The organism is Roseibium sediminicola, from assembly GCF_023156505.1.
GTDB lineage: Bacteria > Pseudomonadota > Alphaproteobacteria > Rhizobiales > Stappiaceae > Roseibium > Roseibium sediminicola.
Genome location: NZ_JALNMJ010000014.1, coordinates 55980 through 163267, shown reverse-complemented (window position 1 = coordinate 163267; position 107288 = coordinate 55980). Strand labels below are relative to the sequence as shown.

The following is a 107288-nucleotide window of genomic DNA, read 5'->3' as shown; positions in this document are numbered from 1 at the left end:
CCGGCTCAAAACGCCTTGGCCCTGGCTGGCCAAGCTGTGCCTTCACAAGCCGCACAAGCTGGCAGCCGTGGCGCTGGCCAACAAACTAGCCCGCATCGCCTGGAAACTGATGGTCAGCGGCGAGACTTACCGCCCGCTGTCACCAAAGTCTAAACCGGAACACGCCTGAGGGCAGACAAAGGACCCGCGTCAACGCCTGACCGGAGCGACGCGAGACAGGAACTTGCAAGGGAAGATGGAAGAGGTGTGTTCGGTCGAGCCGAAGTGGACGGGAAACTCCGTGGGACCCAGTGGCGGCGCAAGCGCCGACATCGCAATACTGTTTGGAACCCGTCCGTCGCGGAACCCATCTTGGCCAGCGGTCATAAGACCCGCAAAAAAAGGCCGTACATATGACCGCGTCCGAAACATCACAAAATCTAACCTTGCAACCACGGGGCCGTCCACATATGGGTCCCGGCTCTTCGCTTCGCTGCGGCCGGGATGACAATCTGGGGAATGGCTCTTAGTGCGCGGCCGCCAGCTTGTCTGCCTGCTCTTTGCGAAGCTCCTTGCGGATCACCAGCTTCAAGCCGGACCAGACTGTGTCGACGGCGCAGACCTTGATGTCGACAAGGCCCATCGGCAGGCAGATTTCGCGCACGATGTCCTCGGTGACGGTTGTCGGCACCTTGCTGGCTTTTTTCGGCCAGGACACCCAGATCATGCCATCCGGAGCCAGCAAGTCACGCAAGCCGGACAGTTGAACGGCAAGGTCGTCGCGTTCCGTGACAAAGACGTGCGCGCAGTCGAGACCGGGCGCGGCCGATGGCATGAGTGTTGCCGTGGGCGCCTGCGCGTCGAGCAACTCGGCGATCGCTTCCGGCATGTTGTGCCGCCAGCAGGTCATGCCGGGTTTCAGGCCCAGTTTTGCCGACAGGGGACGGCCGGAATAGCCAGCTTGTGCCATCAAAAATACCTATTCCGGGATCTCCAGCCCGGCATTTTGCAATTGCCTGAGCGCGTTCCAGTCTTTCGGTCTGGCTTTCAACTGAAACCAATTGCCGTTTCGTTCAACTAGCCATTTTCGGCGCAGCTGGAAAAACCGGTTTTCAGTTGTGTTCGATTGATATTCATAACCGCTTTCGCAACCACTGCAATTGCAGATAGCGAAAGTCTCGGCTCCGGTCTCGTCAAAGGCTTCGGTACCGGCCAAGCCGCAGACCGGGCAGAGTTCAAGCGACCTTCCCACCAGACGGACCGACAAAATCAGCTGTCGGTCCAGTCCGGCTTGCGCTTCTGCAGAAAGGCGGAAATGCCTTCTTCCGCGTCGCGGGCCATCATGTTTTCCACCATGGTCGCGGCGGCGAAGTCATAGGCTTCCGACAGCGGCATTTCCAGCTGGCGGTAAAAGGCTTCCTTGCCGATCTTCAGCGTCTTGGAGGATTTGGAGGCGATCACCTCGGCGTATTTCTGGACGACCTGTTCCAGATAATCGCCCGGCACGATCCGGTTGATCAGGCCGAATTCCTTGGCGGTAGAGGCGTCAATGCTTTCGCCGGTCAGCAGCATTTCCATCGCCTGCTTCCGGGCGACGTTTCTGGACAGGGCCACCATCGGCGTGGAACAGAACAGGCCGATATTGACGCCCGGCGTGCAGAAGGTCGCCGTGTCGGTGGCGATCGCCAGGTCGCAGGAGGCGACCAGCTGGCAGCCGGCGGCGGTGGCAACTCCCGTCACCACGGCGATCACCGGCTTGGGCAGGCGCACGACCTGCTGCATCAGATCGGAACATTGCCGCATGATCCGCTCATAAGTGGCCTTGCCGCCATCGGCTTCGCCCCGCGCCGCGGTCAGCTCCTTCAGGTCGTGGCCGGCACAAAATACCTTGCCTTCGGCACCGAGAAGCACCACCCGCACCGCCGGGTCGTCGGCGGCCTTTTGCAGTTCCGCGGACAAGGCCGTCATCATCTCCGTCGACAGCGCGTTCATGCGTTCCGGACGTTGCATCACGATCCGGTAGACGCCTTGGTGCAGAAGCGTCGCCAGCATCGGTTTTTCGATCTGGTCGTTGGCCGCGGTGTCTGACATGAAGAACTCCCTAGCGTCTCACATTTTAAGGTCTTTATAGCGGAACCGGGCAGGGGCGCGAAAGGGGGAGCGCACCGGGAGTGCCAATCGATCACAGATCGTTTATCGGGCCAAATTCTCTCGCTGCTGGCGGATCTCCGCATTTGAGCTATCCTTGACCCATGTGGAGGCCACCGAGGTTCCGGTTTCTTGTCGGCGCAGTCTCTCTGCTACTGGCGCCCGTCTTGCCCGCCGCAGCGCAGGAACAGGTGGACGTTGCCCTTGTGCTTGCCGTTGATGTCTCCCGGTCCATGTCTCCCGAAGAACTCCAGATCCAGCGTCAGGGCTATGCCGCAGCCATCGCAAGCCCCGAGGTCGCCCGGGCGATCGAACTCGGTCTTCACGGGCGGATCGGGCTGATGATGTTCGAATGGGCCAATGAAAGCCACGCCCGTGAAATCGTGCCCTGGTCCATCATAGAGACCGGAGAAGACGCCCGGGAGTTCGCCGACAAGGTCTTGAGCGACCAAACATTCGGCCAGCGGCGCACATCCATCTCAGGCGCCATTCGCCATGCCTCGGCGCTGCTCGCCGACGTGCCCTACGATGCCGACCGGATGGTCATCGACATCTCCGGGGACGGACCCAACAACCAGGGGGCTCCCGTGACGCTTGCCCGCGACGCGGCTGTCGAGAGCGGTTTCATCATCAACGGCCTGCCGCTGATGACCAAGGGCGGCATCGGCTTCCAGTTCAATATTCCGGACCTTGACGAATATTACCGGCGCTGCGTGATCGGCGGGCCGACCAGTTTCGTGATCCCGGTGGTCGAATGGGCGCAGTTTCCGGACGCGGTCCGGCGCAAGTTGATCCTGGAGATCGGCGGCCGGATGCCGCCCGAGCCTGCAAGGGTGATCAAGGCGCAGATCACCTTCGACAAACCCTATGACTGCCTGGTCGGCGAGAAGATCTGGCGGCGGCTCAGGGAACAGTATTTCTGGGACCCTTGACCGTCTGAGCCCGCAGGCCGCGTCAGCCGCGCCGCCGTCTGCGCCGGCGCTCGCCTCCCGCGCCTTCACCCTCGTCAACGGTCTTTTTGGCAGGCAGCTCGACCGCGGCGCGCAGGTGCGGGAACGGGTCGACCTTGTTGGGCAGGGCCATGGCGTTGACGAAATGCTCCTGGAACTTCGGTTCCAGCGCCGTTTCGATCTTCTCGATGTCACGCACGGTCTGCTCGATCTCGCGGCGGTGTCCGCGGTTGAGCAGCGCCATGCGGGCGCCTGTGCCGGCGGCGTTGCCGACACCGGAGACGCCGTCCAGCGGACAGTCCGGGATCAGGCCAAGCACCATTGCGTATTGGGGATCGATATAGCTGCCGAAAGCGCCGGCAAGGCGGATCCGGTCGAGCTTGTAGGTGCCGAGCTTGTCCTGCAAGAGTTTAACCCCGGCGTAGAGCGCGCCCTTGGCCAGCTGGATGGCGCGGATATCCGTCTGCAGGATCGAGATTTCGACGTCTTCGTCCGCGATCCGATAGGAGAAGGTGCGGCCCCTGGCCTGGACGCGGCTGGTGCGCGCGGCCATCGACCCGTCGATGACGCCATCCTCGGTGATCAGGCCGGCGAGATACATTTCGGCAACGGCCTCAATGATGCCGGAGCCGCAGATGCCGGTGACACCGACACTGTCGACCTTTTCGGCAAAGCCTTCTTCATTCGACCACTCGTCGACACCGATCACCTTGAAACGCGGCTCGAGCGTTTCCTTGTCGATGCGGATGCGCTCGATGGCACCGGGTGCCGCGCGCTGACCTGAGGAAATCTCCGCGCCCTCGAAGGCAGGGCCGGTGGGCGAGGAAGCGGCCAGAAGCCGGTCCTTGTTGCCGAGCACGATTTCAGCATTGGTGCCGACGTCGACCAGGAGCGTGATCTCGTCGAGCTTGTAGGGGCCTTCGGCCAGTGTTGCCGCCGCCGCATCTGCGCCGACATGGCCGGCTATGCAGGGCAGCATGTAGACCCGGGCGCCGGGATTGAGTTCCAGGTCGAGATCGCGGGCGTTCAGCACCATGGCGTCGGAGGCTGCGAGGGCGAAAGGCGCGCCGCCCAGTTCCACCGGGTCGATGCCGAGGAACAGGTGATGCATCACCGGGTTGCCGACAAAGGTGGCGTCGAGCACGTCGGAGCGCTCCGCGCCGACATCGCCGACCAGCTTGTCGACAAGCGCGTTGATCGCCTCGCGCACGGCCCTGGTCAGGTCCGGCAGTTTCGACGGGTTCATCTGCACATAGGAGACCCGCGACATCAGGTCTTCGCCGAAACGGATCTGCGGATTGGAGGTGCCGGCAGAGGATACGGTGCGGCCGTTCTGAAGATTGCAGAGATGCGCGGCAATCGTCGTGGAGCCGATATCGACGGCAAGACCATAGACAGCCTGTTTTTCGCCCGGCCACAACGCCACCAGCGTGGGCAGGACGGACCGGTCCTGGTGGATCGCGGCCGTGACCTGCCAGTTGCCCTTGCGCAGGATGGCCTGAACCTTGGGCAACAGGATCGGATCGAAGGTCAGATCGGCGAGCCTGGTCTTTTCGATCAGGGCTTCGCGCAGTCGGTCGATGTCGCCGCGCGGAGTTTCCATGTCCGGTTCGGGAAGGGAGATGGTCACCAGAGAGACGGCGCTGTCGGCGTCGATCTGGCGCGCCTCGGCGCGCTTGCGCACCACCTGGCGGTTGGTCTGTGCGTCGGTCGGCACGTCGACCACGAGATCGCCGAGGATCTTGGCCTGGCAGGACAGGCGCCGGTCGGCGGGCAGGTTGCGCAGGCTGGCATAGCGGTTTTCCGCCTCGGTCGCGCCTTCAAGGTTCTCAGCCGCGGAGGTCAGGTTTTCCTTGGCGAAAGTGCCTTCGGACACGGAAATCTGGCAGCGCCCGCAAATGCCGCGCCCGCCGCAGACCGATTCCACATAGACCCCGAGGGAACGGGCGGCATCGAGCAGCGGCGTTCCCACCGGAAAATGCCCCCGGCGTCCGCTCGGCTGGAAAACGACTTTGGCGTGTTTGACTGGCTCGGTCATGTGGACTGCGGCTCTTGAACCTAACGAGATTTTCCATTTCGGAGTTTCGGCAAGATCACCCCCACCCCTGATCCCTCCCCACCAGGGGGAGGGGGACTATGCACTGCTTGTGGGTCCACTGTCGAACATGGACCAAACTCTGTTCCCGCGATTGAAAGTGAGCCTCTCAACGCAGAAAACCCCTCCCCCTTTTCGGGGAGGGGATTGGGGTGGGGGTCCCATCCTGGATATGGTGGAAGGCCACCCCGTTTGCGGAGGGGAGAGAACCGCAAACTGCTAAGTTATGGTCCTCAGACTGCGCGACGTGCGGCACGGCCGCCGCGGCGGCGGCCACCCGCGGACGCTCCACCCTCGGCCGGTGCCGCGACTGCGCCCGCTGCTGCCGGCTGGTGGTCGCGGTAGGTCATGATCCACTCCTGACAGTTCGGATCGGCACCGTTCAGGACGTTGGCGGCGCGCACGGCTTCCATTTCCTGCGGCCGGCACGGGTTCATGATCGCAGAGGTCATGCCGGCGCCGATCACCATCGGAATGAAGCCGGCATTGATGCCGTGGCGGTGCGGCAGACCGAAGGAGATGTTGGACAGGCCGCAGGTCGTGTTGACCTTCAGTTCCTCGCGCAGGCGGCGCAGAAGGCGGAATACCTGCTGGCCGGCCGTGCCCATGGCGCCGATCGGCATCACCAGCGGGTCGACGACGATGTCATGAGCCGGAATGCCGTAATCGGCGGCGCGCTCGACGATCTTCTTGGCGACCGCGAAGCGCACATCCGGATCCTCGGAAATGCCGGTCTCGTCGTTGGAAATGGCCACCACCGGCACATTGTATTTCTTGATGAGCGGCAGGATGGCTTCCAGCTTTTCCTCTTCACCGGTCACCGAATTGACCAGCGGACGGCCCTTGGCGACTTCCAGACCAGCCTGGATGGCAGCGGTCACGGATGAATCGATGGACAAGGGAACGTCGACAAGCTCTTGAACAATCTCGAGAGTTTTCACCAGCAGCGGCGGCTCGGTTTCGTTCGGGTTGACGGCGGTCACACCGGCATTGACGTCCAGCATGGTGGCGCCTGCCGCGACCTGGGCGAGGGCGTCGGCCTTGACGGTCTCGAAGTTGCCCTCGGCCATTTCGGCCGCCAGCTTCTTGCGGCCGGTCGGGTTGATCCGCTCGCCGATGACGCAGAACGGCTGGTCGAAGCCGATGATGATTTCCTTGGTGGCGGAGGCGACGACGGTGCGGGTCATTTATGCGCTCTCGTTGGCTGTCAGGGTTGAAGTGGAGGTTTGAAAGGACCAGCTCCCACGGCCATGCAGCCAGTTGGCGGTCTTTTCGATGCCACCGAAGGGATAGACGTGGATCTGGGCAAGCTGGGTGCCGGGCTGGCTGACAACGCGGTTTTCCAGCGGCTCGACCATGGTGTCGGGATCGTAGCCCGCCAGCATGGAAACAACGGCGCCGCCGCGCTTTTTCAGGAAGTTAAGTGAGTTCTCGACGCCGGCAAAGGCGGCGAATTTCAAAAGAGTGGTCATCTTGGCCGGGCCGGCAACGCCGACATGGACCGGGAACTGGTTGCCCCACTCACGCAACTCGTCCAGCCACAGGCTGACCCGGTGCGGGTCGAAGCCGAACTGGGTGACGATCCGGAATTCGGCATCGCTTTCGGCCGCCAGTTCATGCTTGCGCATCAGGAAGGACTTGATGACGTCCGGCTTGATGTCGGGCGCGCCTTCCGGGTGGCCGGCGACGGCGATCTTCTTGATGCCGAGCTTGTCGAAGAGGCCCGTTTCCAGAAGCGCGACGGAAGAGGTGAGCGGACCGGACTTGTCGGCTTCGCCGGCAATGGTCAGGACCTCGGTGACACCGGCTTCCTGGGTCAGGCGGGTGATGCGGCGCTCGAACGCGGCCATGGACGGATAACGGCGGGCCGCCATGTGGGGCACGGCGGTCAGCTTGTTGTCGCGCAGAAGACGGGCCGCCTCGACGATCATGTCTTCGGAACAGTTGCCCAGATCGGTGACATAGACCTGTGCACCTGCCGGAATGTGCTGAAGCAGTTCGGTCTTTTCGACCACCTGTTTCGGCGACATTTCGGTGGAGGCGGGAAGCCGCCCATTATCGAGCAGGCGCTGTTCAGTCATGTTCCGTTCCTCCACTAGCGAGCAGGGTCTTCAACCGCTCTTTTGGATACGCCGCCACCAGGTCGGCGAGGGCCGTATCCGCTTCCGTTTCCAAGTCGTCGGAGACATCCACCGGGTCTGTGCGGCGCCACTCCGCCATATAGGCGTCGCTATCCTTTGCCCCGATCCGCATGGCGCAGGCATCGATCGCTTCCATGAACATCGCCGGCAGTTCCCGCCGGGCCGATTTGCGGCCCTTTTTCACCAGGATCTGCGCCGGAATGTCCCGCCAGTAAACGATGATCTTCTGCGCCATGGCGTCTCCTCTTCTTGAAACTCATGTTTGCCGGAAGCGTGAATTTCGGTTTCGCCTGATAGCGGCATCATCACGTGAAAAACCGACGTCGCCGGTGACGAATTCTCTGCGCCTAATCCGTTGCGTCTTTGTCCAGAAACGGTGTCAGCAGGCCATAGCCGGTGCGTTTCATCTCAAAGGCCAGTCCGAGCCGTTCGGCGGCCCGGCGCGCGGCGTCTTCAAGCGCCGGGTCGTCGGTCTGGGCTATATAGAGAACCCGGGTGTAATGGCCGAAATACATGTCTCTCAGATGCGGGTGCCAGTCGAGGCCGAGCGGCTCGATCACCATGGTCTGGAAATGGCGCGCGAGAAAGTCCGTCAGATAGAAGGTACCGAGCTGGTCTTCTTCCATCCGGTCGAATTCGTCCAGGCCGGAGAAGAAGGCATAACAATGCGCACCCTCGATGCGGCGCGCGCCGGTTTCCTCCAGCGCTCTGTCAAGCAGGCCGCCGGTGCCGCAATCGCCATAGGCGACCAGGATGTCGGAATAGACATCGTTGTTCATCAGGATGGTGCGGCGGACTTCGTCCGGGATCTTGTCGGGCGTGTTGTGCAGCTGGGCGGGCAGGCAGGTCAGATCGACATGGTCGAGCTTGTTGGCCTTTCGGATCGCGATGATCTCGCGCGCCAGCGCGCCGCAGGCAATGACGAGGACGCGGCCGATCTTGTCGTTCGCGTCCCCTTGCGTTTCGATCGGAAAAAGAGGCTCGCCCGCCCGCATGTCGGCAGCCTCCTTGAACATTAGAGCACGCCCCTTGAATTTTGGACCATTTGACCGGAGCGATTTCGCTTGCTGACAAGGCGGCTTGTGCGCAGTGGTGTAGGTCCATCACTAGCGCAAGACAACGCTGTCAGCGAGTTAAAGAGCCCGGCCCTTCGGGTGACGGAAAGCAGCTCATCGGCAGCGTTGTGCTGCTCGCCCGATGTACCACATCGAGCTTCGCGACGCGCCTTGCCGAATGAACTGCTTTCCGTCATCAAATGATCCAAAATTCAAGGGGCGTGCTCTAGCCTAGCCCCGATTTGCCAGCTGGTTGTGGCGGCGCGCGATCAGATCCTTCGCCATTTCCACAGCCACGGCGGCATCGCGGCAATAGCCGTCGGCGCCGACGGCTTCACCGAATTCCTCGTTCAGCGGCGCACCGCCGACAAGCACGATGTAGTCGTCGCGGATGCCTTTGGCCTTCATCTCGTCGATGACCACTTTCATGTAAGGCATGGTGGTGGTCAGAAGGGCGGACATGCCGAGAATGTCCGGCTGGTGCTCTTCGATGGCCGCGAGGTAGTTCTCGACCGGATTGTTGATGCCGATGTCGATCACTTCGAAGCCGGCGCCTTCCATCATCATGGAGACGAGGTTCTTGCCGATATCGTGAATGTCGCCCTTGACGGTGCCGATCACCATCTTGCCGACCTTCGGTGCGCCGGTTTCGGCGAGCAGCGGCCGCAGGATGCTCATGCCGGCCTTCATGGCGTTGGCCGACAGCAGCACTTCCGGCACGAACAGGATGCCATCGCGGAAGTCGATGCCGACGATGCGCATGCCTTCGACCAGCGCCTTGGTCAGGATGTCGTAAGGGACCCAGCCGCGTTCCAGCAGGATGTTGACGGCGTCGGTGATTTCTTCCTGCAGACCGTCATAAAGGTCATCATGCATTTGCTCGACGAGTTCGTCGTCGGACAGTGAGGCGAGATCGATATCTTCTTCGTCAGACATGGGCAGCTCCAACCAGGCGCATCAAGGCCATCAACTTAGTGGAAAACCTTATGCCTCAAGCCGGATTCGCCGATATCTCCAATGCGACACGCCAAGTCGTTTACGCGACAGGGGAGCGAACCCGACCAGCTTTGCAAAAGTCTGACCCGAGTCGGGAAAGATTTGTAGCTGTCTAAACTTACGGGGGCGGCTGCCGGCCTTTGCCGACTGCGTAAGAAAAAGGGCGGATCTTGCGATCCGCCCGAGTTTGCTGTTCCGGTCCGGACGAGATCAGAACAGCCCTTCGATTTGACCCTTGTCGTCGAGCTTGATGTGGTTGGCCGACGGCACGCGCGGCAGGCCGGGCATGGTCATGATTTCCCCGCAGATCACCACGATGAAACCGGCGCCTGCCGACAGGCGCACTTCGCGCACCGGCAGGCTGTGGCCGGTCGGCGCACCGCGGCGCTGCGGATCGGTCGTGAAGGAATACTGGGTCTTGGCCATGCAGACCGGCAGGTTGCCGAAGCCGTCTTCTTCCCAGCGCTTGAGCTGGTCGCGCACGGATTTGTCGGCCAGAACCTCGTCGGCGCGGTAGATACGCTTGGCGACGGTTTCGATCTTCTCGAACAGCGACAGGTTGTCGTCATAGAGCGGAGCGAACTGGGCAGCGCCGCTTTCGGCGAGTTCTGCCACGCGGGTCGCCAGTTCCTCGGTGCCCGCGGAGCCGTTGGCCCAGTGGGTCGCCAGGATGGCGTCGACGCCGTATTCGGCGCAGTAGGCCTTGATGGCCTGGATTTCAGCCTCGGTATCGGCGGTAAAGTGGTTGATGGCAACAACGGCCGGAACGCCGAACTGCTTCACGTTTTCGATATGGCGGCCGAGGTTGGCGCAGCCCTTCTTCACAGCTTCGACGTTCTCCGAGCCGAGATCTTCCTTGGCGACGCCGCCATTCATCTTCAGCGCCTTGACGGTGGCGACGATGACGACCGCATCGGGATGGAGACCCGCCTTGCGGCACTTGATGTCGAAGAACTTCTCGGCGCCGAGATCCGCGCCGAAGCCGGCTTCGGTGACGACGTAGTCGGCGAGCTTCAGCGCCGTCTGGGTGGCGACGACGGAATTACAGCCGTGGGCGATGTTGGCGAACGGGCCGCCATGGATGAAGGCCGGATTGTTTTCCAGCGTCTGCACCAGGTTCGGCTGCATGGCTTCCTTCAGAAGCACGGTCATGGCGCCGTCGGCTTCCAGCTCGCGCGCGGTGATCGCGGTGCGGTCGCGGCGATAGGCAACGATGATGTCGCCGAGGCGGCGCTGCAGGTCGTCGAGGTCGGTGGAAAGGCACAGGATCGCCATGATCTCGGAGGCCACGGTAATGTCGAAACCGCCTTCGCGCGGGAAGCCGTTGGCAACACCGCCGAGCGAGCAGACGATTTCGCGCAGGGCGCGGTCGTTCATGTCGAGCACGCGGCGCCAGACGACACGGCGCTGATCAATGCCGAGCTCGTTGCCCCAGTAGATGTGGTTCTCGATCAGGGCCGAAAGCAGGTTGTGCGCGGAGGTGATGGCGTGGAAGTCACCTGTGAAATGCAGGTTGATGTCTTCCATCGGCACGACCTGGGCATAACCGCCGCCGGCGGCGCCGCCCTTCATGCCGAAGCATGGGCCGAGGGACGGCTCGCGCAGGCAGATCATGGCGTTCTTGCCGATCTTGTTGAGACCGTCGCCGAGACCGACCGTGGTGGTGGTCTTGCCTTCGCCGGCAGGCGTCGGGTTGATCGCGGTCACCAGGATCAGCTTGCCGCTGTCGCGGCCGTTGAGGCTCGCGATATAGTCCCCGGAGATCTTGGCCTTGGTGCGGCCGTAGGGCAGGAGGGACTCGTCGGGAATGTTGAGCCGCGCGCCGATCTCCTGGATCGGCTTCATGCTGGCTGCACGGGCAATTTCGATATCGCTGGCCATGGGTTTTCTCCGGGGCGTTTCCAGTTTTCAGCTGCCGGAACACGCGTCAAATCGGTGCTCCGGCGATTGACCGAACGCTATGGGAGAGGGCGGTATCTCAGGTGTTCCGAATGCGACAGGATGCGCCCCGGAAGCGACCGGGCGGTCAGTCGGCGCGATTTCTTAGGATCGTGACCAGAAAAACCAGCATGGTCAGGATGGCCAGAACCGAGCTGGCCTTGGCGAGAATTTCATCGACGCCATTGATGGCAAGGGCGATCCCGGGCGCCATGGTAACGACCGTCACGACGCTCATTCCGTAGTGGATCTTGGCCAGGCCCGCAGCGGCGGCCTTGGGCGTCAGGGCGTAGTAGGTGCCGAACACCGACATCATCACGAAGCCGAGCAGGTTCAGGTGGCCGTGAGCCGGCGCGAGCGTGTGGTCGCCCGACGCGGACATGTGAATGCCCCAGGCCATGCCGGTCAGGGCAAAGATGGCGGCTGTGGCAAAGAAAAGGCGTGGCAAGGCAGTCATGTGATCCCCCAGAAGTCGGGCCGGTTCTGATGTCTTTATCGGCTTGACTGAAGTCTAGCCGGAATGGATGGGGCCTGAAAGCCGATAGGTTCGCGAGCTCTCGTGAAATATGCCTTGCCGAGAATTGCAGTTTTCAGAAAAGCTATCCAAGATAGTGCTTCCTTCCGGAGGGTAAAGTCATGGCCAAGACAATCGATATTCTTTGCATTCATGGACTGGGAAATCACACGGACGGGACTTGGGAGGGGCGCTGGGAAACAGCGGTCAGGGAGGCTTTTCCGATACCGGCGGACAGCGAACTGAAATTCAGTTTCCTGAACTACGATCGCATCTTTCAGGAGACGGACCTGTCATTCCTGGAAACGATGCGCGCCCTGGCCAAGCTTGGCTGGAGCGGTATCTCGTCTCCGTTCAGGTCAAAGCGCGGGCTGTTTTCCGGCGTCACCGACCGGATCCGCTGGACCGCGGGTTATGTGGTTGCCTGGTGCGCCGATGAGGAGTTCAAGGCGCGCACCCGCAAGCTGATGCTGACAGAGATCGCCAAGCGCAAGCCGGACATCATTCTGGCGCACAGCCTTGGAAGCCTCTTGAGCTATGATGCGTTTGCCCATGACGACGCGAAAGCGCCCGCTGTCAGCAAGGTTCTGAAAAAGGCGGTCTATGTCACCTTCGGGTCCCAGCTCAACAACCCGTTCGTGTTGCGCAATCTCACCAATGGCCGCATCGGGGTGCTGGAGGTGGACTTCTGGCACCATCTCTACAACAGGCACGATGACGTGTTCACACGGCCGATTGTCAATATCGGCGCCGACAATTTCCGCCAAACGCTGACGCCTTTCGATATCGAGGGCATCGCCGATCACGATGCCACGGAGTATCTGGGACACCCGCAGACGGTGGCCGATGTCTGGATGCCCTATGCTTCGCTCATGGGAGAAAGCCGGCGGACGATCAAGGCGGTGCGCGGCATAACAGGGAGGCGCGAAAAAGAGCAGAAGGCGCTTCTGGTCGGTATCAACGACTACCCCAACGCGTCGGACCGGCTTGACGGCTGCGTCAATGACGTCTTCACGATGAGCGAATTGCTGCAACGGGGCGGCATGCCGGCGTCCTCGATCCGCACCTGCCTGGACGGCCGGGCGACCGCGCAGGGCATTCTGGAGCGGCTGGGCTGGCTGCTGGACGATCCTCGGGAAGGCGACGAACTGGTGTTCTATTATAGCGGCCACGGCGCCCGTTATCCGGAATATGGCGCAAACGGCGAACCGGATCATTTTGTCGAGACGCTTGTGCCCTGGGACTTCGACTGGAGCGAAGCGACGTCGATCGCCGACAAGCAGATCTATGAACTCTACAGCCAGTTGCCTTACGAATGCCGCCTGGTGATGATCTTCGACTGCTGCAATTCCGGCGGCATTCACAAGAATGGCGGCGCCCGCATCCGCGGGATTTCACCGCCGGACGATGTCCGGCACCGGGAGCTGAAATGGGATACCAAAACCAACACCTGGGTGCAGCGCGACTTCGAGCGCATCAATGCCGAGTTTACGTCCGACAAGGAGGTCTTCAACAAGTTCTTCAGCGCCAACGGCGCGACCGAACGTTTGGGCCGCTCCTCCATGCTGCGCGGTTTGAGTGAAAAGCAGTACGAGGCCTTGAAGAAAAAGGAACCTGACAAGACGCGGGGCGCTTATCTGCCGGTCATCATCGAGGCCTGCCGGGCCGACCAGTATTCCTATGAATACCGCCATGGCGTGACCAGCCACGGGGCGTTCACGTTCAATCTGGCAAAGATCCTTCGCGACCGGAAACGGATTTCCTTTGAAGACCTTGTCAGTCAGACCAAGGCGGAGCTTGCCGATCTCAAATTCGATCAGGAGCCGTGCATTCTGGGGCCGCGCGAGATTGTGAAGAGCAACGTGCCCTGGATGGGGTGAGGCCGCCGTCGAAGGAGCGTCAACCCCAAAAAGAGAATTGCAAAATCCGGCGGAACGGATTTTAGTTCCGTCATGACAGAACCAGATATACTCGCCCGTCTTCCCGAGCGCCTGAAAAAAGCGCGCCGGGCGCAAGGCCTTTCGCTGGAGGCGGTGGAAAAGCTTTCCGGCGTCTCCCGTTCCATGGTGAGCCAGATCGAGCGCGGTGAATCCAATCCGACCGTCGCGACGCTGCTCAACCTCACACGGGCGCTGAATGTCGATTTCGCCGGTCTTTTGGGTGAGGAATCGCCCGAGGACCGGGTCGAAATCCTGCATGAACATCAGACCCCGGCCCTGGATCGGGCGGGCGACGGCTGCAAGATCCGCATTCTGTCGCCGCCCCAGGACACCGGCCGCTTCGAGGTCTATGAGCTGATCTTCACGGAAGGCGGCCGGCTGGACAGCAAGCCCCACGAACGCGGCACAAGGGAACAGCTGATTGCCGAGGAGGGCCGCCTGGAAGTCACCTCCGGCGTTGCCACAGGCGTCATCGGCAAGGGCGACACGGCCCGCTATGCCGCCGACGTCCCCCATTGCATCACCGCCCTGAATGGCCCGGCGCGCGCGATCCTGATGGTGGTGAAGTTCTGAGGGGGGGCTTCGCGCAATAGCGGCTGAAGAACAAGGCGCGGCAAAAATCAGTGTCAGCCCACCGGCAATGACGTCTCGGGCAGTCGGACAGGATTTTCGACACTCCGGAGGCCCTGCTTTATGCCCGGTTCCGGATGGCCAGTGTCACGGTGTCGCGATAGACTGAACTCCGCCGGACAAGACCCATTCCGCAGGACGGAACCGCGAGCGCGGACCAGTGTTCTATTTCCGTCATATCGGAAATTGCATCTTTTATCGCGAACAGGAATCCGGCATAATGGATAAAATTTCCAGTTTGTCGGAGGAATCCCGTTGTCCAGTGCCTTTCTGTCCCATATTTCCGCGACGCTCGAAGAGATCGAGGCTGAGGGCCTTTACAAGCGCGAGCGGCTGATCACCTCGCCCCAGGGCGGCACCATTACGGTGGGCGGCCGCGAAGTCATCAATCTTTGCGCCAACAATTACCTGGGGCTCGCCGATCATCCGGCCCTGGAGGAAGCAGCTCGCAAGGCGCTGGAACCGAAGGGCTACGGCATGGCTTCGGTGCGTTTTATCTGCGGCACCCAGGACATCCACCGTGAGCTGGAACAGCGTCTGGCAAAATTCCTCGGCAAGGACGACAGCATCCTGTTCGCGGCCTGTTTTGACGCCAATGGCGGCCTGTTCGAGCCGCTGCTCGGGCCTGAGGACGCGATCGTATCGGACGCGCTCAACCATGCCTCGATCATTGACGGCATCCGCCTGTGCAAGGCAAAGCGCTATCGCTATGCCAATTCCGATATGGCGGATCTGGAAGAAAAGCTGGAGGAAGCCCGCGAGGCCGGCGCCCGCCACATCATGATCGCCACCGACGGCGTCTTTTCCATGGACGGTTATCTGGCCAACCTGCCGGACGTCACGGCTTTGGCCAGGAAATACGACGCTGTCGTGATGGTCGATGACTGCCACGCCACCGGCTTCATGGGGCCGAAGGGCGAGGGCACACCTGCCCATTTCGGCGTCGATGTCGATATCCTGACCGGCACCCTCGGCAAGGCGCTGGGCGGCGGCATCGGCGGCTACATTGCTGGTCCCCAGCCAGTAATCGATCTTCTGCGCCAGCGTGCACGGCCCTATCTCTTTTCCAATTCGCTGCCGCCGGCAGTGGTCATGAGCGGGATCGAAGCCATCCGCCTGGTCGAGGAAGGCGACGACTTGCGCAGAAACCTCTTCGACAACGCCCGCTACTGGCGCGACGGCCTGGAAAGACTCGGTTTCACACTTTTACCCGGCGAGCACCCGATCATTCCGGTCATGCTGGGTGAAGCGAAACTGGCCCAGGCCATGGCGGCGAAGCTGTTCGAGGAAGGCGTCTATGTCTCCGGCTTCTTCTTCCCGGTGGTGCCGCGCGGCCAGGCCCGCATCCGCACCCAGATGAACGCGGCGCTGACCCGGTCCGACCTGGACCGCGCACTGGAAGCCTTCGAGAAAGCCGGTAAGGCGACGGGAGTCCTGTCATGAGCAGCAATCAGATGAAGGCGCTCTGCAAATCGGAGCCGAGGGAAGGCCTCTGGATGACCCGCGCGCCGGTGCCGGAAATCGGCCCTGACGATGTGTTGATCCGGATCAACAAGACCGGCATTTGCGGCACCGACATTCACATCTGGAACTGGGACGAGTGGGCGTCAAAGACCGTGCCGGTGCCTTTGATCACCGGTCATGAATTTGCCGGCGAGATCGTCGAACTAGGGCGAAACGTCACCGATCTGGAGATCGGCCAGCGCTGTTCCGGTGAGGGCCACCTGATCGGCAGGCATTCGCGCCAGTCCCGCGCCGGCAAGTTCCATCTCGATCCGGAAACCCGCGGTATCGGTGTCAACGAACAGGGCGCCTTCGCCGAATATCTGCGTCTGCCGGCCTTCAACGTCGTGCCGTTGCCCGATGAGATCGACGACGAGATCGGCGCCATTCTCGACCCGCTCGGCAATGCGGTTCACACCGCGCTCAGTTTCGATCTGGTCGGTGAGGATGTCCTGATCACCGGCGCCGGTCCGATCGGCATCATGGCCGCCGCCGTCGCCCGCCATGTCGGCGCGCGCAATGTCGTCATCACCGACATCAACCAGGCCCGGCTGGATCTGGCCACCAGGGTGGCCGATGTCGTGCCGGTGAATGTTGCACAAGAAGACCTGAAGGGCATTGAAAAGCGGCTCGGCATGAAGGAGGGCTTCGATGTCGGTCTGGAAATGTCCGGCAACCAGATCGCGCTCGACCAGATGGTGGAGAACCTCGTCATGGGCGGAAGGATTGCGCTGCTCGGCATTCCGCCCGGCAAGTCGCCGGTCGACTGGTCGCGCATCGTCTTCAAGGCAATCACCATCAAGGGCGTCTATGGCCGTGAGATCTTCGAGACCTGGTACAAGATGATCGCCATGCTGCAGAACGGCCTCGACGTGCGCAATGTCATCACCCACCGCTTCGGCGTCGACGATTTCGAAGCGGGCTTCGCCGCCATGAAATCCGGTGAAGCCGGCAAGGTGGTGCTGAGCTGGCGGTGAGCCTTTGGATTGCGCACAAGTCGCGATCTTGCCGCTGACTTTGTCACATAACCAAACCTCTTCCTGAGGAAGGCCGGAGGCCTGCCTCGAAGGATCGGGTTCGTGCTCAAAAACAGGCGGTCAATCCATCGGGACGAACCATTCGATCCTCCTCTGATGGAAGGCTGATAGTGCTTGGGGCCGAATTTGCCCTTATGCAAAACCCGACTTCTGCGGCAGGCCCATCTTTTTCAGGATCATCACCACCGGGCACAGGCCGGTGAAAGACGCCTGGATCAGGTGGGCGCCGAGAAGGCCGGTCAGCCACAACCAGTTCAAGTTGACGTAAACCGCCAGCAGCACCGAGGCGAGGATCAGCGCGCCGACAACAAGAAGAATGGCCCGTTCCACAGTCATAGCTCTCTCCATATATTTCGTTGTTGCGAAACAAGGAAATTATACGTCCACCTTGTGACGAGCGCCAGGGCTTTTGCTTTCACGGTCGCTCGACGGCATGCGGCATTTCGGCAGGTTAGAAATCTTGCTTGGCAACCAGGATACCATGACCTGACTGCCATCAGCTTACCCAGACCCCGAAAAAGCAATCGCAGGCCTCAGACCAGTCGCCACATCTCCGGTTACCTTTTCAAAACCAATTCGGAGCATTGTGATTTTTCCCGGATGTGAGGCAGGCAATGCGTCCCTCGGACAAAAAGAACGCTGTGACCTATCCCAAGCTCAGCGGCCCGCATATCTGCGTTGGCGCTGGCCAGCAGGCGCTTGAGCTTGCGCGGCGCAGCCTGCAATCCGCGGCGGATCTCAAAGGCGGCAAGCTGACCAAGGCGGATATCGCCGCCGTGTTCGATTTCATTTCAGAATCTCCCGGTCTTTTCGACATCTACAGGGCGAATTACGAAGCCTGCGGCCGTATTCACAAACGGCAGCCGTTTGTGGGCGCCAACAAGGATTTCTTCGCCATGTCGGTGTTGCGCTTTCTGTGCTTCGACATGCTGCGCAAGGTGTTCGAGCATCAGATCAAGAGAAGCGACGCGTCCTGGGAGATCGAATTCCTGCACGCCTTTGCTGCCTATATCGCGCGCACGGCGGATGCCAAGTTCATCGACAGCCTGTCGGAGTCTTACCGCAAGCTGGCCAAGGCCCATGGCAATGAGATCACAGCGGTGACGATTGCCAATGATCCGGCGATCCAGGACATCGTCCGGCGCGCAGCCAGGCATTTTCCGAAAGAACATATCGACTACGTGAATTTCTCCAATGCGGTCAACAAGGCGCTTTCGGACAAATACGAGAACTACGGTCCGTCGCCGATCAAGGTGTCCGAGCCGCTGGTCGAACAGTTCTTTGACGCCTTGCGCGACAAAACCAGGGCAAACTATTTCCGCAAGATGGTGCTTGGGAAACAGCGCGGCCCGGTCGCAGGTCTCTGATCCCGAGCCTTCTCCTGAACAGGTTCAGCTGGTGTGATTTTTCGATAACCATAATCCTAATAATACTCAAAATGAGTATTTGTCGAATTGAAAATGCTCAAAACGAGCATTACTGTCTGGTGGAGCCGAGGAGTTCGGCTCAAACCTCATATCAATTCGAGGGAGGCTCGAATGTCCACCTATCACTACGGCGTTTTTGTCGGCCGGTTCCAGCCGCTGCATATCGGTCATGAGGCCGTCATCCGAGCGGCGCTCAAGCAAGTCGACACGCTGATCGTGCTGATCGGTTCGTCCGCCCAGGCACGCACTCCGCGCAATCCCTTCACCCACGAAGAACGCGCCGAGATGTTTGCCAAGGTGTTCAAGCACGAACTTGCAACGGACCGCCTGATCCTGAAACCGGTGCCGGATCATCCCTATTCGGACACGGCCTGGTGCACGGAGGTTCAGCGCGCTGTCAATGAGACGGTGCTGGCCCATTACAACAGGGGCGGGGTCGTTCTGCACGGCCTCGACGATATCCGCATCGCGCTGGCCGGCTACGGCAAGGACCGAACCAGCTACTACCTGAAACTGTTCCCGGAATGGGGCAACGTCCAGCTGACCAGCCAATATGGCACCTTTTCCTCGAGCGATATCCGCCGGCAATTGTTCCAGCGCATTCCGGCGATCTCCAGGTCGGTCCTGTCCGACGAGGTTGCCGGCTGGCTCGAAGATTTCTCCTTGAGCGAGACATTCCGGGACCTTCTGGAGGAGGCCGAATATCTGGACGCCTATCCGAAGGACTGGGGCCGTGGTCCGTTCGTGACGGTCGATGCCGTCGTGATCCAGTCCGGCCACATCCTTCTGGTCGAGCGTGGCCAGGCCCCGGGCAAGGGTTTGCTGGCGCTGCCGGGCGGGTTTCTCGATCCAAGCGAAAGCATCCGCGATGCGGCGATCCGGGAACTGAAGGAAGAAACCGCGATCAGCGATCACAAGGGTGAAATCCCGCCGGCAATGCTGGCGTCGTTCATCGATGGCACAAAGACGCGGGTGTTCGACCATCCCGACCGGTCGCTTCGCGGCCGCATCATCACCCATGCCTTCCTGTTCCGCCTGCCGGAGCGCCGGGAGCTGTTTTCCGTGACCGGCGGCGACGACGCCCGGGCGGCCAACTGGTACCGGCTCGGCGATCTGAAGCCGGAGCAATTCTTCGAGGATCACTGGTCCATCATTGATCTGATGGCCGATCTCTAACCTGTCCGCAGGGGAGACCTGTGGGCTATCTGTCACGTGAGGAGTTCACAATGACAAATCCGCTTTTGGCGACGGACAGCTACAAGCAGTCCCATTTCTGTCAATACCCGCCTGAGGCAAGGCGGATCTCCGCCTATGTCGAGGCGCGTCCCAACGGCTTTTCCGAGGACGTTTTGTTCTTCGGGCTTCAGGCCTATTTGAAAAAGGTCTTGCTGACACCGATCACGGCCGCGCAGATCGCGCAGGCTGGCGCGGTCTGCGCGGCCCATGGCGTCCCGTTCAACAGGGACGGCTGGCAACAGATCCTGGAGGATCACGGCGGTCTGTTCCCGCTCGAGATCAAGGCGTTGCCGGAAGGCACGCTGGCGCCGAGCGGCGTGCCACTGGTCCAGGTGGAAAACACCGACGAACGCATGCCATGGCTGACCACCTGGGTGGAAACGGCCCTGCTGCGCTCGCTCTGGTATCCGTCAACGGTCGCGACCCTGTCCTTAAAATGCAAGGAGATCATCTATCGCGGCCTTCTGGCCACTTCGGACGATCCGGACGCACAGGTTCCGTTCAAACTGCATGATTTCGGCGCCCGGGGCGTCTCCTCGGCCGAGAGCGCGGCGCTTGGAGGCATGGCGCATCTGGTCAATTTTGCTGGCACCGACACCATGGAGGCCGTCGAGGCAGCCAGCACCTGGTATGGCGCGGAGATGGCCGGTTTTTCCATACCTGCGGCCGAGCACTCGACGATGACCAGCTGGGGCGCGGATCGGGAAGAGCAGGCTTATGCCAACATGCTGGAGCAATTTGCGGCGCCGGGCAAGCTGGTGGCTGTGGTCTCCGACAGCTATGACATCGACAATGCGGTCAATAGGATCTGGTGCGGCAGCCTGAAGGAAAGGGTGTTGAACTCCGGTGCGACCGTGGTTATCCGCCCGGACAGCGGCGATCCGGTGGCCACGCCGCTGAGAGTGCTGGAGACCCTCTGGTCCTCATATGGCGGCACGGAAAACCGCAAGGGCGCCCGTGTGCTCAACCCCGCCATTCGGGTCATCCAGGGCGACGGCATGACGCTGAAAAGCATCAGGGAACTGGTTGGCGAACTGGTGCGCCAGAAATGGTCCGTCGACAACATTGCCTTTGGCATGGGCGGCGGGCTGCTGCAGCAGCTCAACCGGGACACCATGCGCTTTGCCATGAAGGCCAACGCGATGAAAACCGCGGACGACCACTGGGTGGATGTCTCGAAGAACCCTGTTTCTGATCCGGGCAAAGCCTCGAAGGCCGGCCGACAGGCGGTTGTCGAAAGGGACGGCCGTTTGCAAGCGGCACGGTTGGACAACATCGATCCGGCCACCGACCAGCTGAAGCCGGTTTACCGCGACGGCCGGCTGCTCACCGACTGGAGCTTTGATGAGGTGAGGGCGCGATCCAACGGGCACCTTGCCCAGAAGGTCGCCGCTTAAGAGCGGGCAGGATGGAGAGGACGGCCTGCTCAGGCCGTCCGCAGCCAGTCCTTTTCAAAGGTGATTTCGGAACAGCCGCCGAACCGGGCCCATCGTTCCAGTTCGGTCTGTAGTTTGCCAAGCCGCCCCTTGGAAGGCCGGATACCTGGTTCCGGCCAATAGGCGCGCACATGCAACCGGTCCTCGCCGCGCAGGGCCTTCATGTCTACCCGGCCGATCAGACGATCGCCCTCCATCACCGGAAAGACGTAATAGCCATATTGGCGCTTGGCTTCCGGCACGAAAATCTCGATCCGGTAGAAGAAGCCAAACAGTCGCTTGGCGCGCTTGCGGTCGCGTAGCGCCGGATCGAAGGGCGACAGGATCCTCACCCGCGACGGTGGCTGCGGCAGGGTTTCCAGCGTTTCGAGCGTCTCGGGATAGGCAAGAACCTTCCTCGGTGACCCGTCGGCATTTTCCACCACCAGTTCGATGATGTCGCCTCTAGCGAGTGCCTCCTGGCACCAGCTCTTGGCTTCTCCGGGCGTGATCAGATCCCAGAAAGCGGCGATCTCACCCGACGTGGCAAAGCCGAGCCTGTCCAGTGCGGAGCGGGCCGCCCAGTCGATGGTTTCGTCTGGGTCATAGGCGTGCCCAAGATGCTGTGCCGGAATAACCCGATCAGTCAGATCGTAGATTTTCTGGAAATTTTCCCGGCCGCTTACCGACACTTCGCCGGTGCGCCACAGGTATTCAAGAGCGGCCTTGGACGGATGCCAGTTCCACCAGCCGCCATTGCTGCGCTGCTCGTCCTCGCCGACTGTTGCCGACGTCACCGGACCATGGTCGCTGATCTGCTTTAGGATGTCGTCGATTTTCCCTTCAAAGCCGTTCTTGTGCCAGTTGCGCCACCTGGCCGCCAGGGACGCCTTGTCCCGCTCGAAGCGCAGCTGCCAGTGCCGGAAAAACTCGGTCGGTATGACCGAGGCGTCGTGGGTCCAGTGCTCGAACAGATGACGGTCCCGCTCCATCAGCAGTTTGAGGTTCTTTTCTTTATAGGCCGGCCGCCGGGCCGCCAGGATCATGTGATGGGCCCTGGCGACCGTGTTGATACTGTCGAGCTGGACAAAACCGATCTCGTCGACCACGGCCCGCAGGTCGTTGCCCTTGCCGCTTCCCTTGGGAGCGGCGGCAAGACCGTGCTTGTTCAGAAAGAGGCGCCGAGCAAGATTGTTTGGCAGCCTGGGCAAAGAGGACGTTGTCATTCCAGGACGGTAGCATCATCGCGTCATGGCGCAAACGCAACGCGTACTCCTGTCATTTTTGGCAGGGGATTCCGGTGGATTTTTCACAAAACCGGTTGGTAGGCACGCAGCACACGTCAAACTTGTCCGTTTCAGATTGACCGGGTCGGGAAAAGCAGGTTCACTGTTTCGAAATTCGTGAACAATGCTGTTGGATCGCGATTAGATGAGTATTTACAGCGAATTACGATTGATATCGAACGTGATTTTCGTGGCGTTGATCTGCCTGTTTCAGACGGCTCAAGCGCATGCCGGTTCCGATGCCTGCTCAGAGGTGAAGCTGAACGGGTCGGGGGTCTGGTATCCTGTTTCTATGCGCCAAGAAGCAAGCGGGACCTTGAATGGTGTGTTTCCCGATCTCGGTCGGGAGATTCTGACCTCACTGCATGTGAATGTGGCGGAAGGTCCCGATCTCCCCTGGAACAGGGTCCTGGTGCTATTGGAAAAAGGTCAGATCGACGTCCTTGCAGGGGCCTACAAAACCGATGAGCGCCTCAAAAAATACGGTGTCAGCCGTCCGGTCATGCAAGAAGAGGTCGGCATCTTTATCCGCAAGAGCCTCGAAAGCCGGCCGCAGTCGCTCAAGGATCTGATCGGCCTGCGCGGGGTCGCACCCTTTGGGGCTTCCTTCGGGGAGGAATTTGAGAACTTCGCCACTGAAAGCCTGTCGATCGATCGTCAGCCTTTCGACGACTTCAAGACCTATATGCGCCTGCTGATGGAAGACAAGGCCGACTATCTCGTCATCGCACGTCAGGACGGTGTCATGATGATTGATGAAACGGGCGCGGTCGACCTGGTCGAGGTCTTGCCCTGGCCTGCGGCGGTCAACACGCTGCATTTTCTGTTCTCAAGGGCAACACCCTGCATCGCCTTGCTGGAACCGTTCAACGAGGCCCTTACAAAACGCATTGATGCGGGCGCGTTGAAAGGCCTGCTCGACAGCTATCAAATGTCGGAAGGTGACGGCTAGAGCATGTCGCGTTTGTTTGAGCTCATTTGATGGCGCGAAACGGTTCACTCGGCAAGGCGCGTCGCGCAGCGCGATGCGGTGCATCGGGCAAGCGGCGCAACGCTGACGATGGCCGTTTCGCAACACCCGGAAAAGTGCGAAACTCCTGGCTTTGACCTTCGACTGGGCCGGACAATTTTGGCCACCTGCGTCGTTGGCTTGCACTTGTGGTAGGCGACACCACGGCGTGCAAACCGCCTCGCCGGAGACCAAAATTGTCTCGGTCAAATGAACTCAAATAAACGCGACATGCTCTAGGGCCTGTCGCGCGCGCAGGGGAGCGGTCGAGCGTGTCTGAACTGGTTGCCGCCGACCTGGGTTTGGTCCTCGTTTCGGTTGTCGTCTTTTTGTGCGCTGGCTTCATCAAGGGTTTGGTGGGCTTCGGGCTGCCGACCATCGGGCTCGGCCTGATGACGGTCTTTGTCGGCGTTGAAAAGGCGATGGTCCTGATTCTCTGGCCCGCCTTTCTCACCAATTTCTGGCAAGGCCTCCTGGGCGGACATTTGAAAGTGCTCGTACCGCGTCTGTGGCCCTTCCTGGTCAGCGCCGTTTTGATGCTCGGCGCGGGAACCTTAATTCTGACACGCCTGCCTGAAGGCGCAGCGGATCTGCTGCTGGGGGCACTGATGATTGCCTATGCGCTGCCGATGCTGGCTGGAGCGGTTCTGACACTCGCCGAAAGCCGGATCGTTCCCGTCGGCATCGTTGTGGGCCTGGTGAATGGCGTCCTGGCGGGACTGACCGGGTCTTACACCGTGCCAGGTGTGATGTATCTGCAGGCCATGGGGCTGCCACGCGACCAGCTAATCCAGGCCATGGGCCTGTTGTTTCTGCTGTCGACGCTCGCCCTCGGCGCATCGCTCGGCGGATTTGGCCTTGTCGGCGGACGGGAAGCGCTGGCCTCGCTTGCCCTGGTGGTGCCGGCGCTCTCCGGTGTCTGGGCCGGACAGCACCTGCGCCGGCGCGTGTCGGAGGCGGTGTTTCGAAAGCTGGTCCTCGCGGCGATCCTGATGCTCGGCCTGTATTTGGTGCCCCTTGGGCTTTGGCGCCTGGGGGCTTGAGCAGCTAACTGTGAAGCGCTCTCGGCAGGTCCCCAAAGAAAAACGCCGCGGAAACCGCGGCGTTTGTGTGATTGGTCTGAGCGCGCCCGGCTTACTTGGCCACGAGCCGCATCGGCGTGGCGGTGCCGACACCCGAATTCGTCTTGGTGTTGGCCCACTGATAGGACTGACGCTCTTCCGTCGGCGTGCACAGGAAACGCTCGCGATAGCATTTGGTGAAATGCGAGGTCGAGGCAAAGCCGCAGGCAAGGGCCACATCCAGCACCGGCCGGCTCGTCCGGCGCAAGAGGTCACGGGCCGTTTCCAGCCGCAGACGCAGGTAATACTGGCCCGGCGTGCAGTTGAAGTGACGGCGAAACAGGCGTTCCAGCTGGCGCGGTGACAGGTTCACCGTCATGGCCAGCTGCTGACAGCTGAGCGGGTCCTCGATATGCAGGTCCATGATCCGGATCGCGTCGAGGATCTTGGCATTGGATATTCCGGTGCGGGCCTCGATGTCGTGACGCTGCGCGGATTCGCCGGAGCGCATGTTCTGGTAAAGCGCCACTTCCGCGACTTCATGAGCCAGGTAAGCCCCGTGCTGAATGGCGATCAGCCGCAGCATCATGTCGAGCGAGGCCATGCCGCCGGCACAAGTGATGCAGTTGCGGTCGATCGCAAAGATGTCCGAAGTCACTTCCACATCCGGAAACTCCTCGCGCAGTGAGCGCAGGTTTTCCCAGTGAATGGTGCAGCGACGGCCATCCAGAAGATTGTAGCGCGCCAGCAGATAGGCGCCCGTGCAGATGGCGCCGAAGGTACGGCCCATGGCGTTCAGGCGGCGCAGCTTGCTGCCAAGGTCCGGATCAAGAGGCAGGCGTTCGACGTCAATACCGGAACACAGAAGTGTAACATCAGCGTCATGAAGTTCGCGAATAGACTTCTTTACTGCAACTTCACATCCATTGCTTGCCACGACCGAATTCCCGTCAAGGGAATAAGTCGTCCATTCGTAGTATTCGCGACCAAGAAGGCGATTTGCTATGCGCAGCGGTTCGATCACGCTCGCGAAAGCGTTCATGGAGAAGCGGTCCATGAGCACGAATGCTATGGTCTGGCCTGTTTCTTCGTGTGCGCGTCCGGACATTTACTTTGCCTCATTGGAAGGTATTATTGAAGCATATCTTTGCTTTGCAGTAAGTTTTGCATTTTCTATTTATGAGTCAAATAAAAAAGTCTCGACGGGCAATCTTTCTTGGGAGTGTCACATTGAAAGTGAACCGCCCGTAAACCCTGATAACCAAATACGAAACATCTCGTTGGCTGACGCGGTCTTTCTGACGGCCAGACCCATGATGCGTTCACCGAGCGAAGGATGTTTTACTGGGATGGCCGCAATCGCTTCATCTTGGGCAACATGACCGGCTGGCAGCAGGGCGCCGCCAAATCCCAGTCTGACCAGCTCCAGGACCTGCTGGTCATGAACCGCTTCGGCGGCGGCCGTCAGGCTGACATCCTCGAGTGTCAACTCTGCGCGCATGGCGTCGTAATGCGGGCAATACCGGCGCTCGATAAGGGGCAGGGAACGCAGGTCGCCGAGTGTCAATGTGCGCGTTCCGGCCAGCGGATGAGATTTTTTCAGCGCCAGCACATAGGGTTCGCGGACCAGTTCGTGAAACCGGTGGCCCCTGGGCGCGCAGGACTGGTCGACCAGAGCCAGCTCGGCCGCTGCAGGTGTCAGCTCGAAACGCAGCTCCAGGCCCGGGCAGGTGCGCCGCAAGGCTTCAAACGCGCCGCGAAACGGTTTCAGGACAATGTCCGGAGAGGTGTAGAGGCTGAGATGCCGCGGACTATTTTGGGAAAAACTGTTCTCGGCTTTCTGAACCGCGCCCAGGATCGACTGGGCATGCTGATAAAGCTGATGGCCTTGCGCGGTCGGCTGCAGCCCTTTGCGGGACCGTAGAAAAAGCGTGCTTGAGATGGTCTCCTCGAGTTTTTGCAGTGCCTGGGACAGCGATGGCTGCGAAATACCATGCGCAGCGGCGGCAGCACTGATCGTGCCGAGCTCGAAAGCACTGACAAAATAGCGGAGTGGGGTCACTTCAATCATAGGAATTTCCTATTTAAAATATAGATAGTACAGGAATATACTTGGTAATTTGTGTTTGGCACAACTCCGCTATCAACGCCGCCACACTCGGCGGGGGCGCAACAAGGAGAGCCGCCATGAATATCAGCCTGACCCCGGACCGGAGCGAGACCTTTCCGCTGCCACGCACGGAACCCATCGCGATCCATCAGATTCTGAACCTGTTCGAGAAGGGCAGTCCCGAACTGCTCGCCCTGATGGCCGAGGACTTGGATTTCCGGATCGACCACTACCGGGACGAAACCGATGTCTCCTGGCAGGTTGCCACCGGTTTGCCGGAGATGATGGCGGTCCTGCAGAGATTGTCCCAGGAGGTCTTCACGAAGGGCACCCGGATTGTCGAACTGGAGTCGGCAGCGCTCAGCGACGGTTGGTTCCTGACCCGGTTTCATCAGGTCTTCTTTTATGAGGTGCGTCAATGTGAGTGCGAGAGCGTCACTTTCATCCTGAGTCACGAGGCGGACGGCAAGCTCGATTTCTTCCGCGAAACCGTCACCAATGTTGTCGACACTGGCGCGCGGTAGTGCAGGTCAGAAGACGTATCTGGAGCCGGCCGCCCATCGATTGGTGGCCGGTTTTGGTGAATGGTTCCCCGGGACGACCCAGAACCTGACCAAAATTAGAATGATTTTTTTGCCCAATCGCGTTTTAGTGGTTCCGAGTTGCTTCAAGTCAACGCATGAGTGGTGCTACATGGGGCACATCGAATAATATGTGCGACGACCTACGGACCCCGACCGAAATGAATGTACTTGCCAAACCTGCCGATCTCGAGGCTGCGGCTCCAGCCGGCGCTTTCGTGGAAGAAGTGAAATCCGTCCAGCATTACACGGACCGGCTGTTCCGCTTCCGCATGACGCGCCCCGCGAGCTTCCGGTTCCGCTCCGGTGAATTTGTCATGATCGGTCTGATGATCGACGGCAAGCCTCTGTACCGCGCCTATTCGATCGCCAGCCCTGCCTGGGACGAAGAGCTCGAGTTCTTTTCCATCAAGGTGCCGGACGGTCCGTTGACCTCCCACCTGCAGAAGATCCAGCCGGGCGACGCCGTCCTGATGAAGAAGAAGCCGACCGGAACGCTCGTCAACGACGCGCTGGTCCCGGGCAAGCGGGTCTACATGTTCTCCACCGGCACCGGCATCGCGCCCTTTGCCAGCCTGATTCGCGATCCGGACACCTATGAGAAGTTCGATCAGGTCATCCTGACCCATACGTGCCGTGAGGTTGCCGAGCTGAAATACGGCGAGGACCTGGTGCAGGAAACCATCAACGATCCGCTGATCGGCGAATTCGCCAAGGACAAGCTGGTCCACTACACCTCGGTCACCCGTGAGGACTTTCCGCGCCAGGGCCGGATCACCGACCTGATCAAGTCCGGCAAGCTGTTTGAGGACCTCGGTGTGCCGCCGCTCAACCCGGCGGTCGACCGGGGCATGATCTGCGGCTCCATGGACATGCTGCGCGACACCAAGGCACTGCTCGAAGAAGCGGGCCTCAACGAAGGGGCCAACAACAAACCGGCCGAATTCGTCGTCGAGCGGGCCTTCGTTGGCTGATCGAGCCGTTTCCAGGTAAAGAATCAGACAGGGCCGGGTCGTTCCGGCCCTTTTTCTTTGGCTGCCGCGACATGTACAAGACGGGCACATGGGGGCGTCGTGCCCGATTTTAATGCTGGACAGGTGCTTATCTGTGGACCGTGATCTCGATGAAGGGGGGATCAATATCAACTGCTTAGCGCTTGCAATAGTCTTGGCAACATGACTGCATGGACCCCTTCGATGGTCCTCAGACCCTGGGTTGCTCAAGATGAAGATTATTGCCGAGCTTGGCATCAACCACCGCGGATCGTCCGACGTTGCAGAACAGCTGATTGATATCGCCGCGGAGGCCGGCGCCTGGGCGGCAAAGTTCCAGTACCGCGCCAAGGAAGGATTCTATCAGGCGACGACCGAGATCGGCGACGAAATCCTCAGTCGCGAAATCGACGATTGTTACATTGCGCCGGAAACCGTCCTGCAGCTTGCCGGACGCATCCGCGACAAAGGCATGGCCGCCGGCATCAGCTTTTTCAAATTCGAGGACGCGGCCGATTTTGGTGACCGCATCCAGGACTTCGATTTCTTCAAGGTGCCGTCTGCGGAACTATTGAACGAGGAGCTGATCTTCGCCATGGCCGGCCTCGGGAAACCTCTGATCCTGAGCACGGGCGGGCACGGCGAAGACGACATTTTCCGGGCGCTCGAAGCAACCAGCTCCATTCCGGACATCACCTACCTGCACTGCATCTCCAATTATCCGGTGCTGCTCGGCAATCAGCAGATGCGCTTCATCCAGACGCTGCGGGAGAAGACCGATGCACCGGTCGGTTACTCCACGCACGACCAGGACTGGGAAGTCTGCCTGATCGCGGCGGCAAATGGCGCGACGGTGTTCGAGCGGCATCTGACCATGGACAAACACGGCCGCGGCATTGATGACAGTTCGAGCTCCGATCCGGAAGAATTCCGCCGCATGTGCAAACTGCTCAATGCCTATGAAACCGTTCAGGGAGCGGGCCGGCGAGAGATCAACCAGGGCGAACGCATCAACATGCAGAACCTCGGTTCGTCGCTCTATGCCAGCCGGGACATTGCTCCCGGGGAGGCGCTGACTGCGGCCAACACCGTGGTCAAGGCGCCGCGCAAGGGCCTGACCTGGGCGGATGTGAAGCGACGCGGCGAGGCCAAGGTCAAACGGGCCGTTCCGGCCGGGACCGCCATTGCCGAACTGCACTTCACGGAGGCCAAGGCGCCGCTTGAACAGGCGCTGGTGGATTTCTGCGACGACAAGCAATTGTCCATCCCCTTGCGGCTGCATGATGCCAAGGTGCTGCAGACACGGTTCCCGATCCGCAATAACGAGCTGCATCTGTCATATGAGGAAGTTGGTGCCTTTGGCAGCGGCATGGCGGAAAACCTCGCCCGGCTGGATCTGACACGGCACTATTCCATCCACATCCCAGACTACATCGACAGCAAGACACTCATCGATCCGCTGGCGGGGGACGAGCGCACCCGCGACGGCAGCCGGCAGATCATCACCACCTGCGTCGACCTGGCTCTCGAGCTGGAACGGACTACGGGGGCAGCGGTGCCGATTGTCGGCAGTTTTTCGCGTCTGCTACCGGAGGGAAAAAAGCTCACATACCAGCGCCTGCAGGAGTGCCTGGGCGAGATCGGTCGCAAGAGAGGCGCGCCGATCTATCCGCAATGGTTGCCGCGCATCGCCTGGTATTTCGGCGGTGCCGATGTGCTCGACATGTTCTGCGGCGAGGATGACATCGACATTGTCGTGGAGATCGGTATGGAACTCTGCCTGGACCTGTCGCACCTGATCCTGTCGGCCAATTATTCAAAGGCGGACTGGCGGAGCTGGTGCGAGCGGCTGATGCCGCTGGCACGGCACATCCATATCGCGGATGCCGTCGGGATTGACGGGGAAGGCATCGAGTTCGGCCAGGGCGATCTCGGCGATCCGGCGGCCTATCTCGACGGTCCGCAGCGCAAGGTGCTGGAAGTGTGGCAAGGACATTTGTCCGAAGGCGACGGCTTCGACAATGCCATCCGGCAGTTAGGCTCGTTGAACAATTAGGGTATGGTCGGGGTGCGAGTCGCACTTGACTGTCCGAACGGGAGAACAACATGGCAAAGGTGCTGATCACCGGGATCACCGGGCAGGATGGGGCGTTTCTGGCCCGGGCGTTGCTGGCGCGCGGTGACGAGGTCTGGGGGGCCATGCGCCGGGGATCCACCTCCAAGACTGGACGGCTGAAGGAGCTGGGCATTCGCGAGCAGGTTAAGTTCTGCACGCTCGAAGTGACCGAATTCGCCAATGTCCAGAACGTGCTCAACGAAATCCGGCCAGATTTCATCTTCAATTTGGCTGCCCAGAGTTTCGTCGCCGACAGTTTCCAGTTTCCCCATTACACGTCCGATGTGAACTACATGGGTGTTCTGAACATTCTGGAGGCCATGCGCCTCTTGAAGCTGGATGCCAGGCTCTACCAGGCCTCGACATCGGAAATGTATGGTGATGTCCTGGAGAAGCCGCAGTCGGAAAAGACGCCTTTCAACCCGCTCAGCCCCTATGCTGTGTCGAAACTGGCCGCGCATTCGCTCGTGGTGAATTACCGGCAGGCCTACAACATGTTCGCCACCTCCGGGATCCTGTTCAATCACGAATCCGAGCTGCGTGGCTATGAGTTCGTTACCCGCAAGATCACCAGCTGGCTGGCACGCACCAAATTGCAGAATGCCGAAGCCATGCCGCTCGGCAACCTGAGCAGCGTGCGCGACTGGGGCTATGCTCCGGAATACACAGACATGATGATCAAGATGCTCGACCACGACAAGCCGGACGATTTTGTAATCTCCACTAACACCGAATACACCGTCCGCGATTTCCTGTTCATGGCCGCGCAGGAGGTCGGCTTCGATCCGCATTCGGAAGGTGAGGGCCTTGAGGAAAAGGTCTATGACCGCAAGACAGGCCGGCTGATCGCCTTTGTCGACCCGCGCTATTTCCGCGCCTCCGATGTTGTCTATCTGCGCGGCGACAACACCAAGGCCCAGGAAATTCTTGGCTGGAAACCCGAGGTGCTGGCGCCCGAGATCGCCCGTCGCATGGCCATTTACGATCTTAAGAAGGCCGCTGTCGACATGCCTGGTCTTTAGGCCTGGGAGCGGTCTCATGAGCGGAAAAACGGTCGCGGTCATTCCGGCCCGGGGAGGCTCAAAGGGCATTCCGGGCAAGAACATCAAGCCGTTTCTCGGCCTGCCTTTGGTGGCGCATTCCATTCGTGCGGCAATGGCCGCCGAAACCGTGGACGAGGTTATCGTCTCCAGCGATGATGGCGCCATCCTGGAGACGGCTGTCGCATATGGCGCGATCGGGTTGAACCGGCCCTTGAACATCTCCGGAGACGAAGCATCCTCTGAATCTGCCCTGCTGCATGCGGTCGAGGCGCATACGGGCTGCGGCGCGGCGGAGACCCTGGTGATGCTGCAATGCACGTCGCCGCTGACAACGGCCGCAGAGATCGACCTGGTGGTTTCCGAGCGCGACAGGCTCAATGCCGATACCGCCTTTTCCGTAGTCGAGGTGCATGCGTTCCTGTGGCGGGTCGCGCCGGACGGAACCGGGATCGGCGTCAATCACGATGCCTCAAAGCCGCGCCAGCGTCGTCAGGACCGGCCCGAGGAATTCCGGGAAACCGGCGCTATCTATGCCTTCGGCAAAGCCGGGTTTTGCGAAGCGGGCCAGCGTTTCTTTGGCAGGAGCGTTCCCGTCGTTTTGCCGCAGGCGACCGAAATCGATTTGGATACGCCCCGAGACTGGATCGCGCTGGAAGCCTTTGCAAGGGCGTCGGGCCGGGCGTCCTGAGCCGAACCGCTTTTGAGACGCGTCCAAGGAAGCGAGCAGACATGACGAGCATATTTGAAACCTTGTCCGGGATCGGTGTGGCGGCGGAAGACAGCCGCGAAGTCTACGCGACGGCTACGAGAGACCGGGACGACGTCACGGTCTACCGGGACAGCCGCTCCGGCGTAATTTATATCGACGGCTTCTACGGCGGTGACGCTGTCTACGAGGACGGCAACTACCGGGACATCAATCTGGCAAAAACGGGATCGCGCGATTTTGAGATTACCCGGGACGCCGAGCGCCGTGCCGCTGCCTATATGCCTTTTGTCTGCGGTCGGGACATCGTCGATTTCGGTTGTGGCGACGGTGCCTTTTTAAGGACTGTCCGAGAGCGCACGGCCTCCTTTTGCGGTGTCGAACTGCAGCGCGATTATGTCAAGGCGCTGAACGGTGAAGGCATAGTCTGCCACACCTCACTGGACGCCCTCGACGATAGCAGCCTGGATACCGCCGTGAGCTTTCATGTGCTGGAGCATTTGCCGGAACCGCTGCCGATCCTGAGGGACATGCTCCGGGTCCTCAAACCCGGGGGAACCGCGGTTCTGGAAGTTCCACATGCCAATGATTTCCTGTTGAGCAAGCTTGATTGCACAGCGTTCAGGAAATTCACGCTCTGGAGCCAGCACCTCGTTCTGCATACCCGCGACAGCCTGAGCAGATTGCTTTCGGCCGCAGGATTTGAAGGGATCGTGATCGAGGGGGTTCAGCGATATCCATTGTCCAACCATCTGGCCTGGCTGTCTTCGAAAAAGCCCGGCGGGCACAAGTCGGCGCTGGCGGCCATCGATACCGCTGTTTTGACAGAGGCGTATGAAGCTGCGCTCAACAGGATCGATGCGACAGATACGCTTGTTGCGATTGCCCGGAAACCTGTTTGAAGAAGTCTGCCTAAACGCTGGAAAACGCTAAAGTTCCAGCCGCTTGTTCCGGCGATCAGGCGACCAGTCCTCTAGTTGACGGTCCATTTCCTTAATGATTTCGGGAACGAATTCTGCACAGGGGCGGTCCGTGTAGGGATGCATGTAGGTCACGGAGCGATACCAGGGCGGGTTGTCCTGACCAAGATTGAGGACCGCCTCCTGCTGTCCGAAACGGATGGTGGGAACGTCTATCAGGCCGGCCATATCCGCAACACTGGTATTGGCTGAGACGACAAAGTCGCAACAGGCAGTCAGCGCGGCAGCGCCAAGCAGGTCGTCGAACAGATCGACATCCTCGAAGTAATTGAACTTTTCCGGGAATTTCTCCCGGAAGAAGGCGATTTCCTTGTCCACGGCCTTGTATTGCAGATTGACGAAGATCGCGTCCTTTGAGGCCAGGACCGGTGCAATTCCGGGCGCGGACAGATAATAGCGGGCGCGGTTGGGCGCGAGGTTTTTCGAGCGCCAGGAAAAGCCGATCACCGGCTTGTCTTCATACCCTTCAAGGCGCTCCAGGTAGGACCTTGCACGTTCTTTTTCGAAGGAGAAAACCGGGAAGGGGCCTTGTTTGAAGGAGTCGAGGTCCGGCCGGAAGAAGTCGACCAGGTCCGTGATGTTGGCATGCAGGTCGTAGTCCGACAGCGTCGCATGCAGGTCCTTGTCCATATGCGACTTTCGGCAAAGAGTTTGCGGAAACGAATACTGGAAGAATTTCGCGCCCTTTTCCGACAGCTCGACAATTACCCTGCCGGCGCGGTCAATCAACTCCGGCAACATGGTCCCTGCGCGCAGGGCATCGCCCAGGCCCTGATCGGTCCACACCAGCACAGTCTTGTCGGAGATGTCCTCCCCTTGCCACGCCGGTACGTCAAATTTCCGGTCGTGAACCTTGGCGGCTTTGTCCTCGAAACGGGCTTTGTGGAGCGCCCAGCCGTTTTTCAGGTCGCCATTCGACAGATAGGCCAGCGACAGGTTCCAATCGACCGTCTTGTTGTCCACCGGCGCATGTTTCTTGGCCAGTTTCAGGGTTTCCAGAGACTCCTTGGCCTGCCGGTTCATAAGATAGGAGACCCCGAGCGTGATCGCCTTGTGGTAATTGGTCGGGTCCGACTTGTACGATCGCTCGGCATATTCAACGCTCTTGCGGGCTTCGTTCATGCTGAACAGCAGACGGGCCGCTTCATGCTCGACATCACTGTTTCCGGGAAAGCGTTCCAGTGCCTCGGTAAGTTCGTATTGCGATGGTTCGTATTGCTTCAGCTTCAGGCGGGCCCGTGCCCGCTGAATGTGATTGTTGACGTTGTTCGGCTCTAGCATGATGGCCTTGGTGAAGAAGTTCACCGCATGCTCCGCCTGTCCGGCATCCATCAGCAGCATGCCGAAATTCTGGTAGGCATCCACATAGTCGGGAAAATCGACTATCAGCCCCTGGAACAGGTACTCCGCTTCCTGGTATTCACCCTTCTTGGTGAGGGCGATCCCCTTGATGTTTCTTGCTTCCCGTTCCTGCGGGCTCAAGGAAAGCGCCTTGTTGCTGAGCGCCAGCAGCGTATCCGGTTCTGCCCCGAGATCCATCATGGCGCGGGCAAGGTTGGTGTAGAATGTGGCCTCGCCGGGATTGGCGGCAATAGCCCGCTGTATGAATTCGATCGCCCTCTTGGGAAAGCCCAGTTGCCGGTAGCTGACACCTAGCAGGTTCAGTGCGTCGGGATGGTTTGGAACCTTCTTGAGCACCTGCTGGTAGCACCGCTGCGCCTTCTCGATCTCGCCGGCCTTTTGATGGTTCACGCCCTTGAGGAGTTTCTCGAGAACCTTTTTCTGAGGAGCGGTCTGGATGGCCATAACGTCTCTGCTTCTAGGGGAATCACCGGGCGAGAATATCAGGATAGTGCCGGTTTGGCAGGCGCTCGGACCTGAAAACGGCAATCGTCTGGGGATTGGTGCTCTTCATGCCAAACGTCTTCATGGCGATCACAACCGCCTCCGCAGGGCCCTGGCCCGGCGCAGACTCGCCCGCAGGCTCCTGGCTGCGATCTGAAAGGAGCTGATCCTTCGCGGTTGAATATGCGCCTAAAGCCGTCGTTTGCCCGCGCCAGCCGCGGGCCCGGCGTCCTATTGCAGCGACGCCGAAGCCGAAGCGGTCTTGAGTTTCCAGTCCTCGATCAGCGTGCCCTCGGTCTTGAGGCGGCTCGCGAGATAGTAGAGCCGCCGTGTTGCCGGCCCTTCGGGCGCCAGTTCGAAGCGCTGTTTCAGGTAATAGGGCGGGATCGCCTGTGAATAGAGCGTCGCGCTTACCGTGACCTCGGCCGGGTCGGTCCCCTCTGGCAGCGTGATCCGGTATTCCAGCCGGTCGGAGCCCGCAACAAAATCCGGATCCTTCGCGGCGCGGCCTTCCGGGACGGTCGCCTTCATGAAGGCGACCGTGACCTCGCTGTCACCGAACTTTGCCTTGAAGGCGTCGCTGCCCGGGGTGAGGGTGCCGCGCGGGGTCAGGCGGTTGTCCTTCGGATGATAGTCGCGATGTACAAAGCTTGTGGTGAACTTCTTCTCCGCGTTCTGGGTCAGCTCCTCATAGATCTGAACCTGGCTCTGGTCGGTGATGACATTGTAATGTGGCTGATAAAGCGCAGTTGTCGCGCCCGCCGGCACCACATCCAGGAACTCGGTCTTGAGCGGGGTGCCGGTCGCATCCACAATCACGCCCGCGCCATTGGTGCAACCGGAACACCACAGCACCTTGCCGTCGGCGCCGGTGGCGCGCACTTCCAGGAAGGCGCGGCGGAAACCGACGCCGGAAGGCAGCCGGTGGCCGGTCTTGTTGCTCACCTGAACCGCGGCGACGAGACTGTCATACCCGGTGCTCAGGTCCAGCGTGATATCCGCCGTTTCCTCTGCCGCCTGCAGGGCCATCGTATCGATGGCCAGCTGCGCACCGTTGGTCGCATAGGTCATCGGGTCCGTCAGGCTCATGCCCATCTCTGCGCTGAACTGGCGCAGCATCTCGACCATGAAGACATTAAGACCGACATAATTGTGCCGCTTGTAACCTTCGCGGAATGGCACATCGAGATCCTCCGACGGCAGGCGGTTGGCCACATCCGGCAGGGTGTCGTCCTGAATGGACGCGATCTGGGTGGTGATTGCCGGCACGTTCAAGCTGCCGTCGACGCTCTTGAAGTCCGACTTCATGTGGCAGCTCTGGCAGGTTCTCTTCGTAGCCTCTTCGCTGAAGACGCTGTTTTGCCATTCCAGATAGGTTGCCTGTTCGACCGAGTGCTGGAACTTCGACAGCGGTTCGGAATAGGTCACGCCGAACTCGGATTTCAGAAAGGCGGCGGCGTTGCGTCCGGCCTGGTTGAAGACCTCCTGATCCGCTGCGGTATAGCCTTCCAGGGGCACATTCGGGTCGGCATCCACGTTCGGCAGGTTGATCGTGTGGCAAGTGCCGCAGACCTCGCTGTCCTTGATGTAGCCGTCATGCACCGGGGTGATGCCCATGGCATTTTGCATCGGCACCGGGCGCACGTCCTCATAGGGGCCGATCAGCTTGTCGGCCTCGTTCAGGCGGAAAACGCCGGTTGTCCCGTTCATCAGGAACGTGTCGAGCGTGTTGTAGTCCGGCTGGCCCTCGGCGCGCTGTGGTGGCGCGATATGGTGGCAGACCGCGCAGGAAATGCCTTCGCGCGCCAGGTTGCCATAGCTGTGATAGGGGAAGGTGCCGTCGGCCTTCTGTTTTTCCTCTTCCTCTTTGGTGAGAGGGGCGTGCAGCAGGGTATAGGCGACCTTGAAGTTGTTGGCATCAAGGCCCGCATTCGGGTCGGCATGCGCATCGATCTGCAGCTGCCGCTGCCCCATTGCGCCGTGGCAGGAGAGGCAGGTCGTGCCGAGATTGCTGGTAAGATCGCCCGCGCCGGCTTTCTCAAGCAGCGCGAATTCGCTCTCGAGCTGGGCAAAGAAGATCGGATCGCGTCCGGCCAGGCCCATGGGCGACCAGCGCCACTCGCCATATTCGGAGATGTTGAAGCCGTCGCCGTAATTCGGGCCCGTCTGCAGGAACATGGTGTTGCCATAGGGCGGGCCGCCAAGGCCACCGTGGCAGCCAAGGCAATTGTCCGATGTCAGGAAATGCTGGGGCTTGCCTGGACGGGAGGGGACATGGTCGAGCCACAGGCTCGGCAGGGTCTGAACCTCGCCCGCCGGCACCGCGATGCCGCCGGTCGGTGGAAAGGTCTTGGCAAATTCCGGATTGATGTCCCGCGAGGAGGGCGCCGTCGCGGCGTTGGACCGGTCGAACGCATCGTCATTATGGAAGAGGTCCTCGATCAGCGTCGCCTCGCTGGCGCCCGCAGCCGGACGCTGCACGGCCGGCAGGTTGAAGGGACCGGGCGGGAAGTCTTTCATGTCGCGCCAGCTTTCATCGACACGAAAGATGAGCGGGTCGCCGTCATACCCCTCGATATTGTCGAGGGAGGAGAAGGTCAGCTGGTTCTCGGCGGAGGCGTGGCAACGCATGCAGGTGCCGATGCCGGCCTGACCGGACGCGGGGGAATAGGGCGGATTGAACGAATCCACTTCCGCCGACGGTTCCACCGAAGCAAAGAACCAACCTCCATGGGAGACGGAACTGTCTTTCACCATGACGGTCCAGTTGAGCCCGCCGGTCTTGTAGAGGAAGGCCAGCATCTCGCTTTCGACCTTCGCGGGATCGTCCGGGTGCAGCACTTCCAGCAAGCGCCGGTATTCCACGTAACGGGCCGCGGGAGCGCCGACCATTTCCTTGACGATCATGGCACCGTCGGGAACCGTGCCTTTGCGACCGCCCTCGAGCCAGTCGATCATCCCCGGCGAATAGTAGATCCGTACGGCCGGGTGGGTGCCGTAATTGGTGGACAGCAGAAAAGGTCCGGTGTCGCGCCAGCGCTTGTCGTGTTTCCAGCCGTCCTTGGCAAAGGTGCGCGCGGCGACAAACGGATAGAGCTTGGCCTCATAGTCCAGAAGCGGCAATTCGGAGGGAAGCGGCAGGCCGGAGGCTCCGGACTGGGCACAGGCGGCGCTCACGGAGCAGAGCATCAGGAACGCGGCGGCACAGGAACGGAACATCGGCGGGACCTCCGGAAATTTGGGGTCCGGGAAGTCTGCATGCTTGGGTTGTGTCTGGCAAGGCGCGCAATGCCACCAATTGGGAGCTACTCGACAGACGGTTAACCTCAGGCCGGGGAGAAACACCGTGTCGCCGGCGGGGCCGGTAGCCGGGCGGCCACAGACCCCTGTCGATTGTGCGGATGCGCCAGATCCTGTTGAGACGCGAACAGGGTCCACCGTCCCGGATCGGGAATTACTGATTCAGAAAATCGAGGAAATGGTGGGCGATACTGGGATTGAACCAGTGACCCCTCCCGTGTGAAGGGAGTGCTCTCCCGCTGAGCTAATCGCCCTCGCAATCGCGTGGTGAGCGGCTGTCTACGGGATAGGGTGCGTCTTGGCAAGTCCTTTTTGTCAGCAGTCATCTGCGCTTTCCACAAAAGGCCGTATTTTGGGCGGACGATCCCGCAACCTGTTTTCCTTGGAGTGATTTGAATGCTTTTCCGTTCGTCTTCTGCCCTTTTTCTCTGCCTGATGACCACCACGTCGGCCCTGAGTGCCGACAACGGTCCGATCACCTCGATCACCCTGTCCTCGGGCGGACTCGCCGAGATCGTGCGCAAGGCCGACATCGACAGCACCGGCCTGATCAACATGACCGTGCCGCTCGATCAGGTGAACGATGTCCTGAAGAGCATTGTCGTGTTCGATCAGGCCGGCGTGGTCGAGGGCATCACCCTGCCGGGACCCAATCCTCTTGCCGAAACCTTCAAGAACCTGCCGTTTTCGGTCGACGACCTGCAGTCGCCGGCTAGGCTACTGTCGGCGCTGCAGGGCACCAGGGTGAGGCTGGACAGGGCCGGATCGTCGGTGGAAGGACTGGTGCTTGGTGTTTCCGCGCGCGATCAGGGTGACAAGGGCCAGGCCTTCGTAGTCTCCGTCCTGAGCGAGGACCGGATCACCGGGGTCGAGCTCAGCGCCGACACGGAAATTACGTTCCTCGACGAGGATATCAGGCAGAAGGTGGCGAGAGCCCTGGCTGCGGTTGGCACCGGCAAGGCGGATGGCGCCCGCACCGTGGCGCTGAAGGTGGGCGGGGAGGGCGCGCGCGAAGTCGCTGTCTCCTATGTGGTGCCTGCACCAATCTGGAAGACCGCCTACCGTGTGGTGACCATGGCCGACGACAAGGCGCGCCTGCAGGCCTGGGCCGTTCTGGAAAACGCCAGCGGCGAGGATTGGGAGAATGTCGAGGTGACGCTCTCCTCCGGCGCGCCGGTGACGCTGAAGCAGCGCCTGCACGACCTTTACTGGAAACAGCGCCGGGAAGTGCCCATTGACGTCTCTGAAGGTTATGTGCCGCCGACCGACACCGGCGCCGAACCGGTGTTCGATGTCGCCGAAAGCGAAGCATATATTGGCGGCGCGTCCCGCCTCGCTGCCCTGGCGGCTCCGGCGGCCACGCCGCAGCCGCGAGAGCGCAGGATGTCGAATGCCAATGTCGGCGAGGCGGTCGAGGGCGCGGTCACAGCGTCCTTCACCTTGCCCTGGCCGGTGAGCCTGGAAAGCGGCGAGACCCTGTCCGCGCCGATCGTCGACAAGGTCGTTTCCGCAGAGACCGTTTCGGTCTATCAGCCCGAAAGCGGCCTCTCGCACCCGATCGCGGCGATCCTGATCGACAACGAGACCGATACCAGCCTGCCGAAGGGCATCCTAACGGTCTATGACGAACAGGAAGGTTATGTCGGCGATGCCCAGATCAACGGCATGCCGTCGGGCGAAAGCCGGATGGCGAGCTTTGCCACGGACAAGAAGGTCCGAATCGCGCAGGACACCACCGGCGACAACCAGATCGTTTCGATCAAGGTCCATGACGGCGTCTTGACGGCAAGTGTGCGCGAACGCTCGTCAACGCGTTATGCCATCAAGGGCGCGCCGGACGGCGAACGCACGGTGATCATCGAACATGCCAAGCGCCCTGGCTGGCAGTTCTCGTCCGGCAACGAGATGGACAGCACCGTCAGCCATCACCGGCTGCGCGTCGAAGTCGCCGCGGGCGCGACTGAGACGGTCACGGCCCTGCATGAGCGCACCCTCTCGGAGACCTATGCGCTGATGTCGACCGACGCCAACAAGCTCCTCTATCTGTCCCTGCGCTCGCCGGACAAGGCGGTGGCGGCAAAACTGAAGAGACTGTCGGAGCTGCAAAACGAGATCACCCAGATTGAGCGCCAGATGCAGCAGCTTCGCCTGAAAAAGGACGAGGAAACCAACGATCAAGAGCGCCACCGGGCGAACCTGGCGGCGATCGAACCGGGCGCGGACCTTTACAAGCGCGCGGCGCGCAAGCTGGCAGACTCCGAGACCCGCATCGAGGACATCGAGACGGAGATCGCGGCGCTCAACGAAAGGCGTCTCGAAATCCGTGAAACCCTCGGTGACGCGATCAGGACGTTCTGACCGGCTCCGAGAGTTCGGCAACCGCATTGGCAAGCTCGTCGTAATGCGAAATGACCCGGTCCGGGCCAAGCTCCCGGACGGGCACCGGCGTATAGCCGAAATCAACCGCGACAACGGGTATGCCTGCATTGCGGGCGGCATCGATGTCGGTGACGCTGTCGCCGACCATGATCGAGCCCTTGACCTGCCCACCGGCGCGCTCGATGGCCCCGAGAAGCGGTTCGGCATGCGGTTTGGCCTTTGCGTAAGTGTCGCCGCCGACGACGGCGTCGAAATGCCGGGCAAGATCGAGCGTGGCCAGCAGCGGCAGCGTCAGCCGTTCCGACTTGTTGGTGCACACAGCGAGTTTCCAGCCCTCTTGCCGAAAGCGTTCCAGCGCCGGGACGACGCCGTCGAATGGCCGCGTATGTACCGCGATATTGGCGGCGTAATGCTCCAGAAATGCCTGATAGAGCGTCGCGATCATCTCGTCCGTCCAGGCGACCTTGTTGAAGTCGAGCGCGCGCTTTAGCAGTACCTTCGCGCCGAGCCCGACCATATTGGCGACATGGTCCTGCGGGACGGCCTCATAACCCGCATCGGTCATGATGACATTGAGCGTGGCCACGAGGTCTTCCATGGATGACACCAGAGTGCCGTCCAGATCGAACACCAAAACGGACATGATTTCTCCTTGCGGACGGAATGGGCGGATCCTGCCTAGCCGGATCCGAGATCTGCCGCAAGCGTTCAGCGTTAAAGTTTATACGCCGTCCGGAAACCGCCCCAGTGCCGGCCCTGGACGATGATCGGCGCATCGATTTCCTTCATCCAGACGATGTTGCCGCCGCCCATGTCCCTTGCATAGGACTGGATCAGGAACGGCCGTGTGTTGCGGGCGGCGCTGAGGCCGGCCCGGTCGTCGAAGATGCGCTTGTTGCGGCAATTGGCAGCGTTCCAGGTCGGATCGTCCGGCTTCTGCGGCTTGGAATAGATCAGGTTGTGCACCGGCAGATAACCGTTCCGGTCAACGGACGCGCAGAAGGCCATCCCCTTGCATTTGCCCAGGATGTCTTCCTGGATGGTCGGCAGGACTTTTTCCAGTTGGGCAAGCGCCCGGGTGGAGACCTGCATGGGATTGGTGCCCGGGATTGGTGTGTAGTTCGTGTCGAACAGATCGTCCATGCTCAGTTGGCGCCGGGCGATAAGGTCTTCGATCGCGGCGGCGATCCGCGCCGCGCCGGACTGCACCCGCTCCACTTCCTCGGCGTGGCTGGCGTGAATGGCGGCGATCTTGCGCGTCAATGCCTCGCGGAACGACTGGTCCGGATTGACGAAACAGGCGTGGCAGCCGTGTTCCGTTACCGCAACGACGCGAATGTCGACCCGGCCGATGCCGCTCAACTCAATCTGCCCGGTGCTGCCGGGACGCAATTGACGGTCGATCTCCGACTTGAACAACGTGCCGCCTTCGGAAATGTCATGGGTCTCGAAGCGCGCAGTCGCCGATCCGCAGGTGACGCTTCCGCCCAGCTTGACCGGCAGGCGGTCATGCTGCCGGCGGTCGCCAATTTCCGTCTGGCGGATCATCATGGTGAAACGCGACCGCAGCGCGCCGGAGGCCGCGCTCATTTCCGCACCGGTTTCCCGGGCAAGCCGGCCGCCTTCCTCGGCGGTCTCGGCGGCGGTGGTGATGGTCTTGGCTGTGCTGACCACGTCCTGGACGAATTCGGCGGTCCGTTGCGCCTGTTCGCCGATCAGATTGGTGGTGTCGACCTGGGTCTGAACGGCGTCTTCAACGGCGGCGAAACTCGGCCGGATCTTGCCGATCACCTCGATGATCTGGTTGACCGAACCAAGGCTCATTTCGGCTGACTGGTTGAGGCGGTCGATATTGGCGACGATTTGCTCCGTTGCCGACTGGGTCTCGACCGACAGGGCCTTGACCTCGCTGGCGACGACGGAAAAGCCGCGGCCGGCTTCGCCCGCGCGGGCGGCCTCGATGGTTGCGTTGAGCGCCAGGAGGTTGGTCTGTTTGGCAATGTCGGAGATCAGGCTGACCACATTGGCGATGTCGTCAATCGCGTGTTTCAGTTCCATCACGCCCTGATTGACCTGATCGGCGACGTCGCGCGCTTCCTGTGCCAACTGGTTGGACACGCCGACCTGAGAACCGATCTCGGAACTGGACGCACTCAGTTCCTGGATAGAGGAGGCCAGGCCCGCGGCGTTTTCATTCGCGACCTCCGACTGGTCGGCCAGTGCCTGGCTGTTGCCGCGGATGGATTCCAGCGTGTCCATCTGGCTGACAAGCCGGTCCTGAACTTTTTCTGCCGCGGCATTGATGGATTTGGCGGCAACCTGAAGATCGTCTTCGAGACTGTCGAGAACAAAACCCATCCGGTCAGCGGCGATCGGCCGCTCACCCCCGGTATTTTGACCCTCGTCAGTTTCCTCAAGGGTATCCAAGTTATTGGCAATGTTGTTTTTTTTCTCTTTTTGCCACGATCCAAGTCGAAGGATGCTCATAGGATTTTGTGCTTTCCAGGCCCTAGACAATTTGCAGCATTATCTGCGGGCTATCTAAAATGATGGTTAATATTGTACCACTGCTTTAGTTGGAGGCGGGTTTCCCCGGCGAAGTGGGGAATGTCACTGGACCGGCAGATACCGGCCATGTTAAGCACCCGGCGGCCTGAAAAAGATCACTGGCTTGCGCGCGGTCCGCAGGACGCAGGCGAAGGGACATGGGATGAGCGATCAGTTCAAGAAACAAGCGGCCGAACGTGCGGCGGAAGACGTCACCTCCGGCATGCGGTTGGGCATCGGCACCGGTTCGACGGCGGAGCTCTTCGTGCACGCGCTGGCAAGGCGGGTGGCGGACGGTCTCAACGTCATCGGTGTGCCGACGTCGGAGCGCACGCGGGAGCTGGCCTCCAGCCTCGGCATCCGGCTGACCACGCTTGACGAGCTTCCTGAACTGGATCTGACCATTGACGGCGCGGATGAACTCGATGCGCATCTGGCCCTGATCAAGGGCGGTGGCGGCGCGCTGCTGCGTGAAAAGATCGTTGCCGGCGCGTCCGCTGAGATGATCGTGATCGCGGATAGCAGCAAGGAAGTTGCCACTCTCGGCAAGTTTCCGCTGCCGATCGAGGTTGTCCCCTTCGGGCTGAAGGCGACACGGCGCGCCATCCTTCATGTCCTGGAAGACATGGGCCTGCCGCAAAACCTGGATCTGAGAGGCGGCGCAGAGCAGCCTTTCTTGACGGATGGCGGACATTACATTCTCGACGCCTGCCTTCAGGAGATCACCGACCCGGGCACCCTGGCCGATCGGCTTGTCGCGATTCCGGGTGTCGTTGACCATGGTCTCTTTCTCGAACTTGCAACCAAGGCTTACGTGGCCGGCACGGATGGGGTAAAGACCGTTCTGCCCATCTGAGCGATGTGTTCGGCTTTCCTGACATTTGAAAGCCGCCTAGGAGTAGAAAAATGAAGCTTATCAAATCCTTCCCAAGGGCAGCTGTATTGGGCGCAGCCTTGATGGCCGCCGGATTTCTGACAGGTGCGGCGACCGCGCAGGACGCCGTTTCGGAAAGCCATCTGGCCGCAGCGAAGAAAGTTGCCGCCGCGACCAAGGTTCTGGAACCGTTCGATGACATTCTGCCGATCCTGGCGGAACAGACCCGGACCGCGTTCATTCAGTCCGACCCGGCCCGCGCGGAAGAAATCATCGAAGTCACCCAGGACGTGGCGCTGAAGCTGGCGCCGAAGCGGGTCGATCTCAACAACCTCGTGTACAAGGCCTGGGCGGAAAGCTTCACCGAGGAGGAGCTGAACCAGCTGGCCGAATTCTACAACACGGATCTCGGCCAAAAGCTGACCAAGAGCATTCCCGTCATCACACAGTATTCCGTCGGAGCTGCACGCGAGTGGCAGGATAAGCTTTCCACGGAAATGGTGACCATGGTCCAGGAAGAGCTCGCCAAGCGCAACGAAGCGCAGTGACGGGCAGTCGGCCGCGCGAACATGCCCGTCAGACCGGGCAGACGGGCGGATACACGACAAGTTGAAGCCGGTCTCGGGACCGGTTGTTTGGGCCGCGAATGCGGCCCAAATCGTTTGCGGCAGGAAGAAAACCGGACGGTGGCGCGCTGCTCGGTGGCGGCGTCGGGCTTGCATGGTTGCCCGGGCTGCCTATCTGGGGCGAACGAACCGCGGCCGCGCACCGCCGGACAAATGCAACAGGGCTGAAAGAGGCGTCCATGACCGACTACGATTATGATCTTTTTGTTATTGGCGGCGGCTCCGGCGGCGTCCGCGCAGCGCGCATCGCGGCCACGCATGGCGCACGTGTCGGGATTGCCGAAGAATACCGCTATGGCGGCACCTGTGTGATCCGCGGCTGCGTGCCCAAGAAGCTGTTCGTTTATGCCTCGAAATTCTCCGAGGAATTCGAGGATGCGGAAGGTTTCGGCTGGACCGTCGGAGAGCGCGGTTTTTCATGGGACAAACTGATCGCTGCCAAGGATCAGGAAATCACCCGGCTGGAAGGTATCTACCGGCGCAATCTGGAAAGCACGAAGGTCGAGGTGCATGACAGCCGTGCCGTCATCGAGGACGCCCATACGGTGCGCCTGTTGTCGACCGGCCAGAAGATTTCCGCCAAATACATCCTGGTGGCCGTCGGGGCCTCGCCGAATGTGGATACGGAACTGCCCGGCGTCGAGCATGTCATCACCTCGAACGAAGCATTTCACCTGGCCGAGCTGCCGCGCCGGGTCGTGGTCGCAGGGGGCGGATATATCGCCGTGGAATTTGCCGGCATCTTCAACGGGCTTGGCGTCGAAACGACCCTGATCTATCGCGGCGAGGAAATCCTGCGCGGCTTTGATTGGGACCTCCGGACCATGGTCCGCCAGGAGATGGAGAAAAAGGGCATCCGCGTCCTGCGCCAGGATACATTTACCAGGATCGAGAAGAACGCGGACGGCTCCCTGACCGGTCACACCAAGGCCGGCCTGGCGCTGGAAACCGACCAGATCATGTTCGCGATCGGCCGCAAGCCGCACACACGCGATCTTGGTCTTGATAAGGCTGGCGTCGAGATGGATCCATCCGGCGCAATCCGTGTCAGCGCCGATTCGAAAACCAATGTGGACTCGATCTATGCGGTGGGTGATGTCACCGACCGGGCCAATCTGACCCCGGTCGCGATCCGCGAGGGGCATGCTTTTGCCGACACCGTTTTCGGCGACAAACCCTGGACCGTGGACCATAGCCTGATCGCCACCGCGGTGTTTTCCCAGCCAGAAATGGGCACGGTCGGATTGACCCAGGACGAGGCTTTGCAGCGCACGCCCAATCTCGACATCTACAAGTCCAGCTTCCGGCCGATGAAGCACACGCTGTCAGGCCGCGACGAAAAGATGCTGATGAAGATGATCGTCGACGCGGACAGCCAGAAGGTTCTCGGCGTTCACGTGGTTGGTCCGGATGCGGGTGAGCTTGCCCAGATCCTCGGCGTCACGCTGCAGATGGGCGCGACCAAGGCGGATTTCGACCGCACGATCGCCGTGCATCCGACGGCGGCCGAAGAATTGGTTACCATGCGCGAGCCGACGGAGCGCCTGCGCGGCTAAAGACGAACCGGGCGGCTCAGGCGGAAGCGTGCCGTTGAGGCATGTCGTCTGGATCGTCGTCGGCAATGTCCGCGTAACAGGTGAAGCGGCCGCGGCCCATCTTCTTGGAATGATAGAGGGCCGCGTCCGAGCGGTTGACGAGCAGTTCCGCCGTCGCGCCGTCCTGCGGTGCGACGGCGATGCCCACGCTCAGCCCGATATTGGCGATATCGCCCTGATCCAGGTGGATCGGCTTGCTGCCCGCGGCGACCAGCGCCTTGCTGAGCGCGGTCAGGTTGGCCCTGTCGGTTGCGCCCCGGTAGATCACCATGAATTCGTCGCCGCCGATGCGGCAGACCAGGCCGGGTTTGCCGATGACCTTGGTCAGTCGCTCGGCCATGGTCGTGATGACCGTGTCGCCGGCCGCGTGGCCGAACGTGTCATTGACCGCCTTGAACTTGTCGAGATCGCAGTGAATGACCGCAAACGGTTTCTTGGGCAGCGCCTTGACCGAACCTTCCAGGACCCGGTTGAACTGCAGCCGGTTGGCAAGGCCCGACAAGGTGTCATGCAGAGCCAGATAACGGTTCTGGCGCTCGCTTGCCTGTAGCGAGGAGGTCAGCTGGCCAATCCGCCAGGCGATGCCGAAAGCGAGAGCGCCGAGCGCGACGCTGAGCAGGACGATCACCGGGATGATGGTTGGCCAGATGGATTCCCCTACGGTCTGGCTGTCCCAGGTGAAAGTGCCGATCTGATCGCCGCTCTGATTTGAAATCGCATGGTGGGGGCCATCTTCCTTCGACGCGCCGCCGTCGACAAATCGGAACTGGGCGAAATTCAGCTGGCCGTTCAGCTGGCCGAGCAGGAAATCGTCGATGTAGTGCGCCGAAAGCAGCACGGTCGGCGGACCGTCCGGCAGGGTAACCTCATAGTCGTCGGGCATGACCGGCATCGCGCCGAACAGGGCGGGGCGCCCGTCGATCGTCACGAACCCCATGACCGAATACTCGCTCGGATCGACACCCTGCAGCGTCCGGTGTCCGAACCCGCCCGGCACGCGAACCCGGTTGCGCTGATAAAGGCTTTTCAGTTTTTCCCGGATCAGCGCCAGCTCGGGCATCTCCTCGATAGGGCGCGTGATGATGTGGGTGTAATCCTTGAAGGACTCCGCCAGGATTTCCCCGTCGCCGGAGATCAGCATCACTTTGCTGTGCCGGTAGGTCGACCAGAGCGTGTTAAAGCTCTGCCGCGCATAGGTGGGATCGAAGTGCCGGACCAGTTTCTCAACGGATTCATCGGAAGAGGCGATGGTGATCTGCTCTCGCACGATGGTGCGCAGATGGTCGGCAACGGTGCTGCGGAACAGGCGTTCCTCGTTGGCAACGGCCTGCTGCCGGGACGCATGCGAGGCGACAAAGCCGACAAAGAGCAACGAGATCGAGGTCACGGCGATCAGCAGCCCGGCAAGTAGAAAGGCCAGCCTCGAGATCTGTTGCCGCGGAAATTTCACGGCTTGGTCGCTATATCTACGCCGGAACTCGGTCAAGTTGTGAACTCTTATTCCACGTTATGTCATCGTTGAATCTTACGGGTGAAGACGCCAAGAGATTGTAAGAGTGAATACATTAACAAGTGATGGGAATATTAAAAATGTGAGATTGAAAGAGACGCGAGATATTTTATTCCTTGCGCGAAGATTAATAGTAATTTTGACGAGGTTTCAGGTCAAAGAAAACGGCAAGTATGACCGTTACGTTGACGTAAGTTCCATCTTGTGTCTCGCCTGCGCGGCGTCGAGACTGTAAGGCCCGGCAAATTCATAGCCGTTTCGCCCGTTTTCCTTGACGCGGTAAAGCGCCATATCCGCCATTCGGATCAGCGCTTTTTCGGTCGTGCCGCAGTCCGGCGCCGCGGCAATGCCGATGCTGACGCCGATTTCGACGCTTTGGCCGTTGCCGATATCGATCGGGCTGGCGATATCGGCAAGCAGCTGCTCGGCCATGGAGGCCAGCAACTGGCGGTCGGCCGGCTGGGTGAACAGAATGATGAATTCATCACCGCCGATCCGGCTGACGACGCCCTTGTCGCCGATGGTTCTTGTCAGCCGGTCGGCTACCCTGCAGATGACCCGGTCACCGGCTTCGTGGCCGTAAGTGTCGTTGACCGGTTTGAACCGGTCGAGGTCACAGGCGAAAATCGCGAAGCCGCGTTCCGGCAGGCCGTCGAGCGCGAAGCCGAGGCAGTCGGAAAAATGGTGCCGGTTCGGCAGGCCGGTGAGGGCGTCATGCCGCGCGAAGTGGCGGTTCTTGCGCTCACTTTCCTCAAGCGAGGCCGACAGTCGGCTGATCCGGTTGGCGGCGGCAAAGGCAACCACGGCGATGATGGACGCCAGGATCAGGATCAACGGCATGGCCATGATCCAGATGTCGCGGCCGGGCTTGTCGTGATCCCATTTGAAATACCCAAAAATCGAGCCGTCCGCCGCGTGGATCAGGTGATTGGTCGGGTGCAGGCGCTCCGGTTCTCCGGGAAAGAACCGGAACTCCCGGTAGGCTAGCCGTTCATAGAGATCCGCGAACCAGCGATCGTCGAGATAGACGGCGTTGACCAGGACAACCGGATAATCGCTGTCGAAGCGGACATGGCCGTCATCCGGCAGGATGGGAATGGCGCTCAAAAGGGCCGGGGATCCGTCGATCACGGCGTAGGTGGTTTTGGCGATCTGCATCAGCGCGGCCTGCGGAACATGCCATTCCGCGAAGACGGAGCTGGAAGCGCTTTGCCGCTGTCTGAAGTCGCGCCTTGCGTCCTCCGCAAGTTGCCGGACCAGATTGTCTTCCGGCAAAGAAATACTTTCGAACCGCGTCTTGTCCTCGATGGCCTGGGCGACAAGATGTCCGTCCGGAGCAACCAGGAACGTCCGGTTCAGGCCGAAGTCCCCCCATAGGTCATTGACCAGTTCCTCTTCAATGAAGGTCTTGTCGAGCGGCACCTGAAGCGCGTTGAAGGTCTCGTCCCATTGCGCCAGCGCGATCTGGTCGCGCGCGATTTCCCGAAACAAGGTCTGCAGGGTGTTGTCGAGCCTTATCTGCTCGCTTTCGAGCGCCCGCCGGTCAGCCTCGCGCCAGGCTAGGTTGGCAACGAAGGCCAGCGATGCCGTGGACAGGCAGATGAGCAGAGCGGCAAGCCCGTAAATCCAGACCCTGATGCTGCGGCCCGCATGCGGCTGTGCCAGCCCTGCGCTCTCGGTACCACCCGTCTTGTCTTTTTGACCTGCCAACTACCCACCACCCCATGTTGATGGAATCTGATCCTAGCGGGACAGTTTTAACATGGGGTGCGCGACAAGGCTGCCGGAGTGGTCTCCTAGTTGAAATTGCCGAGAGCCTTAACAAAGCGTTCAATTTCGTCTTCGCAGTTGAAGGCATGCAGCGAGGCACGCACGACAGCGTCCAGGCCGCGATGGGGCAGGTCGATCCGTGCGGAACTGGCCGTGCTGACCGAAACATTGATGCCGTTGGCCGCAAGGCGCGTCTTCGTGCGAGCTGGTGTCTCGCCATCAAGGGTGAAGGTCACGATGCCGCCCTTGCGCTTGCCTTTATCGTGCAACGTGACCGCGCCGAGGCCAGAGAGTTCGGAGCGCAGTTGGGCTCCGAGTGCACAGGTCCGGTTGCCGAGACGCTCCATGCCGAAGCCGATCGCATAGGTGACCGCGACGCCGAGACCGATCTGGCCGGCAACATACCGTTCCCAGGTCTCGAAGCGGCGCGCGTGGGGCACGAGTTCATAGCTGTTATCGTCGAGCCAGTTGGCCGACTGGAGGTCGATGAAGGGCGGTTCGATTTGATCCAGCACTGTGTCGCTGACATAGAGAAACCCGGTGCCGCGCGGCCCGCGCAGATATTTGCGGCCTGTGCCCGACAGCATGTGGCAGCCGATCTCGTTGACATTCAGAGGGATCTGGCCGGCCGACTGGCAGGCGTCGAGCAGGTAGAGCACGCCGGCTTCCCGGGCGATCTCCCCGACCTCTTCGGCCGGATTGATCAGGCCGGAGAAAGTCGGAATATGGGTGAGGGCAACAAGGCGGGTTTTCGGCGTGATCGCCGCTTTCAGGGCCTTCAGGTCGATCTGGCCGGAGGCATCGTCCTCGACCACGTCGATCTCGATGCCCTTGCGCTTCTTCATCTGCAGGAAGGCGACATAGTTGGAGACATATTCCGCGCGCCCCGTAACGATCCGGTCGCCTTGTCGAAAGTCGATGCCGTAAAAGGCCATGTCCCAGGCGCGGGTGGCGTTTTCGACATAGGCGATTTCCTGCGGCTGGCTGCCGATCAGGGCGGCAAGTGCTGTGTAGAATGTGTCCAGCGCAGGCCGTGCGGCGGCTTCCGCCTCATAGCCGCCGATCCGGGCTTCCAGATCCAGATGCTGCTTCACGGCCTCAAGAACCGGGGCGGCTGCCAGACCGGTGCCGGCATTGTTGAAATGGATCACCTGCCCAACACCGGGCGTGTCTTGCCGCAGGAGGTCGATGTCCTGCCGGGACAGGGATGGTACAATCATGGCAACTCTCGGTTTTGATTTGACGACAGGGTAAAGACATTAGACAAGCACGACATGACGATCACATATTTTGGATACGGTTCCCTCGTCAACATTGACACTATCCCGGCAAATGCCGAAGTCACGCCCGGAAAACTCTCCGGCTGGCTGAGGGAATGGCGGGTCTGCGGCCAGGGCGAAGATGGCCAGGGTCGCTGCGCGTTGACAGTCCGCCAGGAAGACGGCGCCGAGATCTGGGGGGTGATGGCCCGCGAGCCGCGCACGCAGCTGGCTGACCTGGAGCGCCGCGAACAGCGTTATGTCAAGGTGGAAGCGGTTGGAGTTTCTTTCCGCTGCGAAGCCCTGCAGCAGCCGGGACCTGAGGATCTGTTCCTGTTCCAGGCCGCTCCCGAGCATCTGCGCTGGGGCTGCGACCAGCACCCGATCCTGCAAAGCTATCTCGATTGCGTCCTCGCCGGGTTTTTCCGCACCTGGGGCGAAGCGGGCATCGATCATTTCCTGGACACCACCGACGGCTGGCACGTGCCCGTGCTCCAGGACCGCGCCCGCCCGCATTACCCGCGCAAGATCACACTGGATCCGGACCTGGCGGAACTGATCGACGACAAGTTGAGAGCCCACGGTATCGACTACCGGAAAGTCAAAGACTGATGCTCAGTGGACGGTCCTCGGTCCAGGGGCGCTATTTTGTGACTGAATCTCGACCCAGTGTCTGCGGATCGACGCAGACCGCGTAGGCGAATTCGGTATCGATCACTCCCAGGCGATTGCACAAGGCCGTGGAGGAGGCATTGTCTTGCCGCACGCCCGTCATGAAAGCGCGAGCGCCTTTTTCCTCCCACATGTGAACAATAACCTTTGCGCCGAGCACGAGCGCAACCTTCTCGCCGCGGCGGTCGGGGCGGGTTGCCAGCATTCCCCAGAAGACGGTGTTGGCGTGGTCGCTCTCCGCAGGATGCATGAAAATCGACGTCGCGACCGCGACCGGTGCGCCATGTGGGTCACAAGCGACAAGACAGATGCCATTGCCCTGCGAGCCTCGTAGAAAGCTGGCGGGAACCGGCATGACGCCGCAGGATTCCATCAGCTGGATGACTTCGGCAAGGACGCTGTCCGGTGTGTTGCCGTCCAGAATTCTGACGGTCAGGTCGGGTGGCAGGTGATGCTCCGCCAGCGTTGCCCGTGCTGCCATGTAAGCACTTTCTCCACCCTGAAAATGCTCGTGCCGATCCGCTGAAAGTCCTTTGCGCTCAAGCTCGGCAAAGAGCGTGTCCACGCCGGATTTCGGGAAGAAGTAACATGGACTTGCCCCCTGCAGCCGGGCCAGGGAGATCAAAACGTCCGACGTGTTCTCCACGGGCTGGCTCAATGCCACAAGCCGGCCGTAATAGGCAAATCGCGGATCGCCCCTCAGGAGAGACCAAAGCGCGGTGCTTCTGCCCATGGCTGCAATGTTTTCAGGCGTTCCGAAAAATTCTTGAGCAGTTTGCATGTGAGTGGCCCAGGCATGAACGATTGGTCGTCGGTCAATCTGGCTTCAAAGACTGGAACTTGTCCAGAAATAAGCAATACATGTGCGACCCGGCTGATGTTTCGACTTGATGTAGGGTAACGAAAGAGGCAACGCTCACCCCAGCAGCACCTGCAACCCGTAGCCCACAACAAACGCGATCCCCGCCGCGACCGTGCCAATGGCTGTCGTCTCCAGCCCGCAGGAGATCCAGTGCCGCTGTGACCAGCGGGCCCGGAGCGAACCGATCAGGAAAAAGGCCAGCATTGTGAGGCTGGTTGCGGTTTCGGCTCTGGCAGGCAGCTGCAAGACGAACGGCAGAAGCGGAATGGAGCCGAACAGGACAAAGGCGGCGAAGGTGTAAAGTGCGGCCTTGAGCGGGGCGCGCGAGATGTCGGAAAGGCCGTATTCACCCTGCATCATGGTCTCGATCCAGGTGGCCTTGTTGGAGGTGACCAGTTCCACCAGCGTTTCCAGATTGGCGCCGTCAAAGCCCTTTTGCAGGAAGATCTGCCGGATTTCCTCCCGTTCGCCCTCCGGTTCCAGCGCAATATGCTTTTCTTCGATGGCGCGCAGGCGCAGATAGTCCTCGTTTTCCGATTTCGAGCCGCTGTAATTGGCGGCCGCCATGGAAAAACCGTCGGCGAGCAGATTGGCGACACCCAGGATCAGGATCACGTTGGCAGAGAGGCTGGCTCCGACCGCACCGGCGACAATCGCGAAAGTGGTCACGGCACCGTCAATGCCGCCATAGACCCAGTCCCTCAAATAGCTGGCATCCGGCCCGGCGGCGAGCCGGTCGGCGATGTCCCTGGGCCGGTGGCTGTGCTCCAGGCGCGGAGATGGCATGGCGGCATCCTTCCATTTTCCAGCACTTTCCCGTGGATTACGGTGCGCCGCAATGATCCGCCTCAAACAGCCGATCTCCGCTGTCCCGAATACAGGCGCACGAGGCATTTGAAATTTCCCCTTACGTAAACGTAATTATTGGAATAACTTTTGAGTGTGAACATGAAAATTGCAATTATAGGAGGAGAAATGTCGCTATTCACCTACAAGGGAGAAGAGGCACTCGGCCTGGTCCAGGACGCCCGAGATCTCATGCTTTACAGCTATCACGGGTTGGAAAACGTGCCTGACGAAGGCCTGCAAGCCGAAGCAAACGCGCGCAGCCGGATCGAGGCCAAGGGTTGGTCCGTCGTGACGCCGGAGCAGCTCGGCCTTGCCGGCGCCGTTATCGACCGGAACGGCACCTATCAGGGAGAAACGGACAAGTTCAGAACCGCGCAGGCCGACGTTCTTGCCAAATACGACGCGGACGGCAATCTCGTCAAAGTCGGTCTGGCGATCCGGGGCACCAGCGGCACGGTCGACAACATCGTGTCCGATACGATCGGGGACGTGATCGATTATCTGGAGTTTCTGTCCAGCGAGCCAAATTATGCGGTCGAGGCGTTCGGGCAGCTGCTGGAGGCGATTGCCACGTTCATGCAGTCGGCCGGACTGACGGCCGACGATCTGATCGTCACCGGGCATTCGCTTGGCGGCGGCGCGGTCACCAATCTGGCCGAGCAGAGCCACACCATCGCGGACGGCTTTCTCGTCGATGCCAGTTTTGTCGGCTTTGCCTCGCACTATGTTGCCGAGGACGGGAGTTCGGTTCTGTCGAACGGTGCCGAGGTGCTGAGTTTCGATTTCGAGAACGACCCGGTGCCATCTGTCATTTCTGAGGACGGGCTGCATCTCCTGGGCAACGACACGGACTATGCCTACGAGACCAACAACATCGTTTTCTTCAACGACGTTTATGCAACGCCCGCGTTCTGGGAAGGTGGCAACATCATCAATCCCCTGGCCTGGACGACGCATTTTTCGGCCAACTACGACACGGCGCTCGACGCCATTGCCGGGTCGACTTTCTATGGCGAGATGACCCGGGACAGCCTGGTGATCGTCTCCGGATTGTCCGATCTCGCCCGGACCCACGTTTTTGTGGAGGACATCCGGCTTCCGCTCGACCCGACTGACCACTATGGCAAGGGCGGCTACATTCTCGGCAACGCTCAGGCGGATCTGCTTGGTGGCCGAGGCGGCGACGATGCGCTTGAAGGCTTCGACGGCAATGATCACCTCAAGGGCCGCGGCGGCAATGACCGGTTGCTGGGCGGGGCGGGCAACGACGTGCTTGAAGGGGGCGACGGTGACGACCTTCTGGTCGACGGAACCGGCAGCGACACGCTGACGGGTGGCGAGGGCACCGACATATTTGTCTTTGTCGCCGACGGCGTTTGCGACTTTATCGAGGATTTCGAAGTCGGACGGGACAAGATCGACCTCTCTCTGGCGCATATCACCGGGTTCGATCAGCTGAGCATTGTCGCCGACGGCTGGTGGCAGGACGTCGAAGTGCATTTCGGCGAGGACATGATCAGGCTCGACACCGGGATCTGGCCGAACCTGAGTGACCTGAGCGCAAACGACTTTTTGTTTGCTTGACAAGGTGCGGTGCCAGGCCCTGTTGGGGGGCTGGCGCCGCGAACCGAGACGAAACCGGCAGAAGCCTGTAAAATGTCGCCGCACAGCATGAAAAAAGATCAGGAATTCCTGTGTTGCAAAGACCGTTCTTAAGTGGCAATTGCCGCGAGGGGCGTGTATAACGCCGCACGTTTGCATCAAAACTGGCGCAATCTGAGCAGGAAAAAGTCGCGGGCCTTGGCATAAACGAACAGTTGGGAATGCCCGATCCCGATCAGGAGTAGGAAGTATGGCGGAGAAATGGAGCCCGGACAGCTGGAGATCGAAACCGATCCTGCAGGTGCCGGAATACCAGGATCAAGAGGCTGTGGCGGATGTTGAACAGCGCCTGTCGACTTATCCGCCGCTTGTTTTTGCAGGTGAAGCGCGCGCGCTGAAAGCGCAGCTTGCCGATGTCGCAAACGGCAAGGGTTTCCTGCTCCAGGGCGGTGACTGCGCCGAGAGCTTCGCAGAGCACCATCCGGATCACATTCGCGATTTCTTCCGCGTCTTCCTGCAGATGTCGGTCGTTCTGACCTATGCGGCGAGCCAGCCGGTGGTCAAGGTCGGCCGTATCGCAGGTCAGTTCGCCAAGCCGCGTTCGTCCAACATCGAAAAGAAGGGCGATGTCGAGCTGCCGAGCTACCGCGGTGACATCATCAACGACATCAACTTCAACCCCGAGAGCCGCATTCCGGACCCGGGCCGCATGGCGATGGCCTACCGCCAGTCCGCCGCGACCCTGAACCTTCTGCGTGCTTTCGCGCAAGGTGGTTTCGCCAATCTCGACCAGGTGCATCAGTGGATGCTCGGTTTCATCACCGACAGCCCGCAGGGACACCGTTACAAGGAACTGGCCGACCGGATCACCGAGGCGCTGAACTTCATGCGAGCCTGCGGTATCAACTCCACCAGCGTGCCGCAGCTGCGCTCGACCGATTTCTTCACCAGCCACGAGGCGCTGCTGCTCGGATATGAAGAGGCGCTGACCCGCGTCGACAGCACGTCCGGCGACTGGTACGCCACCTCCGGCCACATGATCTGGATCGGCGACCGCACTCGTCAGCCGGACCATGCTCATGTCGAATTCTTCCGCGGCATCAAGAACCCGATCGGCCTGAAATGCGGCCCGTCGCTGTCGCCGGACGGTCTGCTGGAGCTGATCGACATTCTGAACCCGGAAAACGAGCCGGGCCGCCTGACCCTGATCGCCCGCTTCGGCGCCGACAAGGTGTTCGACCACCTGCCGCAGCTGGTGCGCGCGGTCGAGCGTGAAGGCAAATCCGTGGTCTGGTCCTGCGATCCGATGCATGGCAACACGATCACCGCCGGCGGCTACAAGACCCGTCCGTTCGATCGCATCCTGAAAGAGGTCGAGGCCTTCTTCGCGGTGCACCGGGCCGAAGGCACCCATGCCGGCGGCGTTCATGTGGAAATGACCGGACGCAACGTAACCGAGTGCACCGGCGGCGCGCATGCACTGACCGCCGAACAGCTGGGCGACCGCTATCACACCCATTGCGATCCGCGGCTCAATGCGGACCAGGCTCTGGAACTGGCGTTCCTGATCGCGGAAAACCTCAAGAAGGAACGTGACGGCCGCCGGGTCGAGCCAATCGCTGCCAGCGCCTGATTGGCAGTTTTTCTGACGTGGCGTAACTTGAAGGGCGGCTCAGGCCGCCCTTTTTTGATCTTTCCGTGAATTTTCTGCCTCTCAACCGCAAACGGGTAAGCCTCGCTTAACGCTCAAGGGGGCATATCTGAAGGTGTGGGGACTACACGGAAAAGGGGAGAGTGCTGTGCGCGACAAGTGGGATCTGTCAAAGATTTCCTGTCTGATTGCGGAAGACAATCCGCATATGCGCGGCATCCTGCGTTCCGTCCTGTCCGGCTTCGGCATTCGCGCGATTTTTGAAGCGAGCGACGGCGCCGAAGCCCTTGAGCTGGTGGTCGACCGCAAGCCCGATATTGTCTTGTGCGACTGGGTCATGAGTCCCTTCGGCGGCAATGAATTCCTGCGCATCCTGCGCAGCGACCGCGATCTAGTCGCCAGCACGACTCCTGTGCTTGTGGTCACGGCCCATGCCAAGCGGGCGACCATTCTCGAAGCCATTGAAATCGGCATTCACGGGTTTGTCGCCAAGCCGATCGCGCCCGCGATACTCTATCGTCACATTGGCGAAATCCTCGAGCGGCAGGATCTCCACGGCCGGTGCAGAGGCATTCTCGGTCCGGGCCAGCAAAAGCCGCTGCGAAAGCTCGAAGTCACTGATCTGTCCGACCTGGCAACGCCCGAGCCGGAACAGGACCAGGTCGGTCTCGCGCTGCTCTGAACCTGCAATTCCCATAGCGCACACGGCGACCGGGTATCGTCCACCGTGCGACGCGAGGTTGGCAGCGCACCATCCTCGCTACTCCATCTTCCAACTTTCCAGGGTGGCATTGCCGCGATCAACCTTCGCGGGTATCTTCGCATTTGAACAATGGCTTGTTCGAGCCGCAGACAGCCGCAGTGCCAGATGGAAGATCCCTGCTGCAGCCACCAGAGGTATCCGCATGAGACCAGGTATTATTCCAGGCCTTCCGGCGATCATTCTTGCCGCGTCGCCGGCGCTCGCCGCAGGTGAGGCCGCTATTGCCAATCCGGCATCTGTTTTTTGCGTCGAAAGTGGCGGGAAATCCGTGATCGAAATCGAGGCTGACGGGCAGCGCGGATATTGCATCCTTCAGGATGGCACCAAGGTTGATGAATGGGAGTACTTCCGCGAGAACTGGGACAAGACCCTAAACGGTAAGACCTGACCAGCCGTAGAATATCTGGTGCTCGAAGCGGACGACACCGTTGCAGCAGGTCCTGATCCCTTGAGAGGGACTATGTATTGCACTCCTGGTAATTCAGGGACGACCAGCAATGGATGGACCAAGGCTCATCCAGCTTTCTGCTTCCCGACGAAACCGGTCCCAAATGCTGATGAAGAGGAGAAACCATGCCGGGCATTCAGAGACGAAACCTCCTCAAGGCTGCGCTTGCCAGTTCCACCACGATGGCGCTTCCAGGAATGGTTTGGGCCGAGGCACGCTCGTTGACAGATCTCGGCGGCGCAATGCTGGATCTCGAAAAGGCGACCATTTTCACCGCCCGCGATATCGTCACGCTCCATCCTGACCGCCCCACGGCACAGGCTGTGGCCGTCGTGAACAGCCGCATTCTCGCCACCGGCACGCTTGAAGAGGTCAAGGCCATGCTGGGAGACCAGCCCCACGATGTCGATCGCAGGTTCGAAGACCATGTAATTGTTCCCGGCTTCATCGCGCAGCACGACCACCCGGTCCTTGCCGGGCTGACCATGTCGTCAGAAATCCTCGCGATAGAGGACTGGGACCTGCCGGGCGGAACCGTTCCCGCCGTGAAGGACAAGGACGATTTCATGACTCGCCTCGCTGCTGCGGAGGCCGCGCTTGACGATCCAGAAGAACCTCTGCTCACCTGGGGGTATCATGCGGCCTTCTACGGACCGCTTACCCGCGACGATCTCGACACGATCAGCACCACGCGCCCGATCTTCGTCTGGGCCCGCTCCTGCCATGAATTCATCCTGAACACGGCGGCGATGGAGAAGGCCGGCGTGACCGAGGGGCTCATGGCGAACTGGTCCCCCTCTGCCAACGCTCAGTCGAGCTACCGGGACGGCCATTTCTGGGAACAGGGATTGTTTGCCGTCCTGCCGCAAATCGCTCCGATTGTCGCCGATCCGGAGAGGTTCCGCGCCGGGTTGGAGTTGATGCGCGACTACATGCATGCAAATGGCGTGACCTATGGCAACGAGCCCGGTGGCATCCTCTCCAAGCCCGTGCAGGACGCAGTGAACGAGGTTATGTCGCCGTCCTCCATGCCCTTCCGCTGGAGTTTCATTGCCGACGGCAAGAGCCTTGTTGCCGCCAGCAAGGACGATGATCAAGTGATTCCGGCCACTTTGGCGCTGGAGGACTGGTATTCCGGTATGACCAGCATGAAGAAGGAAACCGTGAAACTCTTTGCAGATGGCGCGATCTACTCGCTCGCGATCCAGTTGCGCCAGCCGCCCATTGGCGATTATCACGGTGAATGGATGATGGATCTCGACGCTTTCGAGCGCGCCTTCCGCATTTACTGGGATGCGGGTTATCAGGTACATGTGCACGTCAATGGCGACGCAGGGCTCGACCGGGTGCTGAACGTGTTGGAAGAGAATCTGCGCCGCAATCCACGCTATGATCACCGTACGGTGATAGTACATTTCGCCGTCAGCGCTCAGGACCAAGTCGAGCTTATCCGCAAGCTGGGGGCGATCGTCAGCGCGAACCCCTATTATGTAACGGCGCTTTCGGATCGCTACAGCGAAACCGGCCTCGGACCGGAGCGCGCCGATCAGATGGTTCGGCTGGCGGATGTGGAACGAGCGAATATTTCCTGGTCGCTGCATTCCGACATGCCGATGGCGCCGGGCGATCCACTGTTCCTGATGTGGTGCGCCGTGAACCGGGTGACGAGTTCCGGCCGGGTCGCTGGAGAGAACCAGCGTGTAACCGCCGAGCAGGCGTTGCGCGGGGTGACCATCAACGCTGCCTGGTCGCATCGGCTTGAAGACGAGCGCGGAAGCATCGAGCCAGGCAAGCTCGCCAATTTCACCATTCTTACCGAGAATCCGATCATGGTCGACCCGATGACAATCAAGGATATCGGTGTCTGGGGCACCGTCGTGGAAGGGCGGGTTTTGCAGATTCCTGACGTGGACCAGAAAGACGCGAGAGCTCCGATCAGGGCGACTCCTGAGTCGATCGACTTTGCCAAGCATGTCCTCCACCATGCTATCTCGGTTGTTCACGCCCACCTGTGAACGGAGAGCCGGCATCGAGGGGGAGCAAAAAAGGAAAGCCGTGCGGCAATGCGTCGTCGGTAGCATATGCCTGAACCATCGACGGTCTGAACCAGTTGAACTGCGATGACCGGGAAACCGGACCAGACCGGATTTCGAAGCCGCAACCTGCTGACAGGATGATTGCAAGGCGGATGGCTTCCCGCTACACCGGAAAGCCATGTCACTTCCTGGTACCTCTCCGATGATCGCAGACCGTTTCCGACTGGCTGTCGCGCAGCTCAACCCCACTGTTGGCGATGTCGCCGGCAATGCCGATCTTGTCCGCAAGGCCCGCGCGCAAGCTGCGGCTGAAGGGGCAGACCTTGTGCTAACCTCCGAGCTGGTGCTTGCCGGCTATCTGCCGGAAGACCTGGTGCTGAAACCTGCTTTTGTCAGGCGCTGCATGGAAGCTGCCGAATCGCTGGCAAAGGAGACCGCCGATGGCGGACCGGGACTGATCGTCGGCGCGCCCTGGCGCGGCGAGGACGGCAGGGTCTATAACGCCGCGCTGCTGCTGGATCAGGGCGAAATCCGGGCGGTGCGCACCAAATACGACCTGCCGAATTACAGCGTCTTCGACGAAAAACGCGTCTTCGCAGCGGGCCCGCTGCCGGGGCCTGTCGATTTCCGCGGCGTGCGCATCGGCCTGCCGATCTGCGAGGACATCTGGAACGACGAAGTCTGCGAGTGCCTCGAGGAAACCGGCGCTGAGCTGCTGCTTGTCCCCAACGGCTCGCCCTACTGGGAGAACCGGGCGGAGGAACGTCTGCAGGTGGTGGTCTCCCGAGTGGTCCAGACAGGTTTGCCGCTGATTTATTGCAATCAGCTGGGCGGGCAGGACGAACTGGTCTTCGATGGCGGCTCCTTCGCGCTCCATGCCGACCGTTCGCTCGCGTTTCAGCTGCCGCAGTTTGAAACCGCCCTTGGGATCAGCGACTGGCGCAGGGACGGCGACACCTGGATCTGCGAGAACGGCACGGTCGCCAAACTGCCGGATCTGGACGAAGCCAACTGGCGGGCCTGCGTCATGGGGCTCGGCGACTATGTCAACAAGAATGGATTCCCGGGCGTCGTACTCGGTCTGTCGGGCGGGATCGACTCGGCCATTTGCGCCGCGATGGCCGTCGACGCGCTCGGCGCCGACAAGGTCCATGCTATCATGCTGCCCTACCGCTATACGTCCGAGGAAAGCATCAAGGACGCCGCCGACTGCGCCAGGGCGCTCGGCATCCGCTACGATACCGTGCCGATCGCCGAACCGGTGGAAGGCTTTGCGAGCGCCCTGAGCGATCTCTTTGCCGGCACCAAAGAGGACACGACGGAGGAGAACCTGCAGTCCCGCGCCCGCGGCGTGATCCTGATGGCGGTTTCCAACAAATTCGGCCGGATGGTCATGACCACCGGCAACAAGTCGGAAATGTCGGTCGGCTATGCCACGCTCTATGGCGACATGAACGGCGGTTACAATCCGATCAAGGATCTCTACAAGACCCAGGTCTTTCATCTGGCCGCCTGGCGCAATGAAAACCGGCCGGACGGCCTCATGGGGCCGGGCGGCGAGGTGATCCCGGCCAACATCATCACCAAGGTGCCGACAGCGGAGCTGCGCGAGAACCAGACCGACCAGGATTCCCTGCCGCCCTATGACGTGCTCGACGATATCCTGGAATGCCTGGTCGAGGATGAAATGTCGGTGGGCGACATCGAACAGCGCGGTCATGACCGGGCTTTGATCCACCGGATCGAGCATCTTCTCTACATCGCAGAATACAAGCGCCGTCAGGCACCTCCGGGCGTCAAGATTACAGAACGCAATTTCGGCAAGGACCGCCGTTACCCGATTACCAACCGGTTCCGCGACCGGTCCTGAGGGACGCTACACATTCTCTCAGCCTCATCCTGAGGAGGGCCGTCAGGCCCGTCTCGAAGGATCGGACACTCGTTCCCGAGCAAGCGGCCGATCCTTCGAGACGCTGCTGCGCAGCTCCTCAGGAGGAGGTCAATTTGTGTGGCATATTCGTTGCCGCGTCTGAGAAAGCATTGCCCTGATGTCCTATTTTTCCTTCCTGCGCGAAAATGCCAGATGGCTGTCCGCCAGCTATCTGCTGGCGGTCTTTTCCGGCTTCGGCCAGACCTTCTTCATCTCGCTCTCGGGCGGTGACATCCGCGCCGAATTCGGCCTCAGCCACGGCGAGCTGGGCCTGCTTTATATGTTGGCGACGCTCGGCAGCGCATTGACGCTGCCTTATGTCGGCAAGAGCCTGGATCATTTTCCGGTCCGCTGGATCGCCGCTGTCGTGATGAGTGGGTTGGCGCTGTTCTGCCTTGCCATGGCTGGGGCGTTCTCGGTCTGGATGGTGGCGTTTGCCTTTTACGGGCTGCGCCTGTGCGGACAGGGTATGATGACCCACACGTCGGTGACCGCTGCGGGGCGCTGGTTTTCCGCGCGGCGTGGACGCGCAGTCTCCATTGCGATGCTGGGCTTTCCCACTGCCGAGGCGCTGTTTCCGATCTGCTTTGTCCTGTTGAACAACACCTTCGGCTGGCGCGGCGCCTGGACCGTGTCGGCGCTTGTGCTCGTGATGGTCGCCATGCCGGTGCTGCTGACGCTGCTGGCAAGGGACCGGGTTCCGAACGCCGCAGAAGTGGCTTCGGCGAAGCCCGAGGGCCGGCAATGGACCCGGGCCGAGGTGTTGCGCGATCCGCGATTCTGGCTGGCCTCGCTTGGCGTCAACGCGCCGGCCTTCATCGGTACGGCGATCTTCTTTCACCAGGTCTATCTTGTCGAGCTGCGCGGCTGGACCCTGGAACTCTTTGCCAGTTCCTTCCTGTTCATGGCCTCCGGCGTCGTCTGCGCCTCGCTGATCATCGGCCCGCTGATTGACCGGTTCTCCGCGCGCCAGCTCCTGCCCTTCACCTTGGTGCCCCTGACCGTGGCCTGTTTGGTTCTCGCCGGGTTTCATGCGCCGCTGTCCGCCTTCATCTTCATGTCTCTTGTCGGCATTTCCAACGGTTTCAACGGCACGCTTGTTGGTGCCCTCTGGCCCGAGGTCTATGGCACCCGGCACATGGGCGCAGTTCGCGCCGTCGCCTTTTCGCTGATGGTGTTCGCTTCGGCGGCCGGGCCAGGCCTGATTGGCTGGCTGATTGACCTGGGAATTGCCTTTGACCTGCAGGTCATCGCAATGGGTCTTTACTGCCTCGGTTTCTGCCTGGTGCTGGCGCTCACGTCACGGGCGTACCACTCCGCTTCATTATCTTGACCGAAGCGACCGATTTTCGGTTGCTGACCAATCTCTCACGGGCTAACTCAACCGCCATGACCGTTACAGTTCGCTTCGCGCCGTCACCGACCGGCCACATCCACATCGGCAACAGCCGTCCCGCGCTCTACAATTGGCTGTTTGCCAAGAAGATGGGGGGCACCTTCATTCTCCGCTTCGACGATACCGACACGGTGCGCTCGAAGCAGGAATACGCCGTTTCCATCGAAAAGGACCTGCGCTGGCTTGGCATCGACCCTGACCGGATCGAGCGCCAGTCGGACCGTCTGGCCAGCTACGATGTCGCGGCACAGAAGCTGAAGGACGCGGGGCTGCTCTATCCGTGCTACGAGACGCCGGAAGAACTGGAACGCCGCCGCTCGCGCCAGCGCGCACTCGGCCGCCCGCCGGTCTATGACCGGGCCGGCCTGAAGCAGACGGACGAAGAGCGGGCCGCGTTTGAGGCCGAGGGCCGCAAGCCCCATTGGCGCTTCCTGCTGCCGAACCATGACGGCGACCCGTTTGCAACCAAACGCACGGATGTTGCCTGGACGGATCTCTGCCGTGGCGACCAGGCGGTTGATCTCGCCTCCATGTCAGACCCGGTGCTGATCCGGGCGGACGGCTCCTATCTCTACACGTTCACGTCTATTGTCGACGACATCGAGATGGGCATCAGCCACATCATCCGCGGTGAGGATCATATTTCCAACACCGGTGTGCAGATTGCTATCTTTCAGGCGATGGACGCAAACCCACCGGTCTTCGGCCACCACAATCTGCTGACGACGCGGGACGGGGAGGGACTCTCCAAGCGCAAGGGCGCCCTGTCGATCGGGTCTCTTCGGGAAGCAGGTCTCGAGCCGATGGCGGTGGCCTCGCTCGCGGTTCTGACCGGAACCAGCCAGGCAGTCGAGCCGCTGGCGTCGATGGCAGCCCTGGTGGAAAAATTTGACCTCACCAGCGTCTCGCGCTCGGCCGCCAAATTCGATCCGGACGAGCTCAAGACGCTCAATGCCCGCCTGGTGCACGAGATGCCCTTTGAAGCCGTCGCCGACCGGCTGGCCGGGATCGGGATCCAACCGAGCGAAGCATTCTGGGAGACCGTGCGCGGCAATTGCGAGACGGTCGCCGATGCCCGCGACTATTGGCAGGTCGTCACCGGTCCGGTGGACGGCCGGATCAACGATGAGGACCGGGAGTTCGTGTCAATCGCGCGCAATTTCCTGCCGGAAGGTGAGATCACGGAAGACAGCTGGGGCGCCTGGACCTCGGCGCTGAAGGCGGAAACCGGCCGCAAGGGGCGGGGCCTGTTCATGCCGCTGCGCCGTGTTCTGACCGGCATGGATCACGGTCCGGACATGAAGGCCCTGCTGCCGCTTATTGGGCGACAAAATATTCTGGACCGACTACCCTGACCGGCGCCTTGCCGTCCGGTACTTCGCGGAACCCGTCGTCGCCGTTCTGAAACACCGGCGCGAAGGCGGCGACGTCCGCATCTTTCGTTTCCGGTCTGGAATGGATTGAGAGTACTGGAAGCCCGTCGCGCAGGTCGTAGCCGGACGCTATGTCGTCCGCACCCTTGCCGATGCGCGCGGCCGCGAGGCTGACATTGGCAGTGACGTCGAAGCCCTTCTCCAGATTGAGCAGCGTGTCGGGGTCCTCGTAGCGCGGCAGCTGCGCGCGGGTGAGCGGTGTCCGGGTGAGCGGAGAGGCCGTCCGGCCTTCATCATCAAAGGTGCTGCCGCGGCTCGGCTGCAGGGTTCGTCTCGGCAGGCCGGCGCTGATATCTGAAATGAACACCCGGTTGCCCGAAACGGTGGTGAGCTCTGTCCAGGACGACTGCCGTTTCGATTGCCGCGCAAGGCGGCAGCTGCAGCCTTCGACAAACTCCGATTTGTACCGGTTGGCAAAGGGCTGCTCAGAATAGAGTTCGCCTGCAAGTGACATCATGTCGGACGGATCGCCGCCAGGATTGCGGTAGACATAGAGTTCTGTTTGCGCAGCCGGGCAGATTTCCGAACAACGGGCTTCGTCATAGGCGAACTGGCGTTTGCCGATCGAATAGCTCACCGGAAAGAAATAGCCGTCACAGGTTCTGACACACAGGGTGCGGAACTTGCCGCCGGACGGCAGGCTGCGCTGCCCCGTTCCGCTGCGTTGCTGCCTCCGGACAGTCGTGATTTCGCGGTCGCCGGCCGTTGCCGAGACCGGTTCCGCACGCGGTTGCGGATTGAACAGGCGCGAGAGCAATGACCGCGGCCTGTCACCCTCAGGAGCATTTTGGCGTTCGGCCTGTCGCGTCGTTGCGGGCGCATTGCAGTTCTGTTTCTTGATCGCAGCGCGCACCTGGCGCAGCCGCTTGCCGGAGCCGCCGCCACTGGACTTGGCCAGTTGGCGTTCAATCGCTTTAAGGTTGGCCCGCATCTTCTTGATTTTGCTGTTCAAGCCGGTGCACTGGCTGGTCGACGAAGAGGCGCAGCCGAAGTAACTCGCGTCGCGTTCCGCCGCGCTGAGCGCCTTTTGCTGCTGACGTTTCGCTGTGCTCCATTTCTGGGCGGCAGGCGACTGGGAGCTGGCACCCGATTCCAGGCGGCGCAATTCGGATGTGAGGCTGCTACAACTGGCGGCTTCTGCCACCTGAGCGCAAAGGAACAGCGCCGCGCCGGTTATCACAGCGCGCGCCAAAATCCCTGATCTGGCGGTCCCGCGAAATCCCATGTCCTGTCCCCAACGGCGCATCCCCACGCCGTGCCGGCAAAAGCCGTTGCATCCAGTATCGCCCTAGCCCCTATCAATAGCAACGAAAGCTCTCACGTTAGGTTAATGGCGGGGGCGTCGCGCTCTAGGGAAATTTCAGCTGTTTTCGTGGGTGCTGGCCGCCCGGTGCAGGCGTGCGAACAGATCATCGAGGAGGGCCTTCTGGTCCGCGGTCAGCGCGTCCTCCAGCTCCTTCGAATAGGCAAGTGCCCGCGGGACGATGTCCTCGTAAACCGCGATGCCGTCAGCGCTCAGCCGAAGCGTCTGTTCGCGTTGGTCCTCCGGATTGGTGACACGCTGCAGGAAGTTCCGTTTCTCGAGGGCGGCGACCGCACGGCTGACCTTTGTCTTGTGCATCGAGGTCGCCTCGCAGATATCGCGCGCGGTCATCGCCTCGTGCTCGCCAAGCGTCGCCAGCACCCGCCACTCCGGAATGCCGATGCCATAACTGTCGGCGTAGATCTTGGAAAAGGATTTGCTGACCGTTTCGGCTAGGTGATTGAGACGGTAGGGCAGGAAGTGGCGCAGTCTCAAGACGGTGTTTTCCCCGGAGACCTTGCCGTTCCGCTCTGCTTTCGAGCCGCCATGTTCGGACATTTGTGTGTTGCACCTTGGAGCTTTGTTAAGCCTGATCGAACTGGCAGAAGAACGCTGCCGCGTTCCGGCCATTTTCTGACACTAGCAAGTATATCCACTTGATAATCGCGGCAATGACAACCCGGCCTGCTACGAAAAATCAGCAAGCCGGAAAGCAAGAATGGCGGAGAGCTTCACCTTTAGCAGTCGAGGAAGGGCGAAAGACAGAAGCTATCTGTTGATAAAAAAGGAATAGTTAAGGATTTCACCGGTGGAAAATTGCGAATCAGGCTTGGAAGCTGAGACGCTACAGTCAACAGAAAAAGGCGTGGCGTTTGCCGTGCAACAAGGTGCAGGCAGTCAGTCAGCTGGCAGGAAGGCGAGACCGCGATGAGCATGATGACAAACGGGTCCGACAGGGATCCGGGCGCAAACGAACAGTTCGAGGAAATCGGACAGGGCTGTTACGCGTTCAGCGCGGATGGCTGCTCGAACACGGGTGTCGTGATCGGCGAGCGCGGTGTGTTGATCATTGATGGTCAGGCGACGCCCGCACTGGCGGAGAAAGTTCTGTCCAGGGTGCGCGCCCTGACCGACAAGCCGGTCAAGTCCGTCGTCCTGACCCATTTTCATGCCGACAACACGCTTGGCGCCTCGGCTTTCGAGCCGGGCGAAGTGATCGCGTCCGATCTGACCCGGCGGATGGTGGAAACGCGCGGCGCCGAGGACATTCTTGTCTCCCGTGAGCGCGATCCGCGTCTTTTTTCAGACCTGCCGTCCGGCAGCACTGTCGCCATGCCGACCATGACGATCGCGTCTTCCATGACGATCGATCTCGGCGGCCTGGAAGTCCGGCTGATGCATCTCGGCCGCGGTCACACGATGGGGGACCTGGTGGTATGGGTTCCCTCGAGCGGTGTGATCTTCGCTGGCGACCTGGTGCAGAAATCCGCGATCCCCTATTGCGGCGACGCTCACCTGGCCGATTGGCCGCGCGCGCTCGATCGCATCACCGCCTTCCGGCCGACAGCGCTTGTGCCGGGGAGGGGACGGGTTGCCAACGGCACCCAGGCGGTTGCCACCGCCATCGAGACCACCCGGGACTATGTCACCACCTTGCGGGATGCGGCGGCCGCCTGCGTCGAGCAGAGACTCGGCCTGAAGGACACCTACCTTGCCGTCAAGGACGCGTTGTCGGCTCGTTTCGCGAGCCGGGACGATTTCGATTTTCATCTGCCGTTGAATGTTGCCCGCGCCTATGACGAGGCACTTGGGCTCGACCAGCCGCAGCTCTGGACCCGGGAGCGGATCGCCGACCTTCAGGATGCACTTGAAGGCACGGCTCCTGCTGTGGCGGAGGCCGGTGACGACACCGAGGTGACGGCGCAGGAACCTACCAATCCAGCCGAGGAGGCTCCGGCGGAAACCGCCGAGGCAGCTTCCGACACCGGTGCAGCCGATCTGGTATCTGACAGCGATTTCGCCGCTTCCCTGGCCCTGGGACCGGAAGACGAAAACGCCGATGACGAAGCCTCCCTCGATCTGGCTTCGGAAGACATCGTCGAGGACAGCGGGGAAGCTGAGCCAGAGCCTGAAAAGGCGGAAGGCGACGGCAAGGTCCTTGAGGACGCGCGCTGACGCCCTGACCGGAACCATTGTTCAAAAACCAACACGCGCCCCTCGGCGCGTGTTTGTTTTTCAAGGAAACGCTTGACCAGGATCCGTCGATCCCCACATGTGGGGCGTCCAAAAACGGAGATTTTTCATGCGATTTCTGACCGCCGCCCTTCTTGGTTTCTCATTGCTGCTGCAGGGAGCAGGGGTCGCTCTTGCGGCGGACGAGCCCGATCTGATCTTCAAGAAATCGACGGTCTGGAAGTTCCTGACCCCGGACCACAAGCTCGCCACCTATGCGATCGACGACCCGCTCGTCGACGGTGTCGCGTGTCATTTCACCGTGCCGGAAAAAGGTGGCGTCTCCGGCTGGCTAGGTGTCGCGGAAGAAGTCTCCGATGTGTCCCTGGCCTGCCGACAGGTTGGCCCGGTGACGATCAAGGAAAATTTCGAGCAGGGCGAGGAAATGTTCCGTCAGCGCCGCTCGTTCATGTTCAAGAAGATGCGTATCGTGCGCGGCTGCGACGCCAAGCGCAACGTGCTGGTCTATCTGGTCTATTCCGACAAGCTGATCGAAGGCAGCCCGAAGAACTCGACCTCGACCGTGCCACTGATGCCCTGGGGCGACCAGCAACCGCCGCGCTGTGGTGATTTTGTGAAGGATTGACGTAAGAGGGGGAAGAGCCGGCGCAGACTGACCTCAGTCCGCGTCCAGCGATTCCAGGTGCCTGGCCACCGGTAGATCGGTCCCGGCGCAGAAATGCTTGTAGAGCATGGCCATCACGTCTTTGACCGGCTCGCTCGCCAGGCGGTAATAGATGGTGGTGCCTTCGCGGCGTGTCGTCACCAGGCCCTGAGCCCGCAGGAGAGCCAGCTGCTGGGACACGGTCGGCATGCGCATGCCGGTTTTTTCCGCCAGTTCGCTCACACAGCGTTCTTCGTCGAGCACGAGACACATCAGCAACAGCCGCGGCGCGGATGCCATCATCTTCAGAAATTCCGCGGCAGATTCTGCTTTGTCTTCAAGCGCTTTGTAGTCCATGAGGCAACCTTGCCAAACTTCCGGTTCATCTGCAAGCTAGCATGAAACACGCTGCTTGCGCGCGCCTTTTATATGCGACCGGCAACCGTGACAATGATGTTTCCGTCGCCGCAGCCCGTGCCGGTGGTCAGGCACATGCCTTTCTGCTGGGCTTCCTGGCCGAAAGCCTGCGTGCCGTCGGTGATCGCGATGATGGCGGCGAACGGGCCGCCCAGGACAAGGGCGAGGAAGATCAGAACAAAGATGCGGTTCAACATGGGGCTCTCCAGATGGCAATCCGTTATCGATTGACTGGAGAATAGGGGTGGGCGCTTGAACCCATGCTGAGTGCCGCGTTCAGGTACCGTTCAGATATCTAAACAGGCCATTTTTTCTTTTGTTTTCATTTTCTTGACTGAATTAGAGGTTCTCTGTCATGGCCGTTCTGAGGGCTTCCAGAAGCACCTTGTCGCGGCCGTAGATGTCTTTTCTGAAATGTGTGGAGCCGTCTTTGTTCATCCAGGCGGTCAGATAAGTCAGGTGAACCTCGATCGGAACCCTGGGTTTGACGACGGTCCGTTCGCCGCTGTCACGGATGGCCTGCCAGTGTCCGGGCGCGACATTGCTGTCGGCCAGAAGCACGTCCGCCAGCTTGAACGGATTGGAGACACGGATGCAGCCATGGCTGAAGGCGCGCTCTGCCTGGCTGAACAGGGATTTGGACGGCGTGTCGTGGATATAGATGTTGAACGGGTTGGGGAACATGAACTTGATCCGGCCGAGCGCGTTGCCGTCGCCCGGGTCCTGTCGCAGCCGGAACGGGAAGTTGCCGCCCGAATAGCTGTTCCAGGCAATCTGGGTCGGCGCGATCTCGCTGTCGCCCTGAAACACCCGGATCTGCTTGCCGCTGAGTGCTCCCGCATTCTGCTTCAGCTTGGGCAGGTATTCCTTGGTGGCGATGGAATAGGGCACGTTCCAGAAAGGATTGATCTCGACATATTCCAGCGTGTCGGAGAAGACCGGGGTGGCGTGATAGGGCTTGCCGACCACGACCTTTGCCGTGTGGATGGTCTTGCCGTTGCGCACGACCTTCAGGTTCTGGTCGGCGAGGTTTGAAAAGACGTAGAAATCACCGAGATCATCCCGCATCCAGCGCCGGCGCTCCATGTTGAGCTCCATCTGGATCAGCTTGTCCTGCAGCGGAATGTTGAGCCGGGCGAGCGTGTTCTTGCCGATGACACCGTCCGTTGCCAGGCCGTGATATTCCTGGAACGTCTTGACCGCCTCCACCAGGGCGCCGTCATAGACCTCGCCGGTGTGGTCGGCGGCTCCCGGGATATCCTCTTCGATCAGCCGCTGTTTCAGGACGGCAAGACGCGGGTCGGTCATGCCCGGCTTGAGCACCTCGCCATCGGGAACCGTTGTGAAACCGCCCGCCGCGGCCTTCTCACGGAATTGTGCCAGGCGCCGCTTGAGCCGGGCGTAATTGTCTGACTGGGGCGCAAGACTGTCCAGGAAGGCGCTGAAGTCCTCGGACTTTTCGGCGTTTTCGAACAGCATCGCCGGTTCCGGGCGATGCGGGAACAGGTTCAGCGCCTTGTTGACCGCATTGGGTTGGACGCGGCCGGAGGAGAGGTGGGTCGCGTAGCGCAGGAACTGGACCGAAAGGTCAATGTCGAACTGCGCCCAGTCCTGTTCGCTGGTTGACGTCTCCGAGCGCTTGATGAAGCCGAGCGGATCGTAATTGTTGGGATTGAGCGCATGTTCGTTGGCAGCGGCCATTGCTGCGATTGCCAAATGGGCGTTTTCAGTGAGGCCGTTCTCGGTAAACCAGATCGGTGCAAAGGCCCGTTTGCCGTAAAAGAGCACAAGTCCGTCCGGGAGATCCGGCGACATAGCCGCCGAGACGGCCTTGGCAATCGGCGTTTCCGGCTCGAGGAATTGAGGCGGTGGGACAACCTGCGTTTCGGCTTGCGTGGTGTCGACTTGTCCGGGCGATTGCTCGGCCTGAAGCGGCGCCGGTGCAAGGACCAGGAGCGCTACCGCGAAGCTCACAAAGGTATTCCGGTTGGACCAAACCCTTCTCATCGGAAATTCCCCCTCTGATTCCCAATTCCCGAAGTTTAGAGGCTTTCCCGTGAGGCGCCAACGCCACAGGCGACCGGATTTGGCGTTTCCTGCCAATTGCAGCCTTGACCGGCTTCCGATTTCCGGTCCATAAAGCCGCCATGATGACGGCCACACGGAACATCATTTCGATCACCATTATTTGCAGCTAGCGACACCGCTGGCTGTGGCCGTTCCCTCTTGGCAAAAATTCCTCTGAGACGGATCGCCCGGCCAGCCGGCCAGGAGACCGTTTGACATGAGCGCCGCTGAGACTGAGAAATCCGGCTCTTTCAAGGGCTTGAAGCTCACCAACACATTGACCCGTGCGAAGGAGGACTTTCGCGCGATCGATGACGGCAATGTGCGTCTCTATGTCTGCGGACCGACCGTCTACGACTATGCCCATATCGGCAATGCCCGGCCGGCGATCGTCTTCGACGTGCTGTTCCGCCTGCTGCGCCATCTTTACGGCGCCGAGCATGTCACCTATGTGCGCAACATCACCGACGTGGACGACAAGATCAACGCAAGGGCGCTGAGGGACCATCCCGACATGCCGCTCAATGACGCCATCGCGCTGGTGACCAAGAAAACCGCGGATCAGTATCACAAGGATATCCGGGCGCTTGGCGTGCTGGAGCCGAGTTTCGAGCCGCGAGCGACCCAGCATATCGAGGGCATGGTCGAGATGATCGCGGCGCTGATCGACAAGGGCCATGCCTATCAGGCGGGCGGCGAGGTGCTGTTCGATACGGCTTCGATGCCCGAGTATGGCGGCCTGTCGAAGCGCAAGCTCGACGAACAGCTGGCCGGCGCCCGTATCGCGGTCGAGGAACACAAGAAAAACCCGGGCGACTTCGTGCTCTGGAAACTGTCCTCCGCCGAGGAACCGGGCTGGGACAGCCCCTGGGGCCGTGGCCGCCCGGGCTGGCATATCGAATGCTCGGTGATGAGCGAGCATCACCTCGGCAAGGTGTTCGACATTCACGGCGGCGGCCTGGATCTGATCTTCCCGCACCATGAAAACGAGATCGCCCAGTCGCGCTGCGCCCATGGCACCAGCGTGATGGCCAATTACTGGATGCACAACGGCTTCCTGCAGGTCGAAGGCCGCAAGATGTCCAAATCCGAGGGCAATTTCTTCACCATCCAGGAGCTCCTGGAAACGGAGAGTTTCGGCGGCCGCAAATGGCCGGGCGAAGTGCTGCGGCTGGCCATGCTGATGACGAATTATCGCGAGCCGATCGACTTCTCGCAACGCAAGCTGGAAGAGGCGGAAAACCTGCTGGCCCGTTGGCCGGACCCGGTCGAAACGCAGGCGCAGCCGGCACCGGAGGTTCTGGAACCTCTGCTGGACGACCTGAACACGTCCGCCGCCATCCAGGCGCTGCATGCGCTCGCCGTGGACGCGGCCAAGGATCCGGCCAGGCTGGAAGTCTATTCCGCCTCGGCGGCGCTTCTCGCGGTCGGCCCGGTCAAGGCGGATCTCTCCGGCATCGACGAAGCCGCCATTCAGGCCGCCATCGGCCGCCGCCTGGAGGCGCTGAATGCCAAGAACTGGTCCGAAGCCGACGAAATCCGCAATGACCTGACATCTCAGGGAATCCTCCTAAAGGATTCAAAAGACTCAGAAACCGGCGAACGCGTGACCACCTGGGAGGTCAAGCGGTGAGGCAATGCCGCGCGGATAGGCTGGATACCCCCCTCTGTCCCTTGCAGGGACATCTCCCCCGCAGGGAGGGAGAGGGGCGTATGCGGCACCGCCGTGCTTTTGAAACTGCTGTTGGTTGGGAAGCGGTCGCATCTTCGGAAGTTCGAACGAAGAAGAAAGCTTTGCCACTTGCTCCCGTCTCCTCCCTTGCGGGGGAGATGTCCGCATCTGCGGACAGAGGGGGGTATACAGCCTTCGTTAAGCGTGCAGAGCTCGAGTGTTTCAACCGAGTTCGCCAAATGCCCCACCGTGAAATCTCAAAACGACTTCGGGCGAATGCCAAAACTTTGCGCTCGGGCATGACGGACGCCGAAAAGCTTCTTTGGCGGGCGATCAGAGCTCACAGGCTGGAGGGCATTTCCTTCCGCCGTCAGATGCCGATCGAAGGCTATATCGTCGATTTCGCCGCTCCTGCGCATCGATTGATTGTCGAACTGGATGGCTCGCAACATGGTGAAGAACGCGGACGTCTGCGCGATGAAAAGCGTGACCAAGTCCTGCACTCCAACAGCTGGACCGTCCTGCGTTTCTGGAATGCGGACGTACTGAGCAATCTCGATGGCGTTTGCCGGAAAATCCTCGAGACTTGCGGCAAGGAGCAGTTCTGATGGTGGAAGAAAAAGGCGTGCATACAGGTGGCTGCCAATGCGGTGCCGTGCGGTTTCGGGTGGACGGCAGGCTCGGCAAGGCGTCGATCTGTCATTGCCGCATGTGCCAGAAGGCCTTCGGCGGCTTCTATGCGCCGCTGGTCAGCGTGGCGGAAGACAGGGACCTGACCTGGACCCGCGGTGCGCCGAGCTATTTCCAGAGCTCCAACACGGTCAAGCGCGGCTTTTGCAGCGCCTGCGGCACACCGCTGACCTATGAGGCGCCGGATGGCGTTGCCCTGGCAATCGGCGCCTTCGATGATGCTTCGAAGATCGCTCCCGTGATTCAATACGGCGTTGAAGGCAAGCTGCCCTATACCGACCACATGGCCGCGATCCCGGCACGTACGACGGAAGACGATTTTCAGGCGCTGGAGTTTCTGGCGTCGATTGTCTCCTACCAGCATCCGGACCACGACACCGACACCTGGCCGCCGGTCACGCCCGGCAATTCGGCCCCATCAGAATAGCGCCTTCAGCGCGACCCAGGAAACGCCATGACCAAGGAACGCCTCTATCTCTTCGACACGACGCTGCGCGACGGCGCGCAGACCAGCGGCGTCGACTTTTCCGTCAACGAAAAGATCGTCATCGCCGAGCTGCTGGAGCGTCTCGGTGTCGATTATGTCGAAGGCGGCTATCCCGGCGCCAATCCGACCGACACGGACTTCTTCGCGGAAAAACGCACCAGGACAGCGATTTTCACGGCCTTCGGCATGACCAAGCGGGCAGGGCGCTCCGCCGCCAATGATCCCGGCCTTCAGCAGGTGCTGTCGTCGAGCGCCGATGCCTGCTGTTTTGTCGCCAAGGCCTGGGACTATCACGTCCGGGTGGCGCTTGGTTGCAGCAACGAGGAAAATCTCGATTCGATCTACGAGACGGTGATCGCCGCGGTCAATGCCGGCAAGGAGGCGATGATCGACTGCGAGCATTTCTTCGACGGTTACAAGGCCAATCCGGACTACGCACTCGATTGCGCCCGCACCGCCTATCATGCAGGCGCCCGCTGGATTGTCCTGTGCGACACCAATGGCGGCACGCTGCCCGACGAGATCTATGACATCGTCACCAAGGTGCAGGAGGTCGTGCCCGGCACGCATCTTGGCATTCACACCCACGACGACACCGGCCATGCGGTTGCCAATTCGCTGGCGGCCGTCGACGCGGGCGTGCGCCAGATCCAAGGCACGCTGAATGGTCTTGGCGAGCGCTGTGGCAACGCCAACCTGATCACGCTGATCCCCACACTGAAACTGAAGGCCGCCTTTGCCGACCGCTTCGAACTCGGCGTCTCGGAGGGCCAGCTCAGGGACATCACAGCGATCTCCCACGCCTTCGACGAGATCCTGAACCGTTCGCCGGACCGCCAGGCGCCCTATGTCGGCGAGACCGCCTTTGCCACCAAGGCCGGGATCCACGCCTCCGCGATCCTGAAGGATCCGCAGACCTACGAACATGTCACGCCGGAAAGCGTCGGCAACCAGCGCCGTGTGCTCGTGTCTGACCAGGCCGGCAAGAGCAATCTGATCGGCGAACTCGCCCGTGTCGGCATCGCCGTCGACAAGTCCGATCCGCGCCTGGACAGTCTTCTGGCCAAGGTCAAGGAGCGGGAAGCGGAAGGCTATGCCTATGAGGCCGCCGACGCGTCCTTTGAACTGATGGCGCGCCGGGAGCTCGGCGAAGTGCCGCGTTTCTTCGACGTCAATTCCTTCCGGGTGATGGTCGAGCGGCGCCACAATGCCATTGGCGACCTGGTCACGGTCTCCGAGGCCGTGGTCAAGGTCGATATCGAGGGCGAGACCCGTATGTCGGTGGCCGAGGGCAACGGTCCGGTGAACGCGCTCGACATGGCGCTCAGAAAAGATCTCGGCAAATACCAGTCCGCGATCGAGGGGCTGGAGCTGATTGACTACAAGGTCCGAATCCTCAACGGTGGCACCGGCGCCGTCACGCGCGTGCTGATCGAAAGCCACGACACCAAAAGCCATCGCCGCTGGTTCACGATCGGGGTCTCTTCCAACATCGTCGACGCCTCTTTCCAGGCTCTGGTCGATTCCATTACATTCGCGCTTCTGAAGGCCGGGATGGCCTGACCGGCTTTGCCGGCTAGTAAAGCGCCAGAAAGGCAATTCAATGTCGCAGACGTTGCCGCAGGCCGAGGCGAACGCCGAGTTTCGCCAGGGGCTGATGTTCGGCCTGGCTGCCTATGGCATGTGGGGTTTTTTCCCTGCCTATTACAAGCTGACTGACACGGTTTCTGCCGATATTGTCGTTTCGCACCGGGTGCTGTGGTCGGTCCTGTTTGTCGGCCTGTTCCTCTATCTGCGCGGCCGCTGGCCGGAAGTGCGCGAGGTCTTCCGCCAGCCGAAGGTGTTGATGGGCCTGTCAGCGTCGGCGAGTTTCATCGCGGTCAACTGGCTGGTCTTCGTCTGGGCGATCGCCAACAACCAGGTCCTCGACGTTTCGCTCGGCTATTTCATCAACCCGCTGGTCAGCATCGTGGTTGGCCTGGTGGTGCTGCACGAGCGCTTGACAATCGGGCAGGCGAGCGCGGTCGTGATCGCCGCCCTGGCGGTGGTCTTGCAGGCCGTGCTCGCCGGGGGATTGCCCTGGGTGTCGCTCGTGCTGGCGGTTTCCTTCGCCGGCTACGGCTATGTGCGCAAGGTCACACCGGTCAAGGCGACGCCGGGCCTGTTCGTGGAAACACTGCTGTTGTTTCCTCTGGCCGTCGTCTACGTGCTCTACAGCCTGAGCCTGGGGGACGACGCGCTCGTTCTCAACGATCCGCCGGTACTGCTCGCGCTCGCGGGCACCGGCATCGTCACGGCGCTGCCGCTGATCTGCTTTTCTTCGGCGGCGCGCCGGCTGCCGCTCTTCATGATCGGCCTGATGCAGTATATCGCGCCCTCACTGCATTTCCTGATGGCGGTCTATGTCTGGGGAGAGCCGCTAGACCAGACCAAGCTGATGACGTTCCTGATGATTTGGGGCGCGCTGGTGATTTTCACCTATGACAGCTGGCGCAGGTACCGGCGCCAGGCCTGATCTCAAACCGTCAGCCGGTCGCGACCAACTGGCCGCGGCCCGTGCGCTTGGCAGCATACAGGCGGTGATCGGCGAGTTTCAGGGCGTCACCAAAGTGGTCGGGGTCCAGCTCCGCAAGACCTATGCTGGTCTTCATCAGATGTTCTTCGCCATCATGGCGGACCGGCGAGGCCTGGATCGAATCCAGAAGGTTCTGGAGACCCTCGATGACATCCTCTTCGCTCCTGTCGCAGAAAACGACACAGAATTCGTCGCCTCCCAGGCGCGCAACCACATCGTTGCCCCTGGCGAGCTTTTTCAGATGCTGGGCGAAGCTGGTCAAAACCGCGTCGCCGAAATCATGCCCGAGCGTGTCGTTGATGCCTTTGAAGGAATCGAGATCCATGAGTGCAAGCCAATGCTTGTGGCCGTCGGACGCCTGCCATTTCTTGATCGACTTGGAGGCCTCGTCCAGCAGGAAGCGGCGATTGTAGAGGCCGGTCAGGGCATCCTGCATCGCCATGACATTCAGCTCTTCGATCCGGTATATGTAATCGAGGTTCTGGGACACGCGCAGGAGCAATTCTTCCGGTGAGCAGTTCTTGTCGACAAAGTCACCGGCGCCGTATTTCAAGAACCGAACCCGATTGTCGGAATTGGCGAAGGAGGACATGCCGATAACGCCGACTTTTTCCGGATCATGCACCCGCCGAACGGCCTTCAGAAACGCGAAGCCGTCCTTGTCCGGCATGAAATAATCCGCCAGCACAAGCTTGATGTCCTTGTGATCCTTCAGGGTTTGCAGGGCCTCGTCCGTCGAGGCAGCCTGATAGACCTTGTAGAGATGCTTGGAGACAATCCTGGAAATCGCGTCGCGTTCAACGTTGGAATCGTCCAGGACAAGGACACCGATTTTCGGGTTCTGCGCGAGTTTGCGGATCAGCTCCGCCACATAATTGAGGCTGCCGGGCGAATCCTTGAGCACATAGTCAATCACCCCCTTTTTCAGCATCTTGCCGCGGGTATTAGGGTCGAAACGGCTGGTGAAGACGATGGTCGGAATATTGAACTTTTCACACAGATCGACGATTTCACCGTCCGGTGCGTCCGGCAGTGTGAGATCGACAAGCGCGAGATCCGGCTCGCCGATCGGCAGGTTCAGGCAGTTTTCCGCTTCCTCGTAACTGCGGGCAACCATGATCTGGTGACGGCCGACTTCATGCAATTTTTTGACGATCGCTTTTTCGAAAAAAGCTGCATCCTCAACCAGAAGGGTAGTTTGCATGGAGCATGCCTGTTCTTGTCAGATTTACCGTGACCGTACTATCCAATCCTGACAACTTCAATTTGATTAAGGTCAAATATTCACAAACTAAGTGACAGTTTCGAAGAAGTGTTTCCCGGCAGATGGTTATAGGTTGTCCATCGATGCGGCTTCCCCTTGGGAAGGTGCTGCCTCGCCGCAGATTGCCTGCCGCAGCATGGGCAGGATGTCATCTGTTTTTCTGGCGACAAGATAGGGCACTTCCGTGTCCGGCCGGATGTAACCTTGCGCGCGCATATGGTCGAGCAACTCCAGAAGCGGCGACCAGAAACCGTTGATATTGGCCAGCACGACCGGTTTGCGGTGCTGGCCCAGTTGAGCCCAGGTCATCATCTCGACGGCTTCTTCCAACGTGCCGATACCGCCGGGCAAGGCAATAAAGGCGTCCGAGCGCTGAAACATCAGATGTTTGCGCTCATGCATGTCGGCCGTGATCACCAGATCCTCGAGCGATTGCAACATGACTTCGCGTTTTTCCAGGAAACGCGGAATGATTCCCGTCACCTGTCCGCCCGCTTCCAGCGCGGCATTGGCAACCGTGCCCATCAGGCCGACGGAGCCGCCGCCATAGACAAGGCGCAGACCCGCCTCGGCAATGAGCTGGCCGAGGCGGTAAGCCTCGGCTTCGTGGGAAGCATCGGATCCGAAACTCGAACCGCAATAGACGCAGACGCTTGTGAGCTGTTTTTGAGAGACCGTATTCATGACGCAAAGATGTGGCATTCACTTCCCTGCAAGGTCAAGCATTCTGTTTGAAAGGCTTAAGGCCAGGTTTTCTTGCCGCGCCCCAAAAACGGCGCTATGCATGAGGCACGCTTGGAATGCGTGCCGGTGGCAAGAGCAATGACCTTGGACCGCGGGCACCTAAGAACAGCGTCTACCGGCTGCCGGGCAGGGGGCTGAACGGACCGGTGGGCACAGGGGAACAGTCAGGAAAACACGCCGGACCACCGGCCGCTTCCTCACAGGAAAAACAATGAACAAAAAAACACTCGCTTGGACCTTGATCGTGGCTGTACCGGTCGGAATTGCCGCCCTCGTGACAGCCTATATCTATCGCGATACCGGAAAACTGCCGTTCCAGAAACCAGCGGAAACCGTCACGGCACCGGAAGTGGCAACAGACGGCACACAGACGGCTGCCAGCACTGAAACACCGGCTGGGTCCCAGGACCAAACGACCGAAGCCAATGCCGGCTCGGGCGACGCTGCCACTGCCCCCGCCGCAAAAGGGCCGAGCTTTGACGTGGTCGGTGTTGAGCCGACGGGTGAAACCGTGGTGGCCGGCCGCTCGGACGCGGGCGCGATCGTCGCTCTGACCGCGAACGGCAAGGTCGTCGGCAAGAGCATTGCCAACGAGGCCGGCGAGTGGACCATCATTCTCGACGAGCCGTTGAAGCCAGGCGACTACGATGTCGGTCTCGAAGTGCATGATGAAGCCGGTGCGCCCCTCGCCAAGTCGGAAGAGCATGTGGTCGTGTCGCTGCCCGAAGGCGGCAAGGAGCAGCCGCTGGTGGTGCTGAACACGCCGGAAGGGCCATCCGACATTCTGCAGAAGCCCGCGACGGAACAGCAGGTCGCCGCGGCCGAACCGGCACCGCAGGCACAACAAACTGCTGCCGCCGGCACACCTGAGAAAAAGGCCGGCGCCGACGAAACGGCTACAACGGCTGCCAAGCCTGATGAGACCCCGTCCGAAGCGACCGGGTCAAAACAGACTGCCGCCCAGGAACCGGCGCCGACCACAGGCACAGAAGAGACCCAGGTCGCCGCCGCCCCGTCGAATGAAGGCGCGGCTACCGCGCAGTCTGCCGCCTCATCCGAACAGGCAAGCACTGCCGCCAGTGCCGAGGCACCGGCGGCCACCGAAACCAGTGCGGAAACAGCTGCGGCGGCCGCTGCTGCCGACGCACCCGCATCCGGCGCGACCACGGAATCGACCCAAGTCGCAGCCGTTGAAGCCGCGAGCACGACCCGGTCGGTCGCTCAAGGTGCCAAACCTGACGGGCAGGCCGGCGGCACCGAGGCCGCTGCAACGCAGGAAGTCACCCAGCCGGTGGCGGATGAGGCCGGAACGGCTGCTGTCGAAACGGCAGCGGCGAGCGATGCCCAGCCGGAACCGAGCGCGCTGGCTGCACAGGATGTTGCTGCGGCACCGGCAGCGGAGAGCGAGACTCAGGCAACTGAAGCAGCACCGGCTGTGACCGCCGAAGCCGCACCGGCGCAGGCCGCCCAGCCCGCGCCCGCTGAGCCGACCGTTACCGTTGAAGCCGTGGAATCGGAGAAGGACAAGGTCTATGTCGCCGGAACCGGAGAACCGGGCTCGTCCGTCCGGGTCTATGTCGGCGATGATTTCCAGGGTGAGGCGCAGGTCAATTCCAGTGGCAAGTGGCTGGTTCAGGGCTCCAAGAACATCTCGGAAGGAAATGTGGAGGTGCGTGCGGACCTGATCGCGAAAGACGGCAATACCGTCGATGCCCGCGCTGCCGTCACCTTCGAGAAGGAGCAGGACAAACAGATCGTGCTCACCAAGGTGATCGCCAGCGGTGCCAGTGGCGGGACGGACGGCCAGGGCGCTGAAGTCAAGAAGGCTCTGCCGGTGGTGATCATCCGCAAGGGCGACAATCTCTGGCGCATTTCGCGTCGTCTTTACGGTCATGGAGTGCGTTACACGACCATCTATCAGGCCAACCAGGAGCAGATCCGCAATCCGGATCTGATCTATCCGGGGCAGGTTTTCCTGACACCGGAAGGCGACCTGAACTGGAAGCCTGTCGACGGGAGCAACGGCTAGGTCGGCGATTAGAAATCAGGCAAAGAGGGCAGAAAGCTGAAAAGGCTTTCTGCCCTTTTTCATGGCACCCTTGTTTTTTGGATGATTCATCGCATATCAACGATGAAACAACTTGTCGTGAATGGAGAAACCGCCGGATGAGCGGGACGGACGTGTCTGAAAAACAGACCAGCGAAACAAGCGGATGCTGTCTGTCGTCCTGTGAGGAGCTGGCCGCGGTTTTCCGGGCGCTCGGTCATCCCGCACGCTTGGCGATTGTCAAACAATTGGCAGCCCGCAAGGAAGCCTGCTGCGGGGAAATCGTCAATCATTTGCCGCTCGCGCAGTCGACGGTATCCCAGCATCTGCAAGTGCTGAAGGATGCAGGCCTGCTGATCTGCGATACCCGTGGCCGCAACTGCCACTACCTTTTGAACCAGGACAAGCTGGTCCAGGCAGAACAATGGGCTGGGGACTTCTGGGATGTCCTGAAGTCTCAACTGGCGGAATGCACCGCCGGCGCGGCAGCGGCAGACGACAAGAAATAAGCCTCAAACGGCCGCGCTTCGCGGCCTGGAGATGATGTGTGACAGATCAGACAGCCACCTCGCCGCAAAAGACGCCGGCCGCGGGCAGCCAATCCGATAATCCCCAAATTCGCAAAGCCGTCAGCGCCGACGAAGGCAGCACGCTGACGACGCTTGCCAATCTGTGGCCCTATATCTGGCCGTCGAACCGGCCGGATCTGAAGAATCGGGTGCTGCTTGCCATCTTCGTCCTGGTGATCGCGAAATTCGTCACTGTGCTGTCGCCCTATTTCTTCGCCTGGGCCACGGACGCGCTGACAGGCGAGGGCGCGGACCTGCCGGCCTTTCTGGTCGCGCCGATCATGCTGGTTCTGGCATACAATGCGGCCCGCGTAATGGCCGTCGCCTTCAACCAGCTGCGCGACGCCCTCTTTGCCCGGGTCGGCCAGCATGCGGTGCGCCAGCTGGCCAACCTCACATTCCGCCATTTGCATCAGCTGTCCCTGCGCTTCCATCTGGCGCGGCGCACCGGCGGGCTCAGCCGGGTGATCGAGCGCGGTGTCAAGGGCATTGAATCGATTGTCCGCTTCACCATCCTGAACGGGTTTCCGACGGTTCTGGAATTCGCCATCATGGCGGCGGTGATCTGGTATCAGTTCGGCTTTTTCTACGTCGTTGTCGTCGCGGTGATGATCGTTGCCTATGTCTGGTTCACCATCAAATGCTCCAACTGGCGCATCGGCATTCGCCGGGAAATGAACGAGAGCGACACCGACGCCAATTCCAAGGCCATCGACAGCCTGCTCAATTTCGAGACGGTCAAGTATTTCGGCAATGAGAAAATGGAAGCCGAACGCTTCGACGTTTCCATGGCCAAATACGAGACAGCCGCAACCAAGACCTGGACATCGCTCGCCTGGCTCAACCTTGGCCAGTCGGTGATCCTCGGCATCGGCATGGCCGTCTGCATGGCGCTGTCCGCCCGGGCGGTGTTGGCGGGTGAACAGAATATCGGCGATTTCGTGCTGATCAACGCTCTGTTGATGCAGATCTCGATTCCGCTCAATTTCATCGGCTTTCTCTATCGCGAGATCCGGCAAGGCCTGGCGGATATCGAATCCATGTTCGACCTGCTGCTGGTTCCGGCCGAAATCAAGGACAAGCCGGGCGCCGGCGATCTGCAGGCCGTGGAAGGCAAGATCGCCTTCAAGGATGTGCGCTTTCATTACGACCCCGACCGGCCGATCCTGAAGGGCATCGACTTCGAGGTCCCGGCTGGCAAGACGGTCGCCATTGTCGGCCCGTCCGGGGCGGGCAAGTCCACCATCTCGCGGCTTTTGTTCCGCTTTTACGACGTCACCGACGGCGCCGTTGAAATTGACGGCCAGGACGTGCGCGACGTCACCCAGGAAAGCGTACGCCACGCCATCGGCATGGTGCCGCAGGACACGGTGCTCTTCAACGACACCATCGCTTACAACATCCGCTATGGCCGCCCGGACGCCAGCGAAGAAGAGGTTCGGGAAGCCGCGCGCATGGCGCAGATCCACGACTTCATCGAAAAGCTGCCACAGGGCTATCAGGCGGAGGTCGGCGAGCGCGGTCTGAAACTCTCCGGCGGCGAAAAGCAGCGTGTCGCGATCGCCCGCACCATCCTGAAAGCGCCGCCGATCCTGATCCTGGATGAGGCGACGTCCGCGCTCGATACACATACCGAGCGCGAAATCCAGTCAGCGCTGGACGAGGTCTCGCAGAACCGCACCACGCTTGTCATCGCCCACCGCCTGTCGACTGTGGTCAACGCGGACCAGATCATCGTTCTGGAAGCCGGCGAGATCGCCGAGCGCGGCACCCATCTGGAACTGCTCGACAAGGGTGGCCTCTATGCTTCCATGTGGGCCCGCCAGCGCGAGGCGGACGAGGCCGAGGAACGGCTGCGCGCCGCCCGCGAAAACGACGATCTGGGCATTATCAAACGTGGCCAGACGGCCGACTACGTACCGGCGAAGTAGGGGCTCCAATCAAGATTGAAAAAGAAAGCCGGCCCGAAGCGGGCGGGCTTTTTCGCGCGAGCACGCAACTCGCAAATGTCATCCCCGACGCAGCGCAGCGAAGATCGGGGACCCAGGACTCCCGGGCAAGGGTTCGGGTATTCCCAACGATGAAGGTTTCCTGGGGCTCCGCTTTCGAGGAGATGACACGGGGATTGGGCCAGCGCTCCCAAATCCTATCTCAGGCGCCAATCTGTTCCTTGAACTTGCCGATCTTCAGGGCGGCTTCGGCGGCTTCGCGTCCCTTGACCACGAAATGCTCGCGGTAAATGCCCATGTGGTGTTCGGTTTCCTGGAAATGGTGCGGCGTCAGCGAGACGGACAGGACCGGCACGCCGGTCTCGAGGCCGGCCTGCATCAGCCCGTTGACGACGGCACTCGCCACGAAGTCATGCCGGTAGATACCGCCGTCGACCACAAGCGCCGCCGCTGCAATGGCGGCGTATTTGCCGGTCTTCGCGAGATCCTTGGCGGCCAAGGGCATTTCGAAGGCGCCCGGAACGTCGAAAACATCGATCTGGTCGGCGGGGATAACCTCTTGAAAGCCGGCAAGGGCCTGGTCGACGATTTCGGAATGCCAACCGGCTTTGATGAAGGCATAGCGGGTGTGTGTCATCTGTGATCTCCCTGTTCGCGACACGTCACCCAAGGCGATCACATGCGTCTCGTGCCACAGCGTGGCCCGAACACAGTTTCTCTTTCATCCGGACTGTCACCGTCGGCTCAGGAATTGCACCTGATCTGCTGACCCTTCAGTTGGAAGGCGCTCGCGGGCTTGCAGCCGTGGCCGCTTACCGCCGGTGGGGAGTTTCACCCCGCCCTGAGAACGGAGCGTATTTGGCAGGCCCCAGGCCATAGGGCAAGAGGCGACTTTGCAGATTGACGGACTAAACCGGTTTGCGTGGCGCTGGAAGTTCCGGCACCAGGCCGGCCGTTTGGCTACGGCCGGCGGTTGTCGGAAGAGGACTTATGCCGCCCGATGGTGCGCTTCGTCCCGGTCATTGACCGGGGCCAGGCCGGCAAATGGGTCTTTCCCGGCAGGCCCGCGCCCTTTGAAGGGGCTCTGAACCAGCCCAGACAGGGCCCGGGCGAGCGCGCGCAGTTCCTGGTGACGGAGGGCTCTTGCGCGCTGTTCATATTTGTCGTGGGTATGCAACATGGCGGTCTCCTTTTCATTTGCTGACAGGAATATGGCATGTTGCGCTTGTTCGAATAATCTGGGTAAAATCGAAATCATTTTTCGAAAGAGTTGAATAATGAGATTGGAAGATCTCCAGTTCTTCGTGCGCATCGCCGAGCTTGGCAGCATGTCAGGTGCGGGCCGGGAAATCGGCCTGTCGCCGTCGGCGGCGAGCACGCGCCTGAGCAGTCTGGAAAAGACCTTCGGCGCGCAGCTGTTCGCGCGCACCACCCGGCGCACCGCCTTGACGGAAGCCGGCCGGGTCCTGCTGCAGCACGCCCGGGCGGCGATCGACGAGATCGGTCAGGCCAGATCGATTCTGGAAGCGTCCACCGAGGCACCGCGCGGCTCCCTGCGGATTTCCTGCAATACCTTCTTTGGCCGCAAGCATGTGCTGCCGCATCTTGTCGAATTCAGATCGCTCTATCCGGATATCCAGATCGAGATTGAAGTCTCCGATACGATCGTGAATGTCATCGAGGACGGCTATGACATGGCGATCCGTGGCGCGCCGCTCGCCGATTCCACTTTGCTGTCACGGCGGCTGGGGGGCAATCCGCGCGCCTTGTGCGCGTCGCCGGATTACATTGCGCGCAAAGGCATACCGAAGACACCTGAAGATCTGGCCAATCACGATTGTATCGCCATGGCATCCGTTCCGGTCTGGTATTTTACCGGTCCGGAAGGCGAGGTTGCCTATGAGGTCCAGAACCCGGTCATCAAGGGCGACAGTGGCGACCTGACCTATGATGCTGCGATCTACGGCCTTGGCCTCAGCCTCAAATCGCTGGCCCATGTCTGGGAGGATCTGCGCGATGGCCGGCTCGTGGCGGTGATGGAGGACTACAAGATTGCCAGGACCGGTGGGATCTGGGCGGTCTATCCGCCAAGCCAGTTCGTGCCGCCCAAGGTGACCGCCTTTGTCGATTTCCTGATCTCCAAATATGGCCGTCCACCCTATTGGGATACGGACTACAGGGCGCCGGAGGCGGCAAAGTTGGGGGAAAGGCCGCGTTGACCCGCGTGATTTTCCGCGAAAACCGGTTCTCTTGGCGGGAAAAAGCCTCTAGAAGCGAACACAACAACAAGCGCAACAGGTGCAGTTCGGGCGGCGGCGTCGCCTAGTAGGAAGAGCCAACGCCCGGCCGCTGTGCCGGAGCCACCTGTTCTGGAACCGGATAGAAGTATGTCGATAGTTGATTCCGTCACCAAGGCCATGGTCCCGATCCACCGGGAAGGCTGGCCGTTCATTGCTATCGCCCTGGTGGCGACCCTGGTGATCGGGTATTTCATCAGCCCACTGTTCTGGATCGGTCTCCTGCTCACCGGCTGGGTGTGTTATTTCTTCCGCGATCCGCAAAGGGTCACCCCTGTCGGTGACGGTCTTGTCGTGTCTCCGGCCGACGGGGTCGTCAGCCTGGTCGGCCTCGCGCGTCCGCCCGCGGAACTGGAGCTCGGCACCGAACCCTTGATGCGGGTGTCGATTTTCATGAACGTTTTCAACTGCCATGTGAACCGGGCGCCAATCGGCGGCAAGATCCTCCGGGTTGCCTATCGGGCCGGGGAATTCCTGAATGCCGAACTCGACAAGGCCAGCGAGCAGAACGAACGCAACGGTCTGGTGATCGAGGCGGGGGACTCGCAGATCGGCGTCGTTCAGATTGCCGGTCTAGTCGCGCGCCGGATCGTCTGTTTCGTCCGGGAAGGGGAGAGCCTTTCCGCCGGTGAGCGGTTCGGCCTGATCCGGTTCGGGTCGCGGCTCGACGTCTATTTCCCGGCCGGCACGCAGCCGAAGGTAGCGCTCGGCCAGACCATGATTGCCGGTGAAACCGTGCTGGCCGACCTGTCGCAGCCGCAAGGCCCGGCACAGACCCTGACCCGCGTGAGCTGAGACAGCCGTGACCCAGTCGCCCGACCCGAACCTCGAAAAGAAAAACCAGCCGCCGCGGTTCCGGCGGGTGCCGCTGCGCCTGATCATCCCGAACATGGTAACCCTGCTGGCGCTGTGTTCCGGCCTGACCGCCGTACGCATGGCCTTCGAGGGACGCTGGGAGTTCGCGGTCGGCGCGGTGCTGGTCGCCGCCGTCCTGGATGGACTGGACGGCCGGGTCGCCCGCATGATGAAGGGCACGTCCCGTTTCGGCGCGGAACTGGATTCGCTCTCGGATTTTGTCAATTTCGGCGTCACGCCCGCCCTGATGCTCTATCTCTGGATCCTCAAGGACGCCGGTAATCTCGGCTGGATCGCGGCTCTGATCTTTTCCATTTCGGCGGCTCTGCGTCTGGCGCGCTTCAATGTCGCCCTGGACGATCCGAACAAGCCGGCCTGGGCGTCCCGCTTCTTCACAGGCGTGCCTGCACCGGCGGGCGCCCTGACAGTGCTCCTGCCGCTCTATCTGGATTTTCTCGGCCTGTTTCCGCACTGGTTCGCGGATGAGGCGTTTGTCGCCGCCTATACCATTGCCATTGCGTACTTGCTGATCAGCCGGTTGCCGACCTTTTCCGGCAAGACCCTGGGCACAAGGGTCCGCCGCGACCTTGTGCTGCCACTGTTTGTCTTTGCCGTTCTGATTGTCGCTCTGACCGTCAGCTATCCGTTCCGCATGCTTGCGGGCGGCGCCGTTCTCTATCTCCTGACGATCCCGTTCTCCTGGCGGGCACACCGCAAACTGGTGCTGGCGGACGCCGGCATGGCAATCGACGATGACGGCGATGAATGCGACACCGATCTCGACGATCTGGCCGACCGTGACAAGGACCACGGTGGTTAGCAAGGGCCGGACGGGGTCTCGCAAATCGGGTTTCTGAAGGCGGTTTTCTGGTTCAATTAGATCTCCTCAACAAATTGAGGAGACGGACTATGTTGCATGGAAAAACCATACTGATCACCGGTGCCAGCAGTGGCATCGGCGCCGCTGCCGCGCGTTTGCTCGCCGAGGCAGGCGCCAATCTGATGCTCGCTGCCCGCCGCGAGGACCGGCTGGAAGAGGTCCGGGCGTCGCTGCCCAACGCTTCGAACCGGGTCGCGCTCTTTGTCGGCGATGTCACTGACAAGAGTTTTTCGGAAGCCTCGGTCAAGGCGACGCTCGATGCCTTTGGCGGTCTGGACGGTGCTTTCAACAATGCCGGCACACTGGGCGATATGGGGCAGGTTCCCGAGATGAGCCTGGACACCTGGCACCATGTGATCGCCACCAATCTCGACAGTGCCTTTCTGGCGGCGAAATACCAGATTCCCGCGATGCGCGCCCGCGGCGGCGGCTCCATCGTGTTCACCTCGTCCTTTGTCGGCCACACGATCGGATTTCCGGGAATGGCGGCCTATGCGGCCGCAAAGGCCGGCCTGATCGGGTTGACCCAGGTTCTGGCCGTGGAACACGGACCGGAAAACATCCGCGTCAATGCGCTGCTTCCTGGGGGAACCAAGACCGAAATGGCGGGCGACGATCCGGCCTTTCACGAATATGTGGCGGGGATCCATGCCCTGAAGCGCATGGCGGAGCCGGACGAGATCGCCCGGGCCGCCGAATTTCTGCTGTCTGATGCGGGCTCCTTCGTCACCGGCTCCGCCATGCTGTGCGACGGCGGCAATTCGGTCACGAAGGGGTAACAAGCCCCGATAACCCGTTGCCATCTCCGCAAAAGCGGGGACCCAGGAGCCTACACAGCAGGCTGTTTGCATGCGGCCGGTGCCCGGGACTCGTGGGTCCCGGCTCTCCGCTGCGCTTCGGCCGGCATGACAATATGGGAAGGAGCCACGCGGGAGCGAAACTCCGACCCCGGATCATGCTGGCCGTTTGCGGATGAACATCTGTTCCGTGACCGCTTTGCCCCACTGGTCGCCGACATATTCGTCGGCCAGCACAAAACCGTTTTTCTCGTAAAGCGCGCGGGCGGCTTCCAGGCCCTTCAGGGTCCATAAGTGGATCTCGTCGAAGCCGTGCCGGTCGCAATGCTCCAGGGCCTTGGCCAGAAGCACCTTGCCAAGGCCCTTGCCGCGCAGCCGTTCCGAGAGAATAAACCAGCGCAAATGGGCAATCTTGCCGCCGAGGTCCTCTCCGTCGATCGTGATAGACCCGATCACTTCATCACTTTCGACAACGCTCCAGCTGTTGTTGACCGGGTTGCCGACCCTTGGCATGAACTCGGCCATCGCCTTGGCGACGACACTTTCAAAGGTCGGCCCCATGCCGACAATATGCCCATGGGTGCGCCCGTGCATGGCGGCGATGTCGCCGATCATGCCGGTCTGGTAGCCCTCGACTATCGTGAAGTCCGGTGCAGGCACCCTGATGTCGTCCGTGGGTGTTGAAAGGGCTTCCGCGTAGGCGGTCATCGAGCTTGCAATTGTCTCGGCGCGCGCACCGCCGATCCTGGAAAGCGCCCCCAGGGCCTGATCGTTGCCGAACTTGTCGATCTTGGCGAACGTTTCCCGGCCGGTCTCGGTCAGGCTCAGACCGAAGCTGCGACCGTCCGCCTCCAGGCGGGTTTGCAGGATCTCGTTCCGGGCCTCCAGCGACTTGAGCAGGCGGCTGATGGTCGACTTCTCCAGCTTGAGTTTTGCCGACAGGTCCTTGGCGGTGATGCCCGGATGGAGGCCGATTTCCATGATGGCGTGGACGCCTGAACCGGAGAGGTCCGTGCCGGCGATCGTCTTGTCCAGAAAACCGAATTCCCGGACCATCTGGCGGGACGCGGCGCGGATTTCATGGACAAGGGTGGGGGAGGGTGTTGTCATGGTGAAACTCATTTAGTTGTAGAATGCAACTATATGAGCTTTGGCGCAGCGTGGCAAGGGGGATGCAAAACAAATGTTCACCCGGCGAGGCAAGGCAGGCGGATGACGTGATCCTGTTGGGAGTGGCGATGAGGCGCGTCATACACGTCGTGTCATCCCCGACAAGCGAAGCGCGATCGGGGACCCACTCGTTTCCAGAGCTGGCGAAAGAGGCTGCGCGTCTCGGAGAGGTTTGACCCTTTACCGCAGATCAAGTCCGTTGAGACGTGGATTGGGTCCCGGCTCAAGGCCGGGATGACTCGGTGCCGTGTGCCGGGCCAAATTAAATCCGGTGTATGGTCATCTATCCAGCGAACAAACAAAAAGGCCGCCGAAAACGGCGGCCTCTTGTTGGAGGAGCTGAAACTCATTCCGCGGCGTGCGGAAGTTCCTCCTGCGGGGGGACTTTCGGAACGGACGGCTTGGGCATCGCTACCACCTTGGCCGCCGGGCGCTCCTGTTCCTGTTGCGGATCCGTCCACTCGACGTCCTGGTCGGCGTCCGGCTCCACGGTTCCGGTTTCCGGCGCCGTGTTCACGGCCGGCTGGTGCCGGTTCTTGTTCCAGACCCAGATCGCCATGACCGACTTCACCCAGGTGCTGGGCAGCGCGATCATGACCGGGATCATGATCAGGGTCAGGATCGTCGAGAAGGCCAGGCCTGCGATCACCGCCGTGGACAGCTGGATCCACCAGATGGCTGTGATGCCGCCGACCGCGATCGTCTGGCTGAAGAAGTCCAGGTTGACGGCGGTTGCCATCGGGATCAGGCCGACGATCGTCGTGATCGTGGTCAGCAGGATCGGACGAAGCCGCTGTCCGGAGGTCTTCAGTATCGCGTCCAGCGGCTCGAACCCGTCTTCCCGGAACCTGTTGTAGGTATCGATCAGAACGATGGCGTTGTTCACGACGATACCCGCAAGCGCCACGACGCCCGTGCCGGTCATGATGATCGAGAATTTCTGTCCCGTCAGCAGCATGCCCAGAAGCACACCCATGACCGACATGATCACCGTCGAGAGGGTCAGGAAGGTCTGATAGAACGAGTTGAACTGGGTCAGCAGGATCAGGAACATAAGAAACAGCGACGCGATCATCGCCTTCATCAGGAACTCGCCCGATTCCTTCTGGTCCTCATCCGCGCCGCGGAACTGCAGGAACACGTTGTCCGGGAAGGTCTGCGTGTCCAGCCAGGCGCTCAGCTCCTTGACCTTGGCGTCCACCGTCACCGGATTGCCGTCAGCGTCCAATGCTTCCTTGTCGACACCGGCCTTCAGCATCATCGAATAGAGCCCGTCGCGGCGCACGATCGAAGACACTTTCTGCTCCGGCGCCCGGTCGATGAAATTGGCAATAGGCACCAGGCCGAGCGCCGTCTGAAGACGCAGCTGGTCGAACCGGTCGAGCGTGCGCTCGTCGGCCGGAAGCCGGACACGGATGTCGACTTCGTCCTCGGAATCGGTCGGGCGGTACTTGCCGATCAGTACACCGTTGGTGACCAGCTGGACCATGTTGCCGACCGAACCGATACCGGCCTGGTAGCGGCCCGCCTGTTCGCGGTCGATGGTGATCTGCCATTCGATGCCGGGAAGGGGACGGCCGTCCTCCTGGTTCTGAAGATGCTCCATCTGGTCAAGATGTGAGCGGATTCGCGCGACCTGCGCCACCATGGTGTCGTAGTCCGTCGACTTGACTTCCAGCTGGATGTCCTTGCCGGTCGGAGGCCCGCCCTCGATCTTGCGGGTTTCGACCTTGATGCCAGGAATGTCGGCGGTCCGGTCGAGGATCTCGGCAAAGATCTCGTTGGCCTTCCGGCGGCAGCAGTATTTAGCCAGTTCCAGGGTCATTTCACCGACCACGTCATCCGGCTTGTCCTGCACGCCGCCGATGAAGTTCGGGCCGCTGCCGCCACCCGGCGGGAAGGCGGAGGTGATGACATTCTGGATGCCTGCGGTCTGAAGCACTTCGGCTTCCACCTGCTTAACGATCTCCAGAGACTCCGCCGCGGACATGTTGCCGCGCGCGGACACCAGGACAACCGCCTGATCCGGTTCCTCGTCGACGAAGAACTCGACCCCGGTCGGATTCGACGAAAACGCCGCGAAGATCGCAAAGCAGCTGCCCAGAACAAATACCAGCGTCAGGATATTGCCGATGGGGTTGCCGGCCAGCAGTTTGAGATGTCGTACATAAAGACCCGTGAAACCCTTCACGGTGCCGGTGTCGAACTGAAGGTCTGAAGGCTTGCCGTTGTCAGCGGACGAGGTCCGGCTGCCGAATCCCAGTCTGAGGCGTGCGCCGTCAAACAGTCCTTCCAGCAGGTGCACCGCAGGCGACATCATCCGGTAGGCCGCCCAGATGGCCGCCAGGGTGAGCCCGCAGACGACCAAATAGAAGGCAGTCTCCAGCGCGATCGAATGAGACAGGACTTCAAGCGGCTGCGAAAGCCCGGCCAGGAAGGTCAGGATCGACTCAACAGGACCCGTGATGACACCTGGCTTGTTCGTCGCCAGGAAGTATCCGAAAGCGAGCGCAAACCCGACGGCGACCATCTCGAACGCCAGCGAGACGAAGGTCACCGGGCGGTAGGTCTTTTCAGGCTGGCCTTCTTCCGCCTCGGCTTCGAGCGCGGCCCGTTCCCGGCGCCAGCGCACGAACGGACGCAGCACGGCGTAGGATGCGATCGAAACGACGAAGAACGTCGCCACGCAAACGAGAGCGAGAATCGAAACTGTGGCAACCATCGCCTCGGGCTCGAGAGACAAGCCGAAGGCCATCAGGACGAATTCCGCCGCGGATCCCGCAAACACCAAGCCGAAGACGACAGCCAGCACACCTGCAGCATTGCGCTCCATGAAGTGCGTGATGGTCGCGAAGATGTAGCCGGTGACCGGCAGGAACACCATCGCGGTCAAGAGTGCCGCCGTCAGGACGATGATCACCATGATCGGCAGGTAGCTCATGAACTCGCCGGCAACGCCGGGCCACAACAGCATCGGCAGGAAGGCCACCAGGGTCGTCGCCGTGGACGAGACAATCGGCCAGAACATCAGCCGCGCGGCCCGGATATAGGCCTCCCGTTCCTCCATGCCGTCATGGACCTTGCGGTCGGCATATTCGACCATAACGATGGCACCGTCGACGAGCATGCCGACGGTCAGCACGAGGCCGAACATCACCATGATGTTCACGGTGTAGCCAAGACCCGACAGGATCAGGAAGCCGACCATGAAGGAGGTCGGAATTGCGAGACCGACCAGCAGCGCGGAGCGCAGGCCGAGCGCCGCCAGGACCAGGATCATCACCAGGAAGATGGCGGTCATGATCGAGGATTGCAGTGAGCCGAGAACCTCGAAGATGTTCGACGACATGTCGATCATGTAGTCGACCTTGATCGTCTCCGGCCAATCCTTGGTGGCTTCATCGACAACGGCCCGGATCGCCAGGTTGTTTTCGATGATGTTGGTGCCGATCCGCTTGGTCACGTCCAGCGCGATGGCCGGATTGCCGTTCACGCGCGTATAGGAACTGGCGTCCTTGAAGGTCCGCCGGATCTCGGCGACATCGCTCAGCGTAACGACACCTTCGCCGGACTGCTTGATCGGCAGGGAATAGACGTCGAGCGCGGTCTCGATCAGGCCGGGCACCTTGACGTTGAACCGGCCCTGACCGCCGTCGATGAAGCCTGCGGGCACGAGCTGGTTGTTGTTCGACAGCGAGGTCAGCAGTTCCTGCTGGGTGATCGCGTAGGACTCCAGCTTCTGGGAGTCGATCAGGACTTCCAGAACCTCTTCGCGGTGACCTTTCAGGTCCGCCGAACGCACGGTGTCGATTGCCTCGACCTGGTCCTTCAGGCGGCGTGCATGCTGGTACAAGGTCCGCTCGGGCACATTGCCCGACAGGGCAATCGTGATCGTTGGCACCAGGGCGAAGTTGGTTTCGGAGATCGTCGGCTCTTCAGCGTCCGCCGGAAGCTTGCCCTTGGCGGAATCGACCTTGTCGCGCACATCCGCCATGGCTTCGTCTTTGTCGAAGGAAATATCGAACTCAAGAACGATGCCGGCATGGCCTTCCGACGCGATTGCTGTGATTTCCTTCAGGCCGTCAAGGCCGCGCAACTCGGTTTCCATGGGACGGATCAGCAGGCGTTCGGCGTCCTCCGGCGAAATGCCCTGCTGGGCAATCGACACGTAGAACACCGGAACGTCGATGTCCGGGCTGTCTTCCTTGGGAATGCTGATATAGCTGAACACACCGGCGACAAGCAGCGCCAGCATCAGCACGAAAACCGTTTTGGGGCGCCGGAGGACGCCTTCAAGCATGTCTATCATTGGGTGACCTCTGCGGTCTCAAAAACTGGTTCTACAATTTCGCCGTCGCCGACATATTCCTGGCCGACGACAATGACGGAGACGGTTTCCGGCAGGCCCGAAATCCACAGACCGTCCTGCTCGCCGCCCAGCACCTTCACAGGGTAAAACACACTCTTGCTGTCGTCCCCGACCGCGCGCACGCCAACCTGACCGGCGTCATTCAAGGTCAGCACAGCCGGCGAGATCTTGTGTGCCTTCTCAACGGGAAGGGCCAGCCGGGTGACGGCGGTCACGCCGTCACGGGCCTTGCCGTCCGGGTTGGGCAATTCGACCTCGATACGAAACGTCCGTGTGTCCGGATCGGCGGAGGGCGAAATGTAACGGACCGTGCCCTGCATGGTTTCGCCGGTGACCAGGTCGACCTCGGCCGGCATGTCCCGCGAGATCTGGCCGACATTGAGTTCGGAGACCTGGCCGATCGCGATCATCGGGTCGGAATTGACCACGGTCGCGCAGATGCCTCCGCTGTTGAGCTGCGCGCCGATATCGGCCATCGGGCTTTCGATCACGCCGTCGATCGGGGAGCGGATCACCGTGTGTTCGATTTCCAGCTCGGCTTCCTTCAGGCGGGCCTTCGCGGCGTCAAGCTGTGCCTGGGTGGCGGCAGCGCGCGTCTGTGCGGTATAGCCCTTGGTGGCGAGCTGTGAGGCTGCCGCATGATCCAGTTCCGCCTGTGCAAGCGCAGCCTTTGCTTCCAGAACGTTGGCTTCCCGCGTGCCCTTGTCGAGGACACACAGAACATCCCCGGCCGAAACCCGCGCGCCTTCGCGAGCCGGACGCTCGACAACATCATCGCTGGTTTCAGAGCGAACGGCGACCTTTGCTTCGGCCTCGGTCCGTCCACGAATTTCAAGAATGGCCTGACGGTCCTGGGCGACCAGACGCTCGACCTTGACCCGGAAGGTGCTGTCCGAGGCCTGCGCGGTCCGCTCCGCCGGTGCCGGCACCGCATTCTCGCCATCGCCGACGCCGCCGATCACGGTGGTGCCGTTGGCCATCCAAAGACCGATGCCGACGGTCACGCTCGCGGCCAGAAGATAGGAAAATTTCACTCGCATTCTTTCAAACTCCAAAAAACGTCAGGCCTACTCGGCGGCCGCCGGGAGGGGGCGGGCCGCGTCTTCGGCAATCTTGATCAGGGCATCGCCGTGCTCTTCCAGATAGGCGAGGGTAAAGTTCATGCAGGCTAAGCCGTAATCCCGGGTCCAGCTTGATCCGGGATGCGAACATTCCTGTCCCTCCTCGCAGCTGGTCAGAAGGCGCAGTTCCTCCTGCACCTGGGCCTTGCGCCGCTCCAGGGCCCGCCGGATGACGCCGGGAGGCAGCTGGGCAGCGTTGAGGGCAATCAGCAGAAACGGGGATTTGAACGTGTCGGCAGCCTGGGGCTCGCACAGCGAATTGATGAACTCGGTGCGGCCGGCCTCGGTGATGGAATACACTTTGCGGGCAGGTTTGCCGGCTTGCGGTTCTTCGCGCACGGTGACCATGCCTTCGGCTTCCAGGCGGGCCAGCGCCGGATAGATAGAGCCGAAGCTGGCATCTTCGAAATAGCTGAAGCGGCCCTCGGTGGATTCCTTCCGGATTTCATATCCGGTGGCATCTCCGAAGGACAGGATCGCAAGGCAGAGGCTGCGTACACTCATCTAAGGCTCCGAACCGGAAGCGTCCCCCCGGCGTGACAGGCTTCCAAGAACCAGCCTGCCGGCTTGAGCAGGCGTCGCTGTATTGTCAGAAGTGTCATGTAATGGATCGATATATCGAACAAATATATATTGTTCCGCTATTGATCAAGGGTGCGTCGCACAAAATTTTTGGAATGATGAACAAATTCTGAGCCTGGAAACCGGTGCAAGCCCCTCGTTTAATTGACAGCTTGTTGGCTGCCGCGAAACGGTTCTAAGCTCTTTTCATGACAGTTTGCTGGCGAAGCATGGAGTTCTCAGGATGACCGGACCCAGAAAGGTGCCTATGCGCATCGCCTTGCCCAAGGATCCTCTGTTCCGCTTGCTGGCGATCAACGGGCTTGCGGGGATCGGCATTGCGGGCCTGGTCCTCGGAGGCATTTTCGCCGCCAATATCGGCAATCTCAGGGATCTCGTATTGGCCGCGGACAATCCGGTTCTGCCCGTCGTCATGCTGGCTTTTGCTCTGGTCATTACGCTCGGATCGGTCGTGATCGGGTCGGCAATCATGCTTCTGGGAGAAACCGGCGGTCAGGGTGGCGGTTCAGGCAAGCGCCGCCCGATCCGGTTGGTGCGGAACCTGAGGCCCATTCCGGTGACGGCACCGGCACAAGTCCGACGCGGCCTGCACCGCTGAATCTGCCGTGCGTGAGGGCTGTTATTTACTTCACTTCAAGCTGTGCTGAAGGTGCGAGGGCGCACGCGCGAAGCCGTTTGATTTGGGGCCAAAATCCGCAAAGAGGGTCATGGCCGCGGCCGTGAGCAGAAGCAACAATCCGGCGGACGAGAGCTTCATCTCTTCTGTCCTTTTCATCATGACGGCCTCCGTTTGCGATGTCGGCTTGTACACTCATAGGCTCTAATCTCCCGGTAACACGTCCTGTAAAATTTTACGGACCGGCAATTTTAACGATCACGCTTACGGAACCGGTGAGGGGTGGTCCACAACCAGGTTTTAGCGCTGAGACCCTGACGCGTTGCCTCCCTGCACACGTTAACCACAACCTAGAATAAAACCTATCAGAGCACGTTGCCCCGGTTGCGGGCAAAACGCCGATCCTGTACGACCAAGAGCGGGTTAATTATTTGTTAACCAAATCTTGGGGTTGCAATGAGATATTTTGTTAGAAACTTGCATGTCTATGTATTTGCTTTGGTTTCGGTTCTGGCGGCAGTATGGGTCGCCAACAACCCGGTGGAGACGCTGCGTCAGTTGCGGCCGCTGGTTGAAGATGCGGCCGAACTGAACGCGCTTGCCCAGGGGGCCTATCAAGAGGTCAGTGAGCTGAGCTTGAAGGACACGACCGACGAGGCGGTGTCGCTGTTTGTTGCGACTATGCGAATGCCGACTCTGCTGTTTGAGCGGCTGGCGGAGAAACTCGATGCGGTCGAAAAAGACCTCAATCGGCGCAAAAGCGCAAAAGCCGTGAGCGAGGCGCAAACCCTCCTCGTTCATAAGGTTGTCGTCACCGACGTGCAGTCCGAGAGTAGTGAGGGCCTGACATCCAGGCCTCAACATCTTCCCCGGATCTGATCGCTCAGACGGCTGCCAGCGCGATGGCGATGCCTTGGCCGACGCCGATGCACATGGTCGCCAGAGCCAGCTTGCCGCCACGTTTTTTCAGTTCAAGCGCCGCCGAACCGGTGATCCGGGCCCCGGACATGCCCAGGGGATGACCGAGCGCGATGGCACCGCCATTCGGATTGACGAAATCGCCATCCTCCGGCAGGCCCAGATCGCGCAGCACAGCAATTCCCTGGGCCGCAAAGGCTTCGTTCAGTTCGATCACGTCGAATTCCGACAGGGCAAGGCCATATTGGGCACAGAGTTTCCGGGTCGCGGGGGCGGGGCCAATGCCCATGATGCGCGGCGGCACGCCGGCTGTCGCGCCGCCAATAATGCGGGCGATCGGTGTCAGATTGTGTTTTTCCACGGCGGTCTCGGACGCAATCAGCAGAGCCGCTGCGCCATCATTCACGCCCGAGGCATTGCCGGCGGTGACGGAACCGTTTTCCCGGAACGGCGCCTTCAGCCCAGCGAGTTGCTCAAGCGTCGTGCCGGCACGCGGATGTTCGTCCATGTCGACCAGGACCGGATCTCCCTTGCGCTGCGGGATCATCACGGGAACGATTTCTTCGGCAAACCGGCCACTTTCCTGAGCCGCCACGGCGCGTTGCTGGCTGCGCAACGCAAAGGCATCCTGATCGGGCCTGGAAATCGAGAAGTCCTCGGCCACATTCTCAGCCGTCTCGGGCATGGAATCGATGCCGTACTGGTTTTTCAGGAGCGGATTGACGAAGCGCCAGCCGATCGTGGTGTCGAAAATTTCCGCCTTGCGGGAAAAGGCGGTGTCGGCCTTGGGCATCACCAGCGGCGCGCGCGACATGCTTTCCACGCCGCCGGCAATCGCCAGCTCGATTTCACCGCTCTTGACCGCGCGGGCGGCTGTAATCACGGCATCCATGCCGGATCCGCACAAGCGATTGAGCGTCAGACCGGGCACCGTGTCCGGCAGGCCTGCAAGCAGCGACGACATGCGGGCGACATTGCGGTTGTCTTCACCGGCCTGGTTGGCACAGCCGTAAAAAACGTCGTCGACGGCGGTCCAGTCCACGTCCACATTGCGTTCCATCAACGCGCCGATCGGAATGGCACCGAGATTGTCGGTCCTGACTGAGGACAGCTTGCCGCCGTAGCGGCCGATCGGCGTGCGCACGTAGTCGCAGATATAAACGTGATGCATGGTTCCTCCCAGACCGCCACTTTCCCTGACCCCCGCGGACACATTGGCCAGGATCGCGAGCAAGTCTTGCCGGATTTCATCGGGCAAGGCAAGACGCGTCACAGAAAGTGTCGGAGTTTTATGATTTTTGTGATGGTTCTGAATGCCGGAGAATGTCGTCTTCGGCAAGATAAGTGCCGGACTGAACCTCGATCATGCGCACCGGGATTTTCCCCGGATTGTGCAAGGTGTGTTGCGCGCCGAGCGGCACATAGGCGGACTGGTTTTCGCTCAACAGCGATGTCTGACCATTGATGGTGATTTCGAGCGTGCCGGAGACCACGACCCAATGCTCCGCCCGATGAAGATGGCTCTGGAGGCTGAGCCGCTTGCCGGGCTTGATCAACATCGACTGAACCGCAAACCGGTCGCCTGAATTGATCCGCTCGGTATAGCCCCATGGCTTGTAGATGCGCGGGTGCCGGTCGACCTCGTCGCGGCCTTCGGCCTTCAACTGCTCGACAACCGTCTTGACGTCCTGGGCGCTGTCCTTGTGAGCAACCAGAACGCTGTCCGTGGTCGCGATCACCATGACATCTTTCAGGCCGATCACGGACACCATACCCCGTTCGACATAGGCGAGACTGTCGGAACTGTTCAGGAAACGGGCATCGCCAAGCGCGCTGTTGCCGTTCTCGTCTTTGTCCAGAACCGACCAGATGGCCGACCAGGATCCGAGATCGTCCCAGTCAGGAGCCACCGGGGCGCAGGCGACATTCTCAGCCTTTTCCATGATGGCATAGTCGATGGAGATATTGTCCAGTCCGGCGAAGGCTTCCTCATCAAGACGTGTGAAATCCAGATCGCCGTGACGGGTTTTCATAACCTCGACGATATCCTTGTAGAGGTCGGGCTGTAGCTGCTGGAACGCCTCGATCATCGATTTGGCCGCATAAAGAAAAATGCCGGCATTCCAGACGTAACCGCCATCCTCCAAGAAGGCCTCGGCCTTGGCCTGGTCCGGCTTCTCGACAAATGCCTCCACCGGCCTGACCGCGCCGCTCCCGGGCGCGACGCGAATATAGCCATACCCTGTATTGGGCTCCGTCGGCTGAATACCAAAGGTGACGATCTGTCCGCTTCGGGCAGCGTCCTCGGCCAGGCGGACCGTGTCGATAAAGACGTCTTCCTTACCGATCAGGTGATCGGAAGGCAGAAGCAGGACCAGGGCGTCAGGATCTTCTTCCGCCGCGATCATCGCGGCCATCAGGGCAGGGGGGGCGGTATTGCGGCCGACGGGTTCGAGAAGAATCGATCCGGCTTCCAGGCCAAGCTCGGCAAGCTGCTCGCCAACCAGAAAACGATGGTTGTTGCTGCCGATCACGATCGGTTTGGAGAACCCTTCACGATTGATCCGCTTGCAGGTTTTCTGAAACAGGCTTTCGCCACCGAACAATGGAAGAAATTGCTTGGGCCGGTCGGTTCGCGACAGGGGCCAAAGGCGCGACCCCACCCCACCGGACAAGATACAAGGAAAAATCATTTCAAGGTCCCGTGTTCCCACCGCATTGTTGCAGTGCATTCCAATCGTTCGGCCAGTGTGGATTACCGGCTGGACGGTTGCAAGCCAAGCACTTGATGGATAAATGTGTAATAATGTTACGCGATCCGATCGCGCCCATTGTGCTGAGCAGGCTTTCACCATCATGCAACATCCGGAAACCGGACTGGTCCAGTTGAACCGCGCTGGCATTCGAAAAGGCAGCCAGTGGCTTGTGCGGGGTGTCGATCTGACGGTCAGGCCCGGCGAGATCGTCACGTTGATCGGCCCAAACGGCTCCGGCAAGTCCACCACGGCAAAGCTGGCGCTCGGCATATTGAAGCCGACCGAAGGCCGCGCCGACCGGCGGCCCGGCCTGAAAGTCGGATATGTGCCGCAGAAGTTGGCCATCGACTGGACCCTGCCACTCACCGTCGCCAGGTTCCTGCGTCTGACAAATCCTTTGTCCGAGGCGGCCTGCCGGGAAGCCCTGGCAAAAACCGGGGCCGAGCGGCTGTTGCGTGCCGAGATGCGGTCCCTGTCCGGGGGAGAGCTTCAGCGGGTCATGCTGGCGCGGGCGATTGCACGCCATCCCGACCTGCTGGTGCTCGACGAGCCCGTGCAGGGCGTGGACTATTCCGGAGAGATTGCGATTTACGATCTCATCAGCGATATCCGCGGCACGCTCGGCTGCGGCATCCTGATGATCTCGCACGACCTTCATGTGGTCATGGCCCAGGCCGACCAGGTGATCTGTCTGAATGGCCATGTGTGTTGTCGCGGCACCCCGTCCGAGCTCAGCCAGAATGACAGTTACCATGCTTTGTTCGGCACGCGCGGCAACGCCGCGCTTGCCGTCTATGAGCATCATCACGACCATGTGCATTTGCCGGACGGCATGGTGCGCCACGCGGATGGCTCCATTTGCGGGGACTGCGCCGGGGAACACCACGAGCATGGTCACCAGAAGACGCCGGAAACGGGCGGGCTGCGCGATGCTGGATGATTTCTTCACGCGTGCGATGATCGCCGGCATCGGAGTTGCCCTGGTGGCCGGCCCGCTCGGCTGTTTCATCGTCTGGCGTCGCATGGCCTATTTCGGCGATACCCTGTCCCACGCGGCCCTGTTGGGGGTCGCCTTGTCGCTTCTCCTGAACGTCAACACCATGGTCGCGGTCGGCGGGGTGTCGGTTATCCTTGCCGCCTTGCTGATCCTGCTGCGCCGTCGAGACACTCTGTCGTCCGATGCGATTCTGGGGCTGCTGTCGCATTCCGCGCTGGCACTCGGATTGGTCTGCCTGGCGTTCATGACATGGGTGCGCATCGATCTGCTCGGCCTGCTCTTCGGCGATATCCTCTCTGTAACGCGGCTGGACATCGCCCTGATCTATATGGGCGGTGCGGTGGTGCTGGCGCTTCTGGTGCTGATCTGGCGGCGCTTGTTCGCCGCGACGGTCAGCCCGGATCTCGCGGCAAGCGAAGGTCTCCGGCCGGAGCGGACGGAGTTGGTGTTCATTCTGCTCACCGCCATCGTGATCGCCATCTCTCTCAAGGTCATCGGTGCGCTGCTGATCACGGCCCTGTTGATCATTCCGGCCGCCGCCGCGCGGCGTCTGTCCAGTTCCCCGGAACAGATGGCGGTGATTGCCGCGCTTGCCGGCGCTGCCGCGGTTGCCGGCGGATTGTACGCCTCCCTTCATTACGACACGCCGTCCGGCCCATCGATCGTGGTCGCGGCCATGGCACTGTTCCTTCTCAGCCTTGTTCCCGGGGTCCAAATCGTGAGAAGGATGTTGGCGCCGACACAAGGAGACCGTTCGTGACCGCCGAGGCTCATCCCACGCTGACAAAGAACCAGAAACTGGTGTTCGGATCGCTGTCGGGCGCGGGCGGCCCCTTGACCGCCTACGCGATCCTCGACCTGTTGCGGGACAGCGGTTTCCGGGCGCCTCTGCAGGTCTACCGGGCGCTCGACAAGCTTGTCGAATACGGGCTGGTGCATCGCCTGGAAAGCCTCAATGCCTTTGTCGCCTGCAGTCACAAGGGCTGTTCCGGCCATGGCACGGCTGCGTTTGCGATCTGCGAAAAATGCGGCCTGGTCAGCGAATTCACACCGGACAAGGCCATAGAGGCGCTGCGGGCCTGGACCAGGGATGAAGGTTTTCATCTGTCCAGAACCACGATCGAGCTGCGCGGAACCTGCCGCACTTGTGCCGGTGTGTCGTAGGCGCGGCGTTCCCTCCTCGATTACAGCCCTCGTCTGTCAAGATTTCACAACCTCGCGCCTGGAATGGTCTAAGCTGTGTCGACACGCGACGTGGAGGCACCAATGGCGGATGAGTTGGGCATCGGCATCATCGGATGCGGTACGATTTCAAAAACCTATCTCGATCTGGCACCAAACTTTGCCGGGCTGGAAATCCGCGCCTGTGCGGATCTGAACAGGCAGGCTGCAGAGACCCGGGCGCGGGAATACGGGCTGCGGGCCGAAACGGTGCACGACCTTCTTCTGGCGGACGATATCGATCTCATCGTCAATCTGACCGTTCCGGATGCCCATTACATGGTCTCTCACGAGATCCTGGTTCACGGCAAACATGTCTATTCTGAAAAACCGCTGGCTTTGTCGCTGCGTGACGGCAAGGCTTTGAGCGATCTGGCGCGCAAGAAAAAGCGGCTGATCGGCTGCGCTCCGGACACGTTTCTCGGCGGTGCGCATCAGACGGCCAGGGATGTCATCGACCGCGGCCTAGTCGGCGACATCGTCGGCGGCACTTGCCATGTCATGAGTCACGGCATGGAAGACTGGCATCCAAATCCGGACTTCTTCTTCAAGCAGGGCGGGGGCCCGATTCTCGATCTCGGCCCCTATTACATCGCCAGCCTGTTGAACCTCATCGGTCCGGTGAAGAGGGTGGCGGGGCTGTCCTCGTCGGCCTCCCGGACCCGGACTATCGGCTGTGGCGCGCGCAAGGGCGAGCGGATCAGTGTAGAGACACCGACCACAATCCATGCCCTTTTGGAGTTTCAGAACGGAGCGCCGGTGACCTTGACCGCGAGCTGGGACGTCTGGGCGCACGGACATGCTCCGATGGAGCTCTACGGAACCAAGGGGTCTCTGTTTCTGCCGGACCCGAACTTTTTCGGCGGCGAGGTGATTCTGACGAGCGCCTCTGGCGAAACGCGGCGTTTCGACGGTGCGGCGCACCCCTTCGGGGTCGAGAATGTCGACGACAATGGTGTCAAGCGCGCCAATTACCGGGCGGTGGGGCTGGCCGACATGGTCCGCGCGGTGCAGAGCGGCGGCGGCTACCGCTGCTCTCTCGACCGGGCGCTGCACGCTGTCGATGTCATGGTCTCGATCCTCAAATCCGGCGAAACCGGTGGTTTTGTCGATGTCGAACTTCCCGCGACCCGGCCGGAAGCCCTTGGAGCCGCTGAGGCAGCCGAACTGTTGCGTTGATCGGAGTTGCAGGCGCACCGGCAGCCTCCTATGTTCCGCCTGCGGTGATGGGTGTCTGACCATTGCCGAGCCGCTTGCGGGCAAAGAGGGAGAGCGGACATGACTTTGTTGATTGCCGGGCTGGTGCTGTTTTTGGGGATACACACACTGCCCATGTTGCCGGCCACGCGCGCCGGGCTTGTCTCCAAACTGGGCGAGAATGGTTATAAGGGGCTCTATACGCTGGTCTCTTTTGCCGGTTTTGGCCTGATTATCTACGGCTATGGCCTGGCCCGGTTTGACGGACCGCCGATCGTCTATGATCCGCCGTTCTGGCTGCGACATGTCACCATGCTGCTGATGGTGCCGGTATTTGTTTTTCTCGTCGCTGCCTATGTGCCGAGCCGGATCAAGAAAACCCTGAAACATCCGATGCTGGTGGCGGTGAAGCTGTGGGCCTTTGCGCATTTGCTCGCCAATGGCGACCTGGCATCCGTGCTTCTGTTCGGTGGATTTCTGGCCTGGGCGGTCGCTGACCGCATCTCGGTGAAACGGCGCGGACCGGGCGCCGGTCAAGTCGCCGCCGCGGCGGGCGATCCGGGAAAATACTCCGATGTTGTCGTGATTCTGATCGGCCTTGCGCTCTATGGGCTCTTTGTCTGGAAGTTGCATGCCTGGCTGATCGGCGTGCCGGTCGGCTGACACGGTGAATTTGGGGCGAAAAAACCACCGGAAATCCGTAATTTGCCGGATATTGCCCCACTTGCGCCACGAAGGACCGTTTTAAGCCCGGTCAGGGAATTGCCCGAGCCGGATCAAATGGATAATGTGCGCCACTCAAAAAGGGGCGATGCGCGGCCTCTTTGCCGCGCAAATGAAGTGAATGCAGGAACTGGACACGCATGTCTGACATTTTTCGTGAAGTCGATGAAGATATCCGCCAGGAAAAATACCGTCGGCTTTGGGACCGCTTTGGTCCCTGGGTGATCGGCGTTGCGGTCCTGATCGTGGTTGGCACCGGCGGCTATCGCGGCTGGCTCTACTGGGAAGAGCAGCAATCCCAAAGCGCCGGAGACACATTCTTTGATGCTGTCCAATTGTCTGAAGAGGGCAAGTACGAGGAAGCGGCTGCCCTTTATGGAGAACTCGAGGGCGCAATCGGCTCCTATCCGGCGCTGGCGCAGCTGCGGCGGGCTACCGACCTCGCCAATTCCGGCGAAACCGAAGCTGCTCTGACGGTCTTCGACGCGGTGTCGCGCGACAGCGCTCATCTGGAAGGCGTGCGCAATGTCGCCGCGCTGCGGGCTGCCTATCTGGCCGTGGATCAGGAAGATTACGCAGCCGTCGCGGACCGGATCGAACGTCTCACCGAAGCCTCCGATCCCTACCGATCCGCTGCACGTGAACTTCTCGCTCTAAGCGCCTGGAAAAACGGTGAAATCGCGAGCGCGCAGCAATGGATCACCGCCCTTGAAGAAGATGCTGAAACGCCGGGCGACGTTTCCCGCCGGGTGAGCATCCTCAAGGATCTAATCCGGTCCAGCAACGGCGATGTTCAGGCGGACAGTGAAGGAACCGATCAGTGAGTGTTGTGACCGTTTCTCGCCGCAAGCGTGGATTGTTCGGTGTTCTGGCGCTGTCGCTCGCGCTGACCGGCTGCGGCTCCGTCAGCGATTTCGCCGGCAACATGAACCCGTTCAACCGTGACAAGATCCTGCCGGGCGAGCGCCAGCCGGTGTTTGACGGCGCCGATCCGGCTGCTGTTGCGCAAGCGCAATCCGCGAAGGTCGGAGCGGCAACCGGAGGCCAGACCTGGACGACGGCCGGCGGCGGCCTGACTAATGACCCGGGCAATGTGGCGGTCTCTGTTTCGGGCAACCGCGCCTGGCGCTCACAAGTGGGCTCTTCCGGGCGCGGCCTCACCTCATCCGCCTTGCGCCTGTCGGCGCGTCCGGTGAGCGACGGCAGCCGGATCTATGTTTACAAGCCCAACGGTGAAGTGGTTGCCCTGTCCACCGGCGGCGGCCGGCAATGGACCCAGAACCTGCGCCCCGAGGGCGAACGTGACGTCGGCCCTGGCGGCGGCGTGACCGTTGCCGGCGGTGTGGTCTATGCGGCGACCAGCTATCGCCAGGTGGCGGCGCTGGACGCCGGCTCCGGCCGCGAAATCTGGAAAGTCGATATCGACACGCCGGCGCGCGGTGCTCCCGTGGCCGGTGCGGGCCATGTCTTCGTCGTGTCCCAGTCCAATGAAGTCTACGCGCTCAACCAGTCGGACGGCTCCGTTGCCTGGACTTATGCCGGCATCGAGGAAACCGCCGGACTGTTGTCCGCGGCCAACCCGGCCATTGCTGGCAACCGTGTGGTGGTGCCGTTCTCGTCCGGTGAGATCATGGCGATCAACATCAAGGACGGCGAGCCGGCCTGGATCGACGGCGTTTCCCGGGGCTTCAGGACGCTTGCCCTGTCCGGACTTGCCGACGTATCCGCCAGCCCGGTTGTGGCCGGCAACACGGTCTATGCCACAGGAGTTTCCGGACGGACCGTGGCCGTTGACCTGCGCACCGGCCAGCGCCGCTGGGAACAGAATCTCGGCTCCGTGCATACGCCGGTCGTTTCCGGCAGCGCGCTGTTCATGGTCGATCTCGACGACCGCATGGTTGCGCTGAACCTGAAAGACGGTGAAACCCTCTGGGCAACCGCCTTGCCGCGGCCGGAGAAAAAGAAAAAGCGTCGCAACTGGGCCGGGCCGATCCTCGCCAATGGTGCGCTGGTCGCCTTTTCCAGCGATGGCCAGATCGCGATCGTCGATGCGACGTCTGGAAAAACCATGTTGACGCAGCGGACCAATACGGATGTCTATGTCACGCCGATCGTTGCCGGTGGACGTGTCGTTGTGCTCACCGGAAATGACGGCGTCGCTGCCTTCAACTAAGATGTGAGGACGGGCCCGAGAGAGGCCCGCCTATCAGGAGAAACTGCTGTGGGCGCTACTGTCGCCATTATCGGACGGCCGAATGTCGGCAAGTCCACCCTGTTCAATCGCCTGGTCGGTAAACGCCTGGCGCTGGTCGACGACACCCCGGGTGTCACGCGCGACCGGCGGCCAGGCGATGCCCGTCTGGGCGATCTGCGCTTTACCATCGTGGATACGGCCGGCCTTGAAGACGCCGACAAGAGCTCTCTGGAAGGCCGTATGCGCCGCCAGACCGAGGATGCGATCCAGACCGCCGATGCCGTGCTGTTTGTAATCGATGCCCGTGCGGGCGTTACGCCGCTCGATGCGCATTTTGCTGAAGTTGCCCGCAAGACCACCCGTCCGGTGATCCTGCTGGCCAACAAGGCGGAAGGTCGGGCCGGCGAAAGCGGTCTTTATGAATCCTACTCCCTCGGTCTCGGCGAGCCGATCGCCATTTCGGCCGAACATGGCGAAGGCCTGGCCGATCTTTATGACGCGCTGAAGCCGCATGTCGATCGGGTCACCGAGGAAGAAGAGGCCAAGCGCGAAGAAGCCGTAACCAATGTCGATGTCGACGAGGACGGTGAGATCGTTGACGACGAAGAACCCGTCGGCACCAGGGAGCGTCCGCTTCGGGTTGCCATTGTCGGCCGTCCGAATGCCGGCAAATCCACGCTGATCAACCGCATGCTCGGCGAAGACCGGATGCTCACCGGTCCGGAAGCCGGCATCACCCGCGATTCTATCTCCGTCGACTGGTCCTGGCGCGATCGGCATATCAAGCTGTTCGACACGGCTGGTATCCGCAAGAAGGCCCGGGTCCAGGAAAAGCTGGAAAAGCTGTCCGTTGCCGACGCGCTGCGTGCGATCAAATTCGCCGAGGTGGTCGTGATCACGCTCGACGCGACCATGTCCTTCGAGAAACAGGACCTGCAGATCATCGATCTTGTCGCGCGTGAGGGCAGGGCGCTCGTGATCGCCATCAACAAGTGGGACCTGATCGAGGACCGCGAGGCCGCCTGGAAGAAGATCCGCGACGCCAACGAGCGCTATTTCAACCAGATCCGCGGCGTGCGTATCGCCACGCTGTCGGGCCTGCAGGGCCAGGGGATCGACCGGCTGGTGGAAAGCGTCTTCGACGCCTACGAGGCCTGGAACGCGCGCGTCTCCACTTCCAAGCTGAACCGCTGGCTGGACAAGGTGACTGCGAACCATCCGCCTCCGGCCGTTGCAGGGCGCCGGGTCCGGCTGCGCTACATGACCCAGCCCAAAACGCGGCCGCCGCATTTCGTGGCCTTCTGCTCGCGACCGGAGCAATTGCCGGAAAGCTATACGCGCTATCTCGTCAATTCCCTGCGGGAAACCTTTAATATTCAGGGAACGCCGATCCGGCTGTCCTATCGCAAGGGGGAGAACCCCTATGCTCCCAAGAAAAAGCGAAAGATTCAGTAGCTGGAGCAGTTCCGCTCCGGTGATTTCCAGCGCGCGGGTTTCCCCTTTAAGGTGAGACCGCGCGGTGCCTAACTCTTTGAAGGAGACAATTGATGTCGATGGAACGGCTTGATTTCGCCGTCGCCCTTGCTGAAAAGGCGGGTGTGCTGGGGCTTGAGTATTTCCGCAAGCTGGACACGCTGACGGTCACCCAGAAGGGCCACCAGGATCTTGTCTCCGAAGCCGACCGCAATGTCGAAACCCTGATCCGCGAGGAACTTGCCAAGGCCTATCCGGATGACGGCA

93 protein-coding genes, 1 tRNA gene, 1 pseudogene and 1 riboswitch (1 of these 96 only partly in view) are annotated in these 107288 nt (G+C 60.9%); of the genes and pseudogenes, 54 read left to right on the top strand and 41 right to left on the bottom strand.

Annotation, left to right across the window (positions count from 1 at the left end; translation table 11 throughout):
• Positions 1-505: 505 nt before the first annotated feature.
• From M0H32_RS19265 to M0H32_RS19255, 3 genes are read right to left on the bottom strand one after another with little or no spacing between them, the layout of a single operon-like run.
• Positions 506-949, bottom strand: a complete 444-nt coding sequence (locus tag M0H32_RS19265; RefSeq protein WP_248156808.1) for a DUF3052 domain-containing protein — start codon at positions 947-949, stop codon at positions 506-508.
• A 9-nt stretch (positions 950-958) separates the two neighbouring features.
• Positions 959-1195, bottom strand: a complete 237-nt coding sequence (locus M0H32_RS19260) for a hypothetical protein (protein WP_248156806.1) — start codon at positions 1193-1195, stop codon at positions 959-961.
• A gap of 53 nt (positions 1196-1248) precedes the next feature.
• Complete coding sequence (locus M0H32_RS19255) at positions 1249-2070, bottom strand: enoyl-CoA hydratase (protein WP_248156804.1); 822 nt, start codon at positions 2068-2070, stop codon at positions 1249-1251.
• 224 nt (positions 2071-2294) lie between these two features.
• Between M0H32_RS19255 and M0H32_RS19250 the strand changes: the two genes are divergently transcribed.
• A complete protein-coding gene (locus M0H32_RS19250; protein WP_248156803.1) occupies positions 2295-3059 on the top strand; it encodes a DUF1194 domain-containing protein in 765 nt (254 codons plus the stop codon).
• 22 nt (positions 3060-3081) lie between these two features.
• Here the strand turns inward: M0H32_RS19250 and M0H32_RS19245 are convergent, their stop codons facing one another.
• From M0H32_RS19245 to M0H32_RS19210, 8 genes are all read right to left on the bottom strand, one after another.
• Entirely contained in the window at positions 3082-5115 is a 2034-nt protein-coding gene (locus tag M0H32_RS19245) for an ASKHA domain-containing protein (protein WP_248156802.1), read from the bottom strand.
• 290 nt (positions 5116-5405) lie between these two features.
• Positions 5406-6359 (bottom strand): methyltetrahydrofolate cobalamin methyltransferase, encoded by a 954-nt coding sequence (locus tag M0H32_RS19240; protein ID WP_248156801.1) that lies wholly within the window; start codon positions 6357-6359, stop codon positions 5406-5408.
• Positions 6360-7253, bottom strand: coding sequence for a methylenetetrahydrofolate reductase (locus tag M0H32_RS19235; protein ID WP_248156800.1), 894 nt, complete (start codon positions 7251-7253; stop codon positions 6360-6362).
• Positions 7246-7548: a virulence factor gene (locus M0H32_RS19230; RefSeq protein WP_248156799.1), complete on the bottom strand. Its 303-nt coding sequence runs from the start codon at positions 7546-7548 to the stop codon at positions 7246-7248. Before M0H32_RS19230 ends, M0H32_RS19235 begins: the two co-directional genes overlap by 8 nt.
• 112 nt (positions 7549-7660) lie before the next feature.
• The gene (locus M0H32_RS19225) at positions 7661-8329 is read right to left on the bottom strand and encodes a DUF1638 domain-containing protein (protein ID WP_248156798.1); all 669 of its coding nucleotides are present in this window, start codon (positions 8327-8329) and stop codon (positions 7661-7663) included.
• Positions 8330-8599: 270 nt separating this feature from the next.
• Complete coding sequence (locus M0H32_RS19220) at positions 8600-9304, bottom strand: corrinoid protein (RefSeq protein ID WP_248156796.1); 705 nt, start codon at positions 9302-9304, stop codon at positions 8600-8602.
• 270 nt (positions 9305-9574) lie between these two features.
• On the bottom strand, positions 9575-11245 hold the full coding sequence (locus M0H32_RS19215) for a formate--tetrahydrofolate ligase (protein ID WP_248156794.1): 1671 nt from the start codon (positions 11243-11245) through the stop codon (positions 9575-9577).
• 145 nt (positions 11246-11390) lie between these two features.
• Positions 11391-11759: a hypothetical protein gene (locus M0H32_RS19210; protein ID WP_248156793.1), complete on the bottom strand. Its 369-nt coding sequence runs from the start codon at positions 11757-11759 to the stop codon at positions 11391-11393.
• A 179-nt stretch (positions 11760-11938) separates the two neighbouring features.
• On the opposite strand from M0H32_RS19210, the gene M0H32_RS19205 reads away from it, so the two are divergent.
• From M0H32_RS19205 to tdh, 4 genes are all read left to right on the top strand, one after another.
• Positions 11939-13696: a caspase family protein gene (locus M0H32_RS19205; RefSeq protein WP_248156792.1), complete on the top strand. Its 1758-nt coding sequence runs from the start codon at positions 11939-11941 to the stop codon at positions 13694-13696.
• A gap of 72 nt (positions 13697-13768) precedes the next feature.
• A complete protein-coding gene (locus M0H32_RS19200) occupies positions 13769-14329 on the top strand; it encodes a helix-turn-helix domain-containing protein (protein WP_248156791.1) in 561 nt (186 codons plus the stop codon).
• Between the two features lie 312 nt (positions 14330-14641).
• Positions 14642-15829 (top strand): glycine C-acetyltransferase, encoded by a 1188-nt coding sequence (locus tag M0H32_RS19195; RefSeq protein WP_248156790.1) that lies wholly within the window; start codon positions 14642-14644, stop codon positions 15827-15829.
• Positions 15826-16866 carry an L-threonine 3-dehydrogenase gene (tdh, locus tag M0H32_RS19190; protein WP_248156789.1) on the top strand — a complete coding sequence of 347 codons (1041 nt, stop codon included), beginning with the start codon at positions 15826-15828 and terminating at the stop codon, positions 16864-16866. The genes M0H32_RS19195 and tdh overlap by 4 nt, the downstream gene beginning before the upstream one ends.
• Positions 16867-17058: 192 nt before the next feature.
• On the opposite strand, the gene M0H32_RS19185 is transcribed toward tdh, so the two are convergent.
• Positions 17059-17262: a YgaP family membrane protein gene (locus M0H32_RS19185; RefSeq protein WP_248156788.1), complete on the bottom strand. Its 204-nt coding sequence runs from the start codon at positions 17260-17262 to the stop codon at positions 17059-17061.
• Positions 17263-17540: 278 nt separating this feature from the next.
• Between M0H32_RS19185 and M0H32_RS19180 the strand changes: the two genes are divergently transcribed.
• From M0H32_RS19180 to M0H32_RS19170, 3 genes are all read left to right on the top strand, one after another.
• Positions 17541-18293 (top strand): hypothetical protein, encoded by a 753-nt coding sequence (locus tag M0H32_RS19180; protein ID WP_248156786.1) that lies wholly within the window; start codon positions 17541-17543, stop codon positions 18291-18293.
• Positions 18294-18464: 171 nt separating this feature from the next.
• Positions 18465-19529: an NUDIX domain-containing protein gene (locus M0H32_RS19175; RefSeq protein ID WP_248156785.1), complete on the top strand. Its 1065-nt coding sequence runs from the start codon at positions 18465-18467 to the stop codon at positions 19527-19529.
• 50 nt (positions 19530-19579) lie between these two features.
• Positions 19580-20986 carry a nicotinate phosphoribosyltransferase gene (locus tag M0H32_RS19170; protein ID WP_248156784.1) on the top strand — a complete coding sequence of 469 codons (1407 nt, stop codon included), beginning with the start codon at positions 19580-19582 and terminating at the stop codon, positions 20984-20986.
• A gap of 29 nt (positions 20987-21015) precedes the next feature.
• On the opposite strand, the gene M0H32_RS19165 is transcribed toward M0H32_RS19170, so the two are convergent.
• Positions 21016-22230, bottom strand: coding sequence for a winged helix-turn-helix domain-containing protein (locus tag M0H32_RS19165; RefSeq protein ID WP_248156783.1), 1215 nt, complete (start codon positions 22228-22230; stop codon positions 21016-21018).
• 205 nt (positions 22231-22435) lie between these two features.
• On the opposite strand from M0H32_RS19165, the gene M0H32_RS19160 reads away from it, so the two are divergent.
• Both M0H32_RS19160 and M0H32_RS19155 read left to right on the top strand, forming a co-directional pair.
• The gene (locus tag M0H32_RS19160) at positions 22436-23242 is read left to right on the top strand and encodes a substrate-binding periplasmic protein (RefSeq protein ID WP_248156782.1); all 807 of its coding nucleotides are present in this window, start codon (positions 22436-22438) and stop codon (positions 23240-23242) included.
• Between the two features lie 329 nt (positions 23243-23571).
• A complete protein-coding gene (locus tag M0H32_RS19155) occupies positions 23572-24342 on the top strand; it encodes a sulfite exporter TauE/SafE family protein (RefSeq protein ID WP_248156781.1) in 771 nt (256 codons plus the stop codon).
• Positions 24343-24433: 91 nt separating this feature from the next.
• Here M0H32_RS19155 and M0H32_RS19150 read toward each other — a convergent pair whose 3' ends face one another.
• Positions 24434-25468 carry a GlxA family transcriptional regulator gene (locus M0H32_RS19150; RefSeq protein ID WP_248156780.1) on the bottom strand — a complete coding sequence of 345 codons (1035 nt, stop codon included), beginning with the start codon at positions 25466-25468 and terminating at the stop codon, positions 24434-24436.
• A 117-nt stretch (positions 25469-25585) separates the two neighbouring features.
• Entirely contained in the window at positions 25586-26431 is an 846-nt protein-coding gene (locus tag M0H32_RS19145; protein WP_248156779.1) for a LysR family transcriptional regulator, read from the bottom strand.
• A 116-nt stretch (positions 26432-26547) separates the two neighbouring features.
• Between M0H32_RS19145 and M0H32_RS19140 the strand changes: the two genes are divergently transcribed.
• The 6 genes from M0H32_RS19140 (at position 26548) to M0H32_RS19115 (ending at position 32810) form a co-directional block, all read left to right on the top strand.
• Positions 26548-26994 carry a hypothetical protein gene (locus tag M0H32_RS19140; protein WP_248156777.1) on the top strand — a complete coding sequence of 149 codons (447 nt, stop codon included), beginning with the start codon at positions 26548-26550 and terminating at the stop codon, positions 26992-26994.
• A gap of 218 nt (positions 26995-27212) precedes the next feature.
• On the top strand, positions 27213-28025 hold the full coding sequence (locus M0H32_RS19135) for a ferredoxin--NADP reductase (protein ID WP_248156775.1): 813 nt from the start codon (positions 27213-27215) through the stop codon (positions 28023-28025).
• Positions 28026-28275: 250 nt separating this feature from the next.
• A complete protein-coding gene (locus M0H32_RS19130; RefSeq protein ID WP_248156773.1) occupies positions 28276-30099 on the top strand; it encodes an N-acetylneuraminate synthase family protein in 1824 nt (607 codons plus the stop codon).
• A 50-nt stretch (positions 30100-30149) separates the two neighbouring features.
• Positions 30150-31181 (top strand): GDP-mannose 4,6-dehydratase, encoded by a 1032-nt coding sequence (locus tag M0H32_RS19125; RefSeq protein WP_248156772.1) that lies wholly within the window; start codon positions 30150-30152, stop codon positions 31179-31181.
• Between the two features lie 16 nt (positions 31182-31197).
• Positions 31198-31890, top strand: coding sequence for an acylneuraminate cytidylyltransferase family protein (locus M0H32_RS19120; RefSeq protein WP_248156771.1), 693 nt, complete (start codon positions 31198-31200; stop codon positions 31888-31890).
• 41 nt (positions 31891-31931) lie between these two features.
• Positions 31932-32810: a class I SAM-dependent methyltransferase gene (locus M0H32_RS19115; protein WP_248156770.1), complete on the top strand. Its 879-nt coding sequence runs from the start codon at positions 31932-31934 to the stop codon at positions 32808-32810.
• A 27-nt stretch (positions 32811-32837) separates the two neighbouring features.
• Here the strand turns inward: M0H32_RS19115 and M0H32_RS19110 are convergent, their stop codons facing one another.
• The 3 genes from M0H32_RS19110 to M0H32_RS19100 all read right to left on the bottom strand — a co-directional run bounded on the left by M0H32_RS19110 (position 32838) and on the right by M0H32_RS19100 (position 38287).
• Positions 32838-34694, bottom strand: coding sequence for a tetratricopeptide repeat protein (locus M0H32_RS19110; protein WP_248156769.1), 1857 nt, complete (start codon positions 34692-34694; stop codon positions 32838-32840).
• A 270-nt stretch (positions 34695-34964) separates the two neighbouring features.
• Positions 34965-37952: a cytochrome P460 family protein gene (locus M0H32_RS19105; protein WP_248156768.1), complete on the bottom strand. Its 2988-nt coding sequence runs from the start codon at positions 37950-37952 to the stop codon at positions 34965-34967.
• 260 nt (positions 37953-38212) lie between these two features.
• Positions 38213-38287, bottom strand: a tRNA-Val gene (locus M0H32_RS19100).
• Positions 38288-38429: 142 nt separating this feature from the next.
• Here M0H32_RS19100 and M0H32_RS19095 point away from each other — a divergent pair.
• The gene (locus tag M0H32_RS19095; protein ID WP_248156766.1) at positions 38430-40391 is read left to right on the top strand and encodes a DUF4139 domain-containing protein; all 1962 of its coding nucleotides are present in this window, start codon (positions 38430-38432) and stop codon (positions 40389-40391) included.
• On the opposite strand, the gene gph is transcribed toward M0H32_RS19095, so the two are convergent.
• Together gph and M0H32_RS19085 are read right to left on the bottom strand one after the other, a co-directional pair.
• Positions 40378-41055, bottom strand: coding sequence for a phosphoglycolate phosphatase (gph, locus tag M0H32_RS19090; protein ID WP_248156764.1), 678 nt, complete (start codon positions 41053-41055; stop codon positions 40378-40380). The two genes, M0H32_RS19095 and gph, sit on opposite strands and share 14 nt — an antisense overlap.
• 71 nt (positions 41056-41126) lie before the next feature.
• Positions 41127-42770, bottom strand: coding sequence for a methyl-accepting chemotaxis protein (locus tag M0H32_RS19085; protein ID WP_248156762.1), 1644 nt, complete (start codon positions 42768-42770; stop codon positions 41127-41129).
• Between the two features lie 352 nt (positions 42771-43122).
• Between M0H32_RS19085 and rpiA the strand changes: the two genes are divergently transcribed.
• The 3 genes from rpiA to gor all read left to right on the top strand — a co-directional run bounded on the left by rpiA (position 43123) and on the right by gor (position 46015).
• Positions 43123-43815: a ribose-5-phosphate isomerase RpiA gene (gene rpiA, locus M0H32_RS19080; protein WP_248156760.1), complete on the top strand. Its 693-nt coding sequence runs from the start codon at positions 43123-43125 to the stop codon at positions 43813-43815.
• Positions 43816-43865: 50 nt separating this feature from the next.
• On the top strand, positions 43866-44381 hold the full coding sequence (locus M0H32_RS19075) for a DUF2059 domain-containing protein (RefSeq protein WP_248156758.1): 516 nt from the start codon (positions 43866-43868) through the stop codon (positions 44379-44381).
• 257 nt (positions 44382-44638) lie between these two features.
• The gene (gene gor, locus M0H32_RS19070; RefSeq protein ID WP_248156756.1) at positions 44639-46015 is read left to right on the top strand and encodes a glutathione-disulfide reductase; all 1377 of its coding nucleotides are present in this window, start codon (positions 44639-44641) and stop codon (positions 46013-46015) included.
• A gap of 16 nt (positions 46016-46031) precedes the next feature.
• Here gor and M0H32_RS19065 read toward each other — a convergent pair whose 3' ends face one another.
• The 3 genes from M0H32_RS19065 to M0H32_RS19055 all read right to left on the bottom strand — a co-directional run bounded on the left by M0H32_RS19065 (position 46032) and on the right by M0H32_RS19055 (position 50554).
• Positions 46032-47504 (bottom strand): sensor domain-containing diguanylate cyclase, encoded by a 1473-nt coding sequence (locus tag M0H32_RS19065; RefSeq protein ID WP_248156754.1) that lies wholly within the window; start codon positions 47502-47504, stop codon positions 46032-46034.
• 240 nt (positions 47505-47744) lie between these two features.
• Positions 47745-49274, bottom strand: a complete 1530-nt coding sequence (locus M0H32_RS19060) for a diguanylate cyclase domain-containing protein (RefSeq protein WP_248156752.1) — start codon at positions 49272-49274, stop codon at positions 47745-47747.
• 86 nt (positions 49275-49360) lie between these two features.
• Complete coding sequence (locus tag M0H32_RS19055; protein ID WP_248156750.1) at positions 49361-50554, bottom strand: aminotransferase class V-fold PLP-dependent enzyme; 1194 nt, start codon at positions 50552-50554, stop codon at positions 49361-49363.
• A gap of 54 nt (positions 50555-50608) precedes the next feature.
• On the opposite strand from M0H32_RS19055, the gene M0H32_RS19050 reads away from it, so the two are divergent.
• Positions 50609-51205: a gamma-glutamylcyclotransferase family protein gene (locus M0H32_RS19050; RefSeq protein ID WP_248156748.1), complete on the top strand. Its 597-nt coding sequence runs from the start codon at positions 50609-50611 to the stop codon at positions 51203-51205.
• Between the two features lie 31 nt (positions 51206-51236).
• Here the strand turns inward: M0H32_RS19050 and M0H32_RS19045 are convergent, their stop codons facing one another.
• Positions 51237-52046, bottom strand: coding sequence for a GNAT family N-acetyltransferase (locus M0H32_RS19045; RefSeq protein WP_248156746.1), 810 nt, complete (start codon positions 52044-52046; stop codon positions 51237-51239).
• A 135-nt stretch (positions 52047-52181) separates the two neighbouring features.
• Positions 52182-52913, bottom strand: a complete 732-nt coding sequence (locus M0H32_RS19040) for a VIT1/CCC1 transporter family protein (protein WP_248156744.1) — start codon at positions 52911-52913, stop codon at positions 52182-52184.
• A 189-nt stretch (positions 52914-53102) separates the two neighbouring features.
• On the opposite strand from M0H32_RS19040, the gene M0H32_RS19035 reads away from it, so the two are divergent.
• From M0H32_RS19035 to gltX, 8 genes are all read left to right on the top strand, one after another.
• The gene (locus M0H32_RS19035; protein ID WP_248156743.1) at positions 53103-54560 is read left to right on the top strand and encodes a M10 family metallopeptidase C-terminal domain-containing protein; all 1458 of its coding nucleotides are present in this window, start codon (positions 53103-53105) and stop codon (positions 54558-54560) included.
• Between the two features lie 268 nt (positions 54561-54828).
• The gene (locus M0H32_RS19030) at positions 54829-56211 is read left to right on the top strand and encodes a class II 3-deoxy-7-phosphoheptulonate synthase (protein ID WP_248156742.1); all 1383 of its coding nucleotides are present in this window, start codon (positions 54829-54831) and stop codon (positions 56209-56211) included.
• Between the two features lie 166 nt (positions 56212-56377).
• Positions 56378-56911: a response regulator gene (locus tag M0H32_RS19025; protein WP_248156741.1), complete on the top strand. Its 534-nt coding sequence runs from the start codon at positions 56378-56380 to the stop codon at positions 56909-56911.
• Between the two features lie 58 nt (positions 56912-56969).
• Positions 56970-57380: a DUF333 domain-containing protein gene (locus tag M0H32_RS19020; protein ID WP_248156740.1), complete on the top strand. Its 411-nt coding sequence runs from the start codon at positions 56970-56972 to the stop codon at positions 57378-57380.
• A 185-nt stretch (positions 57381-57565) separates the two neighbouring features.
• A complete protein-coding gene (locus M0H32_RS19015) occupies positions 57566-59455 on the top strand; it encodes an amidohydrolase (protein ID WP_248156739.1) in 1890 nt (629 codons plus the stop codon).
• A 223-nt stretch (positions 59456-59678) separates the two neighbouring features.
• Positions 59679-61346, top strand: coding sequence for an NAD+ synthase (locus M0H32_RS19010; RefSeq protein ID WP_248156816.1), 1668 nt, complete (start codon positions 59679-59681; stop codon positions 61344-61346).
• Between the two features lie 178 nt (positions 61347-61524).
• On the top strand, positions 61525-62739 hold the full coding sequence (locus M0H32_RS19005) for an MFS transporter (RefSeq protein WP_248156738.1): 1215 nt from the start codon (positions 61525-61527) through the stop codon (positions 62737-62739).
• A gap of 56 nt (positions 62740-62795) precedes the next feature.
• Positions 62796-64157: a glutamate--tRNA ligase gene (gene gltX / locus M0H32_RS19000; protein ID WP_248156736.1), complete on the top strand. Its 1362-nt coding sequence runs from the start codon at positions 62796-62798 to the stop codon at positions 64155-64157.
• On the opposite strand, the gene M0H32_RS18995 is transcribed toward gltX, so the two are convergent.
• Complete coding sequence (locus M0H32_RS18995; RefSeq protein ID WP_248156735.1) at positions 64120-65460, bottom strand: DUF2865 domain-containing protein; 1341 nt, start codon at positions 65458-65460, stop codon at positions 64120-64122. The genes gltX and M0H32_RS18995 overlap by 38 nt on opposite strands.
• A 135-nt stretch (positions 65461-65595) precedes the next feature.
• Entirely contained in the window at positions 65596-66096 is a 501-nt protein-coding gene (locus M0H32_RS18990; RefSeq protein ID WP_248156734.1) for a MarR family winged helix-turn-helix transcriptional regulator, read from the bottom strand.
• 369 nt (positions 66097-66465) lie between these two features.
• On the opposite strand from M0H32_RS18990, the gene M0H32_RS18985 reads away from it, so the two are divergent.
• Both M0H32_RS18985 and M0H32_RS18980 read left to right on the top strand, forming a co-directional pair.
• Positions 66466-67713, top strand: a complete 1248-nt coding sequence (locus tag M0H32_RS18985) for an MBL fold metallo-hydrolase (protein ID WP_248156733.1) — start codon at positions 66466-66468, stop codon at positions 67711-67713.
• Positions 67714-67840: 127 nt separating this feature from the next.
• Positions 67841-68356: a CreA family protein gene (locus M0H32_RS18980; protein ID WP_248156732.1), complete on the top strand. Its 516-nt coding sequence runs from the start codon at positions 67841-67843 to the stop codon at positions 68354-68356.
• A 33-nt stretch (positions 68357-68389) separates the two neighbouring features.
• Here M0H32_RS18980 and M0H32_RS18975 read toward each other — a convergent pair whose 3' ends face one another.
• From M0H32_RS18975 to M0H32_RS18965, 3 genes are all read right to left on the bottom strand, one after another.
• On the bottom strand, positions 68390-68731 hold the full coding sequence (locus tag M0H32_RS18975; protein ID WP_248156731.1) for an ArsR/SmtB family transcription factor: 342 nt from the start codon (positions 68729-68731) through the stop codon (positions 68390-68392).
• Between the two features lie 68 nt (positions 68732-68799).
• The gene (locus tag M0H32_RS18970) at positions 68800-68988 is read right to left on the bottom strand and encodes a sugar transporter (protein WP_248156730.1); all 189 of its coding nucleotides are present in this window, start codon (positions 68986-68988) and stop codon (positions 68800-68802) included.
• 142 nt (positions 68989-69130) lie between these two features.
• Complete coding sequence (locus tag M0H32_RS18965) at positions 69131-70765, bottom strand: L,D-transpeptidase family protein (protein ID WP_248156728.1); 1635 nt, start codon at positions 70763-70765, stop codon at positions 69131-69133.
• A 310-nt stretch (positions 70766-71075) separates the two neighbouring features.
• Between M0H32_RS18965 and cysS the strand changes: the two genes are divergently transcribed.
• From cysS to rarD, 5 genes and pseudogenes are all read left to right on the top strand, one after another.
• Positions 71076-72491 (top strand): cysteine--tRNA ligase, encoded by a 1416-nt coding sequence (gene cysS / locus M0H32_RS18960; RefSeq protein ID WP_248156726.1) that lies wholly within the window; start codon positions 71076-71078, stop codon positions 72489-72491.
• An 80-nt stretch (positions 72492-72571) separates the two neighbouring features.
• A complete protein-coding gene (locus tag M0H32_RS18955; RefSeq protein WP_345779347.1) occupies positions 72572-73138 on the top strand; it encodes an endonuclease domain-containing protein in 567 nt (188 codons plus the stop codon).
• Positions 73138-73647: a GFA family protein gene (locus M0H32_RS18950; protein ID WP_248156724.1), complete on the top strand. Its 510-nt coding sequence runs from the start codon at positions 73138-73140 to the stop codon at positions 73645-73647. Before M0H32_RS18955 ends, M0H32_RS18950 begins: the two co-directional genes overlap by 1 nt.
• Positions 73648-73674: 27 nt before the next feature.
• A complete protein-coding gene (gene cimA, locus M0H32_RS18945; RefSeq protein ID WP_248156722.1) occupies positions 73675-75270 on the top strand; it encodes a citramalate synthase in 1596 nt (531 codons plus the stop codon).
• Positions 75271-75310: 40 nt separating this feature from the next.
• Positions 75311-76102, top strand: a pseudogene (gene rarD, locus M0H32_RS18940) (EamA family transporter RarD); the annotation flags it as partial.
• Between the two features lie 130 nt (positions 76103-76232).
• On the opposite strand, the gene M0H32_RS18935 reads toward rarD, so the two are convergent.
• Positions 76233-77486, bottom strand: a complete 1254-nt coding sequence (locus M0H32_RS18935; protein ID WP_248156720.1) for a GGDEF domain-containing response regulator — start codon at positions 77484-77486, stop codon at positions 76233-76235.
• Between the two features lie 126 nt (positions 77487-77612).
• The gene (locus M0H32_RS18930; RefSeq protein ID WP_248156719.1) at positions 77613-78248 is read right to left on the bottom strand and encodes an LOG family protein; all 636 of its coding nucleotides are present in this window, start codon (positions 78246-78248) and stop codon (positions 77613-77615) included.
• Between the two features lie 253 nt (positions 78249-78501).
• Here M0H32_RS18930 and M0H32_RS18925 point away from each other — a divergent pair, with 253 nt between their 5' ends.
• The 3 genes from M0H32_RS18925 (at position 78502) to M0H32_RS18915 (ending at position 82837) form a co-directional block, all read left to right on the top strand.
• On the top strand, positions 78502-80319 hold the full coding sequence (locus M0H32_RS18925; RefSeq protein WP_248156718.1) for a LysM peptidoglycan-binding domain-containing protein: 1818 nt from the start codon (positions 78502-78504) through the stop codon (positions 80317-80319).
• A 77-nt stretch (positions 80320-80396) separates the two neighbouring features.
• The gene (locus M0H32_RS18920; RefSeq protein ID WP_345779346.1) at positions 80397-80846 is read left to right on the top strand and encodes an ArsR/SmtB family transcription factor; all 450 of its coding nucleotides are present in this window, start codon (positions 80397-80399) and stop codon (positions 80844-80846) included.
• A 38-nt stretch (positions 80847-80884) separates the two neighbouring features.
• A complete protein-coding gene (locus tag M0H32_RS18915; RefSeq protein ID WP_425607336.1) occupies positions 80885-82837 on the top strand; it encodes an ABCB family ABC transporter ATP-binding protein/permease in 1953 nt (650 codons plus the stop codon).
• Positions 82838-83057: 220 nt separating this feature from the next.
• Here the strand turns inward: M0H32_RS18915 and M0H32_RS18910 are convergent, their stop codons facing one another.
• Positions 83058-83492 (bottom strand): 6,7-dimethyl-8-ribityllumazine synthase, encoded by a 435-nt coding sequence (locus M0H32_RS18910; protein ID WP_248156716.1) that lies wholly within the window; start codon positions 83490-83492, stop codon positions 83058-83060.
• A gap of 71 nt (positions 83493-83563) precedes the next feature.
• A riboswitch (FMN riboswitch) is annotated at positions 83564-83708 on the bottom strand.
• Between the two features lie 135 nt (positions 83709-83843).
• The gene (locus M0H32_RS18905; RefSeq protein ID WP_248156715.1) at positions 83844-84035 is read right to left on the bottom strand and encodes a hypothetical protein; all 192 of its coding nucleotides are present in this window, start codon (positions 84033-84035) and stop codon (positions 83844-83846) included.
• 97 nt (positions 84036-84132) lie between these two features.
• Between M0H32_RS18905 and M0H32_RS18900 the strand changes: the two genes are divergently transcribed.
• The 4 genes from M0H32_RS18900 to M0H32_RS18885 all read left to right on the top strand — a co-directional run bounded on the left by M0H32_RS18900 (position 84133) and on the right by M0H32_RS18885 (position 87666).
• Complete coding sequence (locus M0H32_RS18900) at positions 84133-85074, top strand: LysR family transcriptional regulator (RefSeq protein WP_248156713.1); 942 nt, start codon at positions 84133-84135, stop codon at positions 85072-85074.
• 168 nt (positions 85075-85242) lie between these two features.
• Complete coding sequence (locus M0H32_RS18895) at positions 85243-85947, top strand: phosphatidylserine decarboxylase (RefSeq protein WP_248156712.1); 705 nt, start codon at positions 85243-85245, stop codon at positions 85945-85947.
• Between the two features lie 67 nt (positions 85948-86014).
• Entirely contained in the window at positions 86015-86827 is an 813-nt protein-coding gene (locus M0H32_RS18890; protein WP_345779348.1) for a CDP-alcohol phosphatidyltransferase family protein, read from the top strand.
• Between the two features lie 89 nt (positions 86828-86916).
• The gene (locus tag M0H32_RS18885; protein WP_248156710.1) at positions 86917-87666 is read left to right on the top strand and encodes an SDR family oxidoreductase; all 750 of its coding nucleotides are present in this window, start codon (positions 86917-86919) and stop codon (positions 87664-87666) included.
• A 174-nt stretch (positions 87667-87840) separates the two neighbouring features.
• Here the strand turns inward: M0H32_RS18885 and M0H32_RS18880 are convergent, their stop codons facing one another.
• The 4 genes from M0H32_RS18880 to M0H32_RS18865 all read right to left on the bottom strand — a co-directional run bounded on the left by M0H32_RS18880 (position 87841) and on the right by M0H32_RS18865 (position 94848).
• Complete coding sequence (locus M0H32_RS18880; protein WP_248156709.1) at positions 87841-88794, bottom strand: helix-turn-helix domain-containing GNAT family N-acetyltransferase; 954 nt, start codon at positions 88792-88794, stop codon at positions 87841-87843.
• Positions 88795-89200: 406 nt separating this feature from the next.
• Positions 89201-93163 (bottom strand): efflux RND transporter permease subunit, encoded by a 3963-nt coding sequence (locus tag M0H32_RS18875; protein ID WP_248156708.1) that lies wholly within the window; start codon positions 93161-93163, stop codon positions 89201-89203.
• A complete protein-coding gene (locus M0H32_RS18870; RefSeq protein WP_248156707.1) occupies positions 93160-94263 on the bottom strand; it encodes an efflux RND transporter periplasmic adaptor subunit in 1104 nt (367 codons plus the stop codon). Before M0H32_RS18870 ends, M0H32_RS18875 begins: the two co-directional genes overlap by 4 nt.
• Positions 94264-94290: 27 nt before the next feature.
• Entirely contained in the window at positions 94291-94848 is a 558-nt protein-coding gene (locus M0H32_RS18865) for a PadR family transcriptional regulator (RefSeq protein ID WP_248156705.1), read from the bottom strand.
• Between the two features lie 301 nt (positions 94849-95149).
• Between M0H32_RS18865 and M0H32_RS18860 the strand changes: the two genes are divergently transcribed.
• A complete protein-coding gene (locus M0H32_RS18860) occupies positions 95150-95524 on the top strand; it encodes a hypothetical protein (RefSeq protein WP_248156703.1) in 375 nt (124 codons plus the stop codon).
• Between the two features lie 30 nt (positions 95525-95554).
• Here M0H32_RS18860 and M0H32_RS18855 read toward each other — a convergent pair whose 3' ends face one another.
• Positions 95555-95704: a hypothetical protein gene (locus M0H32_RS18855; RefSeq protein WP_248156701.1), complete on the bottom strand. Its 150-nt coding sequence runs from the start codon at positions 95702-95704 to the stop codon at positions 95555-95557.
• A 294-nt stretch (positions 95705-95998) separates the two neighbouring features.
• On the opposite strand from M0H32_RS18855, the gene M0H32_RS18850 reads away from it, so the two are divergent.
• Entirely contained in the window at positions 95999-96421 is a 423-nt protein-coding gene (locus M0H32_RS18850) for a hypothetical protein (protein ID WP_248156699.1), read from the top strand.
• Between the two features lie 4 nt (positions 96422-96425).
• On the opposite strand, the gene pcaF is transcribed toward M0H32_RS18850, so the two are convergent.
• Positions 96426-97631 (bottom strand): 3-oxoadipyl-CoA thiolase, encoded by a 1206-nt coding sequence (pcaF, locus tag M0H32_RS18845; protein WP_248156697.1) that lies wholly within the window; start codon positions 97629-97631, stop codon positions 96426-96428.
• 118 nt (positions 97632-97749) lie between these two features.
• Complete coding sequence (locus tag M0H32_RS18840; protein WP_248156695.1) at positions 97750-99153, bottom strand: mannose-1-phosphate guanylyltransferase/mannose-6-phosphate isomerase; 1404 nt, start codon at positions 99151-99153, stop codon at positions 97750-97752.
• A 163-nt stretch (positions 99154-99316) separates the two neighbouring features.
• On the opposite strand from M0H32_RS18840, the gene M0H32_RS18835 reads away from it, so the two are divergent.
• The 9 genes from M0H32_RS18835 to M0H32_RS18795 all read left to right on the top strand — a co-directional run.
• Positions 99317-100156: an ATP-binding cassette domain-containing protein gene (locus M0H32_RS18835; protein ID WP_248156693.1), complete on the top strand. Its 840-nt coding sequence runs from the start codon at positions 99317-99319 to the stop codon at positions 100154-100156.
• On the top strand, positions 100146-100973 hold the full coding sequence (locus M0H32_RS18830; protein ID WP_248156691.1) for a metal ABC transporter permease: 828 nt from the start codon (positions 100146-100148) through the stop codon (positions 100971-100973). Before M0H32_RS18835 ends, M0H32_RS18830 begins: the two co-directional genes overlap by 11 nt.
• Entirely contained in the window at positions 100970-101377 is a 408-nt protein-coding gene (locus M0H32_RS18825; RefSeq protein WP_345779345.1) for a Fur family transcriptional regulator, read from the top strand. The genes M0H32_RS18830 and M0H32_RS18825 overlap by 4 nt, the downstream gene beginning before the upstream one ends.
• A 102-nt stretch (positions 101378-101479) precedes the next feature.
• Positions 101480-102613: a Gfo/Idh/MocA family protein gene (locus M0H32_RS18820; RefSeq protein ID WP_248156689.1), complete on the top strand. Its 1134-nt coding sequence runs from the start codon at positions 101480-101482 to the stop codon at positions 102611-102613.
• Between the two features lie 99 nt (positions 102614-102712).
• Complete coding sequence (locus M0H32_RS18815; protein WP_248156686.1) at positions 102713-103294, top strand: NnrU family protein; 582 nt, start codon at positions 102713-102715, stop codon at positions 103292-103294.
• Between the two features lie 200 nt (positions 103295-103494).
• Positions 103495-104178, top strand: a complete 684-nt coding sequence (locus tag M0H32_RS18810; RefSeq protein WP_248156684.1) for a tetratricopeptide repeat protein — start codon at positions 103495-103497, stop codon at positions 104176-104178.
• Positions 104175-105527, top strand: a complete 1353-nt coding sequence (locus tag M0H32_RS18805; RefSeq protein ID WP_248156682.1) for an outer membrane protein assembly factor BamB family protein — start codon at positions 104175-104177, stop codon at positions 105525-105527. The genes M0H32_RS18810 and M0H32_RS18805 overlap by 4 nt, the downstream gene beginning before the upstream one ends.
• 48 nt (positions 105528-105575) lie before the next feature.
• The gene (gene der / locus M0H32_RS18800; protein WP_248156680.1) at positions 105576-107003 is read left to right on the top strand and encodes a ribosome biogenesis GTPase Der; all 1428 of its coding nucleotides are present in this window, start codon (positions 105576-105578) and stop codon (positions 107001-107003) included.
• Positions 107004-107095: 92 nt separating this feature from the next.
• Positions 107096-107288, top strand: partial view of an inositol monophosphatase family protein gene (locus tag M0H32_RS18795; RefSeq protein WP_248156678.1) — the 5' portion only. Its footprint extends 605 nt past the window's final position; only the first 193 of its 798 coding nucleotides appear in the window; it begins with the start codon at positions 107096-107098; its stop codon lies off the right edge, out of view.

Coding starts and splice junctions, on each gene's coding strand:
- M0H32_RS19265 (WP_248156808.1), bottom strand. CDS start 949: ATGGCACAAGCTGGCTATTCCGGCCGTCCCCTGTCGGCAAAACTGGGC.
- M0H32_RS19255 (WP_248156804.1), bottom strand. CDS start 2,070: ATGTCAGACACCGCGGCCAACGACCAGATCGAAAAACCGATGCTGGCG.
- M0H32_RS19245 (WP_248156802.1), bottom strand. CDS start 5,115: ATGACCGAGCCAGTCAAACACGCCAAAGTCGTTTTCCAGCCGAGCGGA.
- M0H32_RS19240 (WP_248156801.1), bottom strand. CDS start 6,359: ATGACCCGCACCGTCGTCGCCTCCGCCACCAAGGAAATCATCATCGGC.
- M0H32_RS19235 (WP_248156800.1), bottom strand. CDS start 7,253: ATGACTGAACAGCGCCTGCTCGATAATGGGCGGCTTCCCGCCTCCACC.
- M0H32_RS19230 (WP_248156799.1), bottom strand. CDS start 7,548: ATGGCGCAGAAGATCATCGTTTACTGGCGGGACATTCCGGCGCAGATC.
- M0H32_RS19225 (WP_248156798.1), bottom strand. CDS start 8,329: ATGTTCAAGGAGGCTGCCGACATGCGGGCGGGCGAGCCTCTTTTTCCG.
- M0H32_RS19220 (WP_248156796.1), bottom strand. CDS start 9,304: ATGTCTGACGAAGAAGATATCGATCTCGCCTCACTGTCCGACGACGAA.
- M0H32_RS19215 (WP_248156794.1), bottom strand. CDS start 11,245: ATGGCCAGCGATATCGAAATTGCCCGTGCAGCCAGCATGAAGCCGATC.
- M0H32_RS19210 (WP_248156793.1), bottom strand. CDS start 11,759: ATGACTGCCTTGCCACGCCTTTTCTTTGCCACAGCCGCCATCTTTGCC.
- M0H32_RS19205 (WP_248156792.1), top strand. CDS start 11,939: ATGGCCAAGACAATCGATATTCTTTGCATTCATGGACTGGGAAATCAC.
- M0H32_RS19200 (WP_248156791.1), top strand. CDS start 13,769: ATGACAGAACCAGATATACTCGCCCGTCTTCCCGAGCGCCTGAAAAAA.
- tdh (WP_248156789.1), top strand. CDS start 15,826: ATGAGCAGCAATCAGATGAAGGCGCTCTGCAAATCGGAGCCGAGGGAA.
- M0H32_RS19185 (WP_248156788.1), bottom strand. CDS start 17,262: ATGACTGTGGAACGGGCCATTCTTCTTGTTGTCGGCGCGCTGATCCTC.
- M0H32_RS19180 (WP_248156786.1), top strand. CDS start 17,541: ATGCGTCCCTCGGACAAAAAGAACGCTGTGACCTATCCCAAGCTCAGC.
- M0H32_RS19175 (WP_248156785.1), top strand. CDS start 18,465: ATGTCCACCTATCACTACGGCGTTTTTGTCGGCCGGTTCCAGCCGCTG.
- M0H32_RS19170 (WP_248156784.1), top strand. CDS start 19,580: ATGACAAATCCGCTTTTGGCGACGGACAGCTACAAGCAGTCCCATTTC.
- M0H32_RS19165 (WP_248156783.1), bottom strand. CDS start 22,230: ATGACAACGTCCTCTTTGCCCAGGCTGCCAAACAATCTTGCTCGGCGC.
- M0H32_RS19160 (WP_248156782.1), top strand. CDS start 22,436: ATGAGTATTTACAGCGAATTACGATTGATATCGAACGTGATTTTCGTG.
- M0H32_RS19150 (WP_248156780.1), bottom strand. CDS start 25,468: ATGTCCGGACGCGCACACGAAGAAACAGGCCAGACCATAGCATTCGTG.
- M0H32_RS19145 (WP_248156779.1), bottom strand. CDS start 26,431: ATGATTGAAGTGACCCCACTCCGCTATTTTGTCAGTGCTTTCGAGCTC.
- M0H32_RS19140 (WP_248156777.1), top strand. CDS start 26,548: ATGAATATCAGCCTGACCCCGGACCGGAGCGAGACCTTTCCGCTGCCA.
- M0H32_RS19135 (WP_248156775.1), top strand. CDS start 27,213: ATGAATGTACTTGCCAAACCTGCCGATCTCGAGGCTGCGGCTCCAGCC.
- M0H32_RS19130 (WP_248156773.1), top strand. CDS start 28,276: ATGAAGATTATTGCCGAGCTTGGCATCAACCACCGCGGATCGTCCGAC.
- M0H32_RS19125 (WP_248156772.1), top strand. CDS start 30,150: ATGGCAAAGGTGCTGATCACCGGGATCACCGGGCAGGATGGGGCGTTT.
- M0H32_RS19120 (WP_248156771.1), top strand. CDS start 31,198: ATGAGCGGAAAAACGGTCGCGGTCATTCCGGCCCGGGGAGGCTCAAAG.
- M0H32_RS19115 (WP_248156770.1), top strand. CDS start 31,932: ATGACGAGCATATTTGAAACCTTGTCCGGGATCGGTGTGGCGGCGGAA.
- M0H32_RS19110 (WP_248156769.1), bottom strand. CDS start 34,694: ATGGCCATCCAGACCGCTCCTCAGAAAAAGGTTCTCGAGAAACTCCTC.
- M0H32_RS19105 (WP_248156768.1), bottom strand. CDS start 37,952: ATGTTCCGTTCCTGTGCCGCCGCGTTCCTGATGCTCTGCTCCGTGAGC.
- M0H32_RS19095 (WP_248156766.1), top strand. CDS start 38,430: ATGCTTTTCCGTTCGTCTTCTGCCCTTTTTCTCTGCCTGATGACCACC.
- gph (WP_248156764.1), bottom strand. CDS start 41,055: ATGTCCGTTTTGGTGTTCGATCTGGACGGCACTCTGGTGTCATCCATG.
- M0H32_RS19085 (WP_248156762.1), bottom strand. CDS start 42,770: ATGGGTTTTGTTCTCGACAGTCTCGAAGACGATCTTCAGGTTGCCGCC.
- rpiA (WP_248156760.1), top strand. CDS start 43,123: ATGAGCGATCAGTTCAAGAAACAAGCGGCCGAACGTGCGGCGGAAGAC.
- M0H32_RS19075 (WP_248156758.1), top strand. CDS start 43,866: ATGAAGCTTATCAAATCCTTCCCAAGGGCAGCTGTATTGGGCGCAGCC.
- gor (WP_248156756.1), top strand. CDS start 44,639: ATGACCGACTACGATTATGATCTTTTTGTTATTGGCGGCGGCTCCGGC.
- M0H32_RS19055 (WP_248156750.1), bottom strand. CDS start 50,554: ATGATTGTACCATCCCTGTCCCGGCAGGACATCGACCTCCTGCGGCAA.
- M0H32_RS19050 (WP_248156748.1), top strand. CDS start 50,609: ATGACGATCACATATTTTGGATACGGTTCCCTCGTCAACATTGACACT.
- M0H32_RS19045 (WP_248156746.1), bottom strand. CDS start 52,046: ATGCAAACTGCTCAAGAATTTTTCGGAACGCCTGAAAACATTGCAGCC.
- M0H32_RS19040 (WP_248156744.1), bottom strand. CDS start 52,913: ATGCCATCTCCGCGCCTGGAGCACAGCCACCGGCCCAGGGACATCGCC.
- M0H32_RS19035 (WP_248156743.1), top strand. CDS start 53,103: ATGTCGCTATTCACCTACAAGGGAGAAGAGGCACTCGGCCTGGTCCAG.
- M0H32_RS19030 (WP_248156742.1), top strand. CDS start 54,829: ATGGCGGAGAAATGGAGCCCGGACAGCTGGAGATCGAAACCGATCCTG.
- M0H32_RS19015 (WP_248156739.1), top strand. CDS start 57,566: ATGCCGGGCATTCAGAGACGAAACCTCCTCAAGGCTGCGCTTGCCAGT.
- M0H32_RS19010 (WP_248156816.1), top strand. CDS start 59,679: ATGATCGCAGACCGTTTCCGACTGGCTGTCGCGCAGCTCAACCCCACT.
- M0H32_RS19005 (WP_248156738.1), top strand. CDS start 61,525: ATGTCCTATTTTTCCTTCCTGCGCGAAAATGCCAGATGGCTGTCCGCC.
- gltX (WP_248156736.1), top strand. CDS start 62,796: ATGACCGTTACAGTTCGCTTCGCGCCGTCACCGACCGGCCACATCCAC.
- M0H32_RS18995 (WP_248156735.1), bottom strand. CDS start 65,460: ATGGGATTTCGCGGGACCGCCAGATCAGGGATTTTGGCGCGCGCTGTG.
- M0H32_RS18990 (WP_248156734.1), bottom strand. CDS start 66,096: ATGTCCGAACATGGCGGCTCGAAAGCAGAGCGGAACGGCAAGGTCTCC.
- M0H32_RS18985 (WP_248156733.1), top strand. CDS start 66,466: ATGAGCATGATGACAAACGGGTCCGACAGGGATCCGGGCGCAAACGAA.
- M0H32_RS18980 (WP_248156732.1), top strand. CDS start 67,841: ATGCGATTTCTGACCGCCGCCCTTCTTGGTTTCTCATTGCTGCTGCAG.
- M0H32_RS18975 (WP_248156731.1), bottom strand. CDS start 68,731: ATGGACTACAAAGCGCTTGAAGACAAAGCAGAATCTGCCGCGGAATTT.
- M0H32_RS18970 (WP_248156730.1), bottom strand. CDS start 68,988: ATGTTGAACCGCATCTTTGTTCTGATCTTCCTCGCCCTTGTCCTGGGC.
- cysS (WP_248156726.1), top strand. CDS start 71,076: ATGAGCGCCGCTGAGACTGAGAAATCCGGCTCTTTCAAGGGCTTGAAG.
- M0H32_RS18955 (WP_345779347.1), top strand. CDS start 72,572: ATGCGGCACCGCCGTGCTTTTGAAACTGCTGTTGGTTGGGAAGCGGTC.
- M0H32_RS18950 (WP_248156724.1), top strand. CDS start 73,138: ATGGTGGAAGAAAAAGGCGTGCATACAGGTGGCTGCCAATGCGGTGCC.
- cimA (WP_248156722.1), top strand. CDS start 73,675: ATGACCAAGGAACGCCTCTATCTCTTCGACACGACGCTGCGCGACGGC.
- M0H32_RS18935 (WP_248156720.1), bottom strand. CDS start 77,486: ATGCAAACTACCCTTCTGGTTGAGGATGCAGCTTTTTTCGAAAAAGCG.
- M0H32_RS18930 (WP_248156719.1), bottom strand. CDS start 78,248: ATGCCACATCTTTGCGTCATGAATACGGTCTCTCAAAAACAGCTCACA.
- M0H32_RS18925 (WP_248156718.1), top strand. CDS start 78,502: ATGAACAAAAAAACACTCGCTTGGACCTTGATCGTGGCTGTACCGGTC.
- M0H32_RS18910 (WP_248156716.1), bottom strand. CDS start 83,492: ATGACACACACCCGCTATGCCTTCATCAAAGCCGGTTGGCATTCCGAA.
- M0H32_RS18905 (WP_248156715.1), bottom strand. CDS start 84,035: ATGTTGCATACCCACGACAAATATGAACAGCGCGCAAGAGCCCTCCGT.
- M0H32_RS18900 (WP_248156713.1), top strand. CDS start 84,133: ATGAGATTGGAAGATCTCCAGTTCTTCGTGCGCATCGCCGAGCTTGGC.
- M0H32_RS18895 (WP_248156712.1), top strand. CDS start 85,243: ATGTCGATAGTTGATTCCGTCACCAAGGCCATGGTCCCGATCCACCGG.
- M0H32_RS18885 (WP_248156710.1), top strand. CDS start 86,917: ATGTTGCATGGAAAAACCATACTGATCACCGGTGCCAGCAGTGGCATC.
- M0H32_RS18880 (WP_248156709.1), bottom strand. CDS start 88,794: ATGACAACACCCTCCCCCACCCTTGTCCATGAAATCCGCGCCGCGTCC.
- M0H32_RS18875 (WP_248156708.1), bottom strand. CDS start 93,163: ATGATAGACATGCTTGAAGGCGTCCTCCGGCGCCCCAAAACGGTTTTC.
- M0H32_RS18870 (WP_248156707.1), bottom strand. CDS start 94,263: ATGCGAGTGAAATTTTCCTATCTTCTGGCCGCGAGCGTGACCGTCGGC.
- M0H32_RS18865 (WP_248156705.1), bottom strand. CDS start 94,848: ATGAGTGTACGCAGCCTCTGCCTTGCGATCCTGTCCTTCGGAGATGCC.
- M0H32_RS18860 (WP_248156703.1), top strand. CDS start 95,150: ATGACCGGACCCAGAAAGGTGCCTATGCGCATCGCCTTGCCCAAGGAT.
- M0H32_RS18855 (WP_248156701.1), bottom strand. CDS start 95,704: ATGATGAAAAGGACAGAAGAGATGAAGCTCTCGTCCGCCGGATTGTTG.
- M0H32_RS18850 (WP_248156699.1), top strand. CDS start 95,999: ATGAGATATTTTGTTAGAAACTTGCATGTCTATGTATTTGCTTTGGTT.
- pcaF (WP_248156697.1), bottom strand. CDS start 97,631: ATGCATCACGTTTATATCTGCGACTACGTGCGCACGCCGATCGGCCGC.
- M0H32_RS18840 (WP_248156695.1), bottom strand. CDS start 99,153: ATGATTTTTCCTTGTATCTTGTCCGGTGGGGTGGGGTCGCGCCTTTGG.
- M0H32_RS18835 (WP_248156693.1), top strand. CDS start 99,317: ATGCAACATCCGGAAACCGGACTGGTCCAGTTGAACCGCGCTGGCATT.
- M0H32_RS18830 (WP_248156691.1), top strand. CDS start 100,146: ATGCTGGATGATTTCTTCACGCGTGCGATGATCGCCGGCATCGGAGTT.
- M0H32_RS18820 (WP_248156689.1), top strand. CDS start 101,480: ATGGCGGATGAGTTGGGCATCGGCATCATCGGATGCGGTACGATTTCA.
- M0H32_RS18815 (WP_248156686.1), top strand. CDS start 102,713: ATGACTTTGTTGATTGCCGGGCTGGTGCTGTTTTTGGGGATACACACA.
- M0H32_RS18810 (WP_248156684.1), top strand. CDS start 103,495: ATGTCTGACATTTTTCGTGAAGTCGATGAAGATATCCGCCAGGAAAAA.